Source organism: Rhizobium leguminosarum (genome assembly GCF_004123835.1).
Lineage (GTDB): Bacteria > Pseudomonadota > Alphaproteobacteria > Rhizobiales > Rhizobiaceae > Rhizobium > Rhizobium leguminosarum_M.
In genome coordinates this window covers 448,313-559,624 of the sequence record NZ_MZMU01000012.1, presented here as the reverse complement: position 1 = coordinate 559,624, position 111,312 = coordinate 448,313, and the positions used below count along the sequence as shown (strand labels likewise).

The following is a 111,312-nucleotide window of genomic DNA, read 5'->3' as shown; positions in this document are numbered from 1 at the left end:
TCTCCCAGCGGTCTGCGACCGCTGCGGGGTTCAGTTTGCCGGCGGCATCTCTCCCGATGACGCCGTAAGCTGGGTGAATGTCTGCTGCTGCCCGAGCCAGGTCTGGTAGTCGGCGTCGGCTTCGACCACGACGGTGCCGCGCATTTGCCCATGGCCGACGCCACAGAGTTCGGCGCAGAGGATGTCGAAGGTCCCTGTCCGCGTCGGCGTGAACCAGAAATAGGTGATCATGCCGGGTATCATGTCCATCTTGGCGCGGAATTCCGGCACGTAGAAATCATGGAGCACATCGACCGAGCGCAGCAATATGTGCACCGGCTTGCCGATCGGCAGATGTAGCTCGCCGCCTTCGATGATGACGTCATCAAGGCCGCTTGCATCGTTTTTATCAAGGCCGAGCGGGTTTTCGGGGGTGACGTCGCGCGTCTCGGCGCGGCCGAGCTTTCCGTCGGCTCCGGGCAGGCGGAAACTCCACAGCCACTGCTGGCTGACGACCTCGACCGATGCGGCATCGGCAGGCACCGTGATGAACTGGTTCCACACGATGAGGCCAGGCGCCAGCATCGCCGCAACGCCGACCGCCGTTCCCCCTCCCAGCAGCAATTCCAGCCTGCGGTTCTCGGGCTCGTAATGTGCCCGGTTGCCCGGCTTGTGCCGGAAGCGGAAGACGCAATAAGCCATGAACGAAACCACCGCCACGAAGACGACGCCGGTGATCCAGAAGGTGATGACGAGGGTGGTGTCGATATAGGTCCAGTTGGACGCAATCGGCGTCCACCACCACGGGCTCAGCACATGGAACAGCACGGAGCCGACGACAATCAGGACGAGGATCAGCACGACAGCCATGTCCGCTCCTCCTCGAGCAGGTCGACCCGTGAAACCGCATTCCGCAAAAAGTCCGTGTTTATTATCGCACAGATAGAAAATATCGGCAATTACGGCAATTTAGGCACGCGCCCCCGGGCCGCGACCCGCCATTTGGAGTATTGCCCATCACTTGGAATATTGCTTGAGATAGGCGATGAGATCGGTGATCTCCTGCTCGTCTTTCACGCCGACAAAGGCCATCTTCGTGCCCTTCACCTTCGCTCTCGGATTGTGCAGATAGTCGCGCAACACCGTCTCGTCCCAGACGAGACCACCCTCGCCGGCCGCCTTCATCCCGGCCGAATAGGCGTAATCGGGATGCGTTCCGGCCTTGCGGCCGAACAGCTTGTTCAGCGACGGACCGACCTTGTTCGTATCGGAATCGACGACATGACAGGTCACGCATTTCTTGAAAACGGCAGCACCCGCCGTCGCATCGCCCTCCTGCGCCCCGGCGTCGGCAGGGGAAAGAGCAATGACGGATGTGGCGATCAGCAGAACAACACGGTAATCCACGGCAAACCTCATCCTCCTCAAGGTCGCCAGCCACTCGCACCCTCCGCTATCTCTCGCGTGTGGGTAGTGGTTGTTATGGCTTAAAGCTTAGTCCTTCGTGGCAACAAGTCAATCGGCCCCACAATTTGGGCCACTTGAACGCCATCGTTAAGATCGAAAATCCGAACAGCTATCCTTCAATCCACGGCGTATTGGATATGATGCAGGCCCCGCGCTACCTCAGCTGCCGCCATTTGACTGCGCCCCGATCGAAAGCGCCTCCTTTACCGCCAACTCGGCCATGGCGAGCGCCGCCTCGCGGGTCCTGGCAGCGGCGATGAAGCGGCCGTTGTGGCAGAAGCTTGCGCCCTCTATGCCGCAAACCGCCTCCAGTGCGCCATTGGTGAGCCCGGCCCAGGCCGCCGGCAGGTCGGCCCTGAGCTCGAATCCCTCCTCGGCGCGGCGGATGCCGGTCACGCACCAATCCTTTTCGCGCGGGTGAACGACGAACAGCAGGTGATCGGCGCCCGCCTTGACGATGGCGGGACGGAAGGGCATGCCCCTCGGCAATTCCAGAACACGCCCCTGCCCCGCAGCCTCGATAGCCCGATGCACGATCGCCTCGGCGCGCAATTTTGCGGCACTCTGGGCAATCCTGGCCTCGACGAAACTGCGGGCAATAGCAAGGGCCGCGTGGAAGGCGCGATCGTCGGCCTCAGGGTCCGCTTCGTCGAAAACTGGTTTCAGGGTTTCCAGCAGCGCCGGCAGCGTCAGGCCGGCCAGCGGCCCGGATGGGCTGAGCGCGCCATTATCGGTCAGATCGACCGGCAGCACGAAGCTGGCCTCGAAAGAGCCATGCATCGCCTCGACATGTGCTTCGGGAAGGTCGGAGGCTGCGAGATAATCACGGCCGTAATGCTTCCAGATCAGCCCGAACGAGCTGTAGGGCTGGCCATCGTCACGCAACGGAGCGCCGCGCTGGTGGTGATCGAATATCCCGGCAGCAGGGTTATAGGCGCCGCCGACATCGTAGATGATGCGGTCTTCGCCCGGCGTGATCCATTCCGGCGCCCGGCTGCGGACGATACGCGCCTGTGGGAAAAGCCGGGTCAGGATGACGCTCGACAGCAGTTCGTCGGCATGGAAGCCACCGGAATGGGTGACGAGGAAATCGGGGATCATGAAAGGCCTTGTCGTTTTCGGCGGGTCCGCCTGGGTCAGCACCAGATAGCGGTTGGCGGATATGACGACAAGCCTCTATGGGATGAGGCTCTTGGACTTTGGCATATCGGCAACGGCAGGAACTGCAGCGCTGGAACAGGAAGAGCAAACCCGCGGCTTCCTCCACCGGCCCTTACGCCGTCACGCCGATTGCCCGCCTCGTGCTTCGAGGCTTCGCGCCGCGGCCTGCCGCATCTCTGCATGAGCCCTCCTAGAGCAGTTCAGCTTTTCATGGAAACGCAGAACCGCTCTAACTTTTGTTTTTACGCAATTCCCGACGGAAAACCGCTTCGCACTTTTCCTGGAATTGCTCTAGACCTTCGAGGCTCCTGCCTTTGGCCCGAGCATCTCAGGATCAGCCTCCCCCCGATGCGGCTCCTTCCACAACCAACCCTCTCACAATCTCCAGGAAGTGTTCGCCACTGGCGGACAATGCAGGTTGGCGCCATGCGGCGGCGATCGGCAGGGATGGCGGCTCGGGCAGGACGGGACGATAGGCGACGCCCGGCCGGGCGGCCTTGGCGATGCCTGCGGTGACGAAGCCGAGGCCGGTTCCGGCCGCGACCAGGCCGACCAGCGTCGTCATCGGCGTCACCTCCTGGACGATCCGGGGGCTGATGCCCTCGCCGCTGAAAAGGGCGATCACACGGTCGTATATGCTGGGGCCGATCGCCCGCGGCGCAAGCAGCAGGGGCTCGCCGGCCAAATCGGCGACGCGGATGACCGGCTGCTCCGCCAGCCGGTGCGTCGCCGGAAGCGCCAGCACGAACGGCTCGTCCGGCAGGGGGTGGATAATCAGATCGCGCGTCAGCGGCGGATGCAGCACGCCGAGGTCGATGTCACCCGATGCAAGGGCGGCTTCCAGCAAAGGCGAACTCATCTCGATGAGATCGACCTCGACTCGTGCATAACGGGCACGAAACGCCTGCACCGCCTCCGGCAGCACGCCGTAAAAGGCAATGGGTGTGAAGCCGAGCCGCAGGCGCCCGACCTCGCCGCGCACCGCCCGCATGGCCTCGGCCTTCGCTATGCCGGCCTGCCGCACCGCCTCGCGAGCCGGGCTGAGGAAGGCCGCTCCCGCCGGCGTCAGCGCCACGCCGCGGCGGTCACGCTCGAAGAGATCGGCCCCGACCTCTCCTTCCAGCGCCCGGATCCGCTGGCTGAGCGCCGGCTGAGTCAGGTTCATCCGTTCCGCGGCACGGCGAAAATGCAGATCTTCGGCAACGGCCACGAAACAGGCGAGCGTGCGGATATCCAAGACAGCCTCCTGATGCAAAATACCTATCACGGAAGGCGAAATTCCAATTGGAAAGTTATCAGCAACGGCGGCATTTTCAAAGGACCGCCAACAAGGGAGCAGGATCATGAACGGATCAATCCTCACCGCCGCGACGCTCGCCATTGCCTTTGGCCTCGCCGCGCCTCAGAGCATGCAAGCTGCCGAAGGCGCGCAAGCCGCGCCCGAGATTCTCAGCCGCGTTTCGGCGAGCCGGATCGCCGTCATCTCCGACGGTGATTTCCTCGCCCAAACCTATGGCACCGCTGAGCTTGCGCCGCAAAAAGCCGGCTATCGCGACCTGTTGACGATTATGTCTCCGGGCAGCGACAAGATCGTCACCGGCTCGATACCCATCTCCAATTCGGTAACCTCCGCGCCTGAAATCCTAGCACTCAGCGAAGACGGGCAAACCGCCTTCGTCACGGAAAGGCTGGGCGAACGTCCCGAGGGCGGCAACAGTATCAACGACCTGCCGCCCGGCCGGCAGCTCTTCGCGGTCGACCTTTCGGACGGTGCAGCACTCCGCCTCTCCGACACGGTGGAGATCGAAGCCTTCCCCGAGGCTTTGTCGGCCAGCCCTGATGGAGAGAGCGTTGCCGTCGTCTCCAACACGCCGGAGGCGAGTTTCGTCCAGATCGTCACCTATCGCGACGGTCGCTTCGGTCGCCTCGCGCGGTTCGACATCGCCGACCTCGGCGTGACCGGATCGGCGTCAGGCCTGCGCGGCGGTGTGACCGCGACCAACATCCACTGGCATCCCTCAGGCCGCTTCCTGGCCGTCAACATCAACACGCAGAACCGGGTTGCTTTCTTCGAGGTCACTGGGGCCGACGACACGCCCAGCCTGCGCTCCTGGGGCAATGTCGTCGAGGTTGGCGCCGATCCCTTCGTCGGCCGTTTCACGCCGGATGGGCGTCATTATCTCACCGCCAACTGGGGCCGGAATTTCACCGCCAAAAACCTGGAGGGCCGCATTCCGCAGACACCGTCGACGATCAGCGTCATCAGGCTCGCCGACCCCGCAGCATCGCCACAATCGGCCCGTCACGATCTCCGCGGCGGCGCCGAGACAGACCTTTCCTCCGAGGGCATCGCCATCAGCCCGGATGGCCGGCTCGTCGCCACCGTCAACATGCGCGGCACAGCCTTCCCGCCTGGCTCTGCCCGCTTCCATCGCAACGCAAGCGTTACGCTTCTGAGCTTCGACCCGGCAACCGGGGTCATTGCCAAGCTCGCTGACTATCCCTTCGAGGGCTCCCTTCCGGAAGGCGGCGCCTTCGATGGCACGGGAGACCATTTCCTCGCCACCGTGTTCCAGGGCCATGATGGCGCAGGGCCCGAGGCCGGCCCGGGCCTAGAAGTCTTCCGCGTCGGAAAAAGCGACCGGCCGACGCTTAATCGGCTCGGCCGCGTGCCGCTGCCGCACGGCGCCCACCATGTCGATCTCGCACCGTAGGGCGCCCGGAGATCGGCCTTGGTCATATCTCGGACGCGCTTTGCAGCCATCGCAAAGTCACCTATCTTTTGCGCCGTGGCAAATATCAGGCGCAACCCATCGCTTTTCTCGGGAATCTTGCGGCAGCGACCACGAAGGAAAACAGCCGTTGGATGGAAACCCATCAATTGCGCAGACGGCGAAGGTGACCAGATATTGTTCAAGGTCGGGCTGATGACCCCTCAAGCGACCTGGGCCAGGCCGAAACAGGCGGCATCAAAAGTAAATAGGACTTTTGCGAAAGCGGAAAGAGGCAGCGCTTGGAGATTCCTCAGCATTTTCATGTTGTCGAGACGGCCGGATGGCTTGTGAGCCACCGCATGAACTCCGCCCTTCCCGGCTACCTCATGATCAGTTCCAAGACCGACACCAACGATCTGTCGGATTTGTCCGAAGATGCTTTGGCCGAATTCGGCCCGTTGCTCGCAAGAGTTCAGAGCGCCCTGAAGCGGGAATTGAATGCGCAGCGCGTCTATATCAGCCGATACGGTCACATGCCCGGTTACCCGATCCATTTCCATGTCATCCCGATATATGGCTGGGTGGAGGAATTGTTCTGGAAGGACGCTCGCTATCGGTTGCTCGAGAATTTCGCAGAAGGACCGGGGGAAACCGCAACGGATGGCGCGGAACTGACGCTGTTTGTCTGGCGCGAATTCTGCGAACGCGCAGAGCCGCCGCCAGTTACGGGGCCATCGGTTTCAGAGGTCATCCAGTTGTTGCGGCAGGCAATGCGGTTTCCGGCGCCTCAAGCCTAAGACAGCGCCGGCATGCAGGCAGATTAGCCCGATCGCGGCCAGAGAATTGATCAGCAGAACATCAGCCGCCACCGATGTCGAAAACGCCCTCGGAAATCATACGTCTGCCCAGGAAAAAGGCCAATGAAGCCATATCTCCTCCTTGAGATCGAAATTCCCGGTCATCCCTCAATCCATGACATATTGAATATGATGCCGGCCATGCACGGCCGATTTCTGGACATGGGCGCGAACGCCGAAGACCCGGCCGATCATATCCTCCGTCAGCACCTCCTCTGGCGCGCCGGAGGCAACGACCTCGCCCTTCTGAAGCACCGCCAGGCTGTCGCAGAACATCGCCGCCAGGTTGAGATCGTGCAGCGCGACGATGCAGGTGATGCCGAGCTTCGAGATCAGCGAGAGAATGTCGAGCTGGTGCTGGATATCGAGATGGTTGGTCGGCTCGTCGAGCAGCAGTTCGCTCGGCGCCTGCGCCAGCGATCTGGCAATATGGACGCGCTGGCGCTCGCCACCCGACAGCGTCTGCCAGAGCTGGCCCGCCCTCTCCTGCATGCCCACCCGCGACAGGGCCTCGTCGACGGCGGCGTCGTCTCCGGCGCCCCAGGACGACAGCAGACCGCGATGCGGCGTGCGGCCGAGCCGCACCACATCACGCACGGTCAATTGCGTATCGGTCGTCGACTGCTGCTCGACGAAGGCGACGCGTCGCGCAAGGGCTGTGCGCGACAGCGAGGAAATGTCGTCCTCTCCGAGCCTGATGACGCCGCTGCGAACCTTGCGCAGCCGGCAGATCAATCGGAGCAGGCTCGACTTGCCGGAACCGTTCGGCCCGAGCAGGCCGAGCACCTTGCCCTTTTTCACGTCCAGGCTGACGCCGTTGACGATGACGGTGTCGCCCGCGGCAAAGCTGACCTGCTCGATGTTGATGCTCATGCGCTTCTCCGCACGCGATAGAGAATGACGGCAAAGGCCGGTGCGCCGAACAGCGCGGTAACGACGCCGATCGGCAGGATCTGCTGCGGTATGATGATGCGCGAAACGATATCGGCGCCGACCATGAAGATCGCGCCGCCGAGCGCCGTTGCCGGCAGCAGCCGCCGATGCGCCGGCCCGACGAGGAAGCGGGCGGCATGGGGAATGACAAGGCCGACAAAACCGATCGAGCCGACCATGCTGACGACGCTTGCCGTCATCGCCGCGGTCGTGCCGAAGAGCGCGATCTGGACGCGGCGCACGGAAATGCCGAGCGAGACGGCGGCATCCGTGCCGAAGGCAAAGGCGTCGAGCGCCCGCATATGGGCCATGCAGATGATGAAGCCGATGAGCGCGACCGGCACCGATAGATAGACATCCGGCCAACGCACACCGCTGAGCGACCCCAGAAGCCAGAACAGAATGCCGCGCGCCTGCTCGGCATTCGCCGATGTCGTCACCACGTAGGAAGTCAGCGCATTGAAGAGCTGCGAGCCGGCGACGCCGCACAGGATGATGCGCTCGCCGCTTCCCCCGACCCCCGTCGCCAGGAAGCCGACCAGCAGGAAGGCGATGACAGCGCCGATGAAGGCGCCGCCCGAGAGACCAAGAACGCCATAGCCGAAGCCGAGGATCATCACGCAGACGGCCCCCGTCGAGGCGCCGGCGGAGATGCCGAGCACGTAGGGTTCGGCCAGCGGATTGCGCAGCAGCGCCTGCAGAATCGCGCCTGAGAGCGAAAGCGACGCGCCGGCGCTGGCCGCGACGAGCGCGCGGCTCAGACGATAATCCCAGACGATGCCCTGGTGGATGCGGCTGAGTTCGAAATCCGTTCCGAACAGGCGGTTCGAGACCGCCTCCGCCGTCGTCGCAAGCGGGATCGCGATCTCCCCGATGGAAACGGCGAGACTGATCATCAGCCCGAGCAGGAGAAGTGCCGCAATGGTGAGCGCGGCAAGCGCCCACCATCCCTGTTGCCTGACCGACATTGCCTTCACTGCGCCAGACCGAAGGACTTGATGCCGTTCGCCAATGTCTCGATGCCGTCGATCGTGCGGATCGTCGGGTTCATCGACTGTGCGTCCATCATCACGAAGTGCTTGTTTTTGACCGCGTCCAGCTCTTTGGTCACAGGATCGTTCTCGAGGAAATCGACCTTGACCTTGGGATCGTCAGCCGCGTAACGGCGGCGGTCCATGGTCGCGAGCACGATGACGGCAGGATTCGCCTGGGCGATGGTTTCCCAACCCACCAGCGGCCATTCCTCTTCGGTGGTGACGACGTTCTTCGCGCCCACCGTCTTCAAAATATAGGCAGGCGCGCTGTTTTTACCGGCGATGAAGGCGTCGCCATTGACCTCCTTGCTGGAGAACCAGAAGACGACGGGCAGCTTCTTGCCCGAGGCGCCTGATATCGAAGCCACGGCATCCGCCTCGCGCTTCTTCAGCTGCGAAATCAGCGTATCGCCGCGCTCCTTCACATCGAAGATCTCCGAGAGCTCGGCGATCTCTCGGTAGATCAGCTCCATCGTGAACAATTCCCCACGCACGCCGTCGCCGCCATCGGTGTTGACCTTGGCGACGCAATCGGCCGGCGCGAGATAGGTATTGATCCCGAGATCCTTGAACTGCTCCCGCTTGCCGACCGAACCCTGCGCGCCGACATGCCATTCGAACTCGGCCGTCACCAGGTCGGGCTCCTGCCCGACGACGGATTCGAAGCTCGGATCGTTGTCGGCAAGCCGCTTTATCTTGCTGTTGGCCTCGGCATATTGCGGCAGCACTGGACCGACCCAGACGGCCGTTGCGACGATCTTGTCGGCAAGGCCGAGCGAGAACAGCACTTCGGTCATGCCCTGGCCGATCGAAACGATTTTGGATGGCGCCTTTTCGAAGGTCACCTGCTGGCCGCAATTGGTGATGGTCAAGGGATATCGGCTCGCGGCAAGGCTTGGTGCCGCAAGGCCGGCGAGTCCGAAGGCAAATGTCATGGTGGCGAGAATCTGGCGCATGGAAAACCTCGATGAAGGGAAAAATCACGGCCGTTCCGCGCATATGCGCGGACCGAAAGCACGCTTAGGCGTGCACTAGCCGCAGGAGGCCCAATCGAGAAGGATGTATGCCGGAATTCGGCGAAGGTTCAGCAGGTCAATCATATCTGTTCCTTGTCCGGGCATCCCCGCCCGGTTGATTGGATCGTGATTGACGGCAGGTCTCCTGGCTTGCGGATATCTGTCGTTTCATCCGCCTTCCCGCGATATCTCGCAGTGGCAGGGCCATGAGCCCTTCAGAGATGGCCAGTCGCTCGCCACTCCTGAGATGATCGACAATCCGCTTACAGTTGCGGGGGCAGCCACGGTCTCGGTCCCTGCTGGGTCTTCCTCACCGTGTTCCCTATTAATCCCCTTGGAGTCATCTTCAGGGAACCGTCGCACCCAGTTACGTCGCCTGCCCGCCCGACGTCAATAACTATTCCCGCCCATCATGCCGCCCCACCGATAAATGCGCCGCGCCGGCTTCACGCCGCCTTTACTGTGCAGACCGCGGGCCGCAGATGCGGTCTCTCTTTCGACGCAATCCCCACCCGACGATCACCGCGATCGCCCTACCCAAAAACATTTGACAGTAACACTGTCATTATGGCATTTATACTGCCATGAACGAAATGACACCGCCTCGCCCCACGGCCCGTGAAGAGTTGACGACCATAACGCAGGACCGCATCATGGAAGGTCTTGCCGCCCTGTTGCGCGCCGGTAGCGACGAGGTCACCTTCGATCTCGTCTCCCGCCAGTCCGGCGTGCCGCAGCGCACGCTCTATCGCTATTTCGCCAACAAGGAGACGCTGCTCGGCGCGTTCTGGCACTGGGTCAATGCGCTGATCGCCGTGCCGGCGCTGCCGGCTTCGCCTGAGCAAGTGGTGGCGCATATTCCCGAGCTCTTTTCTGCCTTCGACCGCGACGAGCCGCTGGTGAGAGCGATGCTGCACAATCCTCATGGCCGCGCGGTGCGGCTCGCCCATGCCGAGGCGCGGCGCGAGAAGTTTTCGATCGCGCTGCGCGATGTCACCGGGACGATTCCCGCAGAAGATGCCCGGCATCTGCTCGCCGCTGTGACATCGCTCTGCTCGGCTTCGGGATGGGAGAGCATGAAAGATAACTGGAGCCTGTCGGGCGCTGAAGCCGCGAAGGCCGCGCAATGGGCCGTGCAGGCCCTGATCGACGATGCACGCCGGCGTTCCCGCGGGACCGAGGCCCGCCAGCCGGCAACAATGGAAGGAGACGCGCGATGATTCATCACATGTCGTTCGGCGTGCGCGATCCCGGTCGCGTCGCCCGCGTGCTGGCGGAGCTCATGGAGGCGACCGCGCTGCGGGCGCCAACCCCGCCCTTTCCCCATGACGCCTGGCTCGTCGTATCGGGCGATACGAAAGGCTCCTTCCTCGAAATCCTGCCCGCAACCGCGGTCTTCGATCCGGACGCACCGCTCGGCATCCGCCAGCGCCCGGCGACCTTCGAGCCGGTCACCGCCCACGTGCTGGTCAGCGCGGCAGTGGACGCCGCCGCGATCGAGGCTGTCGCCGCCCGCGAAGGTTGGCGCGCCGAGCAGGTGGAAACCGGCCTCTTCCGGATCGTCAAGCTCTGGGTCGAGGACAACGTCCTAGTCGAATTCCTGGCAAAGGGTGAAGCCGATCGTTACATCGAAGCCTTCGGCCCCGTGGGTCTCCCCTCGCTCGACGGCAAATTGCGGGACCTCGAGGCAAAGCTTGGCGATGCCCTCGCGCAGAAGCTGCCGCCTGGCGTGCTGGAAAAAACGCTGGGGCATCCGCGGGCGTAGTAGTTGTCCCGGGCGGCGCAATCGTCCAGACGCCGTCGCCGCCCGCTATTCACTCCGCCCTACAACGCATCCAACGGTATCTTCAGATACCGCCGGCCATTCCCCTCCGGCTCGGGCAGCCGCCCGCCGCGGATATTCACCTGCAGCGCGTGCAGCATCAGCTTGGGCTTCGGCAGCGTGCGATCGCGTGCCTGGCGCAGCGCCACGAAACCGGCCTCGTCGATGCCTGCAACATGCGGATTGGCGCGCTTCTGCGCCTCCACCGTGCTTTCCCAGCGCGGGTGGCGGCCGCCCGGCTGATAATCGTGGCCGGAAAAGAGCCGGGTCTCCTCGGGCAGCGACAGGATCGCCTGGATCGAGCGCCAGAGGGCGGCAGCACTGCCGCCCGGGAAATCCGTGCGCGCCGTGCCGGAATCCGGCGTGAACACCGTGTCGTGCACGAAGGCGGCGTCACCGATCACATAGGTGATCGAGGCGAGTGTGTGCCCGGGCGAAAACATCACGCGGGCTTTAAGCGCACCGATCTCGAACGTGTCGCCATCGGCAAACAGCCGGTCCCATTGCGAACCGTCGGTTTTAAGCGCCGGCCAGTTGTAGATCTCCTTCCAGAGCTTCTGCACATCGGTGACATGGGCGCCGATCGCGGTCGGCGCACCGGTCTTTCCCTTGATGTAATGTGCAGCGGAGAAATGATCGGCATGCGGATGCGTGTCGAGGATCCACTCGACCGTCAGTCCCTCGCTTTCGATATGAGCGCGAATGGCATCGGCATTGGCCGTTGCCGTCGCCCCCGACATCTCGTCGAAATCGAGCACTGGGTCGATGATGGCACAGCGTTTCGTCGCCGGGTCGGAAACGACATATTGCACACTACAGGTGCGGGGCTCGAAGAAGGCCTTAACATGAGGCGCCTGCCCTGCCCGCTTTTCCAGCCAGCGGCGCGCGCCGGCAAGATCGAAGCCGAGGTTTTGACCGAAGGCCTCGACATCCCCGGGCTTCATACGCCCGTCCAGCACCTCGCCCAGCGCGTGGAGCGTCAGCGCCCGTGTGCCGCTCTTGCAATGGGCGACGACTGGCCCTTTCGCTTGCGCCATCGCCGCCTGGAAGGCGAAGATATCGGCCTCGGTAATCTCGGAGCCTTTCACCGGCACGAACTCGTAGGAAAGCCTGGCGGCGGCGGCCGCCGCCTTTTCCGCAGCATTGCCCGGCTGATCCGGCTCCTCGCCATCAGGCCGGGCATTGATGACGGCGGCAAAGCCGTCTGCGGCGAAAGCGGCGAAGGCTGCGGCGTCGGGCTGCCCCGCCACCGATAGCAGTTCATTGACCTTCACGCATGTCATTAAAGCCCCCGAAAGCCTCGCGCCGCCCTCGTCATGCAGTATCGCATGTATATCGACCCAATCACACAAGTATATTTCTGAGCGCAAGAATGCCGTAGATCAGGAAAACTTGAGCATGCCGGCGTAAGACGCTCCTCAACGCCCGCCCGACCCGGCTCTCCTCGGTCAAAACGACAGCGTCGCAGCACCTTCCTTGATCTCGGCATGCATGGCGCTGGCGCCGACGATGACGATCCCGTCGAGCAAGTCTTCCTGCGTATAACCGCGCGAGGTCACGCAGGGCGGGCAAGCCCAGATCGTGCCGCCGCGCTGCTGGAAATTCTCGATCAGGCTCGCCAGCGGATCGAGCGGCGGCACATGCGTCATGCGCTGGCCGCCCTTGCGCACCAGGTCGATCCCGGTGCTGGTGAGGAACACTGAAACCTTCAGCCCGGCGGTAATGCCGCCATTGGCAATGGTGAAGGCGACGGAGGACAGTTCGGATTCGATGCCCTTGGTAACAAGCACGACCAGTTTGTCGCTTTGAGTTTGCATAGTATTCTCCCAGTGCGTTGAAGTGAAAGCTCACCACGAGTGAGCAGGAACACCATAGGAGGGTGCGTGGGGCGCGTATTTGGCCGGAATGCGTGAAGCCTTGTCCGAAAATCCAGACGCTGCGGGAGTTGCGCGCGACGACGTGCTGTCGGCGCTGCTGTCGACGATCCGCCTTTCGGGATCGCTGCAGTTCTGCTTCATGCCGACGGGCGACTGGCAGACCGATGCCACGCCCTCGCTGGCACGCCTTTCGGCCAAGGCCTCGGGCACGATGCCGTTTCACATCCTCGTGGAGGGCCGCTGCTGGCTGAAGACGGAAGGAGAAGAGACCGAGCTGGAGGCCGGCGACGTGTTGGTCTTCCCCTTCGGCACCGGACATCAGCTCGGCGCCGGAAGAGACGGCATGCTGGTCCTGCCGACCCGCGATCTGCCGCAGAAGCCATGGCGTGAGATTCCCGTGCTGCGTTACGGCGACGAGACACAAGGCGTGCGGCTGCTCTGCGGTTATCTGCAGTGGGACGGGCTGAGCTTCGCGCCGCTTCGGCAGGCCCTGCCCAGATTGATCCATGTCAGGACACGGGCCGCCAATGATGGCGACTGGCTGCGCGCCACCATTCGCCAGATGGTCGAGGAGGTCGACAGGCCACGCGCCGGCGGCGTCTCGATGCTGCCGCGGCTGACGGAAATCCTCTTCATCGAGATCCTGCGCCACCAGATCATGATGGCCGAACCGCATGCGATTGGCTGGCTGGCAGCGCTCGCCGACCCGGCGCTGTCGCGCTGCCTCTCCCTGATTCACGACGATCCCAGATGCGACTGGTCGCTGGAGCAGCTGGCGGCGGCCTCCGGCCTCTCGCGCAGCGCCCTCGCCGATCGCTTCCAGACGATGCTCTCGACGTCGCCGATCCGCTATATTAGGGACTGGCGGCTCTACCTCGCAAGCGTGGCGCTCGCCACATCAGGCCAACCGATCGCGGCGATAGCTTACGAGGCCGGCTATGCCACCGAAGCCGCATTCAACCGCGCCTTCTCCCGCACCTTCGGCACCCCACCGGCCGCGTGGCGGGCTCAGGGCTGAGGATCCGATCGCCCCCTGATGATCGATCAGCGCCGTTGCAGGCCTGTCAATCCGAGGGCCAGCGTGATGTCGTTGATGATCCCCAATCGCGCTTCGATCACCGCGATTTTCTCAGGCGTATCGGCACCAAAAGCCTCGATATCGATGAACATTTGCTCGCAGCCGCCTGGCGTGACCGTGCCGAACATCTGGCCTGGTTCGTCGCCTATGTTTCGCCAGCTGTGCGGTACATGTGGCGGCAGAACGACGACGGTTCCCGCAGGCGCGTCGAACGCCTCGTCGCCGCATTGGAATCGATAGAGCCCGCGGATGACCCGAAAGACTTCGGTCTCCCGCGTATGCGTGTGCGGGGCCGGACCATGACCCGGCGGCGTGAAGGTTTCCCACATCCCGAACGCGCCGCCGGTCTCGGCGGCCGTAGCATGGATGACGATCCTCGCGCCGAAGGGCGTCCTCGCCACGCGCTCCTTGCCGGGTAAAGAGACGACGGCGTTCCTGAAACTCGACATATCCACCTCCCCCTCGATTGCGATCTTTGGGCGGAGCCCGCGCCTCACCCTTGCGGCGCCGGCTCATTGAGCATCGCTTCGATATTGTATCCGTCGGGATCGAGAACGAAGCAGGCATAATAGTTCTCTTCATATTCCGGCCGCGGGCCGGGCGCGCCATTGTCCTGGGCGCCGGCTTCGAGCGCGGCGCGATAAAACGCCTGGACCTCCGCCCTGCTCCCGACCCGGAAGGCGACGTGCAAACGCGTCAGAGGCGGCTTGTCGTCGGTGTGCTGGATCTCGAACAAGCTGCCGCCGACATCAAAGGCCCAGAACACGTTCTCCTTCCCGAAAGAGAGGCGATAACCTAGAGGTTCGAAAGCGCGTTCATAGAACAATTTGCTCTTCTCAAGGTCACTCGCTGCAATGGTGATATGATCGATCATGCCGTGCCCTCCCTATCGTTCCAGCGCGCTATCATAGTCGAAATCGCCGCGGCGGAAAAACAGACGACTGATGGCGAAGGGTGAATGCCAGATCAGCAGTCCCTGCCAAGACAGAGCGGACTCGCCCACGCCCGCAGCCCACCTGCCGCCGGACAGCAAAAGCCCCGCCAATCATTGACGGGGCTGTGCATGCTGAAAATCGGTCGGCATTACGTCCTGGGAGGAACGCAAGCCCGGGAAACGATCGCTCGCCTGTGCCTGATGGATCCCGCCCTCCGGCTTTCCAATCTCGCCGACGTGCTGCCACCATTCCGGCGACCGGACGATCGCAGTCGATATATCGAGGCTCTCAGGATGGCGGGACTGCCAGAGTAGCTGTCGCTTCAGCGGCTTCTTCAGAACGAAAGAGATCATGCCGGGCTATTACCGACCCCCTATCGGCTAATTGCGAAACGATGCTGCTTCGTGCGAAAATGCCGCGCGATGGATCACACGGGCGAAGTTCTCATTCTCACCGGACCGCCGGGCTCCGGAAAAACCACGACGGCCGAGGCGCTTGCCCGCGAGCCCGGCTCGCCGAAGGTCCATCTTCATTGCGACGACTTCTGGCACTTCATCAAGAACGGGGTGATCCCGCCCTATCTGCCGGAAGCGCATGAACAGAATATCGTTGTCGTCGACGTGTTGACGAAGGCGGCGACAGGCTATGCAGGCGGTGGCTACTTCGTCGTCGTCGACGGCATCGTCGGGCCGTGGTTCCTGGAACCGTTCCGGAAAATCGCGGCACCCCTCCACTACGTGGTTCTGCGCCCGCCGCTCGATGTCGCCATCCGGCGCTGCCGGGAGCGTGGCGGCAACACGCTGACCGATCCCGGCCCTATTGCGGCACTCCATCAGCAATTCTCGTCACTTGGCCCGTTCGAACAACATGTCGTCTCGACGGAGGGGCACGACAGGGAAGATACGTTGCGCACGGTGATCGAGGCTATGCGCAGCGGCACGTTTCGCCTGGCGTCATAACGCAAGCCTCTCAGCTTTTGGCGCAAGCAGCAGACACTGCCCGGATCCTCTTACCCAATCCCAGTTCGCCCTCTCCGAGCGAGCCGGGAAACTCATGAGCGGACTTCATAAGTTCATGCCTATATCCCCGGCTAATCGCCCCCGGACTTTGCCCTATCTTGGGATCAAACCTGGGAAGGAGGACTTGAAATGATCAAGCGCAAGCTCGGCCAAAGAGGCCCTGACGTTTCGGCAATCGGTTTCGGCTGCATGGGGCTGAACTACCATCGCGGGCCGGCGATGGAAGGCGGCGATGCCATTGCGCTATTGCGGGCGGCGCATGACCGAGGCGTGACCTTCTTCGACACGGCAGAGGCCTACGGGCCGTTTACCAACGAGGAACTCGTCGGCGAGGCGCTGGCGCCGATCCGTGATCAGGTGGTGATCGCGACAAAATTCGGCTTCAAGGATGGCCGGCCGGAAGTCGGCCTGGATAGCCGGTCGGAACGCATCCGCGTGGTCGTCGAAGAAGCCCTCAAGCGGCTACGCACCGATCACATCGATATCTTCTACCAGCATCGGGTCGACCTTGACGTGCCGATCGAAGAGGTGGCGGGCACGGTGAAGGATCTGATCGACGTCGGCAAAGTGCTGCATTTCGGCCTCTCCGAAGCTGATGCCGGCTCTATCCGCCGCGCCCATGCCGTGCAGGCGGTCACCGTCCTGCAAAGCGAATATTCGCTCTGGTGGCGCAATCCCGAACGGGAAATCCTGCCTGTTGTCGAGGAACTCGGCATCGGCTTCGTGCCCTATAGCCCGCTCGGCCGCGGATTTTTGGCCGGCAAGATGGACGAGAACACCAGTTTCGAAGGCGGCAACGACCACCGCAAGACCAATCCGCGCCTTTCGGCCGAAAATCGCAAAGCGAACCAGCCGGTGGTCATGCGATCGAGGCGATCGCCGCTCGCAGAAACGCGACCGCGGCCCAGGTCGCCATCGCCTGGCTGATGGCCCGCAAGCCCTGGATCGTCCCCATTCCCGGCACCACCAAGCTGCACCGGCTGGAAGAAAACATCGCCGCCGCCGACATCGCCTTCGCATCGGAGGAACTGGCCGAGATCGACGCGGTCTTCTCAGGCATCGAGATCCACGGCGACCGCTACTCGGGAACATCGACAGCCCGCGTCATGCGGTGAGCAGACGCCGACGCTAAATCCCCATGACAAGGGATCGATCAATTCGGGCGGCGGGAGCATTTCCTTCAGGTCCAGAGGATGGCGTTCGACCTCGAGGGCGGTGTCACTGCCTCCGATAAACCCGCAAAACCGCCCGCGAGACGCGGGCGGCTGCATAATCGTGCGGCATCCGCCTCAAGCGCGGATGATCAGTCCTGGCCCTGCAGGCGGTCCATCACCTGCAGCAGCAGATCAGCGCAGGCCTTCATCGGTTCATCCTCAGCGCATTTCAGGTCGATCCGGGTGTTCCCATCCTCGATCCGGAAATGCGCTGCCTTGGACGGCGGTGGCGGTGGCGGGCGATGACCGCGGAAACCACGGAAGCCCATGTCGCCTCTCCGACCATGCCAGCGGTAATCCGGGCGATCTCCCGGCCTCGCATCCGGCCGGTCCGTCATCTGCTCATCGTCATCAGGAGCGGACGGAGACGGCGGCGGAGGCGGCGAGCCGGGTTCAGCCGCTGCGGGCGGAGTCCCGGTGGATGGCGGAGCCGGCGGCTGCTGGGCGAAGGCAGTGCCGGCGAGTGCGGCAAGGGCAAGGCCTGATAGCAGAAGTCGTTGCATGGAAGCGTTCCTTTCGGAGTTATGAGGCGTGTCTGTTAACACCGCAGCGCGGCTTTGGTTCACGCCCGTCACGGCCTGTGATCGAAATCTGCAAATCGTCTGTGCGGAGGACCTTTCGGCGGACGCAGCGCTTCGGTTCGTCCATCCTGACGAACGAGGTAACTCGCATGCACGAAGCCGTCATCGAAGCGGCCCTGGACGGTGACGGCTTCATCCTGGGTGACGAGAGTGCCCTCCTCACCGGCCCGGCCGGTTTCAACAAGCGCCTTGCCGCTCTCATCCTGCAACACAAACTTGTTGCCGTAGATCTCGGCGACCTTGCCCTTGATGGTGACGAGGCTCGAAACCGGCATGGCTGAAATCGCCACCGGCGTCAGCGGCGCCATTTCAGGCGTGGGGCGCATCATCTTCACGGCGCCCGCGCCCCCGGCAGCACCGATGACAAGCGCCACGGCCGCGGCGGTAACGGGAACCGCCAGCCGGCGCCGGCGCGGCATGGGCGTTGCGCCCTCGGCATGTTCGTTGTCCTGGTCTTCGTTCGGCATATATCTGCGCCTTGCTTCAGTAACAGTCGCAATCTAGCCGCGCCGCCCCTCACCGGCCTGAACCTCTCCGTTCAGATTGAGTTAAGCTCGGCCCGATAGTTTCGGGCCGTTCCCGTAGATGAAAGCCCTGCCCCATGCGCATACTGCTCGTCGAAGATGACGAAGACCTGCGCGGCCGGATCGCCGCCGTGCTGCGATCGGAGAACTTCGTCGTCGATATCGCTCGCAACGGCGAGGACGCTCTCCATGCGGGTCTGACCGAACTCTTCGATGTCGCAATCCTCGACCTCGGCCTGCCGGGTAACGGGTTTGGGCTGAGTATCGTCAGCGAGCTGGCAGGGTTGTATGGGGGGTCGCTGGCGCTGGAGGCGAATGGGGCGGTGGGGTTGCGAAGTGTATTGTGTTTGCCGGTGGCGGCGGGGTCAGGGCGGTAGGCGTCGTGGCGGCGGCAATCCTCATGAACCGGACGACGCTTGAGGACGGTGTTATTGTTGGCCGTCCTTCGGACCCTTTATGTAATCACAGATTGACGTGAAATAGAGAGGTTGTCCGGCATGTTCGGCTTTTGATAAGCCGAATTCGACGACGAATTTCTTATCGTTGTACTTAATCGTCGAAGCGAGGAACTCTCCTAAACGACCGCAGTCTCCCATACCGGAACCCGTATACATCGATAGGTTTTTGCCCTTGAAGGTTCCCTTCAGCACTTTCTGGATCTCAAACTCGCCACGCGTCATCCGTATTGTTTCGCCGTCCGATCCGCCACCCGGCATCTCGACACCGTATGTCACCAGCTTCATGCGGCCCCTTACGACCAAATCGGAACTAGCGAAGCTCTCCTTCGTGGACATCTCTTTGCAACTACAGGCGGATGCTTCCGAGGCCGACAGCGCCAGCAAAACCGAGGCGGCAACCAAAACTGCGGCACGATATGAATTCATGGAAATCCCCCATCGACGTCACCTATGCGAATCGATTCATAGCATGACCGCAGATCGGGTTAGAATGATGAGATGATCGTCCTTAGTATGGCTAGAAACCGAAAAATTCCTGGCGACAATCGCCGCTGATGAATTCTAGCTGACTAGCTGACATGCAATGAATCCGAACATCAGTCCTGCGATGACGAAGATGAATGCGAGCAGGCAATTGCATCATTCGTTCAGCCCGAGACTATCTCTATCCTGGTTCGAACGCTGACGTTCGCGTCAGCAAGATGGACGAACACTTCTATATTTTGAATGAAAGCATCATTGACGCGTTTCCCTAGCGATCTCGTAGGGACGGATGCACGATCCGCCTGTCGCACCGGCGCGGACTGCACAGCCGGCGCGTTCGATAGTGCCTCCCCGGGAAATCGCTGCGATCACCCGTCGTTGATTCGCGATCACCTGTCGTTGATCGTCGGAAGGTGCGTTTCGACCTCTACGCGCCGCCGCTCATCCAGCGGCTCAATGTTCTTCTGCCAGAAAGCCTCGGCCTCCGGCGTGTCATCCTCCCAGTGGCGGATCTTGACGATATTATCATCGATCTTGGCCAGCCGTTTGCCGCCAAGCCGCAGATATTCATCCGCCAGTTCTTTCGATCGGGTCGTTTGCATGTCGTGCTCCTCCATAGGTGAACTGAAACACCGATCGTCATTGCCAAGATAGGCCGGCTCTCCCGCGATCGGGCGTCCCTGTTATCGGCGCTTCCGCGCGTCTTCCAGTTAAACAGCACGGGTGCGATCCTGGTTCCAATTCATGGGCCGACACCGGTCCGCGCATTCAGCTGAAGGAGTGGCCGCCACGGCGCCCTCCCCTCAAAGCAGCACCAAGCCCCCTTCCCGATAACCGCTCCCGCCGAGACGTCTTTCGCCTCGCCTCTGCCTTGTTGCTCGCGTATCCTGACGCCCGATTCGCCGTCCGCAAACGAGGGTGGGCATGAACGAAGCATCAAAGGAGAGCGCGATGACGGACGCCAAGGGCGGCATTTCTGGACTACGGCCGCATATTACAGTCATCGGCGTCGGCGGCGGTGGTGGCAATGCGATCAACAATATGATCGCGGAAAAGCTGGCGGGCGTCGAATTCGTCGCCGCAAACACCGACGCCCAGGTGCTCGCCACCTCCAAGGCGACGCGCCGCATCCAGCTTGGCGCGAATGTGACGGAGGGTCTCGGCGCCGGTTCGCTGCCTGAGGTCGGCCATGCGGCTGCCGAGGAGTCGCTCGATGAGATCATGGATCACCTGGCCGGCTCGCACATGTGCTTCGTCACCGCCGGCATGGGCGGTGGAACGGGCACGGGTGCTGCGCCTGTCATCGCCCGCGCTGCGCGTGCGGCAGGCATCCTGACGGTCGGCGTCGTCACCAAGCCCTTTACCTTCGAAGGCAACCGCCGCATGCGGACGGCAGAAGTCGGCATCGAGGCGCTTCGCCAGGCGGCCGATACGGTCATCGTCATTCCCAATCAGAACCTCTTCCGCATCGCTGATGCGAAAACGACGTTCGCCGATGCCTTCATGACGGCCGACCGTGTGCTCTATGCGGGCGTCGGCTGCATTACCGATCTGATCGTCAAGGAAGGCCTGATCAACCTCGATTTCGCCGACGTGAAGTCGGTCATGCAAGGCATGGGTCGCGCCATGATGGGCACCGGCGAAGCCTCCGGCGAGAGCCGCGCGATGAAGGCGGCGGAAGCGGCGATTGCCAACCCGCTTCTCGACGATATCTCGATGCGGGGCGCCAGGGGCGTGCTGATCTCGATCTCCGGCGGTTCGGATATGACGCTGTTCGAAGTGGACGAAGCGGCAAGCCGCATTCGTGACGAGGTGCAGGAAGACGCCGATATCGTCGTCGGCGCGATCTTCGATCGCAGCCTCGACGGCAAGTTCCGCGTCTCGGTCGTGGCGACCGGTTTGGAAGGCAGCCCGCTGCCCGCATCCGCGCCTCACGCCGCCGAGCAGGTTCAGACGCGCACGCTGCAGTAGCGCGGCTGCAATTCTGCTGATTTGTGTTTCCGAGGCTCCGGCCGATTAAACGCCCCGCCGTGAAGAGAACCGGCGGGGCGGCGTCGGCATTCGAGCGGTTAAGGCCCATTAGAGCGCGGTGCGTCCTTTCGGACGCACAAAGGACGCTCTAACGCTTTCAATGCTCAATGCTCGCATCGTGCTTTCCGAAAACCGATTCCGATTTTCGGGCCAACGCGCTAGACGAACAGGCTGTCCGAGACGTTGTGCACCACGGCGATTTCGTCGGTCATGCTGTTGGTGAGGTAGAGATTATCCGCCGCTGAGTCATAGACCACGTTGGTGGTGGAGTCGTCTCCCGGTATGGCGATGTTGATATCGACCGTTGTCTTGACCCCGGTCGCAAAGTCGAATGCCGTGCCGATATGCTCGCTGCCGGAGGAATCGCCGAAGAAGAACGTGCCGTTGACGGCAAAGCCGTATCCGAGCCCGCCGGCCGAAAAGGTCTTGGATTCGATCGGGTTCAGCGTGTCGGGATCGATCTTGGAGACTTGCCAGGTGGAATCATCGATGCGGCCGACGACGTAAATGCCGGTCGAATCCTGCATCGTATTGACGGCCGTGAATCCGCCCCAGTCGAACGTACCCGCCCCGTTCTTGCCGACAAGGCCGGGGATCGGGTCGCCCTTCTGATCGAGCGATCCGTCGCCGGCATCCCACTTTGCGAGATAGGTCTGATCGGGGAAAGGGTCCTCCTCGCCTCTCGCCTCGTTGGTTCTTCCGATGACCTCGCCGCCGCGGACCGAAAAATAGGTTCCGCCGATGTCATATTCGCCGAGAGAGATGGCGCCGCCGGCGTTGCCGGCCTCGAATGCGGAGGCGTTGTCGTAGATGCTCACCATGGAATCATCTGGGAAACCATTGCCGGAGCTGACGTAATACTTGCCCGTTAGCGGATCGACCGCGACCCCCTGGAGTTCGTAATGGTCCAGGAAGGGGCGCACCACATCCGCCTGGACCTCGACATGATTGGTGTTCAACGCCTTCCCGTCCGTCACGCCGTCGACGGTCAGGGTGATCACGCCGGCATCGGCGTGACCGGTGCCGTCGGAGACCTTGTAATATTGGAGTTTCTCCGTGACGTGCTCGCCGTCGTTGAGGTCCGCCTTCACGGCCGGATCGAGGTCGTAGGTGAAGCTTCCATCGCCTGCGAAATGGAAGGTGCCGAATTCACCCGCCACGTCGGTCGTCTGCCCTTGCCCCTGACCGGCAGGAATGCTCGTGCCCTCGACCGAACGCAGGAAGAGCGTGCCCGCCTCTCCTGCGTGATCATTGGCGAGCACGTTGCGGGCCATCTCGCTTCCTTCGCGGAAGGAGAAGGCGTCGTCGACCGCGACCGGCGGGCTCGTGACCCCGTGAATGTCGAGCGTGAAATGGCCGACATCGGTATTGCCGGAGCCGTCGGAAATCTTGTAGCCGATCTTCTCCGTCAGCGTCATTCCGTCAACGAAGCCCGCCTTGGCGGCCTCGTTCAGCGTATAGGTGTAAGAGCCGTCGGCCTTGACGTGGAACGTGCCGTATTCACCCTCGATATCGGTGATCGCACCATCCTTCTTGGCAAGCACCCTCTCGCCGTCGAAGAAGTTGAGAAACATGTTGCCGGAGCCTCCGGCCAGATCATTATCCAGCAGATTGCCTGAGATCACCTCATTCTCGGAAGCGCTCCTGACATCGTCGACCGCCACAGGTTTTGCAAACACTGTCATTGGATATCTCCTTCAAGATCCATTCGCCTTGGTCTATCGGAAGGAAAGCAGCCGGGGCACGGGAGGTCAATGGATTTTCTAGTATGAGTGGTATTTTAGCTTTTCACAGCTTTGTCATGCGTGGGCAGCGCGTCTCGGCGGCGCGCGGGCGACGCTGCCCCCGTCAATCGCTGACGGTAACTCCCCATGACGACGGATCGATCAATTCCGGCAGCGGGATCATCTCCTTGAGCTCGACCGGGCGGCGTTTGATCTCGACGGCGGTATAGCTTTCCCCATGCCCCCATCCCGAGAGGATGTCGAGTTTGAGAGATACGCCATCCGGCGTCAGGCATTCTTGTCTACCCGCGTCGGCAAGGCCGGGCGTCATGTTGAACCAGGAGCAAGTTTCTCCAAGCGCGTCACTGTTCCGTTTTAAGTCGACAATAATTGCTGGAAGCGGAACAAGGCTCAATCCAGAGCTTGCACTCTGCTTGACTTCTCGAAAAATTCAAGGTTTGTTCAAGCAAAAGTTGAGGGTTTATAGTGAAAAGTATTCTTACATATTCGATATTGGCAGTCGCGATGATCTCTCTTTCGAGCTGTACGACGACGTCAAATGTCAAACACGATTCTCACCGCATGACAGCACGTAGCGGCGAAAAGACGTTGGTGCTGCAGAACGCTCACCTCAATGGCGGCTGCAAGTTTATTGACTATCCCCGTGTAGATATCGTGGAGCAGCCCAAGCATGGGCGCACCGAGATTATCCACCAGCCGATTGTCGTCGATTCAGGCGGCATGAAGATGAAATGCGACAAAGTCAAAGCGAATGGCGTTGCTGTCTATTACACATCGCACCCAGGCTACGTCGGCAGTGACAAGTTCATTCTCAGGACGCCCGAAGAGCGTGGCCGCATCGTAGAAGGCGTGGCCGACGTGAAGGTCGTCAAGTAGGGGTCGCAATCGGCGCGCCGTTGCACACTAAGAATGACCGCTGATCGCGTTTGATGCAGCCGCCATTGTCGCGGGATCGAAGGATTTGCGATCGGCTGTTCATGACAAGCCGTCATATCGGTTTAGGAAAGGCTCCGGCGGCAGCCAGCATTTTTCATTCGGCTGAGGCGGATTTTCCAGAAGTTCGCGAATGCGCCGGTAATCGCGTTCCGATGGCTTGATGACCTCCGTTTCGGCGATGATGGCATCCGCCTCAGGCAATGCGGATTGCGTCACGAAATTGGCGGGATCGGGATTGCGAAGCGTCGCCGCCCGCAGCAGTCTGCTTTGGCTGATGCGGCAAGCCCAGGCTCATGCGCTCATTGTCTTCAACGGCCACTCTCGGCATCGCAGACGTACGGATGATGGTGACGCATTTCACCCCAGCAAACCCTTGATCTTCGCCGCATCCTCCGCCGTCGCCGGATTGTACACCACCATGCTGAGATCGGGCCGGCCGTCCACCTGGAAGGCGGAATATTCGAAGGAGAGCAGGCCGAGCACGGGATGTTTTATGTGTTTAGCGCCCTCGCCGTGGGTGCGCACGTCGTTGTCGCGCCACATGGCGAGGAATTCCGGGCTCTTGTGGCAGAGTTCGTCGATCAGCGGCTCCACCTCGGCGGCCGCGCCCGCGCGCGCCGCATCCACCCGGAAGGCGGCGACGACGAAGCGGGCGACGCTCTCCCAGTCGTATTGGGCGGCGCGCACGCGCGGATCGAGAAAAATGAAGCGCAGCACGTTGCGCTCTTCCGGCGGCAGGGCGCCGTAATCGGTGAGCAGCACGGTCGCCGCCCGGTTCCAGCCGACCACGTCCCAGATCGCGGTGCGGATCAGCGCTGGGCTCGGGTCCAGCGCGTCGAGCACGCCCTGCAATCGCGGCGTGATGCCCTCCTCCTTGCGATAGCGCACCTCCGGCGGCCGGCCGAGGCCGATCAGGAAGAGATGTTCGCGCTCGATATCGGTCAGCATCAGGGCGCGGGCGATCCGGTCGAGCACGTCGGCCGATGGCGCGCCGCCGCGGCCCTGCTCCAGCCAGGTGTACCAGGTCGGGCTGATATTGGCGCGGCTCGCCACCTCCTCGCGGCGAAGCCCGGGCGTGCGGCGGCGCTCAGCCGCAAAGCCGAGGGCGGCGGGATCGAGCCTGGTGCGACGGTCCTTGAGATAGGCGCCCAGCCGATTGTCCGCGGTGGTGAATGCACTCATCCTGTTAGCTTTTATACCATGATAAAGTCACTACTTTACCATGATATCAGCCCGTCCGATATCTGTCGCCTCAAATCAGGAGACATCGACATGCGCGTATTCGTCACTGGAGCCACCGGATGGGTCGGCTCGGCCGTCGTCAATGAATTGATCGCCGGCGGCCACCAGGTGCTTGGTCTTGCGCGCTCGGACAAGGGAGCGGCCGAACTGGCGGCATCAGGCACAGAAGTCCAGCGCGGCACGCTCGACGACCTGGAGGGCTTGCAACGCGGCGCGACCGGGGCGGACGGCGTCATCCACACGGCCTTCAACCATGATTTCTCGAAATTCGCCGAAAACTGCGCCGCCGACCGGCGCGCCATCGAAGCGCTCGGCGAAGCGCTGCGCGGTTCCAGCCGTCCGCTGCTGGTGACGGCAGGCCTCGGCCACGCGCCGGGCCGCATCGGCACCGAGAAGGACCCGCCGATGCCTTCGACCGAAACCTATCCCCGTGCCTCCGAAATCACCGCAGTATCGCTTGTCGCCCGCGGCGTGCGCGCCTCCACCGTCCGGCTCCCGCCCTCGGTGCACGGCCACGGCGACCACGGCTTCGTGCCGATCCTGATCGATACCGCCCGGCGGAAGGGCGTCTCCGCCTATATCGGCGACGGGGCCAATCGCTGGCCGGCCGTGCACAGGCTCGATGCCGCCCGCGTCTATCGCCTGGCGCTGGAGCGCGGCGCTGTCGGCGGTCCGTTCCTGGCGGTGGCGGAAGAAGGTGTGGCATTCCGGGAGATCGCCGAGCTCATCGCCCGGCGGCTCAACGTGCCGGCCGTCTCGCTGTCGCGGGAAGAGGCGGCAGAGCATTTCGGCTGGTTCGGAATGTTTGCCGGCTTCGACGTGCCGACCTCGAGCGCCCACACCCGCGCCCTCCTCGGCTGGCAGCCGGCAGAGCCCGGCCTGCTCGCCGATATCGACCACCAGGCTTATTTTGGTGGGTAGATTGATCCATTGCGGCGGCCTTCTGGTATGAGCCGCTGCTTTCCGGAGCTACGATGCATGCTTGCGTGGGCAAACCTCCATCTGTGGCATGCCTTTCAGGGAGTCGCGATAGGCTTGAAACTCCGCCTTGGCATCTCCGGCTTTCATATCCATCTGGCGCCACTGCTGCTCGGTGGGCTCGGGATCGTAGTAAAAGTCGGCATACGTTACGAACTTCTGGTCACCGGAGAACGTAAATACCGAATTCAAGGTAAATTTTCCCGGGCTTTGATCGGTGACAACAACCGAATTTTCCTTTTGCAACAGCGTGATATCCCGCGAATAAACCTGCGGCTCGTCGCCGCCGAACAGAATCATCTGATTATTGGAAAATCGATAATAAGCGCCTTGGCAATTTGTCCCTCTTTCATAGAGGTCGTTATCCTGAAGTCTTGCTATCAACGACGTCTGCTCGGCTCCAGCGCCGGATGCGAGCAATACCAAAATGAGTGTGCCCAAAGCCTCATCATAATCTTCCCTCTTGGCGCGAATAAACGCCCATTTGTCTACGGGATTATAGTCCAATGGGAAATTGGTATTGAAATGCTCGGTTAATTTCAATGCAAGTTTGCGGGCTCCTTCACGGATGCCTGAAGGGCTGACAACTCAAGCGTAAACGGCGCACTATGGACGCACCGTCCAACCGGACTTTATCCATGGCCTCGTTAGAAATAGCGCTGCCCTACCGCATGCGCCCCTCGTTCATATCGGCGGGATCGTAGTTGATGTCCCAGTCCTTACCGGCCTTCTTGCCCGGCGGGTTCTTGTTCACCGTGGCATCCTCCGAGCCGGTGATCACGGTCGGCTTGGCGCTGGCGACACCGGTACTCTTCCTGTCGGCCTGGGATTTGGCGAACTGGCCGGCGGCGTCCTTTTTCGGATTGCCCATGTCACTCGCCTTTCTGCTTCAGCGCGTCGGAGATGTCGTTCATCTCGGGGTCGCTGTTGTTCTCGCCGTTGGCATCGCGGTTTTTGTCCGGATCGTCCTTGGGTTTGAGATAGCCGCGCGGGGTGTTTCCCTTCGGCCCTTCCCAGCGGGGGGATTGATCGGTGGTGCCGGGTGCACCGTCCTTGGGGGTCGTCATGCCCATCTTCGTTTCTCCTTGTTGAGAAGGGAAAACCGGAAAGATCGCCAAGTGTTCCCGCCATTACCGGATCGAGGCAGCGTGGCGCAGCGGCGGCGGCGATGACGGCCAGGAATCTCATGGTGGAGGAACCGGCGGCCGGACGAAGGGTTCCCGGAAAATATGGAACGGTGTCGCCCGTGATCGGTTGTCCAGAGGTCGTGAACCTCGAAAAGGAGCCGAAAATGAGCAAGACCAACGTCCGTGAACTTCAGAAACGCGCCGAACGGCAGGTCAAGAACACTAGCGCCGGCGGCCATCTCGGCGGCACATATTTCGGGCAGCAACCGGACGGAAAAACCGCCTCGTCGACCAACAACGACAGCGCCAAGGCGCGGCCGAACGATGGAAGCAAATAAGCGCCGCAGGCGCGCCTCATCTTCTCCAAGCAAGAAACTCCTTTGCGCCCAGAAACCTGGGCGCATGACGTCGTGAAAGGGAAATCCCCCACGATCAAGGGCCCATTAGCGACGGGAGCGCGTGCTTGGAAGCGGCTTTGCGTCCGGGATTGCGCAAAACAGAAGACAAACCTTTGCGTGACTCGGAGAAAAACGGAAATACTCCGGTAGAAGGAGTCGCCTTGGGCGACCGCACTGCAGATGGGAGATTTCGGTGAGCCGCGCAATGGAAGCCACCCGCATCGGGTTCGTCTTATTCCCTGACCTGACCCAGCTGGATCTCACCGGGCCGTGGGAGGTTCTGACGCGCCTGCCCGGCGCCGATTGCCAACTCCTCAGTCATGAGCTCCGGCCTGTCAAAAGTGCGAGCGGCCTCACTATCCTTCCCACCCTGACCTATGTGGATTGTCCTCAGCTTGACATCATCGTCGTGCCAGGCGGACCGGGACACGTGGATGCCATGCAGGATCCAGGTCTCCTGGAGTTCCTGCGGCAGCAGGCGCCGCAATGCAGGTTCCTGACCGCCGTATGCACCGGTACGCTGGTGCTTGCGGCGGTAGGCTTGCTGATCGGATACAGGGCCACAACTCATTGGGCCTCGCTCCACCGGCTGCCGGTTTTTGGTGCGCTCGCCGCGGAAGACAGGGTGGTCCTGGACAGAAACCGGCTGACGGGCGGCGGCGTTACCGCTGGTATCGATTTCGGCTTTCGCCTCCTGGCCGAGCTTGGCGGCGTTGATCTGGCCAAGGAAGTCCAGCTGCAGATGGAATATGCACCAGAGCCTCCCTTCGCAGGGCATCCGAGCACCGCCGACGCCGATACGGTCGAAGTGCTGAAGGAACGAGGCTTGACGTTCTTTTCCGAGATCGCGCCTATCGATGCAAGCCTCGCCTCTCGAATCCGCTAACCGCCGAGCGTCTTCGGTGTGATCGGGGCGAAGCCGTCATAGCCTTGACACTCCCAAAGCTGCAAAAGCCAGGGCTATTCCGGAAGCCAGCGCCCTCGCCTGGTTCCAGACCTGCCATCGCTGCGAATAGTCCCGCCAGATATCCCGCGCCGCCGCGATGTCGCCAGGAACGGCAGTGGCGGCCAGTGCCTCGTTCATCGGTACGTTGACTGCAAATGTGAGCATCAGCCCGAAAACCAGATAGATGGCCGCCGCCGCGCAGAACCAGAAAGCCGCCGCTCCGCGGCCGCTAAAATGAGCGGCTGCAGCAGTCAGCCCGAGAATAACGGGCGTGAGGAAGAAGGCCGGGAAAAACACCGCGTTGCGGACCGACGCATTCATCGCCTGCATGGCCGCGATCGCCACCCGCGGATCGGTCCGGTCGAGCCCCCACATCGTCGAACAGACCCAGGCGTAGAAGAAGCCGAAGATCGCGCCTGAGAAGACGACCGATGTTACCGACAGTCCCAGAACCGTGCTGCGCATCGCTTTTCTCCAAATCCGTACTATTTTGTACGCCTTTACATAGGCGTATAAGATTGTACGGTTATCGTCAAGACGATGCGAGTGGCCGGAATGCGGGAAGACACGAAGACCAGGCGTCAAGCCGAGATCGAGACGGCGGCCTACGAGCTTCTGAAGGAAAGAGGCTACCGCAGCACGTCGATGCTCGACATCGCCAAGGCGGCGAAAGCCTCCAATGAAACACTCTATCGCTGGTACGGCGACAAGAATGGCCTCTTCAAGACGATGGTCGAAAGCAATGCCGGGGCGACGAAAGCGGCGCTCGATGCGGCGATAAGGGACGAGGTGGATGCCCTGGAAACCCTCGTCCATGTCGCACCGATCCTGCTTTCGATGCTGCTCGGCGACAAGGCAATCTCCCTGAACCGGGCCGCCGCCGCCGACGAAAGCGGCGAACTGGGAGCGACGATCGCTGCCGCCGGCCGCGATAGCGTCTTTCCGCTGATCGAGAAGCTGATCGGCCGCGGCCTTGAAACGACAGCGCTGGCGGCGCCATCGGCAGGTGTGGCGGCCGAATGGTTTCTAAGCCTGCTCATCGGCGATCTGCAGATCAGGCGGGTGAACCGCACGCTGCCGGAACCGTCGGACGAGAATATCCGAGCGCGAGCCGCCGCCGCCATGAGCGCGTTCAGAAAGCTCTGCGGCGCATAGAGCAATCCCAGCAAAGTCCTGTCACCACCCTGCCCGCGCAGATCGACGCTGCCGCTATTGATCGTCGACGCCTCCGCGCTAGCTTCTGCTCGCGGCCGATCGGCCGCTGGGGATACGATCTTTGGGCGAAGGCGGAGGGGCGACGTGGCATCCTATTCGATTGACGATGCGATCCGGGAACTTGCCCCGGCTCTCGGCAAGGCGCCGGCGGGCGCGGTCAGCGGCGATTGGACCGCCACCACGATGCAGGCTGGGCATTCCTCCCGGACGGGCGGCTACCTCGATGCCGAGGGAAAGCATGTCCCGGAGGATTCCAGGCATCCGCTCGACATCATCGCCGATGTCGTCGAAAAGCTCGAAGCCTCAGAGGTGCCGCGTTTCAACAAGGTGGTGATCCGCTGGAAAAAGCCGAAATTTCCGTTCATGCAGGCGAAGATCACGCTCGAAACCAGTTATGACCAGATGATCGTGCCACGCGGCCCCGACGACCCGATCTACGAGACCGCTGCCGCTGTGCGGCGCATCTTCTGGCAGAGCCGCGGCACGCTGCAGGAGGACTTTGCCGTCGAGCGCGGAACGGCCAACATTCACGCCCAGACGAAATGGTTCGGCCCGCATCGCCGCATCCTCGCCATCCATGCGCCGGAAAGGCTGACACTTGCCACCGACGGGCTGTCGACCCCTTGGGCCGGCATATCCGAGCCGGAGAACGGCGTCGAATGCGAGCTTTTCATGGAATTCGACGCCGCGACACTGGATGCGGCCGGGATCGAAAACTGGGCGAACCTGCTGATCAACATCGGAGACCTCGTGGCAGACGGTTATCGTGTCGCCCGCGATGTCGAGAAGCACGGCGCCATCCTGTTCTGCCGGCTGACCGAGGATTACCGCCCGATGACCCGCATCATGCTGAGCCGCGACCCCGGTCGCATCGACGGCCTGCCTTTCGGCTCCGTCCCGCTGATCCGGGCAACGCCGATCGCCGAAACCGAAATCGAGGGGCAGGACATTTCCGACGACTGGGGCGCTGCGGCGGCCCGCAACGCACTGGCCAAGCGCGGCATGGGGATTGATTGATGTCGCAGATGCCGGGCGCCAATGCCGGGCGATTATCGCCCGGCCGGCTCGGTCCCAACACTACTCCTGGATGTCGGGTTCGACGACCCTGGCGAGGTTTTGCAGCGACTCCTGCCAGCCGAGATAACAAGCCTCGGGCGGAATGACGTCAGGCACGCCTGCCTGTACGATATCCACCTCGGTGCCGACCGAAACCTTTTTCAGCGTCACGGTGACTTCCATTTCGCCGGGCAGGTTGGGGTCCTCGAACCTGTCGGTGTAGCGCAGACGTTCGCCGGGGACGAGCTCGAGATATTCGCCGCCAAAGGCGTGGCTATTGCCCGTCGTGAAGTTGCGGAAGGACATTCTGAACGTGCCGCCGACGACCGGCTCCGAATGATGCACGGTGCAGAGGAAGCCGTTCGGCGGAAGCCACTTGGCAAGCGCGTCGGCTTCCAGGAATGCGCGATAGACTTTGTCCGGGCTGGTCGCCAGAACGCGGTGCAAGCGTATGGTACTCGGCATGGTCGTGATCCTTTCTGGATTTATGGAATGGACGAACCTAGGACGGGCGTGGCTTGGCCGATCCGACACCGGATCGAATTTTTCTTCAAGAAAAATTGCTCCAGAGCATGTCGCGCAAAAGTGTGCAGCGGTTTTGCGACAACGACATGCATGGAAACAAAAAACCTAAAGCGTCAGAAGCGAATCTGAAAGATTGCGATGCGCTTTAGGCTATCGCGGCTCAACCAGGCATGCCATCGAACTGTGGAAGATCGAGCGGCCTTGCCCAGGCGAGGCGCCGCCTGGTGAACATTTCGACCCCGGGCTTGATCAGTTCGGGCCGGTCGAGGCTGCCGAGCGTCACGAAGACGAGGCCGGGAAAGCTTTCCAGGTTGCTGCTAAACAATCGGGCGCCGCAATCGGGGCAAAAGCTGCGGTCGAGCCCCTTGCCTGAATCGGCGATGTAATGAAACGCCTTCGGGCTGCCGCTGATCACGGTGAAATCATCCTGTGGCACGGCGAAGAAAGTGGCGACCTCGCCGCCCGTTGCCCTCTTGCAGTCCAGGCAGTGGCAGTTGGCGACGAAGTTCGGGTCGGTGTCGAAGGCAAATCTCACCTCGCCACAGGCGCATTGTCCCGTATATTTCCTCGTCATATCAGGTACCTCCCCTCCCATATTTGAATATTGGCTCTTCGCCGCCGTGCCACAAACGTCGTCGAAACGCGCCTGCGGCCGACGTCGGCACAAGCCGAGTGAGGAAATCTCGACCTCCTCGTGGACAGAAATCGCACCCAAGCGGCGAAGCTAAGCCGCGTCCTGCTTTCTCAAAGCCTCAAGCAGCGTCCGGGCGCCCTGCTTTGACGAAGCCGGGTTTTGGCCGGTGATCAGCAGGCCATCCTGGACGACATGCACACCCCAATCGGCCGTCTTCGAAAACTTTGCACCCTGCTCCTTCAGCACGTCCTCGAGCAGGTAGGGAACGACCTCGACCAAGTGCATGGCCTCTTCTTCGGAATCGGTGAACCCCGTGACGGCCCGGCCCTTGGCGATGGGCTTTCCATCCGGCGCTTTCACATTTGTGAGGATACCGGGGGCGTGGCAAACGAGCGCCACAGGTTTTCCCGCCGAAAGCATGTCCTCGATGAGCGACAGCGCATTGCGGTCGTTCGTCAGGTCCCAAAGTGGCCCGTGCCCACCCGGGAAGAACACGCTGTCATAGTCCGCCTGGTCGATTTCAGAAAGCTTGATGGTGTTGGCGAGCGCACCCATTGCGGCTGGGTCTCGTTCGAACCGTCTCGTGTCTTCCGTCTGGAAGGCCGGCTCGTTGCTCTTCGGATCGAGCGGAGGCTGGCCGCCCTTCGGCGAAGCGAGTGTGATGTCCACCCCGGCGTCGCGGAAAACGAAATAAGGAGCAGCAAGCTCCTCGAGCCAGAATCCCGTCTTCTTGCCGGTGTTTCCCAACTGATCATGCGATGTGAGAATCACGAGAATTTTCATTGCTCAGCTCCTTCAAGCCGGCCGGCGGACAACGCCGTCGGCGCCCGGATTTACGGTGAAATTCTGCCTGCAATCTCATGCTGAAACGGGAGAGGACATAGAGCGGCTGCGCTGCGAAACAAGCTCTCCCGCGCGGTGTTTGCTAGAATTGCTTTAGCCGAAGCCCAACCGGACAAACGGCGGTCGCCCGCGACATCCGTTCGCTGGGCTGAGCCGGCAGACGTCAAGGGCATTTGAAAAGCCTGACCGGCTTTCCCGGCCCGCGCTGGATGATGCGCTTGGCTTCCAGATCCAGCTGAACGGCCTTCAACCACCATCCGGCCTTGGCGCCGCCGGGGAATTCGACCTCGGAGAGATGCGGCAGGATGGCGATGTTTGCCTCTGCTACGGTCAGTCCGGGTGCCTTCTCAGGCAGCGCGGCCAGCAGAGCGTGGCGCATTGCCATGTATTTGGCTTTGTTGACCCGCTCCGTATGGTGCGGCGAGGTTATGCTTTCAATGAGGATTTTTTCGTCATCAGGCATCGATAGCTCCTTTGACAGGGATGTCGGGTACTTTGAAGCCCATCGCAATCCACGCGGTGAGAAGTCTGCCATAGAAGCCGGCCGTCGCCAGCGCGCCGGAAGGCACGTCATCGGGCACACTCGCGCGATCGGGCGCATTCTGGGTCATCGTGCGCAATTGGAGGTGTGGAAGCTCGTCCTGCTTCCAGAGATTGCCGTAGAGGCTAAGCCAGTGGCCACCTTTGAACTCCAGAAAAATGGGCGTGTTACAGCAGGATGCCAGGACACGTCGCGTTGAAGCATTGGGGCCGAGGCGGAACTCCCGCAGACTTTCGGTTCCGGCCAAAAGGCTGATCCGATCCTTGCGATAAAGCACGTAGCGCGTACCGCCATGGATCGTCCGGATCGCCTCCGGCAAGGGAAGCGTCTCCAGCCTGCCAGCCGCATCACTGCAGCTGTTGCAGTGGCATTCCGCGCTGATGATCGGGCCGCCGCGCACCTCAAGGTGAAAGGTTCCGCAGGCACAAGTCAGATGGGTTGTCTTGTTGTTCATGACATCGCTCGCTGTTGAGGGGCTTGGATAGTCGCAATCAAACTAGACCGTTTGGTTCCGTTACGAGAACTAGACGGTTCAGTTTGATCATGTCAAGTAGGGTTAGAGCGGAGATCGAGAATGTTGATACGGGGTATGGAAGCCGAGGGGCGGGCCGGCACTCGTTCGGAGCGCAAACAGGCGGCGATCGTCGGTGCCGCGGCCGAAGTCTTTCTGAGCACCGGTTATGCCGGAGCCAGCATGGACGAGATCGCCAGCCGGTCCGGCGTGTCCAAGCAGACGGTCTACAAGCACTTCTCCAGCAAGGAGGCGCTGTTCGTCGCGGTGCTCACCCAGATGATGGGCGAGGCAGATACCGCCGTTCACACCGGCCTCCCCCAGGTGGAGAACCGCGCTCAGCTGGAAGCCTATCTCCTTGACTATGCAGTCCGCCAGCTCACCATCGTCCTGACGCCCGGGCTGATGCAATTGCGCCGGCTCGTGATTGCGGAGGCGCCACGCTTCCCGGAACTCGCCAAGCTGCTTTACGCGCGCGGCCCTGCACGGGCGATCGAGGTCATGGGCAGCGCTTTCGAACAATTGGCCCGCAAGAAGCTGCTACAGTTCTCCGATGCAACGGTGGCCGCATCACAGTTCAACTGGTTGGTGATGGCCGACCCCGTCAACCGGGTCATGATGCTGGGCGATGCGGCCATTCCGATGAAGCAGGAGATTTACCGCCACGCCGAGGCGGCCGTCGCCACCTTCCTGGCGGCATTTCTGCATTCAGATCAGCGATGAACGACGCCGAAGGCCCGGGCATCACAGCGGCGGTGACTGCAATTTTCCGCACGTGCCAATAGGCCGGCGGTCACAAAGCCGCCGCTCAATCGTCAGCAAATCGCCCCGTTACCGCCGCACCGTGCCCTCTTAAAGGTTCCATCGTCGCGACCTCGCCCGGCCTTTGAGTGGCTGAGCGATCGACCGAGGCGGTCTTGCTGCCAATCAAATCATGCACTTGAAGAGGAATGAATATGATCACTCGTTACACATCTGTCGCAGCATTGAGCGCGGCAGTCTTCAGTCTGCTTGCTTTCAGCCCGGCATCCGCTGTCGACATGGCCCAGGCGCAACAGCAGCCGGCACAGGCGCAGCCGCCGGCGCAAGGCCAGACACCGATGCAGGGACAGCCCGGCGGCAACGGTGCGACGGCCCCCGTCAGCGATCAGAAAATCGAAGCCTTCGCCGTTGCCTATCTGCAGGTCGACAAGGTGAGACAGGAATATTCGGCCAAGATCGGCGCGACCAAGGACGAGGCTGCCAAGCAACAGCTGCAGGAGGAGGCCAAGAAGCAGATGGTCGATACCGTCCAAGCTTCTCCCGACATCTCCGTCGAGGAATACTCGTCGATCCTGACGGCGGCTCAGAGCGACCCGGCTCTGGCCAAGAAGGTTCTGGAAAAGATCGGCACGCCGCCGCCGGGCCAGCAACAACAGCAGCCGCAGCAATAGGCCGCGTGCAGCGCTTAGGTCGCCACGAATAGGCAGCGGATGCCTTGCCGTTCGCGCCGGCAGCAGTGCCCGCCATTTGCCGGGCTCTGCTTCCACCTTGGAAGTCGGCGAAGAGATCGGCTAGAACAGGAGGTCGTCCGAAAACCGCTCACACTTTTCGGCATCATGCTCAGGTTCAGTATTGCGATCCGCTCTTATTGTTCAGGTCGTGCCGTTCGGTGCCCGTCAGCGGCGGGTTGAAGATGCTGACGAGAACGAGATCCTGATCCTTGCCGCCGCGCAGATAATGCCGGTCGTGCTTGTCGAGCACGTAGATATCACCGGCGCGAATCGGAAAGACCTTGCCGTCCATATCCTCCACTTCGCCCTCGCCCTTGATGCAATAGCAGGCCTCCAGGTGATTGCGGTATTGAAGCAGGGCCTCGCTATTGGCGCGAACGACGGTATGGCACACCGTAAAGCCCATGCCGTCGTCCTTAGTCAGCAGGCGGTGGCTCGTGCCGTTGCCCCAGTCGACGAAACGCTCGGTGAGCTCCACCTCTTTCAGATTTCTGACGAACATCGTCGATTCCCCTGACAATTTATTAAGATGCAGCGATGATTCATTTTCATCGCCCGCAACAATTAGCTATTGAAATATCTGGTATTTTCAAATGATGATTTCTGCGTCATCTGTGAGGAAATTTTACAAATGCAGTTGCCGCCGTTGAACGCTTTGCGCGCATTCGAAGCCACGGCCCGCCTGATGAGCCTTTCGAAAGCGGGCGACGAGTTGCACGTCACTCATGCGGCGATCAGCCATCAGATCAAGCATCTGGAGGCCTGGCTCGGCCGCAAGCTGTTGCAGAAGTCTGGCCGCGGTGTTGCGCTGACCGCGGCCGGCAGCGAATATTACCGGGCCGTCTCCGGATCACTGGCGGCGATTGCGCAATCGACCGGCAATATGCGGCGCGATCACGACATGCGCGCCATCACCGTCGGCTGCATCCCCTCGATCGCATCGCGCTGGCTCGTCCCCGCCCTGCCCTCCTTTCAGGAAAGCGACCCCGATCTCGACGTCAGGATCGTCTATGCCCGCGCCGAAGAACGCTTCGACGACGAGAGCCTGGACGTGCTGATCACCATGGGCGAGGATCTGAGCGGCGGCAGGGAAAGCCGCCTGCTCTTCTCGCGCCGCAACCAGCCTGTCGCCAGCCCCCATTACCTCGCCAAACGCAACTGGACGATCGACGACGTCTCGCTCGCCGGCGCCGACCTGCTGCACGACGAATCCGTCGACGGCTGGAAGGAATGGTTCCGCAAGGCCGGCCAGAAAGCGCCGGAGCCGCTCCGCGGCCCGATATTCCAGGATTTCAACATGCTGGCAACGGCCGCGATCGCCGGCCACGGCGTGGCGCTCTGCCCCGTCGAAGTGTTCCGCCGCGAGATCGAACGCGGCGATCTGCTGGTGCTATCCGATATCGCGACGGCAGAAAACCAGGGCTATTACGTCATATCGAACAGCTGGGCAAAAAAACCGGTCCGCCGCTTCATCGATTGGTTCATGACGGAGTGCGGATCGGGCGCGTGAGATCTCGCGCCCGCAGCTCATCGAAGGGTCGCCGATGGATGCAGATAGGTCGCGATGATAGAGAGGCGTCATGAGCCATCCGTGAGCCAGTTGCCCAGAGGTTTGGGGGTTGTTAATCAGAAATGCCTAATGTAAATCTCAGCGTGCACAAGTTGTGTGGGAGTCGAACTGCTACGATATCTGGTTAGGACATTTGGCTAGGGAGAGGCTCGGACATGCGGAAAATTCGTGCGGCCCGCTCGGCCCTCGGACAAACGGAGGCAAAAGCTTCGAGCTCGATCGATCGGCTTTTGTTCTTTGACCGCGATTTCAATCCCGTCGAGAATTTGCTGGGCAATGAGCTGCCTGCTTCCGTCAAACCAGCAGTGTCGTTTTGGGAGCATTTTCCAGAATTGGACAAATCGGCGATTACGCTCGCTTTCCGTTCAATGGGTGACAGTGCCCAGCCTTTGCGAATATCCGGCGATCTTGGCGGGCCCGGATCGCATGGACTGACGATCTATCGGATCGGAAACCTGTTTGCCGTGGTTCGGTCCGAGGAAAGTCTTGACGATGAGCGCGCAACCCTTTTGCATCTGGCTACCCACGATCCGCTAACGGGACTGCCGAACCGACGCCAATTCGGCGAGGACCTGACTGTGTTGTTGCGGGAGAGCGCAGGCTCGAACGAGACTCTGTCCCTGATGCAACTCGACCTGGACGATTTCAAGCCGGTGAACGACACGCTTGGGCATCCTGCTGGCGACAAGGTTCTTCAATTTGCCGCAAGGCGTATTCAAGGCTGCCTTACCGGTGGTGACAGAGCCTATCGACTGGCCGGTGATGAATTCACCGTCATTTCCAGGGGCTCGGGACATCCGGCCAAAGCGCACCAGCTGGCAGAAGATTTGGTTGCTGCATTCAAAAAGCCCTTCACGATAGATGATATCGCGGTATTCGTCGGTACCAGCATTGGCATATCGACTGCGCCACCGGACGGTACAAGTCCGGAGCAGTTGATGAAGGCGTCTGACCTCGCACTCTACGCCGCAAAGAAAGACGGGCGCGGTCGGGCAAAAGCGTTTGATCCCTCAATGCTTGAATCTCTGGAGCAACGCGAACTGCTGCGCCGCAGCCTTCGCATGGCTTTGGTCCAGCAGCAATTCTCTGTTGAATACCAACCCATCGCCGAGGCCGGCTGCATTGTCGGCTTCGAAGCATTGCTTCGATGGCACCACCCCCTGCTTGGGAAGATTCCACCAACGGCATTTATTCCGATGGCCGAGGCCGATGGAATGATGCCGGAAATAGGCGCATGGGTTTTGGAGCAGGCCTGTCGCGAGGCGATGAAATGGCCGGAGAACTACCTAGTCGCGGTCAATTTGTCCGCGGCTGAATTCTTGACAAGCGGCCTCACTGATCGGGTGTCCCAGACGCTCGACCTGGTCGGGTTGCCGCCCGACCGTCTGGAGCTTGAGATAACCGAAACCGTGCTGCTTGAGCGGACCGTCAACAACATCGACACCCTGAATACTCTCAACGTGCTGGGGATACGAATCTCGCTGGATGATTTCGGGACCGAATATTCTTCGCTCAGCTATCTGAAGACATTCCCTTTCGACACGATCAAAATCGACAAATATTTCATCACCGACCTCGAAAGCGATCTGAAAAGCCAGGCAATCGTCCGCTGCATCGTTAACCTCGCCCATGACCTCGACATGCAGGTGACAGCCGAAGGAGTTGAGACGCCAGGTCAGGCGGAATGGTTGCGCAGCGTGGGCTGCGACAGGCTTCAAGGCTATTTGGTCAGCAGGCCGCTTCCGGTCAAGGCAATTGGCGAGTTCATCACCCGGGCGGAAACATCCCTAAGCCATGCCCTGCCGCAGTGAACAACCGATTTCGCCGTGTTTTTCGTGATTGGCATGCATCGACCTGCCGCAGGCAAACGAATGGAGGGTCTATTGGAAGAGGAAGCACCTAGCTTCGATGACTATGCATTTGCGCCGATGGTATCGCTGGAAATGAACGTTGCGATGTTCAAATCTCGATGGCAGTTTTGCGACCGGATCACGGAATATCTCTCGGACATTCTCGGCCAGGGTCACAGCGATCCCGCTCGATATTCGAATTTTCTTTCCGTCGCAGCCAACGAGCTCATTGAACTCGCTTTCCGTTCAACGGGTGAGCTGGGAAGGATACGTTTCAGTCTCTATCGGAGCGCGGCATTCAATCGGCTGAGAATTGCGTTTCCCGGCGAGGAAGCATTTGGCCGCAAACACACGAGTGCGAGATCAGGCGAATACCTGCCTGTCCCCGATACCGAGTCTGGATACTTGGTCATGAAATCCGATGGGACGGTTTTGCTCAGCGATTTGGCAACAATATTCCGCGCCGCTATACGAATTGAGAAAGACGGCGGACAAGGGATTCAAATCATTGCGGATTTCCCCTCGGCCGAGGACTTCCGATGAACCTGCTGCTGCGACCCTTCACGGTTTATTTTGATCCGACAAATCAGGAGCTGGTGCTGTCTGGCAAGATGCGGCCCGAAAGTCCCGCCGAGATTGGCGATGCTCTCGAGCTGGTGCAGCAAAGTTTGGGAAAATACGGCGGGGTCGTTTACCTCAACGTCAAACGTCTGACGCACATCAACATGACCGCCTTCGCCGCCCTGTCCGATGTTCTCGCGGCAAGCTGCCGGACCAGGCCGGAGAGGAAGATCGTCATCATTACGTCGAGCGTGGTGGCATGGTCGACCTCGTTATTCCAAACGCTTGCGGCATCACAACCAAACTTATCGGTCGAGGTCTACGATTCGGCATTCTATCCGGGCCAGAGCTTTGTCGAGGATGAGACTTTCATTCCCATTCTCCGTACCCAGACGAAAATGACATGGAGGCACGAACGCGAACTGCTGCCTCGCCACGGCCTGCGCAGCGGTCTTGTCATCGCCGATATCTGTTGCGGAATAGGTGATTTCGCGGCCTTAGTTCAACGGGAATTTAAACCGGCACGCCTTGTCGCACTGGATCATTCGGTGCGCAGCCTCGAATATGCCCGCAGGGTCGCCGCCGACTTCGATCTGCAGGGAATCGAGTACACCTATGGTGACGCCTCGCAAATGTTGCTGCGAGACAATCAATTCGACTTTGTGACCTGCCGTCATTCGCTGCAGATTTTCAACCGTCCCGAGATGCTCCTGCGGGAGCTTTACCGCATCTGCAAGCCTGGCGGCCGTGTCTACATCACGAACGAAAAAAACTCGCATTGTCTCGGCGAGCCGCATGCTGATTCCATAAAATGGACTTACGAAGAAGTCGCCAAACTGTTCAAGCACTTCGACATGGATGTCGAGATGGGGCCGAAAAGCCGCCATCTCCTTGCCGACGCAGGGTTTGATAGCATCAAGGTCGATTGCTTCATGGTAACGAACCTTGACGGCGATCCCCAGGACTTCGCAGACATCATTGAAGCTTGGGAAAATGTCTACGCGGGTGAGATGGCCGTCCGGCGGGGCGACTCATCAGATTTCATTCGAAGGTTCCGGCAAGGATTCAAAGATCATGTCTTTGCTGCTCTTCATCCCAAGGGTTATGCAGGCTGGCCGATCTGGGCAGCTTCCGGCCGAAAGCCGCTGTGATGGACGAGAGATCATCGAAGAGGCCGGCAAGATTAGGCTCATTTCGGGCAAAGTTCATCTTGGTCGTCGGTGGAGCCGTCCTCTTTGATCTGCTGGTCAGCGGTGGACTGGCGCTTTGGAATGTTCAGAGGCTGTCGCGCGACGCCACCCTCGAAGTCGGACAGGGTCTGGAAGCGGCAAGCCAAGAATACATCCGCACATATGCCGATTCCACCGCAGCACAGGTGAGTTTGCTCCTGCGGCAGGTTCACAACGACGTCAGCACCTTGGCGGGTGTGCTCCAGGCGCAGATCGACGATCCCGAGCGTAATTCCGTTGTCGGCGCGGCGATCGCCCGCACATCTCCCGGCAGCGTCAGCCTGTCCTACGATCAAAAGGCGAACTGGTCTCAGAACGCTCCGGGCTCAGTCTCCGTCGTCAGCGTCTGGAGTTACTCGCTCGGAGAAGACCACAACCCAAGACCCGACGTTCAGACCGATATCCAGACCAGCGCGGTTCTGGACCTTGTCGCACCGAGCTTGCTGCAGCACGGGGCTTCAAAGCTGCAGATGTACTACATCGGATCGAAAGAACGACCAATCTTCAGAACAGCGCCCTATACCGACCAGGCTCAGACCTTCGACCGCCTTTATCCTGGTCATAACGAGGCCAATTTCTGGGACTTCTTTTTTCCCGGACTTTATGAGTCCTGGCAAGGCTGGGCCAAGGATATGAAAACGCGGCCGGTCGCGGACGATATAACCCAGACAGCGCCCTATACGGACGCCATTACCGGAAAACTGATCGTTTCTTTCTTTCAACCACTATGGACAGCCGACAGGAAGGATGTCGCCGGGACGGCTGGCGCGGACATCACACTCGACCAGCTCGCGCAGACTGTAGAAAATGTGAAAGTGGCTCAGTCCGGCTTTGGATTTCTCGCAATGTCCGACGGAAACGTTGTGGCGATCAACAGCACAGGCGAAAAAACTCTCGGTCTGCGTTCTGCGAGCGATGCAAGCGGAAGCGGAGTGACCGGACTGGAGCGCTCCCTGAAGGGAAGCTCCCAGCCTGCGATAGCAAAACTGGCCCTTGATCGCGAACTGGGCATCCAACATTTGTTGTTGCAGCAGGAGGGTAACGAGGTTCCCTATATCGTTATCGTCAAGAAACTCCCCGCGACCAATCTCTGGTCCAGCGGCCCGGTTCGGCAAGAGGCGATGTCTCTTGGAGTGGTTGTGCCTGAACGAGAAATCCAGGCCTCGCTCTATGCGGCCCAAGCCAAAATTTCGGAAGCTACCAACCGGATCGTGATCTACCAAATCTTGGCGATCCTAATGTCACTGCTTGTTGTGGCTATAGCAGTAATTGCGGCTTCGAAACGAATAACGAGCGGAATCAGTGCACTTGCAAATGCCGCCAAACGGATTCAGGCGAAGGATTATTCGGTCAGGGTGGCCATAACAAGCAAAGATGAGGTCGGCGAGGCTGGTGAAGCATTCAACCGGATGGCCGAACAGATCAGCTATCACACGGAAAATCTCGAGCAGCTTGTCGAAGAGCGAACAGCTCAAATCGAAGATGCAAAGGAAGAGATTTCGACGCTGAACGCACAGCTCCAGCGAGAAAATAGACGTCTCGGAACAGAGCTGGCCGTCGCCGAGAGGATCCAGCTCATGGTTCTTCCGCTGCATCAGGAGCTTGAGGAGTTTCAGGCGCTCGAGATCGCCGCCTATATGAGACCTGCGGAAGAAGTCGGCGGCGATTATTATGACGTATTGAAGAGCGGAAAACGGTTGAAGATTGGCATCGGCGACGTCACCGGACACGGGCTCGAAAGCGGCGTGCTGATGTTGATGGTTCAGTCCGTCGCCCGCGCCCTGCAGGAAGCAGGAAACACCGATGCAGTCAAATTTCTCACAGACCTGAACAGCGCCCTGTTTAAAAACATAGTGAGAACTAAAATCGACAAGCATCTCACTCTAGCGTTTCTTGACTACGATGGAAAAGAGATGATCCTGTCGGGACAACACGAGGAAGTTGTCGTCGTGCGGGCGAACGGCGAGGTCGAACGCATAGACACCATGGATCTGGGGATACCGATCGGGCTGGAAGCCGATATTTCCGCGTTCATTAAAACCCGCGAAATAGCGTTCGAGAAGGGGGACCTCATACTCCTGCATACGGATGGTGTGACAGAAGCCGAAAACGACGCTGGAGAACTCTTTGGCATCGAACGTCTGTGCCGAGAAGCACTGCGCCTGAAGGATCAAAGCGCTGAGAAAGTCGTTTCCGGAATTGTAGCGACATTGATGCTCTTCATCGGATCGCAGAAGATTTACGACGACATCACGCTTCTCGCAGTGCGACATAGGTGAGACATGACGCCAACGGTGTATGGTATCGAATCTCTGGCGGGCATAAGCCTGGATTCAAGCACTCGCCTCACCTTAAACGACGGACCGCTTCAGCTTGGATGGAAGCACTCAGGAATGACTTCGGACTTTATAGCGGAGGTCATGGCTCTGCGATATTCTCGTTCAAGAAAAGACTATGTGCAGGCGCATCATGACATCGGATATCTCAGCAATGAGTTGATCGAAAATGCCGTTAAGTTTCGACAGCCTGGGGAGATCCTCATTGAAGCCGGCATATTCGACGGTACTTTTTTAATCAGGGTGAAGAACACGATCGATGGCGTGACATCCTTTCGCTTTCAGCAACTGCTGCATCGCCTTCAATCGAGGGACCCCGGGGAACTTCTTCTTGAGCAAATCGAAACCAATGCCATATCGGCAGAAAGCGGTTCGGGCTTGGGGTTGCTCACCCTTCTGAGCGACTACGACGCAAAAATGGCATGGGCATTCGAAGGGAATAATGACGAGCTTATCATACTGACGACGACTGCAGCCGTGGCGATGCCACCCTCCTCCAATCTGTGAGCGAAGAATGGAAATCAGCGACGAAAACTTCCGCGTATGGGCTGAGAAAAACGAGGTCTATTTCGATGGCGTATTCCGGCTGGCGGGACCGGACGCCTATGCGCCCATTTACTCATTGATATCAGGCCTGCTCCATGAGGGGCACAAACAGGTGACGTTCAACCTGACGGGTCTCGAGTTCCTCAATTCCTCCGGCATAAATCTCCTGGCCAAGCTGACGATCGAAGCCAGAAAGATGGGCGACCTCCTGCTCGTCGTCAAAGGCACCAGCCAATATCCCTGGCAAGCGAAATCGCTGCCGAATCTTAAGAAATTACACCCGCTTGTCGATTTGCGCTTGGCGTGATTCTCCTTCGGCCCAATCGGGACGCTTGCGTGAAGGCATCAGTCTTCGCTTACCCGCGCAGATATCGCCTCACGCCGGCGCCCGGCTGATGATGTGGATTTGTTAAGTATTTCAATTTGTTTAGGACCATAGTCCGACCGACATCGGACCTCGGACCGATGTGGAAGATGCAATCAAGGTCTAACCTCTGACATCTCAAGCGCGATGCACCCACACCGCGTTTGATGATCCGATCCGGAGGAAAATGATGCGGATAGCAACTTTGGCGTCCTTGGCCGCACTCTCGCTGGCCCTTGCAGCAAGCCCGGCAACCATTGCAGGCTTCGACATATCAGTGCTCGCAAAGGACGGCGGCAACGGGGGCGGAAATGGTGGTGGCAACGGCGGCGGCAACGGAAACAGCGGCAGCCACGGCAGCAGCAACCAGGGCAGTGGTTCAAACCATCGCAGCGGTGCAACCCATGGCAGCGCCAAATCCTCAGGCGTGAAAGGCAAATCCACCGAAGTAGGCAGCAAGTCCAAGGCTGACGAGACCAAAACCGTCACGAAAGAGAAGAACCTGTCGGCGCAACTTGCGGGCCTGAACTCTCTGAAGCGGAATTACAAGGCGTTGATGCATACGTCGGACCCACGCATGACCGCCATCGCGGCCTATGCTGTGGCTTATGCCCAATACGAACTCGACAATGGAACCGAGCCCGCACCCGATGACCCTCTGTTGGGGGACGAGGCGCTGGAGGACGCATTGGCTTCCGCAACGAAAACCGGTGAAGTCAGTCCAGCGGTTCTGAACCAGGCCAAAACCATTCTCGGGGTTGGCGACGCAAACGGGAAGATCGATCAAATTCGCACCTCGCTGGAGAACGCCGCGCCGGCGACATCAGACGAATAGCCGCGAATTCAGGTGCGAGCAGTGTGGAGCTGACAAGTATAGCTCCGCACTAAACTAAGAGAGCATTTCCGTTTGTTTGAGTACGGAAATGCTCTTTTTTTGTATATTTTCGAACGCAAACCGCTGCGCAGCGAGCGACGCCCGATTAGGGGGCCCCCGCTAAGTCGCTGTTCTTTGGAACCATCGGCACGCTTGTCGACTGGACGCGGTCCTGGTTGAACTTGTAAGCGGTGTGCCACTGTGTGGAGGACCAGCAGCCTTGCTAGGCATGGCAACTAGGCATCAAAAGGAGACGTCGCAGGTCACTGATCACTGTTCACATTCTGTTTTTGACTTCGGCCATATCGGCGGGGTGACTGTCCCATGATCCGCTTGAACGCCGTGCTAAAGGCGTGCTCAGACGAATATCCCAGCGACATCGAAATTTCGGCCATTGTTTCCTCGCCCTGTATCAGTTTCGTTCCTGCCGACATCATTCTCCAGCGGGCAAGGTAGGAGATCGGCGTTTCGCCGACGCGCCTTCGGAAGTACTGGGCGAAGCTCGTGCGGGACATCCCCGCCTTACGGGCGAGCTCTTCCAGAGTCCAGGCGTGCGAAGGATCTGAATGCATCGCCTTTATGGATTGCGCAAGTCTGGGGTCCGCCAACGCGGTGAACCAGCCCACCCCTCCCGGTGAACTCTCGAGGAACAGGCGCAGCGCCTGGGCAAGCATCATGTGAGAAAGGTTCTGCGCCACCTGAAACGCGCCGGGTCTCGCATCGCGCAGTTCGTCCATCATGAGTTCGATATAGAGTCGGAGCTTGGTCCTGTCTTGCGTCGACTCGACATGGATAAAGGGAGGCAATGCCTGAAGCATGACTTCCGCATGTCGGCCATTCACTTCGAAGCGGCTGCCGACGAGGAAGACGTCTCCGCCGCCATTGAAGGTCACCACTTCTCCGCTACGATCGGGATGGAGGGTTTGGCTCGCGAGTTCCGGCTCTGCTTCGAGATCGCTTGCGATCAGAGCCGGGCGTCCCGTCGGAAGGACGAAGCAATCGCCGGCCTTGAGAAAGACCGGTCCGTCGCTCTCTTCCATCGACAGCCAGCATCCGCCCTTCACGACTGCATAGCACTTTATGCGTCCTGCGAGGTCGTCCAGTATGAGCGCCCACGATCCTCCCGCATCGAATCCTGCGGTTATGTAGCTTTTCGGCTTCAGCAGAGCCAGCATTTCGGACAGCGGATCCATGCGGCACCTTGAACGATCACGAACAAAAAACGGATTTTTACTGATAGATCGTGCAGGCGAGCGTGTCTACAAGGTGGCATCGATGATACGGAGAACAAATCAAATGAAGGCTGCAGTTGTGAATTCCTTCGGCGTTTCGCCATCCTTCCAGGACTTCCGCGAACCGGAAGCAGGAGAAGACGAGACCGTGGTGACCGTCGATGCGGCAGCTCTTAGCCCCATCGTCAAAAGCTTGGCTTCAGGCCGACATTATGCAAGCGGCACCACCGCAGGGTTCGTTCCAGGCGTCGATGGCGTCGGGACCGACGCGGATGGACGAAGGGTCTACTTCCTCTTTCCGAAGGCCCCTTTTGGCTCCATGGCAGAGAAGTCTCTTGTAGCCAAGATCATGACTGCACCTGTGCCAGATGAGCTTGCCAGCGACCATGCAGCCGCGATCGTAACGGGCGCGCTTGCCTCCTGGATTGCTTTCTCACGCAGGGCCAAACTTCAGAAGGGTGAGACGGTCCTCATCCTTGGGGCGACTGGAGCTTCGGGCAGCCTGGCGGTCCAGACTGCCAAGCACTTCGGCGCAAGCAAGGTCGTGGCAGTCGGACGAAACACAGCGAAGCTCGATCGCCTTGACGCCGATGTGAAGGTCGCTCTCGACGGCGAAGCCGATACAGCTCTGCGGGATCAGTTTGATCGCGGTGTCGATGTCGTTCTCGACTTCGTATGGGGCGACCCAGCCGCCCGCCTATTGAGAGCGGCAACCAGGGATCGTGGTTCAAGAATGGGGGAACCGCGTCTTCGATACGTCCAGCTTGGCACGATGGCCGGCGATGAAATTGCCATCCGGGGAGATATGTTGCGCAGCACTGGCCTTGAGATAATCGGAAGCGGTATCGGCAGCGTGGCTGTCACAGACCTCGTTGCCGGGGCCGGCGAGCTTCTGGCAGTTGCACTACAAGCAGGTTTCGACACACAATTCACGAGCCTGCCACTGGACGCTGTCAAAGAGGCATGGAGCGGCGATGCCGACATCCGCTATATATTGATGCCTCGGCTATGATCTCTGCCTTCCATCTTGAACGAACGATTTCAGGCCGAGAGAGGACTGGCAGCTTCGAGACTCGAATCGTCAGAAGCGAATATTCAGGCTCCTTGGGGGCATCGACGTGATCTGACCCTGAGCGGGCTTTCGGAGCAACTGCGTCAAACGGACGACCGCCGACAGAACAGGCATTGCCCGGATCTGCACGGCGGCTCGCCCACATGAGACATCGTCCAAGATCGCTCCGAAAAGAAGCGAAAAGTTCCGTCTTGCCCACTGTCTTCCTGCTATAGTGGAGAAGAGGAGACGGCTCAATGGGCGAGAATCGCAAGCTGGCCGCAATTCTGGCCGCCGACGTGGTCGGATACAGCAGGCTCGCAAGCGCGGACGAAGATCGTATTCTGGCGAGGTTGCGGGCACTGCGTAGCGACCTGATCGATCCAACTATAGCTGTGCACAACGGGCGCGTGATCAAGCGCACAGGCGATGGGGCATTGGTCGAATTCCGCAGCGTGGTGGACGCCGTCCGCTGCGCCGTCGAGGTGCAGAATGCCATGGTCGAACGCAATGCCGGCGTGCCCCAAGACCGCCGTATTGAGTTCCGAATCGGCATCCATTTGGGGGATGTGGTCGAGGAAAGCGACGGTGACCTGATGGGCGACGGCGTCAATATCGCGTCGCGCCTGGAGGGCGTCGCAGCGCCGGGCGCAATTTGCCTGTCGGAAGATGCCTATCGCCAAGTCAAGGCGAGGCTCGATCTCTCCGTCACCGATCTCGGCAGCACACAGCTCAAGAACATCGCCGAGCCGATTCGGATCTATTCGCTCCAGGTCGGCGTCGCCGTACTGGCAAAGTCAACAGTGACCGCCTACGCCGCCGCTGGTCGCGTGCCAGCCGCATCGCCGCCGGCGCTCTCGATTGCCGTGCTGCCTTTCGCCAACATGAGCGGTGATGCCGAGCAAGAATACTTCGCCGATGGCATCTCCGAAGACATCATCACGGCTCTGTCGAAGCTGTCGCAGCTGTTCGTCATCGCCCGCAACTCGTCGTTCACCTTCAAGGGCAGGAACGTGAACGTCCAAGAGGTGGGCCGCGGCCTTGGCGTGCGCTACGTGCTGGAGGGCAGTGTCCGCAAATCGGGCAGCAGGGTGCGGATCACCGCACAGCTGATCGACGCGACATCAGGCGGCCATCTGTGGGCGGAGCGTTTCGATCGCGACCTGACCGACATCTTTGCCGTGCAGGACGACGTAACGCAGCAGATTGTCGGCGCGCTCGCGCTCAACCTCAGAGAGGGCGACCAGCAGCGGCTGGCTGCGGAGCAGACCGAGAGCCTGGAAGCGTATGACTGCTTCCTTCGGGGCCGTGAACACATGTGGAGGTTGACGAGAGAGCAAAACGCGCAGGGCCGGGAACTGTTGCAACGCGCCATCGAGCTTGACCCGAAATTCGTTCCGGCCTACGCGTTCCTCGCCGTCACACATGGGCTGGCCTACATGAACCAGTGGAGCCAATCGCCGTCGAAATCGCTTGAACAGGCGATTGAGGCTGCCACGCGGGCGGTGGCGCTCGACGATCAATATCCCTACGCACATTGGGCGCTCGGCGTCGTCAAACTGCACTTGCGACAGCACGACGTGGCCATCGCCGAGGCCGAACGCGTGATCGCGCTTGCTCCCAATTTTGTCGAGGGGTACGAGAATCTCGGCAACGCACTGCACTATGCCGGAAGGTCGGCCGAGGCGCTCGCCTATTTCGAACGGGCAATGGCCCTGAACCCCTATTACCCGGACCTGTTCCTTCACTTCTACGCACAGGCGATGTTTCAGCTAGGCAGGTACGAGGAGGCCGTCGTCATCCTGAAGCGGCGGCTCGTCCGTAATCCAGACACAGACGTCTCGCGAGTGCTGCTGGCGGCGAGCTATGGTCACTTGGGGCGCTTCGAGGAGGCGCGCGGTGAGTGGGCGGAAGTGTTCCGAATCAATCCCGATTATTCCCTGGAGCACAGGCGCAAAGTACTGCCCTACAAGAACCCTGCCGATTTCGAACGCATTGTGGACGGCCTGCGGCAGGCTGGCCTGACTAGCTGATTGTTTTGCCGCCAGCGGCAATGGGCCCTACCAGCTTCCCCGAGCGACGGGTGCAAACTCAACCGAGGCTAAAGCGGTTAACTTGTGCCCACCAATCATCAGCGAAACCCCGATGCTCAAAACACTCGGCATGAAGAGCGTTGACCTCAGCGTTCTTGAACGCTCCTCGCCATTCGGTCACGTACTCGGAAGGCTCATATTCTTGCGTTGATATTAGCTCCATGCGCGCCATTTGATTGGAGACGTCATTCGGCGTCAACGTCCGCTCTTTAAAATGGCCGCCAAAAGCGGCCCAACCGCTGAGCCAGCAGCAACCGGTATCGCTCCCACGCCATCCGGGTTACGATGCGCAGCTGAGAACGGGCGCGGGCGTCTCGTCGGACCACCTACGTCAGGAGGGCAGTGTGAAATCGCCAACAGTGAGAGTTATGGCCGCGGCCGAGGAAGATCTGGCGGTCGAAACGGTCATGCTGGCATTTGCAGCGGATCCTATGGCGCGATGGACCTGGCCGCACGCACACCAGTACCTTGCGGCCATGCCGCGAATGATCCGGGCGTTCGGGAGCAGCGCATTCTCTAACGGAAGCGCCTTTTGCACCGACGGCTATGCCGGGACGGCGCTGTGGTTATCGCCCGGGGTGCATTCCGACGAGGAAGGGCTTGGTGCGGTGCTCGAGAGCACGGTTGCGCGCTCTCTTGCCCCCGAAACCACGGCCATATTCGAGCAGATGGCCGCGTACCACCCGAGCGAACCACATTGGTACCTGCCCCTGATCGGCGTCGACCCGGCGCATCAAGGCGAAGGTCACGGCGACGCCTTGATGGCGTACGCCCTCGCACGGTGCGATCGCGATCACGCGCCAGCCTATTTGGAATCCTCGAACCCGCGCAACATTCCGTTCTACCGACGCTACGGCTTCGAACCGCTCGGCGCGATCCAGGTCGGCTCGTCGCCGACGCTCGTCCCGATGCTGCGGCGGCCGCGTTAAGCTTCAGTTCGATCAGATAGCTTGTGGCATACGGGTGCCAAGCGCGCGGCACAGCCGTGAAACGAGGCTGGAACGGACCGGCGAGAACCTTTGCCGGCGGGCGCCTAATAGTCGGGTTATAGGCGATGCCCGCTTTTAGAAGTAGGACGATGTAGCTTTGACGGCCGACATGGCGGCGCGAAGCAGCCCTATCGAACGGAACCTCTCGACGGCGGCACCCGGACATCATTGTTTAAGCCGGTTCCTGGCTTTCGCCTGCGCATCTCGGATCAGACCCGAGTACAGCTGCTCCTTGCCGGGATACCATGGCATCGTGCTTATCGAGGAGAAGCCTGGGATAGCTTCCATGTGGGTAAACATACGTCGGCGCATCGCTTCGTCGGGAAGCGGGCCGCGCATCGCCTGAAGATTGTCATTCATGTGGTCCGGGTTGGAAGTACCACACAGGACACAGGTTACGACGGGGTGGGCCATGACCCACTTCAGAAAGAATTGCGCCCAGGTTTTCGCGCCGAACTCGTTTGCGAACTCCGGTAACGGCTGACCTTCGACGACTTTCAGCAATCTGGCCTTTTCAAGCGGCAGGTTGATCAGGATGGCGACACCGTTGTCTGCGGCCGATGGCAGGAGACGCCTTTCGGCATTCCTGTCGAAGATGGAATAGTTGGTCTGCACGAAGTCGACCTCACCACTTTCGATGAATTTCGTGAGAGCCTCCTGGGCCGAAGCCTCGTGATGCGTGATACCGACGTGCTGAATTTTCCCTTCCCTTTTCCATGAACGAAGGAGCGGAACAACGACCTGCGCATTTGTGATACTGTGGCATTGCATCAGGTTGATCGTGTCACGCCAGGTCCGTAGCCTCGATTGCCGAAAGCTTTCCTCTGCATGGCTCTCGTCGCCCAGATATTCTCCCGTCGCCCAGATTTTGTTTGTCAGGAAAATTTCGGACGCTTCCGATGCCTCCCCCATGAACTGGCCAACGCTGACTTCGGCCGACCCATACAAGGGCGAGGTATCAACGACGCGGCCACCACCGGCGACATACCGCCTGAACACCTCCCGCAGGTCGTCCCGCGCTTCACCCGGTCGTTCGGTCGAATGTCAGGAATGTACCAAGTCCGAGGGCTGTGAGTCGCTCTCCCGTTTTCGGCACCGTGCGCGTCAGGACAGGCTCCGTTGCGGACGTCGATGGGAGCGGCGCGTCGCCTGTCGCGTATTGTGCCTTTGTTTCTGCTGCGATCGACGCGCTCGCGGCAGTCAGACCCATCGCACCCAGAAAGCGCCGCCGGCCGATTGTCGTTCCGGTCATGAGGAAACCTCCAGTTGGATTTCTGGTCAAAACTGCCAGCTTGCCGGAACCCAGGCGTAACCCATGTCCGTCTTGAGCATTCGTCCGAGCCCCGGGAAAGGGTAATGAAACCCAAGAACAAGGAGCCTATCGGTCGCAGCCATATCGAATATGCGGCGGCGCGACGCGAGCGCGGTATCCTTGTCTCTGTCAGGTCCGGGTCGCCATGGATGGTCGATGTTGACGACCGGGTGATAGGCAAGGTCCGCAGTGAGGAGCAGTTGGTCGTTTCCTGAGTGGACCAGGAATGTTGCCATGCCAGGCGTATGTCCTGGCGCAGCTATCGTGGTGAGGCCCGGCACGATTTCCGCACCTGCCTCGTAGAGCTCAATGTCCTTTGCGATCGGCTCGACGCTCCGTTTGATCGCCGCTGCAAACCGGTCACGAAAGTCCCGTGGTACCGGCATGTAGGAGAGATCGGGATCGTTGCGCACAAAAAAATCCCAGTCTGCGCGGGGTGCGTAGACGGTGGCATTGGGAAATGCTTTTTTGCCTTCGGAAGTGCTGAGATTGCCGACGTGATCAGGATGCGTGTGGGACACCACGATCGTGTCGATATCGCCTGCATCGAGACCGATGGCGGCGAGATTGTCGAACACACGCCCCGCATTCTTTCCCATCGTGGCCCCGGCTCCCGCCTCAAGCAATATCCGCCTGTCGGCGACCTCAAGCAGCAGCGTGTTGAGTTGAAGGGTCATATGATCGGTAGGAAGGAAAGCGCGACGAAGGACCTCCTGCAGTTCGGCCTCCGGAGCATCGTTGGCATAGACCGTCGGTGGGCCGCCGATCACGCCATCGCTCAAAACTGTCGCTTTGATCTGCCCGACCCGAAATCGATAATATCCAACATTACGGGTGTCCGGGCTCTGCACCTGCGCATTGCCTGATCCGGCTGAACCTCCGAGCAGCAGAGCGGACGTTCCGGCAACCGCTGAAACCATGACCGTTCGCCGGTTCAATGTGAGTCGATCCATTGCTTTTCCTTTCAGTCGACAATCCGCATGTGCGGTCGAGGTATTTAGATGACCGCAAATCACTGCGCTGATAAGACGAGGAAATCTACGCAGCTTGATAAGGTAGGCTTCGCAATGGATCAGTTTCGTTTGGATAGCCTGGATGTTTTTGCGGCAATCGTCAGGTGCGGCGGATTCAGGGCCGCCGCCCTGGAGCGAGGCGTTTCATCATCGGCACTCAGCCAGACAATCAACGCTTTGGAAGAGGCGCTCGGCATCCGCCTGCTCAACAGGACAACAAGAAGCGTTTCGCCGACGGAGGCGGGACAGCGTCTCCTGCAGCGCCTCGGTCCAGCTTTGACGGACATCCGTCTCGCAGTCGATGACCTTAACCAGTTAAAGGAAAACCCGTCCGGCACCCTTCGTATCAATGCGCCAGGCCCCGCAATCGATCACCTGCTCTGTCCGGCAATGTTCACCTTTATGGACACATACCCGGACATCAAGGTCGAACTCATCAGCGACGCAGCGGTCATCGACATCGTCGAGCAAGGCTTTGACGCGGGCGTTCGGTTCGGAAAGCAACTGGCACAAGATATGATCGCAGTATCGCTGGGACCATCGCTTCGATACGCGATCGTGGCGTCGCCGGACTATATTGCAAAACATGGCCTGCCTCTGACTCCCAATGATCTCGCCGGCCACGACTGCATTCGACGACGATTTCCCGGCGGCACACTGGTATCCTGGAAATTTGAAAAGGGCGGAGACGCCCTCGAAGTCTTGCCGGAAGGACGATTGACGGTGAGTTCGGCACACAACGAACTGCAGGCCGCTGTCGCCGGATGCGGATTGGCCCATATCTTCGAGGACTACGCCGCACCCTACCTGACGAACGGCCGGCTGACGGAGGTTCTGAAGGACTGGAGCCCCCTTTTGCCGAGCTGGTATCTTTATTACCCGAGCAAAAGACACTCCAGCGCCGCCATGCGAGAGCTGGTGAGCTTCTTGCGCTCCTACGATTGGAAGCTGTCCCGGATGCCGGCTTAATTGAACGGTCATGACCTACACCTGACTCACTTCTCGACCTGAAAGGACGACGCCGACGTTGACAGGTCGTGATCTGCGCGTCCGCGCCCGTGATATGGATCCTCGGCTCAAGGCCGAGGACCACGGAGAATGCAGCAGCCCTCGTCACGCTTTCGCTGGCGAGCGCAACTCACCCCGCGAGCTCGATGATCGCGCAGCCGTAGCCTTCGAGATCGAGCCTACCGGCAACCGGTTTTTCGTCATCGAGGAGATCACGGCCAGCGGGAACGCCGCCGATGGCGGCCGGCTGGTCGGTGTAGTTCTGGATGAATAGCAGCCGGCGCTCTTCGTTTATCCGCATGGTCACCTCGACGCCCTCGGGGAGCTCGCCAATCAGCGGCTCGATGCCGACGGGTGCAAATAGCCGCTCGGCAAGAGCTGCCGTCAGATCCGGGGTGAGATAGGTGCCGACATAGACCACCTGCCCCTTGCCGAGCTTGCGCGACGTCGCCATCGGCTGGCCCTCGGCATAGCGGTTGGACCAGGCCGCAACCACCTCGACATCGCTTGCGATCGCCAGGTTTTCATAGAAGTAGCCGCCGACCAGCTCGCGGTTGCCGATCTTGAAGCGGCGTTCGCGGCGGCGCGATTCCGCCGGTTTGTTCGGCGGAATGACAAGCCCGCCCGAACGCTCCATCACGTCGAAGAGCCCGTTGGCGCCGGGGGCGGCGAGACGGCCGAAATCCTCGACGCGTATGCCTGTGAGCTGCGACAGCGAGGTGCCGGGCGCGGTCTCACGAATGACGTGATTGTCTTCGTTGCGCGTGCCGGTGCGCGCGCCGATGACGACAGTGCCGCCCTGCTCGGCGAAGGATTTCAGCCTCTCGGTCCATTCGTCCTTCCACATCACCCAGTGGGGGACATAGAGCAGCTTCAGCTTGGAAAGATCGTCCTCGGGATGAATGAAGCCGCAGGCAATGCCGCGATCGTAGCAATACTGGTGCATCAGGATCGCATCGTCCTGCGGGCTCGGCAGACCGATCGGATAGGTCTTGTGCGCTTCCTGATTGTCGAAGTCGGATCCGGCAATGCCGACATCCATGCGCACATAGGTGCCGAGGATCTTGGGCGCCAGCGCGGTCATCTCCGTTGCGAAGCGCTTCGCCTCGTCATATCGATGGCGGGCGACGTCGTCGTGGTCGATGATGCCCATCCAATAGATCTCCGCGCCAAAATGCGCGGGGCGCCAGCGGAAGAACATCAACCCGTCAGCGCCGTGGGCGACCGAGGAGAGCGCCATGCGGCGCAGCTCGCCCGGCTCCGGCGTCAGCGTGCAGAAACCCGGCTGGCTGCCGAAGCCCGATTGCTGCTCGGGAACGATGTAGTTGCCGGAAAAACCGCGGCAGATATCGAGGTGCAGCGCCTGGACCTTGGCGTGGTTTCCGAGCCGTTGGAACTCGTCATAGAGCATCGGATAGATATCATAGCCGACGAAATCGAGATCGGTGGTGAACTGGCCGCGAAAGTCGATATCCCTGAGCCCCCCGAGATTGTGGAAGACGAACCAGGAGGGTTTCACGGCGCGCAGGATCTCCACCTGGTCGTGCTGGAAGCGCGCCGTCGAAAAGGCGAGGAAACGGTGATAATCCTGGAGGTGGCCGGGGCTAGGGAAGGTCGGGCCGAACTCGATCGGCAGCACCACCTGGTCAAAGCTGTCATAGGCCGTCGCCCAGAAATCGCCACCCCACGCCGTGTTGAGCTTGCTGATCTCGCCATATCTGCCGGCAAGGAAGGCCTGGAATTCGGTGAGCGTCGCCTTGGAAAAGCTCTCCGGCATGCTGGTGTTCAGTTCGTTGTCGGTCTGCCAGCCGACGACAAAAGGATTGTTGCGATAGTGCTCGGCCATCGCTTTGGTGATACGCCGGCTATGCTCGCGAAAGACCGGGCTTGCCGTGTCGCAGTGCTGGCGCGAGCCATGGCTCATCGGCCGGCCCTTGCCGTCGACCCTTAAGATCTCCGGATGCGCCACGGTCAGCCAGCGCGGCGGCGTGGCCGTCGGCGTGCACATGATCGTGTCGATGCCGTAGCGCCCGAGCATGGCGATGGCACGGTCGAACAGGTCGAAATCGAAGGTGCCGAGCTTCGGCTCGAGAATATGCCAGGCGAATTCGGCCATTCTGACCACGTTGAAGCCGGCCTTCGCCATGCGCTCGGCGTCGCGCTCCCAGTAGCTTTCATCGACGTGCTCGGGATAGTGCGGGGCGCCAACGAGGAAGCGGTCGGTGTTGACGGGGTTCCATACGGAGAGGGTCTTGTCGGACACGGTGATGTTTCCTGTGATTATCTATCGAGGATGGTTTTGCGGGCGCTGATCGTGCGTCCGCCATCGGATGAAAAGAGATAGAGTTCCCGGGCGTCGAGCTTCAGCGCCACGGTCTGCTCGGCGGCAAAGGGCGCCACGTAACTCAGCTGCACCGTGATATTGCCGGTGCCGCTCTCCGACGCGATGGTCTTGAGATTGCCGGCGTCGACATAGAGGATGGTTTCGCGGCCGAGATGCTCGACGAGCCTGATCTGGCCGTGGATCGCCCCGCCCTCGCCGCCATCGGCGACCATCGATATGTTCTCCGGCCGGACACCGAGCGTCAGGCTGGGGCCCCTCTGCAGCACCGTCGCCTCCGCCAGTTCCACCCTCACCGGCAAGAGGCCCGGCGCCGAAACCGTGACATTGCGGCCGGACACCTCGTCGACGGTAACGCCGAGGAAGTTCATCCGCGGGGCACCGAGAAAGCCCGCGACGAAGAGGTTGTCAGGGTTGCGGTAGAGTTCGAGCGGTGAGCCGACCTGCTCGATTATCCCCTGGTTCAAGACGACGATCCGGCTCGCCATGGTCATAGCTTCCACCTGGTCGTGGGTGACGTAAACCATGGTGGCGCCGAGTTCGGCATGCAGGCTGCTGAGTTCGACACGCATCTGGGTTCGAAGTGCCGCATCGAGGTTCGACAGCGGCTCATCGAAGAGGAAGACGTCGGGCGAACGAGTAATCGCCCGGCCGATCGCCACGCGCTGCCGCTGCCCGCCGGAAAGCTGCTTCGGCCGCTTCTCCAACTGGTCGGTGATCCTCAGGATCTTGGCTGCGCGCTGAACGGCCGCCTCGATCTCGGCCTTCGGGCGCTTGGCCATGCGCAAACCGAAGCCCATGTTCTCCGCCACCGTCATATGCGGATAGAGCGCGTAGGACTGGAAGACCATGGCGATGCCGCGGTCCCCAGGCTCCTGTTTGCTGACGTCACGGCCGTTGATCAGGATCTGGCCGGAGGAGATCTCCTCCAGGCCGGCGATCGTCTTCAAAAGCGTGGACTTGCCGCAGCCGGAGGGGCCGACCATGACGATGAACTCGCCTTGCGCTACGGAAAGATCGATGCCGCGCAGCGCATGATAGGCGCCGTAATTCTTGTTGATCTGTCGGAGTTCGAGACTGGTCATGCGTCCTGGCTCTCTGCTGTTGAAACTTGGAGGTAGAGGAGATCGCTCATCCCTTCACCGCCCCCATCGTCAGACCGGCGATGAAGTGCCGCTGCATCAGGAAGAACATGACGACGGGCGGCACGGCGACGACGATCGTGCCGGCGGAAATCAGGTTCCAGGCCGAGACCCACTCGCCGCGAAGATTGGCAAGGCCGGCGGTCACAGGCTTGACGGAGTCGCTGACGGTCAGCACCACAGCCCAGAAGTAATCGTTCCAGATGAAGGTGAAGATCAGGATGGCGAGTGCGGCAAGCGCCGGCCGCACCAGCGGGATCGCCACATGCCATAGGGTCTGGAAGGGAGACGCCCCCTCGGCGCGCGCCGCCTGGAACAGTTCATCGGGCAATGCCGCGATGAAATTGCGCATGAATAGCGTCGCAAAGCCGGTCTGGAAGGCCACATGGAAGATGATCAGCGCCGCCGTCGTATCGATCAGGTCGAGCCGGACCATCAGGTCGCGCACCGGGATCATCATGATCTGGTGCGGCAGGAAATTGCCGCCGACGAACAGCGCGAAGATCAGCATGTTGCCGGGAAAGCGATAGCGCGACAGCACATAGCCGGCCAGCGTGGAGAGCACCAGCACGCCGATCACCGAGGGAATGGTGATCGTCAGGCTGTTGAGGAAGTAGCGGGCCATCGGTGTCTGCGTGAAGACATCAGTATAATTGTCGATGACGCCGATGCCGGTCGGCCATCCCCACAGATTGCCGCCCATCACATCTGCGGTCGAGCGGAACGAGGTGAGGATGATCGCAAATAGCGGGCAGAGCCAGAGCAGCAGCACGATGACGACGGCAAGCACGTAGAGACGGCGCTGCCAGATGGCGGCATCGGGAATGGGACGAGGATACATCAGCCTCCCCTTTCTTCGGTATGGATGATGCGGCTGAGATACCAGACGATGAAGACGGCCATGATCACGAACAGCACCGAGGCGATCGCCGCGCCGTAACCGAAGCGGTAGGAGAAGATCGACTGTTCGAACATCTGGTAGGCGAGAACCGAGGACGAACCGAACGGGCCGCCGTTCGTCATCACCGACACCATGTCGAAGGAGCGAAGCGCTCCGACGACGGTGACGGCAATGGCAATGAAGGTGACCTGGGTCAACTGAGGCAGCACGATGTGCCGCAACATGTTCCAGCCTCTCGCCCCGTCGACCCGCCCTGCCCCGATCAGCTCTTCGCTCAAATTGTTGAGACCGGCGAGATAGAGCACCATGCAGAAGGTAATCTGCGGCCAGAGTGCTGCAATCACGATCGCGAAAGTGACGAAATGCTCGTCGGAGAGAACCGCTGGCGCCGTTGCCCCGAACGCCCTGAAGATCAGCGCCAGCAACCCGAACTCCGGCGTATAGACCCAGGTGAAGACGACGCCGACCGTCACGGAGGCAAGCACCAGCGGAATGAAGAACAGCGACTTCAGGAAGCGCATGCCGCGGATTTTCTGGTTGACCAGCAGCGCGATGGCGAGCCCGAGAGGTGGTGCCGCCATGAACATCACCAGCCAGATCAGGTTGTTCTTCAGCGACACGTAGAATTGCGGATCGTTGTAAAGCTCGACGTAATTGCCGAAGCCGATCCACACCATCGGGCCAAAGCCATCCCAGTCGTGCAGGCTGATCCAGAGGCTCCTGACGGCCGACAGCAGGATGACCGTGAAGAACAGCACGATCGCGGGCGCGATGAGCAAAGTCGGGGTGAGCCACCAACGCTGGCGGCGCCATAACATCAACATATCAGGAGCCTCATTTACGACAAAAGCAAGCGGCGACCTGCCCCTCATCCGGCTGCCGCCACCTTCTCCCCGTCAACGGGGCGAAGGGGATATGCAGCAACCTCTCGGTTCCCCACTAGCCTCTCGTATGGCACGTCCCCTCGCCCCGTTTACGGGGAGAGGGTTAGGGTGAGGGGCAGCCTCAAGGCGAAGAACCAGGCGTGGGCCGCACCCGCCCCTTAAATCTTGTAGATGCGCTTGCGCGTGCCTTCGAGGCGCGTCAGGATGGCGTTGCGCCGGTCGGGTTTGGCCATGAACTCTTGGAAGCCGACAAGACCCGCCTGCGCCATGTCGGGGTCGCTGTCGCGGTCGTAGTATTGCGACGTGCCCTGCACCGTCTTCATCGTCTCGACCGCGATATTCACCAGCGGATCCTTGCTCGGCGGCAGATCGCTGCGTGGCGGCACGTTGCCGCCCGGCTCCAGATAGGCCGCCAGATTCTCCGGCTTGTAGAAATAAGCGAGGAAGTCGCGTGCGCCCTGCTTGTTCTTGGCCTTTGCGGGAATGTGGATCGAATTGACCGAGAATTCCTCGAAGTGGCCGACCTTGGCGTCGAGCACCGGGAAGGTCGCATAGGAGAGCTGCGGCAGATCTTCGGCGGTGAAAGCCGAGCGCAGGAAAGCGCCGAGGTTCATCATGCCGGCCTTCTTCTGCGCCAGCAGCGCCGCGGCCTCCTGCCAGCCGAAGGACGTATGGTTCTCCGTGAAGAACCCCTTCGAAATCATCGCCTCCCACTGGTCGAAAACCGCCGTCAACGCGGGATCGAGATAGCTCATCTCGCCGTTCATCAGCGCCATATGCTTGTCGAGGCCGTTGACACGCAGGTTCATCTGGTCGAACCAGCCGGCCGCCGGCCACAATTCCTTGGTGCCGATCGCGACCGGCGTGATGCCCGCGGCCTTGCACTTGTCGCCATAGGCCATGAACTCTTCGGCCGTCTTCGGCACGGTCAGACCATGCTGCTCGAACACATCCTTGCGGTAGAACATGCCCCAGAGCGTGCCGCCGGTGGGAAGGCCATATTGTTTGCCCCCGTCGGTGACGGCGCCGGCCGTGGCACCCAGCACATCCTTGTACTTCTCCTTCTCGAAAAGGTCGGAGATGTCGTCAAACAGGCCGCGCTTGACGAAGGCGCGCATGCGGTTTCCCGAAAACCAGGAGCAGACGTCAGGCGCGCCGGCGACGAGATAGTTGCGAATGGCCGTCTTGTGGGCCTCGTGATCCATATTGTTGATGACGACGTTGACGCCGGCTTCCTTGCTGAAGCTTGCGGCGATCGCCTTCAGCGCGTCGAGCGCAGCGCCATTGTTTTCGGCCGAGATCATCGTGACCTCTTGGGTCTGCGCGATCGCAGGGATCGGAAAACTGCCGGTGACCGCAGCGGCAGACACCACGCCAGCGCCCTTCAGGAAGCTTCTGCGGGTCGTCGACGGAAATTGCTTCGAAAATGCCATTGAATTCCTCCCAGTTGATCGATCAACACCACCGTCCCGGCGCCTCCTCCACGAAGCGCTCGATCAGGCATTCAACGCTGCGATCCGCCCCGCGATCCCGGCGTATAATCCACCTGGCTGAGTTGATCGGCGGCCAAACTTATGCATATATCGAACCAGCCCGCAATAATTAATTTACAAAATTAAGGAATGTATCGTGAAGCTGAAAGGCGACCAGACCACGGCGAGAGCCATGAACCGACGCCTCATACTCAACCTCCTCCGCCGCGAGGGGCCAAGGAGCCGCGCCGATATCGCAACCGTCATCGGCCTCAGCCCCGCCGCCGTCACCTTCGTTGTCGCCGACCTTCTGGAGGAAGGCATCGTCATCGAAGGGAAGACCGTGCCCGGCCTCACCGGCCGCCGTCCGATCCCCGTGGATATCAACTACGAGCACGCGCTCGCCGTCGGCTTCAAGCTGATGGTCGATTCGGTGGAGTGCGTGGCAACCGACCTTGCCACCAACCCGGTCGCCGCCATGCGAGTAAGCCTCGACGGCCACGACCCCGATAAGGTCGCCGACCTGCTGGCGGGTACCGTGCCCGAACTGGTGAAACTCGCCGGCCGGCCCGACGCCAAGCTCGCCGGCATCGGCATCTCCATGCCCGGCGTCATCAACCACGAACAGACGGCCTGCGTCCGCAGCTACCGATTCAAATGGGACAATGTCCCCCTCGCCTCACTGGTCGCCAGCCGCGTCCATGTGCCGGTCTGGCTGGAAGACGACACCAATGCCTACGCCATTGCCCAGCAGCTCTTCGGGCTCGGCCGCCAGCATCGCAACATGGCGGTTCTGGCCGTTGGCGTCGGCATCAGCTGCGCGCTCGTCATCGACGGCAAGCTCTATCGCGGCGCAAACGGCGCGGCCGGCAAGTTCGGCCACACTCTCTATGAGGAGAACGGCCGGCTCTGCGAATGCGGCAAGCGCGGCTGTCTGATGGCCTATCACTCGGAAGCATCGATGCTGAGACGCTGGCGCGAGGAGACCGGCCGCGGGCCGGAGCAAGGGCTCGCGGAGCTCTACGAAGCCTTGGCATCCGGGGAAGCCGCCGCCCTCGCCCTCGTCGAGCATTCAGGCCGCAGTATCGGCACCGCCCTTGCCAATCTCGTCAACATCACCGACCCCGAAGTCATCGTCGCCGGCGGCGAAGCCGTCTCCCTTGGCGACCCCTTCCTGACGCCGCTGCGCGAGGCGCTGGCCGCCCGCACCTTCAGGACTGCCCCGCCCCTTCTGCCCGACTGGGAGGACAATTCCTGGGCCCGGGGGGCGGCCGCCCTCGTCACCCAAAAAATGTTCGATTTCGAATCCTCGGGCGGCGTTACGGATATTGCCAGCCTGACGGGTGTAAGGGTCTCGGGTTCGTCGTCGGCGGCGTGAGTGACGGTGCCTCGGTCCCCTTCTCCTTGGCCAGCGCGAGAGCCCATCCGTGGTACACCACCTCGGCAACCATTTGCCTCAATTCCCCAGCCAGCCCACCTCCCGCAAAACCGCCTTCGACAGCGTCTCGGGCGTCTTGCCGTCCGTGTGCATGACGATCATGCCCGTGGCGTCTTCGCTCGCCATGCGCCGGATTTGTCGAAGCGAGCGCTCTGCCTGCTCTTGCGCACCGGAGCCAACCTCGCGCTGGGCGAGGCGCGCCAGGATCGTTGGCTCCGTGGCGGCCAGGCGAACCACCGTGATCTCTGCGTCGGGTATGGCGGCCAGAATCCATCGCCGGTCGAAAGCGAGGTGCATCATGACGCCTGACATGATCAGGAGCGAGTGCCCCAAGGCCCGGTATGTCGACCAGATCGCCGCCAGGTTGATGCTGCTGACGTCGATCGTTCCAGGCAGGATTTTCTCGAGATCCTCCGGGCTGGGGCGCGGGAACACGCGATCGAGTTCGTCCGTTTCGACAACCGCATGCGCCACGCCTTCAGCGGCAAGCTGAGCGCTCATCTCCCAGCACAAGGTGGATTTTCCGACGCCGGCCGGCCCGGTGATCAGGACGATTTGCATGCCACCTCCTCATGTCGATGCAACGCTATTTCCTCAAATGACGGCAGGTTGGCAAGTGCGGCGCGACGGGACGTCTGCACTGCCTGGCAAAAAAATCATCCCCATGTCGCAAAGAGCAGCCGTTCTCCAGCCATTCAGCCTCATGCAGACCGACACCAAACCCGCTCTGCCGCAGATACACTGGCTTACAAAAATGCGGGTTTGCCGACACATCCCTGGTTCAATCATCGACTTAAATCCCGATGCGGCCGATGAGCCGACAAATGGTCAATTCAGGAAGGATGACACAATGAAAATGATCCAGGCTATCGCGCTCGCCCTTGTTCTCGGCGGCGCAGCTTCAGCACACGCGGAACAGCCGATACAGCGCACCGATCTCATCAAGAACGATATCGACGTGCCCGGCCACGAGGTCGTTCAGGTCCGCGTCGATATCGCCCCGGGCGTTCTCGCGCCGAACCACTCGCATCCCGGCGAGGAAGTCGCCTTCGTCCTCGAGGGCACGCTGGAATACCAGCTCGAAGGCAGTGAGCCGGTGACCCTGAAGGCCGGCCAATCCTTGTTCATTCCCACGGGCGTCGCTCACTCGGCGAAGAACGTCGGCAGCGGCAAGGCGTCGGAATTGGCGACCTACATCGTCCGCAAAGGGGCGCCGCTCGTCGTGCCTGCCAAGTGAACCGTTCGTATAATCAGTGATGAGGCCGGCACCACCTTTCTTCCCATTCCTGTGCTCGTCGCAGGAATGGAGGAACCGTGCGTTTGGCTGCCCATTGATTAAGAATTCGCTTTGCCGGCGCCGCCCTTCGGACCCCGTTGACCGGGAGAGGGTTAAGGTGAAAGGCGCGTCTGAGCCGAGCGACGACCAACAACACCGCTTGCGTGCGGCCGCCGTTTCGCCCTTGCGGTCGCCTTCCATTCACGGCAGCATGTCCGTGTCCTCAATCATCTGAACCTCTCACATCAGGAGGATTACCATGGCAACGTCGGAGCGCCCCTCCTTTGTCGTCCACTGGAGCGAGATCGAACGGCCTGACGACTCGCACTATGACGATGACGACGAGTTGATGAGCATCGGTGCGCCTTTCGGACGTTATTTCGGCCTGGCGAAATTGGGCATTCATCACGAGCGCTTGCCGCCTGGCCGGCGCACGTCCTTTCCGCATGCCGAGAGCGCCGAGGAAGAATTCGTCTATGTCATCGAAGGCGCGCCCGACGTCTGGCTCGATGGCCATCTCTATCGGCTGAAGCCCGGCGACGCCGTCGGATTTCCTGCCGGCACCGGGATCGCCCATAGTTTCCTCAACAACACGCAAGCCGAAGTGCATCTCCTCGTCGTCGGCGAGCGCCACGAGACCGAGAACCGCATTTTCTATCCACTCCACCCTCACCGCCGACCACTGCACGATGATTGGTGGGATGACCATCCAACCCATGCCCTCGGTCCGCATGACGGAATGCCGGACCTGGTGCGGGAAGCAAAGGGCCGAGGAAACAGCGAATAGATCCGCCAGGCCGATAGCCGGCCGCAATGGCGGCTTCGCGCAAAGCGGAGACCAACTTGTTTGGAGCTTCGACAGTTATGGGCCAAGGCCAGCCAACCGCAGCAGCTCATCATTTTCGTTTGCAACGCCTTCCGTCAGCCGGGCGGCAGCAATCGCGGGAAGCCAGGCCAGAATGCCGCTGACTTCCGATCCGGTGACCGAGGCGTAAGCTTCGACATAGCCCATCGCCCTGTCCGGCATCGCATGGTGCAACAGGACGTATGTTCGGCAGACATCGGCCAGAGGATTGCCGCAGCAGGCGTCGAGCCAGTCGACGATCATGAACCCCTGCCCCGACCCGTGAATATTCCAGGGGTGAAAATCGCCGTGACACACCCTGTCGCCATCCGGAAGGGAATCGAGTTCCAACAGGAGCCGCTTTCTGGACGCAGCATCCAGCCCCTCGGCTCGCCGGATCCTGGCGGAAAGCCTGGCCATGAGAGACGGCAACCCGTCGCCGGGTTTTTCGTGAATGCTTCGATGCAGTTGCGCCATGTCTTCAAGCGGCGCTCTTCCTGCCGTCGAGACGAATTGGTCGGCAAAACAGGAGCTGGGCGCGCGATCCATCAACACGCCCCAGCGCCCATCGAATTCACCGATCGCGTGGACCTTTGGCGTCGGCAGCGCAAGCCTCTCAAGGATCGACAGGTTCGCAGCCTCCCTGAATGACGAAGCCTTGGAGGCGGCTCGCCTGTACAGCTTCAGCGCCAAGGTGCCATATTCGAAGACCTCGGCCTCTTTACCCGAACCAAGGATCCGACCCGTTTCGGTCATTGCAGAGCCTCCGTCTGAATTCAGCAGGTGGATGGTGATCTCGCGAGAAATGCCGCGATCACCGCCATCGCAGTTTGCCACGGTCGACGAAAACGGGTGAGCGAAATTGTCGAGGCAGCACCTGTAGGTGGCACGCTTGGCCGGCGGCCACAGGCCTCCAAAGAGACGCCGGGCGCTTGCATCTGGATGCGCTCCATGCGTTGGATTCGTCCTTAAACTAATCCGGATAATTTGTCAGAGGAGCGTCGACGATGAAGACCGCCATCATATTCGACTGTGAATTTCTTTGCCTGGAAGGCTCGCAACGCAGATTTTGGTGCGCGGCCCACGATCCCGATCCTGTCATTGCGCAGATCGGTGCCGTCAAGCTTGGCCTCGAAGGCGAGTTTCCGATCCTCGATACGTACAAGTCCTATGTTCGGCCCATCGATCGCTTCGGCGAGAAGTATCCGCTCGATCCTTATTTCACCAATCTGACCGGCATCACCGAAGAGGATATCGACGCCCATGGCGTGGCGTTGGAGGATGCACTTTCCGGCATCGACAGCTTCTCGGGCGGCGCCCGGTTTTGGTCGTGGGGCAAGGACGAGTTGAACATGTTGGCCATCAGCTGCTATGTCGCAGGCATTCAGCCTTCCATCCCGGCCCGCCGCTTCGACAACGCCGTCAAGCTTCTCATCGCTGCGGGCATGCCGATCGAGGATTTGGCAAAGACACCCAGCAACAAACTGGCCAACTACTACGGCGTTGACCATCCTCCATTGCGTGGACATGACGGGCTCGACGACGCTCTGTCAATATCATACACGTTGCAGCATCTGATGAAGATTGGGAAATTGCAGCCCGAGGTTTTCGACCGAACCTGAGGACAGAGAGAGCGTCACGATCCTCCCCTACCGCGCAAACCTGCGGGCGCCGGCCACGCAGAGAATGACAGCGACCGTGACGGCGAGCATGGTCCAGGTCACGGGCTCGTGCAGCAGGGTTGCCGCGAGCCCCAGCCCGAAGAACGGCTGGAGCAGCTGCAGTTGGCCGACGGCGGCGATGCCGCCCTGCGACAGGCCGCGATACCAGAAGATGAAGCCGATCAGCATGGAAAACAGCGAGACGTAGGCAAGGCCGAGCAGCGCCGGCATTTCGATACCGGTGAAGGTTGCCGGCCGATGGAAAAGCGCGACCGCGACCGTCACCGGCAGCGACAGCACGAGCGCCCAGGAAATCACCTGCCATCCGCCGAGTGTGCGCGAAAGCTTGCCGCCTTCGGCATAACCGAGGCCGCAGACAACGACAGCCGCCAGCATCAGCAGATCGCCGACCGGCGACGCCGTCAGTCCCTGCGTCAGTGCGAATCCCGCCACCAGCGCGCTGCCGAGGACGGAGAACAGCCAGAATGCCGGCTTCGGCCGTTCTCCGCCACGGATCACGCCGAAGATCGCGGTCGCGAGTGGCAGCAGGCCGATGAAGACGATCGAATGGGCGGAGGTGACGTGCTGCAGCGCCAGTGCCGTCAATAGGGGAAAGCCGACCACGACGCCGAGCGCCACGACCGCCAGGGAGAGAATGTCGCGCCGGCTCGGCCGCTTCTCTCTAAAAGCGATCAGCAGGCCGAGCGCAAGAAAGCCGGCGATCGCCGCCCGCGCCACCGTGAGGAAGACCGGATCGAACTGCATCACCGCCACGCGCGTCGCCGGCAGCGATCCGCTGAAGATCACCACCCCGATAAAACCATTGATCCATCCCGATGCCATGCGGTCCATGGTGCACTCCTTCATTCTGTAGCTCTTATCGGCCAACACGGATGGTTAGGACAGTCACAGTCTGCTACAATTTCGCGAAACTGTAATGGTGCAGGAAGCAATACGGATGAACGAAGGACGCACACGCGTGGAGATGGTCGCCGCGACGATCAGGCAGCGCATCGCCGGGCGCAGCCTGACGCCGGGCGCAAAGCTACCATCCGTCCGAGGGCTGGCTGCGACGTTGAAGCTGTCGACTTCGACCGTCGTCGACGCCTATGAGCGGTTGGTTGCCGAAGGCGCGATCCTGGCAAGACCAGGCTCGGGATTCTACGTCGCCAACCAGGCAGCGCCCTTTGCGCTTGCCGAGGCCGGGCCGAAGCTCGACCGCGCCGTCGACCCGTTCTGGATATCGCGGCAATCGCTGGAGGCGGGCGAAGCCGATCTGAAGCCCGGCTGCGGCTGGCTGCCGCCTTCCTGGCTGCCGGGGGACGGTATGCGCCGCGGGCTCAGAACGCTTGCCCGCGCCGACGGGCCGGCACTTGCCGATTACGGCTCGCCGCTCGGCTTGCCGCAGCTGCGCCAGCTGATTTCGCGGCGCATGGGCGAACGCGGGATCGAAGCCTCCCCGGACCAAATCTTGCTGGCCGATTCCGGCACGCAGGCAATCGATCTGCTCTGCCGTTTCCTGCTGGAACCCGGCGACACGGTGCTGGTCGACGATCCCTGTTATTTCAATTTCCATGCGCTGCTGCGCGCCCATCGGGCAAAGATCGTCGGCGTGCCCTACACGCCGTCCGGTCCCGATATCGAGCTGTTTGCCCAAGTCGTCGCCGATGAGCGTCCGCGGCTCTACATCACCAACTCCGCCATCCACAATCCGACCGGCGCAACCTTGTCTCCCGTTACGGCTCACCGGGTTCTAAAACTCGCCGATCAGTTCGATCTGACCATCATCGAGGACGATATCTTCGCCGATTTCGAATATACGCCGGCACCCCGCCTTGCCGCCTTCGACGGGCTCGAGCGGGTCATTCACATCGGCAGCTTCTCGAAAACCCTGTCGGCCTCGGCCCGCTGCGGTTTCGTCGTAGCGAAACCGGAATGGATCGACGGCCTGACAGACCTCAAGATCGCCACCTCCTTCGGCGGCGGCCGGCTGACGGCGGAACTGGTGCTGACGGTCTTGAGCGACGGCAGCTATCGCAAACACATGGAGACGCTGAGACACCGGCTCTCCCGGGCGATGAGCGAGGTCTCGGCCAGGCTGAAGAATCTCGGCATAGAGCCCTGGCTGGAGCCGCAGGCCGGAATGTTCCTCTGGTGCCGGCTGCCCGACGGCATCGATGCGGCGGATGTGGCGCGGGCCGCCTTAGAAAAGAGGATCGTTCTGGCTCCCGGAAACGCATTCAGCCTGTCGCAATCGGCAACGAATTTCATGCGCTTCAACGTATCTCAGACGCTCGATCCTCGTGTCTTCGAGGTGCTCGGCGATATCCTGACGCAAGAGAGGCATTAGACGCAAAGGGCCCCCTTCGGCGACAACCGTCCTCGTACCAGCGCCATCCGCTAAGGCGCAGCGGACGCACCGCCTGACCCGCCGCGCCTCATACATACATTCATTTTTCTTTAAATACAGAATGTTAGAATTCGCACACCCTAAACGATCGACAAGTCTAAAACTTGGGCCTGATCATTGTTTCCAAGAAGGTGTTGCATGCGCAAGCCACAGGTTCGAACTTCGCTGATAATCATCAATGTAGCGTTTGCGTTGATCTTCCTGATTTTCGGGCTGTTTTCTCTTAGGAGCGTGCAGCAGGTTAACCAGGATACGACGGCAATCGCCAAGAACTGGCTGCCGAGTGTTTCGGTAGCCCGCAATATCGGCTTCGAGTTGGAACGCATGAAGTTCGACTACGCCAACCATATCATGTCGATCAGCGACCAGGCCATCGCCGCCGCAGAAACACAGATTTCCTCTCAGCGCACTGAGCTTGTCGACGCGATTGCGGCCTACCGGCCGCTTATATCCTCGCCGCGCGAAGCCCAACTGCTGCAGCAGATCGAAGAGCAGGCCGCCGGCTACCAGAAATCGTCCGAGCCTATGCTGGAAAAATCCCGCAAGAACGACAACGATGCCGCCAAGGTGATCTTCTATTCCGACATGGAGCCATTCGTCGACCGCGCGGAAGAGCTGGCCGATGAATTGCTGACGATCAACGTCAATGGCTCCGAGGCGTCCTACGAAAGCAGCCAATCGACCTACTCGAACATTCTCTGGACGACCTGGGCATTGACGGCACTGGTGTTTGCGATCGTCGCGGGCGCGATCTCCTATGTAGCAATCCAGATCTCGCGTCCGATCAACAAGATCACGCAATCGATGACCGGGCTGGCCGCCGGCGACACCAGCACGCAGATCCCCTATTCCAGCCGCACGGACGAAATAGGCGCGATGGCGGGCGCGGTGGAGGTCTTTCGGCAGACGGCGCTTGCCAAAATCAGAGCGGATGAAAATATCGAAACGAACCGGGCGCTGACGGAATCCGAGCGGCAGCGCCGCGAGCAAACCGAGCGCGCGCGGGCTGCGGCCATGGCACAAGCCACCAATGGATTGGCAGAGAGCCTGAAACAACTTGCCGGCGGCGATCTCACCGTTCAGATCAGCGAGCCTTTCGATGCGGATTTCGAGGGCCTGCGCCGGGACTTCAACGGCGCCGTGGCAAAGCTCTGCCAGACCCTCGCCAAAGTGGCAGGATCAGCCGTCAATATCGACGGCGGCTCGAATGAAATCGCCAATAGCGCAAACGACCTGGCGAAACGAACCGAACAACAGGCAGCGGCACTGGAACAGACAGCCGCTGCTCTCGATGAAATCACAGCCAATGTCGCATCCGCCTCAAAGCGCGCCGAGGAAGCGCGCGAGGTGGCCGCGCAGGCGAATGCCGGTGCGACGACATCAGGTGAGATCGTCAGCCAGGCGGTCCAGGCCATGAGCCGGATCGAGCAATCCTCCAGCCAGATTTCCAACATCATCGGCGTGATCGACGAGATCGCGTTCCAGACCAATCTCTTGGCCCTCAATGCCGGTGTCGAGGCCGCGCGCGCCGGCGAGGCAGGCAAGGGATTTGCCGTGGTGGCCCAGGAGGTCCGCGAACTGGCACAGCGCTCCGCGCAGGCGGCCAAGGAAATCAAAACGCTGATCCAGGCATCGGCGGGAGAAGTCGCGGCCGGCGTCGGACTGGTCTCGAAAACCGGCGAAGCGTTGAAAACCATCGGCGAGCTGATCGTTGCCATGAACCGCCATGTCGAGGCCATCGCCGTCTCCGCCCGGGAACAATCGGTCGGGCTGGCGGAAATCAATACGGCCGTCAACAGTCTCGACCAGACCACGCAGCAAAACGCCGCCATGGTCGAGGAGGCGAGCGCCGCTTCCGCATCGCTTGCCGACGAAGGCGCCACGCTTCGCCAGTTGATCAGGCAGTTCAATCTGAACGAGACCGCGCAGCAAAGCGCCTACGCCCTTCGCAGAACGGCTTGAGCCGGAGGAACGATCGGCCATCACGAAGCACGGGGTCTACCGGCTTCTCGAATAGGAATGCGGCCGCAGCGCCATTGCGCGATCTTCGATGCCGGCCCATTGAGAACAACCATCTGCTGAAAGATCGTCTTCCATCAGGGAAACCATTGCCGGCTGAACCGGCAATGGCAAAATCGCGCAAGGCGTGGAACGGGATATGTCGCGCAGCCCGCACGCACGTCCCACCGTCAAACGTCAGAACGACCGGTGAACCGCCTTGTCGTTGGCAAGGCGCGTCACGCAGCCTTCGAGCTTGGCGAGCAGCAGATCGAAGTCGAGCGGCTTCGTCAGATAGTCCGCCGCTCCGCCGCGCAGGCCGGCAAGCGTGTTTTCCCGGTCGGTCAGCGCCGTCAGCAGGATGAACGGAATGTTGGAAAGCTCCGGGTGATTGATCTGAATTTCCGCCAGAAGCTGGTGCCCGTCCATCACAGGCATCGAAATGTCGCTGATGACGATATCGGGCCATTTCGACAGGATCACTTCCAGTCCCTCGGCGCCGTTCGAGGCCTCGAGCGTCTTATAGCCGGCTTCGCTCAATTCTTCGACGAGGAGGTTCCGGATCTCGACTTCGTCTTCTATGCACAGGACTGTAACCATGAGCTCTTCCTTAAGCTGCGACTTGTTGATCCGACAATAGAAACTCTACTGGCAAAAGAATGGTGAATGTTGTGCCCTTGCCGAGCTCGCTGGTCACCTCGACGGTGCCGCCATGCAGTTCGACGACCTGCTTGACGACGTTGAGGCCGATGCCCGTTCCGGCAATACCCGTCGCGCTGCGGGCGCGATAATAGGGCTGGAATAGCTTCGGCAGATCCTCCGCATCCATACCGATGCCGCTGTCAGAGATGGCGATCTCCACCGTCTTCTCGTCGACCCGGGCGCGAACATGAATGTCAGGCGCGTTGGGCGAATATTTGACGGCGTTCGAAATCAGGTTGGTGAAGACCTGTTCCATCGCGCTGCGGTCGAACGTCAATACATCCGGTATTGGCTCAAGATCGAGATGGAACACATGCGTGCGGCTGAGATGGCGCTGCCTGTCGCAGCAGGTGACGAGCAGGGCTTTCAGATCGCCTTCGCTGCGCTTCAGTGTGATCTGTCCGGTTTCGAGCCGGCCGCTGGCGAGGATGCTCTCCATCAGGTCGACCATGCGCACGACAGCGCTTCGGATCACGCCGGCTTTTTCGTGAACGTAATCGCCGCTGACGCTGGTCGTCGAGCGGCAGAGCCGCTGAGCAGCGGCGTCGATGATGGCGAGCGGCGTGCGAAACTCGTGCGAAGCCATGGCGACGAACTGGCGCTGGAGCGCGTTCACCTGGCGCTCATGCACCAGCAGGCGGTCCAGTTCCTCTCGCTGCCTTTCGATCTCGGTCGTCCGATCGGCCACCATCTCTTCCAGATGGTTGCGGTGATGGGTGAGCTGCGCCTGGCTGTCCAGCAGGGTCAGCGAGGTGCGATGAAGACCTCGTCCGAGCCAGAACACGACGGCGATCAGCAGCGCCAGGCAGCCGAGCCCCGCCGGTGCGATCTGCCGAAGCAGCATGAATCCGGGCCGGATAGGCGGCCAGACGAGATAGCCGATCGTGCCGCCATCATGGGACGACACCGGCACTTGCGCCCGCTCGTCCTCACCTTTCGAAGGCGAGAAATGCAATCCTTCGAGCAGCGCATGATGGGCGATGCTTTCGGCGGTTTCTCCATCGATGAACTTGACCGAGACGGCGATGAACTCCTGGCCCGCTTCGATCTGCATCCTGGCCGAGGCCGGCAGAATGGGACGCGCGCTTGTTATCGCCGGCCTGTTGCCGATCATGATCGTCCGAACCGTGGCCAGTTGACCAATCGGTTCGGCGCCGGGCTCTGCAGCCCGCTCGACAAGAGCGGCGCGCATCTCTCCGGCGAAAGCGGTCATTTCTTGGCCGTCATCGTCACCGAGCCGTGGCGGCATGGCATCCGCGCCGTCGCGGAACGCAAACATCAGGCGATTGGTATCGTCGAAGATATAGGTCCTATCGTGCCCGAAATACCGGCTCGTCCACTGGCCGACATTGTCGAGCAGCCAATCATGGTTTCGCTGCTTGGCATAAAGGAAGGCATCATCCCATTTGGTGACGCTTTCCTGCTCCCGGGGAAGTGCCGCCAGCTGCTCTTCCAGTCCCTGCCGAACGAAGTCGGCCTGCCGGCGCAGCGACAGATCATCGACCTTCACCGCCGCGAGCCATGCAAATCCGCACAGCAACACAGCCGCAGCGCAGGTGAGCGTTACCAAGACGAACGTAATGTGGGATGTGAGCCCGACCTTCAACACCTGCAACCTTTTGATGGCGCCCCTTACCTGGAAATTGACACGCAAAGGTTGACGGACCGTGAATTATGCGCTCCCGTGCGGGTCTGCGGCATGTCTCCTATAGGCATTTCGCGACCTTGAAGGAGAAGCACATGGATGCAGCAGCATCGTCGGATACGTCAGGCATCAGGATCGAGCCGATCGCTGCCGCCCATATCGACAGCTTTCATCATGCGCTCGACGTGGTCGCGCGGGAGAAAAAATACCTGTCCATGCTGGAAGCAACTCCGCTGCCGCAAACACGTGAGTTCGTGATGGGCATGATTGCGAAGGGCAATCCGCAATTCGTTGCCGTCGCGCAGAACCAGGTCGTCGGTTGGTGCGACATCAGCCGGCATTTTTTCCCGTCGCACGCCCATCGCGGAAACCTCGGAATGGGGGTCCTTCCCGCCTATCGCGGCAGGGGTCTGGGACGAAGGCTCGTCCAGACCACATTGAAAGCGGCGCAGGAAGCCGGTTTCGTAAGGGTCGAACTCGATGTTTACGAAGACAACGCCCGTGCTATCGCTCTCTACGAAAAGATGGGATTTGCCCGCGAAGGCATCGCCCGGCGTGCGGCGCGCATCGACGGTCGGTTCATCGATGCGATCAGCATGGCGCTTTTGTTCGAAGAGCGCGGCCTCTCATAGATCCTGGTATCGCCGTCGATTTCTGAAAAAGCCCCAGCAAGCCAGAGCGATCAAAGTCGACACAAAATGCTCCGATACCTGGAATTCGAGATTGCAGAGATGAAGCCATAATCATCCCATGTGTACAACCGGCAGCAGGCTGCCCGATCCCAACGGTTAGTAAACACCAGCAGGCTGGCCTTCCAAAGGCAGAGTTGCGGTTGATGCAGAGCGCGCCGACTAGATGCGCTCAGTCGGTTCGACTGGATTTCTCTGCCCCCCGGATGTGCATTTCAAACCGGTCCTACTGAATATGCCCGATGCGGCACCCCCCACCTTAGCCACAGTATGCGGACATGAAGAGGACGTCTGAACGCGGGCGATCGGGTAACCGCCTGACCCTACCCACCTCTTCTTGGACCATGGGCATATGAAACGAAGAAAGGAACGGTTGGATGAAACTTTACTCTGCGCCCGGATTCTCCAGCTTGGCGGACCACATCGCCATGCTGGAGGCTGGAATTCAATTCGACCTGGTCAAGGTCGACCTAGAGACGAAGCAGATTGAAGGGGGCGGTCCATACATGGACATCAATCCGACGGGCTATGTGCCCGCCCTTATGTTCGACGATGGTGAGGTGCTGACCGAAAATGTTGCCATCCTGGCTTGGATCGCCGACCGCGCACCGGAGTTGGCACCGCAGGGTCATCTGGGCCGCGTCCGCCTGCTCGAGATGCTGAGCTTTATCGCAACCGAGATTCACAAGCGCTTTCCCACCTACCTATCGCTTCCGGAGGAAGCCAGGGAGCCGACGGGCCAGCAAATAGTGCACTGGTTCGGCTTCGTCGCCGGCCGACTTGAGCGGGGCTATCTGTTCGGAGAGACCTTCACGGTCGCTGATGCCTATCTTTTCCAACTCGCGTGGGGCGCAGCTCAACTCGGATTCACTCTGCCCGAGCCGCTAGGCGAATACATCGCACGGATCGAACAACGGCCGGCGGTGCAAGCCGCGCTGCACCGCGAGGGCCTGGCATGAGTGGGCTGATGATCCGCACTGACGGGGTCGAGCTCGCGACGCAGAGCTTCGGCAATCCGAACCAGCCGCCGTTACTTCTGATCATGGGCGGAATGGCGTCGATGCTGTGGTGGCCGGAGGAATTCTGCCGCCGGCTCGCCGAACGGGGTCGCTTCGTGATCCGCTACGACCAGCGCGATTCCGGCCTTTCGACCAAATATCCGCCCGGTCGGCCCGGCTACACTTTCGAGGACGCCGTCGATGACGTCTTCCGCGTGCTCGACGGTTACGGAATCCCGAACGCTCATATCGTCGGCTTTTCCCTCGGCGGCATGGTCGGGCAGGTGGCCGCACTGAAGAGCTCGGAACGCGTGCTTTCCCTAACGGCGATCAGTACCTCGCCGGTCGGTGTGGATACATCCCATTTCCCTCCGAGCGGCGAGGCCTGGCTGGAACATATGGCCGTGGAGGCGGACTGGTCGGACCGGGCGGACGCGGTCGCGTACCTGGTCGAGGATTTGCGCCTGACCGCCGGAATGGCACGTCCATTCGACGAAGCCGGAACTCGAGCCTTCCTCGAACGGGACTTCGACCGCTCCGGAGGCTATCTGAGCGCCACCAACCACAGCGTCCTCTTTGAGATCGGCGAGACATGGCGGGGCCGGCACAACGAGATGAACGTGCCGCTTCTCGTCCTTCACGGCACCGCTGATCCGGTCTTTCCGCCGACGCACGGAGAGACACTCGCGCGGACTGTGAAAGATGCGAAGTTCGTGAAGATCGAAGGTGGCGGCCACGAACTTCATCCCGGAGATTGGGAAGAGATCATTTCCGCCATCGACGAACATGTCGCAGGATCGATGTGCGTCTAGTAACAGAGGCAAGCCAATTGGGGATAGATGATATTGGATCGTGCCCGGCCACTCCCCTATCGGGCGAAAGCCTCGAACGGATTGTCGTGGGTCAGGCGCACCAGTGTGCCGTCGTCTATGCCCCGCCGTTTCAGTTCGGGCAGCAGGGCCGTGGAAAGATGGGTGTACGGCTTGGGTGTCCCGCCCATCGGCAGCGCCGGATCGAACCAGCCCCGGTCATGGCTCAGCAACAGGCGGTCGCCGCAGCCCGCCCCCAGCGCCTTGATCACCAGCTCCGCCACCTCGTCATCCCCGGCCCGGCCGACGTGGTCATATTCGATCCAGGCGCCCCGCTCGGCGACGGCGACATTATAGGCGAAGTCCTTTTCTTCCTGCGTATGGATCGAGATGAACCTGTCGGCCCTGTAGCCCTCTGCCTCGATGACATCGAGCTGATCCATGACGACCCGTCCTCTGATCGTATGACTGCCGATGACGGCGTCTGTCTGCGCCGCGGCGCGCGCGGCTGCGCGCAGGATTTTCGTCTCGAGCACCGTCATGCCGTCATCGCCGGCGCTGAGCTTGATCCAGCCTGCCTGGAACCCGGTCTCGTCGATCTGCTCCGTCAGCTCGGCAAGCATCCACGCCTCCAGCTCCTTCTCCGAAGCATGGCGGACCCATTCGGGAATCCAGGGTTCACGGTAATTGCCGGTGGGAACGACGATCGGAAAATCCGTCGCGAGCGACACGGCAAGATCGATATCCGCACGGCGTCCGACGCCGCCCGTCGAGCATTCGACCAGTGCCGTCACCCCGAGCTTCTTGATCCGCTCGATTTCGGGGGCCATCAGCCGAACGACGTCTTCGGTCACTGCTTCAGCATAACCGGGCTGGTCAGGCGTCCTGAGGTCGACGAAGACGTGTTCGTGCGGGAGGATCATCCCAAGTTCGGATTTGCTCTTAGGCCCAAGCGTCGTGCGCAGATATTTCAAAGTCTCTCCCCCTACGGTCACACCGGCTTTGCGTGCAGCCCTCGACCGATACCGAAGCCTCGACACTGCCGCGAAAGTAGATCGCTACATGACGAAATCAATTGCTCGCTCGATCGAAATTCTGACAACCTGACCCTTGATGTCGACTTCCGACCTGGGCGCTCCGGCAGCCATCCCGCTACCATTTCACACTGAACCCAACCTTCGCCCCGATGGCGTTGCTGTCGCCGAAGTCCTTGAGGCTGGTACGGGCAAAGGCTTCGCCGTTGACTGCATAGCGGTCGTCCGCCCAAGTGAGCGAGCCTCCCATCCCAAGGCCGCCCCAGAGCGCCTGGTTCTCGCTGACGAGGCTGGTCCCGGAGACATCGACATCCGAGCCTTCGAGGAAGTCGTAGTAGAGATTGGCGATGCCGTAGAGCTTCGAGCGGCTGGTCCTTCCGGAGCCATCCTTCCAGTCGCTGTCATAGTCGGCTGAGATGCCGAGACGGCCGGTCAGGCTGTCGCCGTCGTCGAGCGATGTGGCGGCGCCATAGGTATCGGTGAAGTCATCGAAACGCACGGAGGAATAAGCAAGCTGCGCCTGCGGCGTCAGCGACCATTGGTTGGTCAGCGCAATCTTCTGGCCGGCTTCGACGCTGAGCCCATAGCCCAAGCCGTCATTGTCGTCGGCAAGCGTGGTGTGAAGCGTCGAGGATTGGAGATCACTGCTGTACCAGGTCACGCCAGCCTGCGTATCGATGTAGAAGCCGCTGTTGCCGTACCAGGTCAAGGTGCCGTCGAAGCCGTAGCCTGTGGTGTCGATGTCGCCCTTGCCGAAGCGCGAAGAGACGTCTGCCGAGGCCGTATCGACATGAAAGCTGAGCCCGCCGATCAGCACGCCCGCCCCGCTTTCGTGCAGCAATCCGTCGACGCCGGCCTGCAGCGTCCAGCTGTTGACGTCATATTCGGTGCCGGACGTCGAGGTTTCCGGCTCGAAATGCGAATGCGTCCCGTCGATGCGGGTCCAGATCGCCTTGGAAGGGTCGTTCTGGGCGGCGTCGGCGGATTGGCCACCGTCCACCTCGCGGCCGCCGGTGCGCTGGCGCAGTGTGCCGAACTCATTGAGGCTCTGCAGCACGCCGGCATAGGCCTCGTAGAGCGGCACGGCAGGCGAATAGAGTGGGCCGGTCGCGGTGCCGGCGGCATCGAGAACGGCTGAGCGCAGATACCAGTCGCCGTCAGCCGGCGTGCTGACACCCCCTTGGTAAAGTCGATAGGCATAGGCGCCGCCGACAACGGCCTGATCGCCCTCGAACACATAGTCGCCGAGCAGCGAGAAGGAGCCGGCCGAGGTACCGCCGACATCGACGATTTTGATGCCCTCGACGGTTTGTCCGCCACCGCCTCCGAGGTTGATTACCTTGACATCGGTGGTGCCTGATGTGTTGCCGGTGACGACGAGGCGGTCGGTCGCGGATGTATCGTCGCCGAGCACGCTCTCGATCTCCAGAGTGCCGCCGCTGCCAATATAGTTGCCTGATATCGTCAGCGTGCCGATCGAATTGCCCGGTGCGACGGTGCCGGCATTGTCGGTTGTGCCGATTTGACCGTTGCCCTGCAGCCGTCCGGCGGCCTGGATATCGACCGTTCCGCCGACGGTTCCGTTCACCGTAAGCGTACCGTCATAGATGGTCCAGTTCGTGGCTGATGTATCCGTGCCGGTGAGAGTCCACGTACTGCTGCCGATCTTCTCGAATGTGTCGAAATTCCGGTATTGCGCGGCGGGCCCGATGGCGGAGACGTCGAAGCTGTCGGTGCCGGTTCCGCCGAGCCGCAGCGTGTCATTAGCCACAGCCGCATTGCCGACGACATTGCCTTCGATCACCGATCCGGCCTGCAGTTCCAGCGTGATGCCATTCGTTGCGCCCGCCGTCAGAAAGATCGCGTTGGCCTGTCCAGTGCCTGCGCGGATTGTCCCACTGTTAATCAGATTGAGACTAACGCTGGACGTGCGACCCAGGATTCCTTCCGCTCCGTTTCCGCCCTCGACCAACCCAGTGTTGACGATTGCGCCATTGGTCGCAGAGGAGACCATAATCCCGCTGCCGCCGACGGTGGCACCCGTCCCGCCTCGCACCGTTCCGTTGTTGGCGAAGGTAATGCCTGGGGCTGCGCTCATAAAAATACTTACGCCGCTCCCGCCGGCTCCGCTCAGGCCGGTTGCGCCCTGAATGATACCGTTATTGGTCACGCGTACGCTGTTCCGAAGAACGACACCGGGGCCAACGCTCGGCGTGGCGGACGGCAAATTGCCGCCCACGAAGTTACCCACCAATGTGAACGATCCTGTTCCGGACTGAAGGGAAAGAACGCCGCCGCTGGTATTGCCCGCGAGAGTGAACGCGCCTGTGTCGATGGTGATCGGTTTCGAGGGCGCGATCAAAGTGGCGGATGTAACGGCAAAAGTGCCGGTCAGCTGGATTGTGGCGGTCGGGTCGCGGTCAGCGTTCGCAGCCGTGATAGCAGCGTTCAGCTGCGCCTGACTGTTCGCCGTGTAAGTCGCCGCCGAAACCGGAGTTGCGAACGGACAGCCGAGACTCAGCGCCGCTAAGCAGATGCCTGAAAGAAGCTTCTGTTTCCTGGTCCTATGAAACACATTGCTCGCCCGCATATGCCGCCCCCAATAAAATGCTCTTAAAGATTGATTTAAAACAAGCTTTATCGAATCGGCAACTAAGCCGCGATTAAAATTGACGAGTGTTAAGAAATTATGATGGTCTCGGGCGCTAAAAATGGCCCTGAAGGCAAAGCCGTTGATCGGCCACCCGGCTGACGGCAGCCGAAACATCGCCGCACTTTGTTTTCCTTGCAGCGGCTGGCCGTCCCCCCGCCCACACCGCATCGACAACTTCGCCTTGTCTTTTTTGCCTCTCCCGGCCCTTCGCATAGCTCAGGGCGTTCGGCCCTGTGATCGATCCACTGGATCGATCACTCCCGCTTTGCGGGACCAGGCCTCACCCCGGCCGGCGCACCGCGCGAATCTTGCCGCTGCCGCCACCACCGCAGAAGAAGCAGTCGGCGCCGTCGGATTCGAGACCGGAGACGCCGGTGCCCTCGGGCATCTCCAGCCGCTCCAGCACCTCCCCCGTTTCGGGATCGATGCGCCTGACGTCGCTGTCGTCGCCCTCCCAGGTGCCGTGCCAGAGCTGGCCGTCGACCCAGGTGACGCCTGTCACGACGCGGTTGGATTCGATGGTGCGCAGGATCTTGCCAGTTTCCGGGTCGATCTGATGGATCCTGCGGCCCCGGTGCTGGCCGACCCAGAGCGAGCCTTCGGCCCAGGCAAGGCCGGAATCGCCGCCATTGCCGGGCGCCGGGATGGTGGAAAGGATACGTCCGGTCTTCGGGTCAATCTTGTGAATGACATCCTCGGCGATCTGATAGAGGAACGTGCCGTCGAAAGCCGTGCCGGCATGCGACGCGACCTCGATCGAGCGTACCACCTCGCCGCTTGCCGGATCGAGCGCGTTCAGCTTGTCGCCCGAGGCGAACCAGACGTGTTCACCGTCGAAGGTGACGCCATTGATGTGTTCCGCGCCTGGGAAAGGTCCGTATTCGCGGATGATCGTCGCTGTCGATTTCTTCATCTCTTCCATCCTGTTCGCCCGTAGGGCCATCTTCATCAGTCAGACCATACTAGTCGCTTGGCAAAGGTCCCGGGAGTAACAAGATCGTCGGGAAACCGGGTAGCGGCGGGCTCATCCAGCGCCGCGCCCGCCCGCGCCCCAAGGACTGCACCCTGCCTTCATCGGCGAGCGAATCCAGCGCCCGCTGCACGGTGCGCGGGCTGGCGCCGAGCGCGATCGCCAACGCCGAGCTCGACCACGCCTCGCCATCGGCGAGAAAGGCAAGCACCGCCCCATGCTGGCCTTCGACCAGCGGCGCCAGCACGGCGGTCTCTCCGGCACGGCGCGGCGAAAGCGCAAAGCCGCGTTTCGTCGCCGAGACCTCCGCCAATCCCCGCATTTCGGCACGCAGCCGGCCGATCTCGACGCGCAGCCGGGCACGATGCGATTCATCGGCATGTTTGCCGCGGAAAGCGCGCGCGATGAGTGTGCCGCGTGCCACATCCGCCGGCCAGGCTTCGGCAAGCGTCCGGGCGAGCGTGAAGAGCACCGGCCGCGTTGCCAGCGACACCGAAAGCTGATCGTCGCGCACGACATGGCGGCAGGCATCGACGACGAGCGTGCCCGAACCTAGCAGCTCTTCCACCTCCTCGAGCAGCAGCGGGCTTTCCCGCCAGCGCGAGATCAGCCGCGCCACGGGCGCGTTGAGCACGACGGCGGCATTTTCCACCTCCGCCGTCAATACGGGCATACCGGCCTCGCGCGCCGCCTGCCTCGCCCGGTCGAGTGCTGCACGCGCCGCTTTCGTCTGCAGGCGCCGGATCGCGATGCCCGCGACCACCAGCTCATGGGCAGCCCTTGCCGCCGGCGGCAGCGGCGTCGGATCGAGTGTTTCGAGCGCCCGCTCGGCCTCGTCGAGCCGGCCGATCAGCACCAGCCGGCGAAGCTCGACATTCCTGGCATGGGCGGCATTGATCCTGTCGCCATGCGCTTCGAGCACCTTGCGCGCAGCCTCCAGCTCCTTAGGCGGCCAGGTGAGATCGCGCGAGACCAGCGCGATCTCGGCCTCGGCGACCACGCAGCGGGCTCGCGCTATCGCCTCCCTTGGACCGAAAGCACGCGCCGCACTCTTCAGCAGCGCCTTGGCGCGGACGAGATCGCCGAGCTGCGCCATCGCGATGCCGCGCAGCGCCAACGCCGGCGCATCGTCGCGAAGGGCCACCCGCTTCAGCGCGCCGAGCGCATCGCCCACTGCCAGCGCCCGCGCCGCCGCCGTGATCAGCGAGTCCATTCAAATCCCGTCACACTTGTCACTCCCGCCATTCCCCCACTCGGCCTTAGATTTGTCGTCGACCGGCAAGCAAGCCTGCGCCGGATGCTACGACGAGAGACAGGCAAAGGAGAAGACCCATGACGGCACAGCTGAACACAACACGCCAGCAGTGGCTGGCAGCAAGGCTCGATCTGCTCGAGGAGGAGAAGGAACTGACCCGGCAGAGCGACGCGCTGGCGATGAAGCGCCAGCAATTGCCGCGTGTCAGGATCGACAAGCAATACCGCTTCGACACCGACGGCGGCAACGTCTCGCTGAAGGATCTCTTCGGCGGGCGCTCGCAGCTTCTCGTCTATCACTTCATGTTCGGACCGGATTATACCGAGGGATGCCCGTCCTGCTCCTCGATCGCCGACGGTTTCAACGGCTTCTTCGTCCATCTCGAAAACCACGATGTCGCCTTTTGGGCGGTCTCGCGCGCGCCGCTCGCAAAGCTCGAAGCGTTCAAGCGGCGGATGGACTGGAGCTTTCCCTGGGCCTCCTCCTTCGGCAGCGACTTCAACGGCGATTTCAGCGTCTGGTTCTCTGCCGAGCAGCAGCACCAGGGCGAGGTAGACTATAATTACCGCCGCGAACCGCCCGCGCCCGAACCCCTCCCAGGCAGGACTGTCCAGGAGTGGCAGCCCCGCGACAGCGAGGCCCCGATCGCTCAGATCGCCGCCATGACCGGCACCGACGTTCCCACCTATACCCGCGACCGCCCGGGTGTCAGCGCCTTTGAGCTCATCGACGGCGCCGTCTACCACAGCTATTCCAGCTATGCGCGCGGGCTGGACGGGTTATGGGGCATGTATCAATGGCTCGACCGCGCACCCAAGGGCCGCAACGAAACCGGCATCTGGTGGCGCCACCACGACCGGTACGGCAAGGAGTGACGCCGATGCTGCTCTCCGCCCATACTCCAGAGCGAGGCGACGGCAACGTCGCTCTCAACTCCGCCGAATGGCTCTCGCTGGCCGCCTCAGCAGACGCATCAGCTGCTAAGCCGAGCAGTGGCATCGCTAGCCCGGGCGGCCGGATCGCCGCCCGCGCCGGCGACTGGCTATCACTCGCCGCCGCTCCGACATTCGCGATCATGGCGCTGCTGACGGCCACGACCGGCAGCGCCGACATGATCTGCATGACGACGCCGGATGCCTTCCCGATCGGCGGAATGGTGCCCATGTACTTGCTGATGAGCGGCTTCCACCTGGCGCCCTGGCTGCGGCTCGCCGCGCCCTCTTCTCCCCAGCGGGGAGAAGATGCCCGTTAGGGCAGATGAGGGGGTGAGCGGCAAATCCGCGAATGCACTGAGCGCAAGCGAAGGGCAATGAATGATGTGCCATGCGGCCCCCTCATCCGACCCTTCGGGCCACCTTCTCCCCGCTGGGGAGAAGAGGGAGCAAGCCGCACTCCCGCTCAGCCGCGTCCGGCCTTACCCCCTTACCAAAGCGACCAAGTTCATGCCCTCACCTCGATAAAGTCGATCGGCCCGCCGGCAATCTCGTCATCGAACACCGCGCAGGAAAGCTTGCCGCCGAAGACGCAGCCGCTGTCGATGTTGGTGCGGTTTCCTGTCGTCACCGGATTGGACAGCGATGGTGTGTGGCCGTGGACCATGTGCTTGCCCCAATAGTCGCCGGACCAATCGGGAGGGAATCGTATCCATAGAAGATCCTGCTCGCTCTGCCGGTCCAGCGGAAATGCCGGATCGACACCGGCGTGGACGAAGATGCGATGCCGATCGACATGCGTGAGGGGACGATCGGCCGCCCATTGCAGATGCTGCGGCAAAACCCTGCCGCCATAGGATATTTCGGTCTCCAGCCCGCCGTTGCCGAGCCACACGGCTCTGCTCTGACCGTCGGCATAGGCAGCGACCATCATATCCTCATGATTGCCTTTCAGGCAGATCCATCTCCACGGCCCCGATGGACCGGCAATGATCCGGTCGAGAACACTTTTGCTGTCAGGCCCGCGATCGATATAGTCGCCAAGAAAGACAGCCGTCCCTTCAGGCGCATAAGCCTCGATCCGATCGATCATCCTTTTCAGCGGATCGATACAGCCGTGGATATCACCTATGGCGAATGTGTAGCGCATGTCTCATTTTTAGCGCCTGTCGGGGGCCAGGTGAAGTCCGGACCGCTGCCGGATCTCAACGCTGCCGGCAGAAAATCCGACTCGTTTCCCTGCACTTGCGGTGATTGCCTCGCCTCTGGCTTGAGTTCGCATATTGATCCCAGCATCGGCCATCGAGGACGCTGATCCGCGGAGGAATGTCGCCTCCATCTCCCCGCTTATAAACTCGCCCAACCTCCCCTCCGTCATTCCTGTGCTCGTCACAGGAATCCAGTGCGCTCACGTCCTTGAGCGCGGGAGAAGTGCTTCGTAGGATGAGAGTCCCTCACGTGGACACGCCGTGGCTGGATTCCTGTGACGAGCACAGGAATGACGGAGATTGGTGAGGCGCTTTCGCCTGAGATCCTGTCGGCACACCAGGAACAGCACGCCGAATGCTGGATGACTGCATGGCTGGAATGGCGCGTCGCAAGCGACGGCGCGCCAGAGCTTCGTGCCAAAGCACAATCGCCTTCACTCCTCGACAAAACTCCGGCCAATCGCCTCCCAGCTTGCCGAATCCGGCGCCAGCAGCAGCCTTCCCCTGGCCATTGCCGGGCGATAGGCTTCACCGCTGAGCAATGCCCCGTAGCCGCCGGCTTCTTGGTGGATCAGCACGCCGGCGGCGTGGTCCCAGGGTTTGAGCTCGGCGTTGAGCGAAAAGCTCATAGCGCCTGTTGCCACCGCCCGGTATTCATAAGCCGAGCAGCGCCATGTGGTCGTGCGGGCAAAGTGCAGCATGCTCCGAGCGTAGACCGGCTGCTCCTCGGCGGGAAACATATGCAGCGGCACGAAGCCGTGCATTTCCCCAATCGGCCCTGGCGGTGCGACGCTGAGCCGGGTCTGCGTGCCATCGCGGGCGATGTGCCATGCACCCTGCCCCAGCCGGGCGGCGAGGTAATCGCCGGTCACCGGATAGTGGATCAGCCCGGCCACCGTCTCTCCGCCGGAGACGATCGCCACGATCATGCCGAACAGCGGCAGGCCGTGGGCGAAATTCCAGGTGCCGTCGACAGGATCGATGATGACGGCGAGATCGGCGTCGCCAAGCCGCGTCAGAATGGCGGGATCGGCCGAAACCGCTTCCTCGCCGACCAGCAGCGCCTCGGGAAAGTGCGCCGACAGCGCTTCGTTCAGCCGTCGCTCGGCGCCGAGATCGGCATCGGTCACCAGATCGTCGGGCGCCGTCTTGGTGCGAATACCCTCGGCGGTGACGCCGAGGAAGCGGGGCAGGATCTCCGCCACCGCCGCCCGGCGCATATCCTCCATCACGGCCGAGAATATGTCGTCCGACACTTCCCTCATGCGCGGCGCGCCTCGATATAGGCTTTGAGCGCCGCGGGCTGGTCGGTCTGGATGACGCTGATGCCGGCTGCCATCATCCGTCCCCAGATTGCATCCGGATCTTCAAGGGCCGCACTGTCGGTCAAGCCGCAGCAGGAGACCGGATCGAGCGTGTTGACCCAGAGCGAGATTCCGGCGTTGCGCAGACGCTCGTGCTGGCCGGCCAGCGTCTCAAGCGCATCGAACTTGGCTTCGCACATGAAGGGGCGCGCCGCGATGACTGCCTTGGCTGTCTCTTCGGCGCTCCCGACCCTGAAGAACGCCTGGCCCATGAACGGAATGCCGTCCATGCCGGGCTGCCTGGCGAGCCAAGCCAGCGCCTCCGGCGTGCCGGCGCGAGCCTTGAGATCGACCTGATCGGCCATGCCCATCTCTTTGACCTTGGCGGCAACGATGCCCATCATCTCGAGGTCCTTGAGATCGAGATCGACGAAGATGCGGCCGCGCACGGTTTCGAGCACTTGTTCCAGCGTCGGAACGGTCTGCGTCGTGAACGGCTGGTCCGGCCCGCCATCGGCCATGCGCAGCCGCAGGCTGGTGATCTCGGCGATCGTCATCTCCTCGGGGATGCGGTCGATGCCGGCCATGCGCTCGAGCGTGTCGTCATGCAGGATGAACAGCACGCCGTCGGCGCTCTGGCGGATGTCCACCTCGACGATGTCATAGCCGCCGGCAATCGCATTCTCGATCGCGGCGAGGCTGTTCTCAGGAGCCTGATGCCAGGCACCGCGATGGGCGACGATGGCGCAGGAACGCGACGGGTCGGCAATATGGTCGATGTATTTCATGAGACTTCCTTTGAGTGCGCGCCGAGGGCGCCTGGTATGGCCCTGCCGCTTTCCGCATCGAAGAGATGCAGGCGGGTGGGAGGGAGATTGAGAGAGAGTTGGCTATGATCCGGTATCTCGACGCCGAAGGGTGTCGCGATCCTGACGACCGAGCCGGCGAGTTCGGCCGCCAGGATCGAATGCGAGCCGAGATCCTCGCGAAAACGCAAAGCGGCCGTGGCAGCACGCCCGTCCGCCTTGCTATCGATGAGGATATCTTCCGGCCGGATGCCGAGCTGATAGGCGCCTGTAAGCCGCGCTTGCGCCACTACCTGCCCGTCGGCGAGCCTGAGCACCGTGCCGTCGCCGATGACCGGCAGGATGTTCATCGGCGGCGCGCCGATGAATTTGGCGACGAAGACCGAGGCTGGATGGTGATAGATCGCCTTTGGCGTGTCGAACTGCTCGATCCGCCCCTTGTTGAGGATGAGGATGCGATCGGCCAGCGTCATCGCCTCCACCTGATCATGGGTGACGAAGACGGTGGTGGCGCCGATGCGCCGGTGCAGGTCGGCCAGTTCGACGCGCATGTCGTGGCGGAGCTGAGCATCGAGGTTGGAGAGTGGTTCGTCGAACAACAGCACGCCCGGCTCGCGCACGATGGCCCGGCCGATCGCCACGCGCTGGCGCTGGCCGCCGGAGAGATGCCCGGGCTTGCGGCCGAGATAATCGGAAAGGCCGAGCATCTTCGCTACCGCCCCGACCCGCTCGATGCGCTCGGCCTTCTGCATACCGGCGACCTTGAGGCTGTAGGCAATGTTGTCGAAGACGCTCATATGCGGATAGAGCGCATAGTTCTGGAACACCATGGCGCAGCCGCGATGTTTCGGTTCCAGATCCTGCACCTGCCGGCCGCCGATGACGATCGTGCCGCCGCTCACCCGCTCCAGCCCGGCGATCATCTGCAAAAGCGTGGACTTGCCGCAGCCCGAAGGCCCGAGCACGACGGTGAATTCGCCGGCCCGGAGCTCGACATCCATCGGCGGGATGACCACGGTCTCGGCGTCATAGGCTTTGGTGACATCGTTGAGCGTGATGTTGGCCGCGGCGGCGCGGATGGCCATGTCGATGGCGGTCATGGCTATTTCTCCGTGAGAACGAGGCCCTGGACGAGATAGCGCTGCAGGAGCGCGATCATCGCGAGCGGAATGATGGAAACGATGACGGTAGCGGCCATGATCATCGGGAAATCGGGGACTTCGCCGTCGGCATCGGGAACGAGCCGCGCAAGACCGACGACGGCCGTCTGCATATCAGGTGTCGAAGCGGCAACGAGCGGCCAGAGATATTGCGTCCAGCCGCTGAGGAAAGTGAGCACGAAAAGCGCGGCGAAGCTCGTTCGCGACAGCGGCAGCAGGATATTGAACAGGAAGCGGATCGGCCCTGCCCCATCCATGCGCGCCGCCTTGAAAAGGTCTTTCGGCAGGGTGAGGAAGAACTGGCGGAAAAGGAAGGTACCTGTGCCATGCGCCACAAGCGGCGCGACGAGGCCGAGAAGCGTGTTCAGCACGCTCCATTCGAGCTTCACCGGCGCACCGAAGATATTTGCGATCAGATCATTGAGGCCGGTAACGTCAAGCAGAGCATTCAGCGGCGAAAACACGTTCGCGGCCACCTGATAGGTGGTGATGACGCGGATATCGAGCGGCAGCATGATGGTCGCGAGAATGAGCGCGAAGACAACGCCCGCCCAGCGAATGCGGAAATAGACGATCGCATAGGCCGACAGGAACGACAGGATGCAGGTGAAGATCGCGACGCTGAAGGCGGTCAGCATGCTGTTGACCATCTGGATCGGGATATGCGTCTCGGCAAAAACCCGCGCCATATTGGAAAAAAGCGCGGTGCCGGGATACCAGGCAAGCCCGTTGCGCAGCATGAATTCATAGGACTGCGAGGCGGTCGCAAGCGTCAGGTAGAGCGGCCCGAGAATATAGACGATGCCGACGACGAGGATGAGGCTGGCTGCGATGTTGAGGGAACGTGCGTTTTCGATCATGGGTCACCGCTCATAATTGATGCGCCGGCCGAGGAAGAGGAACTGGGCGGCGGTGAGGAGGACGACGAAGACCATCAGGATCGCCGTCTGGGTCGAGGCGCCGGAAAGGTCGTAGCCTGTGAAGCCGTCGGTATAGATCTTGTAGACGAGCAAAGTCGTCGAGCCGCCTGGACCGCCCTTGGTGATCGTATCGATCAGCGCGAAGGCCGAGGTGACGCTCTCGGTGAACTCGAGCACCAGCGTCAGGAAGAGCTGCGGCATGATGAGAGGCAGCTGCACGTCCAGGATGCGCCGCCACGGCCCGGCCCCGTCCATCGCCGCTGCCTGGTGCATGGTCTTCGAGATCGATTGCAAGCCGGCGAGCAGGATGACGAAATTGAACGGGATGCCGCCCCAGACATGGGCTGCAATCAGCGTGATGAAGGCATCCGTGCCGTCGATGCCAGGCGCCCATATGCCGGGAAAAGCGCTGTTGAGCGGCGCCAGCATGCCGACGAAGGGATTGAAGATGAAGGCGAAGACGACGCCGATCGAAGCGCCCGCCACCCCCTTCGGCCAGATCAGCACGTTGCGCGCCGGCAGCGCCAGGCGGATCTTCCGGTCGGCCGCGACCGCAAGCACCAGCGGGATCAGCACCGCCAGCGATGAGGCGGTCACCATGAAGATGACGGTACGCCAGCCGGCCTCCCAGAATTCGGGATCGGACAGCACACGGGCGAAATTATCCCAGCCGACGAACATCGAACCGCCGCCGAATGGGCGCTCCAGGAAGAACGACCAGTAAAAGGCCTGAAAAATAGGCACATAGAAGAACAGCGCGATCAGCAGCATCAGCGGCGCTACCAGGAGAAGCGGCAGCCAGCGGTGGTTGAAGAGCGAAGATTCCGACGTCATGGAGAAGCCCTGCATTGGAAGACCGGCACGGGCGTATGGGCCCCATGCCTGACGCACGGGAGCGCTTGGGGCGCGCACCCGTGCGTGGGATGTCGGGATCACTGCAGCTTCACGCCCTTGTAGGTCTGCTCGAAGCGGCGCAGCAGCTCGTCGCCGCGTTTCTTGGCATTGTCGAGCGCCACCTGCATGGTCTCACCACCGGCGAATGCCTTTTGGGTTTCTTCCATGAACACCTGGCGGAACTGCACGTAGAAGCCGAGGCGGATGCCGCGGGTATCGGGCGTGCGCTGCTGGTTCATCGACTCGATGCCGACGGCGGCCGTTGCATATTTCGGGGCACTCGCCTCGCCGCTCTTGGCGATCGCATCCATCACGTCGTTGGTGACGGGGACGTAGCCGGTGGCGGCGGTCAGAAACATCTGCTGCTCGGGACGGCGCACGAAGTCGAGAAAGGCCTTGGCGCCTTCGACTTCGGCCTTATCGTGATCCTTCATGATGTAGATCGAGGCGCCGCCGACGAGCGTGTTGTGGCGCTCATAGCCCTCATACATCGGCGCCAGGCCGACGGTGATCTCGTACTTGCCTTCGAAAGCCTTGGCCGAGGCGGTATAGGAACCCGAAGAATTCTCCATCATCGCGCATTCGCCGGTGTTGAAGGCGGCGGTGAAGTTGCCGGCCTTGGTATCGGCATTGAGCTTGACGAGCCCTTCCTTGCGCCAATCCACAAGGTTCTGCAGATGCTTGGCGGCGAAGGTGGTGTTGAAGACATATTCGCCGTCAAGGCCGTCAAAGCCGTTATGCTTTGAGGCGATCGGCAGGCCGTGGCGGGCGGAAAACTGCTCGAGCACGCGCCATGTATCGCCGTCGGTGGTAAAGGGGCATTCATGGCCCGAAGCCTTCAGCTTGCGGGCAGCCTCGATGACCTCTTCCCAAGTCTCGGGCGCCTTCATGACGCCGGCTTTCTCCAGCTCGGTCTTGTTGGTGTAGAAGAGCAGCGTCGAGGAATTATAGGGCTGCGCGAAAAGCTTGCCGCCTGATGTTTCGTAATAGGCGCGTGCGCCGGCGATGTAATTGTCCCACTTGACGTCCGGCAGCACATCCTGGACCGGCACGACGGCATCCGACAGCATCAGGTCGAGCGTGCCGGCGTCGAAGAACTGAATGAGGACGGGATGGTTATGGGCGCGGAAGGCGGCGATCGCCTTCTGCATCGACACTTCGTAGCTGCCCTGGCCGACGCAGGTGACGTGATGCGCAGATTGCGCGGCATTGAAAGCGGCGCACTGATCCTGGATCGCCTTTTCGGCAGCGCCGGTATTGCCGTACCAGAATTCGATGTTGGCGGCCTGCGCAGAACACGCGCCCGCCATCAGCGCGGCCGCAGCCGCGAGAATGGAAATCTTCATCTTGCCCTCGCCTGTTTTGATAGCCGGGTTCATGCCCGGCACCGTGACGGCGCTTTATTACACACAGCGTGTAACAATTTGGTGACGCACACAAGACACTTGTCGCGGAACGAGGCTGCTGCTATAAGGTAAATGAGCTAAGTGGCCAGGAAGACAACAACAATTACTACACCTCTATAGTAATTTTTTTGACGAATGAGGTGTTTGATATGGCCTATTTTCCGGAGCCGCTGATCGCGCCGCACTTCCTGCGCGAAGGCGGCGGCGTCGTCTCCTCGAACGAGCGCGACCTGCTGAAGCTGATCTGGCGCAATCCCGGCCTTTCCCGGTCGGAAGTCACCGCCCACACCGATCTCACCCAGCAGTCCGTCTACCGCATCATCGACCAGCTAGAGGAGCGCGGCATCGTTTCCTTCGGCTCGCCGAAGCCCGGCGCCGGCCGCGGCCAGCCGAGCCCGACGCTTAGGCTCGACGGCCGCTACGCCTATTCCTGCGGCATCTCTGTCAACACCGACGTGATCGGCATCTGCCTGATGGATATATCGGGCAATGTGCTGGCCGAAAGCAGCATCGCCCTGCGCGAACGCACCATGGCCCAGGCGCTCGATCTCGTTCGCGAGCAGCTGATCGAACACCAGAGGGCGAACAATCTTTCCGAAGAGGCCTTCTTCGGCATCGGCTTTGCCATTGCCGGCTTTCACGTCAGCGGCACCCGCTTCAATGCGCCCCTCCCGCTGCATGAATGGTCGCTGATCGAGCTCGGCCCGCTGTTGTCGGAATTTTTCAACAAGCCGGTCTGGGTGCACAACGGCGCTAAGACGGGAGCCATCGCCGAATCCATGTTCGGCGTCGGCCGTTACATGAAGCACTTCGCCTATCTCAGCTTCAATTACGGCTTCGGCGGCGGCCTGATCACCAACGGCGAACTGCTGCATAACGGCATCGGCAATGCCGGCGAATTCTCAGGCATCTACGACGCCGAGGAAAACAAGCGCCGGCCGGCCTTGCAGTACCTGATCGAAAAACTCAACCGCAACGGCGTCGACGTTCCCTCGATCAGCTATATGCGCAGGCATTTCGATCCGAAATGGCCGGGTGTCGCGGAATGGGCGGATGAGGTGACGCCGGCCTATAACCGCCTCATCAATGCGATCTGGGCGATCTACGACCCGCAGTCGATCATCTTCGGCGGCCAGGTCCCTTACGCCCTGGCGCAAATGCTGATCGACCGGACCGAGATCTACGACCGCCCCCGCTACGGCGTGCCGCGCCCCCGCCCGAAGCTTGTCATCTCCGAAATCGCAAGCGACGCCTCGGCCATGGGTGCCGCAGTGACCCCGTTCAAATCGGCCTATTATTGAACCCGCCGCGTCCTCGCCCCCTCGAGCCCGAAACCGACTCCTACTCAGCGACTTACGGCAATTCCCTCTGCTTTTGCCTGAGGAAGCCAAATGGGCAAGTGGCGCTGGACGAGAAGTGCATTTTTCTCCCGGACCCGACGCAGGCGATTTTCGCCCGGCCGTTCCTGCGCTATGATCTGATTCTGGCGCAGCCCACGCCTCCCCCCTCCATCGGGAAAGCAGACTTCATGTGGGGCCACCTGAAACCGAACCGACTGTTCGAGCATGCATAAGGAGGGATTGCGGAAACCGCTCGCAATAGGAGGTTTATGAATGAAGATGTCTGCGCCACTCTATCACCTCAAGCGTAAAGCCAAGGCGTTGTCGCGCGCCGAGGACATACCGCTGCACCAGGCACTCGACCGCATAGCCCAAATCGAGGGATACAGCGGCTGGAGCCTGCTCGCGGCAAAAGCCTCGACGGAAGCGCCCGCCGGCAAGCTGTTTGCGCACTTACTGCCCGGCGACCTCCTGCTCGTCGGCGCCCGGCCCGGCCACGGCAAGACCCTGCTAGGCCTCGAACTCGCCGTCGAGGCGATGAAGTCGGGCCATCCCGGCGTGTTCTTCTCGCTGGAATACACCGAAAAGGACGTTCACGACCGCTTCCGCGCCATCGGCGTCGACCGGGCGCAATTCGAACACCTGTTCGAATTCGACGGCTCCGACGCCATCAGCTCAGCCTACATCGCCGAGAGACTGGCGTCCGCACCGCGCGGCACGCTCGTCGTCATCGACTATCTTCAGCTGCTCGACCAGAAGCGGGAGAACCCCGAACTCTCCGTCCAGGTCCGCACTCTAAAGGCTTTCGCCCGCGAGCGCGGCCTGATCGTGGTCTTCATCTCCCAGATCGACCGATCCTACGAGCGATCGCAAAGGCCCCTGCCTGATATCGCCGATATCAGGCTGCCGAACCCGCTCGACTTGAAACTGTTCGACAAGACGTGCTTCCTGAACAACGGCCAGGTGGCGTTTCAGGCTGCGCGGTAGGGCTTGCCTGATGCCACTCGCGAGCCTCACGCATGGCTCGCGAGCGCTTGCCCTGCTGCGGCAGATTTATCATACTGCCCGGCATGAGCGGATATGAGAGCCCTGTCGATTTCTACACGCGCCCCGGCCAGATGACATCGGCCGGGCCGCATGCCCCCGCCCTTGCAGCGCTCAAGGGCGTCGAAACCGTTGCTGCGGCCGTGCAAGGCGCGCTGCTGCATGAAGCCTGGGCTCCGCGCTACAATCAGCCGCTCACCCCGGCGCGAAGGGCGCAGTCACACACGCGGCCGGCGCGAGAGATACTCGATACGATCATGGAGATCGATCCCGCCCCGCTCGACATCCCACGCCCACCGGAGAAGCGCAGTATCGGCGTGTGCCGCCATTTCACCGTTCTAGCCTGCGCGGCACTCAAGACCCAGGGCGTCCCGGCACGTGCCCGCTGCGGCTTCGGCATGTATTTCGAGGCCGGCAAGGGCATCGATCACTGGATCGCCGAATATTGGGACGGAGCGCGCTGGGTGTCCGCGGACTTCCAGATCGACGATCTCCAGCGCGCTGCCTTGAAACTCGATTTTGATCCCCTCGACCAGCCGCCGGGCAAATTCCTCAGCGCCGGCGAAACCTGGCAGCGCTGCCGCGCCGGCGCCGCCGACCCCGGCAAATTCGGGATCTTCGACGAGTCTGGTTTCTGGTTCATTGCCATGAACCTCGTGCGCGACTTCGCCGCGCTCAACAACATGGAGATGCTTCCCTGGGACAATTGGGGAGCGATGCCGCAGCCCGAGGAAGAAATATCTCCGGATGGCTTGGCGCGCTTCGATCGTCTCGCCGCGCTGACGGTCGACGTAAACCAACGCTTCGGCGAGCTGCAGGCCCTCTACCAGGACGATACCGGGCTGCGCGTGCCGGCGCAGGTCTTCAACGGCGTGCGGCAGCAGATGGAGAATGTTGGCGGCACGTGATCGCGGTGGGGGTGACGCGCTTTCATCAGTCCGGCCAGGCCCCCATCCAGCGTTCGGCGCGCCACTCCGCCATGTGGCGGAAAATGTAGCACGACCGTCACCCCACCTCATCAAGCCAGTTCAGCCCAGGGCCGGCATCTCATTGGACTCGCCGCGCCGCTTGCCAAAGCTGGAAGGGATGACCAAGGTAGCGGCTTGGCTCCCTCTTCTCCCCAACGGGGAGAAGGTGGCCCGAAGGGTCGGATGAGGGGGCGACACGGCACTACGCCATTGATTGTACTTCGCTTTCGCTCAGTACATTCGCGGTTCCCGCTCACCCCCTCAACCGCCTGCCGGCACCTTCTCCCCGCTGGGGAGAAGAGACTCGTAGCAGCGCCTCGATCCCTTGATCCGATGCCGCCACACCGCACCCACCCAACTCCGATTGTCTTCCGCCCCAAAACTGTGCCATGACCCATCGACCCCAGACACAACGGATCAAGGTGCGCATCGGCATGAAGAAGATCGGTTTCCTCTCGTTCGGGCACTGGACGCCCTCACCCCAATCGCAGACGCGCTCCGCCGGCGATGCGCTGCTGCAGTCGATCGAGCTTGCGGTGGCGGCCGAAGAACTCGGGGCTGACGGGGCGTATTTTCGCGTGCATCATTTCGCCCGACAGCTGGCCGCACCCTTCCCGCTGCTATCAGCCGTCGGTGCCCGAACCAACCGAATTGAGATCGGCACCGCCGTCATCGATATGCGCTACGAGAACCCGCTTTATATGGCCGAGGATGCCGGTGCGGCCGACCTCATTGCCGGCGGCCGCCTGCAGCTCGGCATCAGCCGCGGTTCGCCCGAACAGGTGATCGATGGCTGGCGCCATTTCGGCTATGCCCCGCCCGAAGGCCAGAGCGAGGCCGACATGGCCCGCCACCATGCCGAAGTCTTTCTCGAAGTGCTCCGCGGCGAAGGGTTTGCCAAGCCGAACCCACGGCCGATGTTTCCCAATCCGCCCGGCCTCTTGCGCCTCGAGCCGCATTCCGAGGGTCTGCGCGAGCGGATCTGGTGGGGCGCAAGTTCCAACACCACCGCCGTCTGGGCAGCCAAGCTCGGCATGAACCTGCAGAGTTCGACGCTGAAGGACGACGAGACGGGCGAGCCGTTCCACGTCCAGCAGGCCGACCAGATCCGAGCATACCGCGCGGCGTGGAAAGAAGCCGGCCACACGCGCCAGCCGCGCATCTCGGTCAGCCGCAGCATCTTCGCGCTGGTCGACGACCGCGACCGCGCCTATTTTGGCTACGGCAACGACGGTGAGGACAAGATCGGCTTCATCGACGAGAAGACCCGGGCAATCTTCGGCCGCAGCTACGCTGCCGAGCCTGATGCCCTGATTAAGCAGCTCGCCGAAGACGAGGCGATCGCCGAGGCGGACACGCTGCTGCTCACCGTCCCCAACCAGCTCGGCGTCGATTACAATGCCCACGTCATCGAAGCGATCCTGACCCACGTCGCGCCTGCGATGGGTTGGCGCTAGCGCATCGGCCCGAAAATCGGAATCGATTTTCGGAAAGCACGATGCGTAGATTCAAAGCGTTAGAGCGTCCTTTGTGCGTCCGAAAGGACGCACGGCGCACTAATGTCCCTTCCGGGCAAGCCGTCTTCGTCGGCCAGGCTCCAGCGCTCTACGGCTCATGCGCGGTTCGATTTTTCCGCAGTCAATTTCCCCGTGGCGTGCTGGATGGCCGAGAAAAACAGGGCCGTCGTGATCCCGAACATCATCAGCCCATTGGCTGCCTGCAGCGGCCCAAGCAGCCGGATACGGCCGTCAAGCACCACGTCGCCATAGCCAAGTGACGTGAAGGTGACGCCCGAAAAATACATTGCCGTTTCGAAGTCCTCGAAGGCGCCGAGCGCGCGATATAACAGCGCCCAAAAAACGACTTGGAAGATATTGCCCAGCATGAGCACGATCATCAGAACTGAGAATTGCAGGAAGATCGTCCGCCAGGGCTTTCGGCCCATCGGTTGCGCGCGCGCGTGAGCAAAATAACGCGCGGCCAACGCTGAAGCCAGTGCCTGCAGTGCGAGGCACACCGACATTGCAAGCAGGCCGAGGCCGATAACCGTGATCATGGGGCCGGACCTTCGATCTGGGGGCCGTCCTCGACCGGACGCTTATGCAACCATTCCATCAGCAACACGAAGCCGACGGCGAGCAGCACGGGGCCTACAAATATACCAAGAAGGCCGTCGGCCAGCATCCCTCCGATGACACCGACCAAAATGACCGGCATCGGCACGTCCGATCCACGGCCGAGCATCAATGGTTTGAGAAAATTGTCGCTCAGCCCGGCGACGAAGGACCATATGGCGAAGACGATTGCCGGTGTCGTTGCCTCCGTGGCGAAGACATAGGCCATGACGGGCAACGTCAGCAGCAGCGGCGGTATCTGCACGACTGCCAAGAGAAACGTTACGAGCGTCAGAATACCGGCGGCCGGAACGCCGATGGCGAAGAAGCCAACGCCGACGAGCAGCGACTGGATCACCGCCACCCCGACCACGCCGACTGCCACGCCCCGGATCGTTGTGGCGGTCAGATGGATGAGCCGGGCGCCCCGCGCCTTGCTGTTGGTGACGAGCTCCAGCAGACTGAGGGCGAATGCCGCAGCACCCCTCGCATAAGCGACAAGCACGGCGGCGATCGCGATGGAAAGAACGAAGGACAGCCCGCCGGCGGCGAGGCCTCCAGCGAAAGATGCAAGCCACGCGGCAGGCTTGCTCAGCATCTGGCCGTATTGACGGAGCGCCGAGGGTAGGTTGGCGACAGTGAGCGACCAGCCCTCCGAGAGCTTCGCCCCGACGACCGGCAGTTCGGCAAGCCACGTTGGAGGCGGCGGAATTGTCAGGCTGTGGTTCTGCAAGCCGGAAACGAGCCAATAAATCGAAGATCCAAGCGATGTGACGACGACGAACATGGGCACCAGCACGACGGCAACGCCGACCATCCCGATCAGAAATGCCGACCAGCGATTGCCGAGCCGGCCCGACAGGCGCAGATGCAAGGGATGAAGCATGACCGCCAGGATCACCGACCAAAGCAGAATACCCAGGAAGGGCAATATGATCCTGGCGCAGACATAGACCAGAAGGGCGACGAGTCCCAATTGAACCGCTGCATGGACGATGGACGGTCTCGACGGCGCAAGATCGGCGTTCGATACGCTGGACGTCATTTTCCCCTCCCGGTCCGAAACCTCCGCAAACGAGCGAAGCCGGACGTTCACGAATCGGACAACGAAACCTTCCACCCGGTATCGGGCCTGCACTGAATGGTGCGGCGAAAATTTTGCCTAGGCGATGAAAGACCGTCTCCAACCCTCCGTCATCATACATGACTTCGTGAACACGGGATACGCCAGCCGCGCGTCTCGGTCTGCCGCAGCATCTTCGCGCCGGTCGACGACAGCGACCGCGCCTGTTTCGCCTGCGGCAACGACGATGGCGACAAGATCGGCTTCATCGATGAGACATTGCCCCGGCGCTCGGCTGGCGCTGACGCCAGTTGCCGGACTGTCAAACCCGCGGATACCTCGCGCGGAATTCGCGAGGACTGCAGCCTTCGCGTTCGTGAAAAACACGCGAAAAATAAAACGGATCATCCAGGCCGATCATGGCGGCCACCGTTTCGATCTTTTCGTCGGTGGTTGCCAGTAGCTGTTTGGCATGGTCCATGCGCGCCCGAAGCTGAAATGCCTTGGGAGGCAATCCGGTTTCGAGCGTGAACCGCCTGCGCAGCGTGGCCGGAGACATGCCGTGCTCGGCGGCAAAGGCTGCGAGGTCCAACGGTTGCATCGCCCGCCGCCGTAGCGTTTCCACGATTTTCGCCATGTCGGGCTTCTCCTGGGGTCGATCGACCGCGCCGCTTGCCTGTCTGGCGACTGATATGACGATGCGATGCAGCATCGATGCCGCCGACGCCTGCCCGAGATTGGTATCGTCAAGCAGATCGGCATGAAGCTTGCCGAAAAGACGCACCACCTCATCGAGATGATGCAGGGCGACGACGGGATGGCGCTCGGCGATGATCCTCAGCCTCACGAAGTCCCGCATGAAAGATCCTTCGAAAAGCGCCCAGCGCTCGTCCCAGCCGCCTGCGTCGGGGCCATAGGAATGCACACGGTTGGGAAACAGCCAGAACAGTGCAGGTCCGGTCAGGCTCATGCGGCCGGTGGCGGCAGTTTCCAGCCAGCCCTGCCCGCGCTCCACCAGCACGACGGCGAAACTCGGTAGTTTCCGGTCCGTCACCGCACGGCGGGCATGCTGCCTGCCGCTGCCGGTGACTGCCAGTCCGCCGGCCGCGCCGAGCGGCGTTCTATAGATGGCTTCGGTGTCTCTCATGGTGAGCGAAAAGTCCAGCTATGAATTTCCTCTATGTCGGTTGGCATGCCGGATCAGGTAATTGATGACAAGCCAACTCAAGCGACGGAGGAGTGAAATGTCAATTGCTGCGGAGGTCATACAAGCTCGCAAGATGGAATTTCCTCTTGCCGCAAATGGCAGAACCTTGCCTGCGGAGCGAACGGGCTGGCTCACGCCGACCGATCCCGGCATCGGTGTCGACGCCATCCGTCGCCGCTACCAGGATGATGGCTATGTCTGGCTGAAAGGCCTTCTGCCGCGAGCCGATGTCATCGATTTCCGCCGCTGGGTTTTCGAACGCCTCGCCGAAACCGGACTGGTCGAGCCCGGTAGCGATTTTTCTCTGGGCTTGGCGTCTGCCGGTGGCTTCGACAGGAGCCTGGCGGACCGGCGCCTGATGTCGCTCGTCCGTTCAGCCGCCTATGAAGGCTTTTGCGCGCAACCGCCGCTCGCCCGCTTCATGGACGATTTCCTGCAGGGCATCTCCTATCTGCACAAGCGCAAGCTCATGCGTTTCGTCCAACCGGGATCGCCGACGGCCACGCCCGCCCACTATGATCTCGTCTATCTCCGCGGTGGCACCAGCCGCCTGGTGACAGCCTGGATTCCAATCGGCGACATCCCCACCGAGATGGGCGGCCTGGTTTACCTCGAAGGCTCGCACGCGCTGGGCGTCAGGATGGAAGCCGAGTTCCAGGCCGCAAGCGGCGATCTTTCTGCGGAAGAGCGGATCAATGCCTATAACAGCCACATGGCGGAAGGCGGCTGGGTCTCGAAGGATCTCCCTGATATGGCGGAGCGCTTCGACACCCGCTGGCTCGCCGCCGATTATGAGGCCGGTGACGTGGTGCTCCACTCGCCCTACATGATCCACGCCTCGACCACCAATCAGGACCGCAGCCGGCGGCTGCGCCTCTCCACCGACATAAGATATCAGAATGTCGACGACGAGATCGACGTCCGATGGAACAACCACTGGAGCCTCGGTGATATGCTGTAGTCCGGCTTTCCAGGGCCTATTCGGCAGAACCCCGATCATCTGACCTCGATGTGCCAGCCGCGCGTTAGCCGGCATTGGCGGCCATGTTTTCCTTCCTGTTTGTCGTACCCCGGCCACCCTTGTTGACCGGCGACCGGTGCGATGGCTGCTATTAGCAGCTTGTTTGAGGAAGGCATGTCGACACAGAAGCGAGGCGGTCGGACCTTACTGCCGCGTTGGACGTTGATGCTCGGAACCTTGAATCGATCCCATGACTAAACGACTTATGGCTGTAACCGAACCGCTCGAGTTGCCTGATGCCACGTACGAACCTGAACGATATTCTGATCTTCATGGCCGTCGTCGATGCCGGAAGCTTTATCGCCGGCGGCCAGGCCATGGGCCTGTCGCGTTCGGCGGCAGGCAAGGCCGTCACCCGTCTGGAAGACCGGCTCGGCGCGCGCCTGCTCAACCGCACGACGAGGACGTTGAGCCTGACCGACGAAGGTCGGATGTTTTACGAGCGCGGGCTGCAGATCCTGGTATCGGTCGACGAGGCGGAAGCGAGCGTAGCGGGGCAGAACAGCACGCCGCGAGGCGTTCTCCGGCTTACCGTTCCCGATGCTTTCGGGCGGCTCGTCGTGCTGCCTTTGCTTGAAAAATATCTGCGGGCCTGGCCCGACATCCAGGTCGAGGTCAGCTTCACCGATCGCCTGGCCGACATTGTCGAGGAGGGCTTCGATCTGGCGATCCGGCTCGGCGCGACGGCGACGGACACCCGCCTGGTCTCACGCGTGATCGCGACCTATAAGGCGCGGCTCTGCGCCTCGCCGTCCTACCTTGCTGAGCGCGGCGAGCCGCGCGATATCGACGATCTCGCGGTCCACGACTGCCTGATCTTCGCCGGCCGCAATCAAAGGCAGGGCTGGCGCTTTCGCGGGGAAGGCGGTTCCTGGATCAAGGCGCAGGGCCGCAGCCGACTAAGGCTCGACAGCGGAGAGGCGATCCGCGACGCCGCCTTGGCGGGGCTGGGCATTGCACTGCTTCCCGATTTTCTCGTCATCGACGATCTCGCCGCCGGCCGCCTCCGGCAGATCCTGGCCGACTTCGAAACCGACGACGCAAAGATCGTCACCCTCTATCCCGACAAGCGCCTGCTGGAACCACGTGTCCGCCGCTTCATCGATCTGATCGTCGAAGAGCTTGGGCGCGGCTAGCTAGAGCTGGACGCTTCAGGCGAGGCCCCTGTCAAACCCGCGAAAGCTCTTCAGCGCCAGCGGCGCAAGCGTTGCCGCGAGATAGGCAATCCCCATCAGGAACAGCGCCGCGGCAAGGCCGAACGTGCTGATCAGCGCGCCGCCGGCGAGGCCGCCGAAAGGGATGAGGGCGAAGCAGAGGGCGGTGTTCAATGCTGTGACGCGACCAGTCAGCGGCTTAGGGATGCGCTCGAAGATGACGGCCGACAGGATTGGGTTGAGGAAGCCCGACGCGAATCCTGCGATGGCGAGCGTCGCAAAGACGAGGCCGATGGGCGCGTCCAGCGCCGGAACGAGAAAACGCGGAAAACCGGTCAGGAGGAAGGCCACCGTATAGACCATCAATCGCGGCATGCGCTCGCCGATCGCCGCGGCAATCGCCGCACCTGCGATCGAGGCGCCGGCGAAGGCGGCGAACATCGCACCGAGCAGCTCCGGGCCATGGCCGGCATCCCGTGTCCAGACCGGCAGCAGCACGGCATGATAGGCCTGGTCGAAGAGATTGGTAACCGCCACCATGGCGACGATACTGACGAGCACGGCATCGCCGCGCAGAAAGCGCCAGCCTTCGCGCAGATCCTCGATATAGGAAGCCCGTTCGACCGGTCGAGTTTCGGGCGCAGGCGTGCGTCGCGTCCCGGGTATCCCCGCGGCAACGATCAGCGCGGCCGCGGCGAAGGTGGCGGCATTGACGAGCAGCGCCTGGCCGGGGCCGATCAGCCCGATCAAAGCGCCGGCGCCGGCCGCACCCGCCGTCGAGGCCAGCCGCTCGATGGCGCTCGCAACGCCGGTCACTCGTTCAAGCGGTACATTGGCGAGTGTGGCGATATCGGGAACCATCGTCTGCTTGGCCGCATCGGAGGGGCCGCGCAGCACGCCCATGGCAAAGACGAGCGGCAGCAGCACCGGCATGCCGAGCATGCCGAAGAGATCGAGAAGCGGCACCAGAGCGACCACGAGCACCGAGGCGGTGTCGCAGATGATGGCGATGCTCTTGGCGCCGGCGCGGTCGATCAGCGGTCCGCCGAGCGCCTTGGCGATGACATAGGGCAGCATCTCCATCATTGCCGTCAGGCCTGTCAGCACCGGGCTGCCCGTCGTGCTCAGCACCAGCCAGGGAATTGCGATCGTCGAAAGCCGCGTGCCGGAGAGCGAGAATGTCTCCGCAGCCGCGAGCGCCAGGAACGGCCCGCGCCGTCTCATTGCTTATCCTCCCCTTCGCGATGCGGAACGCGGCCCGGATAGGGAAAGGCGTGCAACATGACATAGAAGGGAACCATGCCGGATTCCTGCGACGCCGCCTCCCCGAGCGACGGGGCCGCCCGCATCGCCTCCAGGATGATGTCGCGCAGCCGTTTCGTCAGGGCCTCGGCCTGTGCCGCCGTCATCGGGATGATGATGTCGTCGGCAGCCGTCGCCTTGCGCCATTCAGCCGGCAGCTCGGCATATTCCTCCAGCGCCTGCTGCATCTGGCCGACCTGCAGCGAGAGTGCGGCCTGGTTGAAGGCGATGTCGAGATCGAGCGCTTCCCCTTCGGCTTCACTTGGCGGCACCGAGGTCAGCTCATGGCTGGCGCGCCACCAGCGGTCGCGCCGCGAGGCATGCGGCGCCTCCTCGATGAAGCCGTACTGGGCAAGCTGGCGCAGATGATAGCTCGTCGCGCCGCTGTTCAGGCCGAGCCGCGCGGCAAGCTGCGTCGCCGTGGCAGGCCCATCGATCCTCAGCATGCCGAGCATGCGCAGTCGGACAGGATGCGTCAGCGCTTTCAGCGCGGTCGGATCGGGCACGACCCGGCTGAGGGTGCGGGGTGCGGTGACTGAGTGAGCAGGCTGCGGGCGCGGATTTTTCATGCCGGCAGCCTACTATTGCAAAGATATCTTTGCAAATCTTTCTTTGCATAAATGCAGGCACCCTGCGCGCGGCTCAGTCCTCCGGCAGGGTGAAGACCGCGCAAGGCTGGGCAATGCCGCGCAAGCTGTGCTCTCCGAGCGGCACGAGCACCGTCGCCGTATTCGCTGCAACCGCGCCCGAGATCAGCACGCTTCGGCCGAGCGGCTTGCACAGCCCTTCCAGCCGGCTGACGAGATTGACGGCGGGCCCGATGGCGGTAAAGTCCAGCCGGTCGGCTGCGCCGATATTGCCCCACAGGATCTCGCCGAAATGCAGCGCCGCGCCGAAGGGCAGCGGCGCCAGCCCCTGCGCCTGGCGTATCTGGTCGAGATGGACCATGCCGGCACGGCTGGCAGCAACCGCCCTGAGGGCTGCCTCGCAGGCTTCCCGGTCACCGTGGCCCACCCTTCCCGCGTCATCGGAAGCGCCCATGACCGGAAAGATCGCCAGCACGCCGTCGCCCATGAATTTCAGCACCTCGCCGCCGAAGGCGTGCACCGCGCCTGCGACGCGGTCGAACCATGCGTCGAGCGTCGCGATCATCGCGTGCGGCTCCGTCACCTCCGAAAGCGCGGTGAAATCGCGCAGGTCTGCGCAGAGAAGAGCCGCACGTATGGTCTCGCCGGTGCCGCGGGCAAGCTCGCCGGCCTGCACCCGGGCGGCACTACGCCGGCCGAGATAGGCTTCGAGCAGGGCTGCCCGCGCCTCCCGCGCCTCGAGCGCTGCGAGCGGTGCGGCGGCAAAACGCGCGACCTCGCGCAGCCGGTCGGCTTCGGCCGGAGCGAATGCGCCGGCCCCTGCCCGGTTGTCGATACCCGCCCAGCCGAGCATCGGACTATCCTGCGAAGGCCCTATTCGCTCCTCCCATACCGGCCCGAGCCCGGTCAGCCAGTCGCGCCCGGCCTCGCTCTGCGGAGCCGCGGCAAAGGCCAGCGCTTCGATGACAGCACCGGTTTCGGCCCGCCACAACCAGGTGCGCCTCGCAATGATCGGATGCGGCACCGAAAGCGTCAGCGTGCCGCCGGAAAGCGGCAGTCCGTCGGCCAGCAGCCGGCGCCCGAGCTCGGCCAGAAACCGTTCGGGACCGGGCGAGGCTCCGGCCTCGTCAACCAGCCAGGCAAGGGGAGACGGCAAATCCATACCGTGATCATGGCATGCCCTCCCCTGCAGCCGCAAGGACATCGCCGGGGTGTCGGCAAACCGACATCCCACACGTCCGTCGGGACACCGAGCAGCCTGTCGGCTCGAGGGCGTCCGCCCGCAGACGGCCGACATTAAAGCACGCCTCTCGAAAACCATTCACCGCGGTGGAAAAAGAAAAATAGACACTTTAAACTTGCGCGGCTTTGATTCCATTATAAGGTCGTTCGTCATCGTGTGATTGAGGGGTGCGATGGGTACGATATTCTGGCCGAAAGATCCGCTGGATGGGAATGACATGACGCTGCTGACGTCGATCCTTCGGCGATGGTGCGCACGCTACGAGATCGAGTTTACGGCAGACGAGAGCAAGCTGAAAGCGAAAGAACTCGTCGAATGGTTCGAATTCGGCGTCAAGGATCCTGTCGAGCTCGAAGAGCTCATTGACGGCAAGCACTGGCTCGTCAGCACGATTTGATCATATCGACCAATCGATACGAGCTGCCGGTCAGCGTCGGCAAACCTGTTTCATCAGAAAAGGCCGGGCGAAAATCGCTCCGGCCGTCATCCATCTACATCTCATCAAAACCTTAAGCATCAATCCCGCCAACGGCGGTCGCGATCCCAGCGCCTCTCATGGCGCCATCGCGGGCCATCCCAATCCCGGTGACGCCGCTCCCAGCCCCAGCGAGGAGGACCACCGTAGAAAGCTACCGGCGGTGGGCGGCGCCAGTTTCGCCGGCATTCGCCCCAGCGCGTCAGATGCCAGCCGCGACCGCACGCGTAGTCGACCGTTGTGATATTGCTCTGGACATTGATTGTCCCAATCGGCATCGCCTGCGCTGTGCCGAACGAGAGGCTGCCAGCGAGCAAGGCAGCCGCGATAGAAAGTGCCTTCATCGAGAACTCCATTTCAATCCAGCCGTCCACACCTTATGACCGCCAAATTGAACTGGAGATGAACTGCGCGTTCATGTTTGCGGGAGAAAAAGAAACGCTTCCGCACGGCCGCTCTGAGCGCTCGCTGACCGCTGTTGTCGCTACGGCAAGCGCTTCAGAGACGTTCCGCTGCCCGCAAAATTGTTCATGTCCTGCCGTAAAAAGGGTCGGGACCCGGATCACCCCCGGCGGCGACCTCGGTCAGCCGTCCGAGATAATGTGTCCAGCCCTCCGCATGGCCGGCGCATTGCTCGGCGCTCGGCAGGCCGCTATGGGTGAGCCGCAACAGCGTTCCGCCTCCCTGCTCGATCAGATCGATCTCGACCAGGCTCGACCCCGGCGGCACCACCTCGCTGCCGTCCCAGCCGAAGCTGTAGGCAAGGCGATGAACCGGCACCACCTCACGAAACGAGCCCCGCGCAAAGCGGGCGCCGGTGACGTTGACGAGATAAAGCCCGCCGGGCTGCGGCTCGACCTGCGCCTCCGTTCCCATCCAGCGCAGGATCTTTTCCGGGTCGGTCATCAACGCGAACACCGCGGCCGGCGGCGCCGCGATATGCGCCTCGCGGCGGACGACGAAGGGGTCTTGCATCTCGCTCTCCCATGGTTGCCACGGCCCTGCCCGCCGCGGATAGAGACGGTGCATCCTGTCCTGCCGTGCTATTCTGACGTGAATGTCCTCACTCATAGCATGTAGGCGCAAGCCCATCCTCCGCAAGAGGGCTTGCCCGTCGCGATTGACCAACAAACGAAATCGCCGCGTTTGGAGCCCCAATCCTGCATTAGCCGCGAAACATTTCAACCTATTGCCAGCCCGTCACCTTCCCCCTATTGTTCGCGCCGTTCTCAGGGCGGGGTGCAAGTCCCTACCGGCGGTATGCAATTTTTATTGCGAGCCCGCGAGCGCCTTCTCCGGAAGGGTCAGCAGATCAGGTGAGATGCCTGAGCCGACGGTCATAGTCCGGATGAAAGAGAACGTGCGTTCCTGCCGCCCTTGCGGCTGTCGGGAACGTTCGTGATCGCCTTGGGTGATGTGTCTGTTCGCCAAAGGAGATTACTGTGACACCCACCCGCTATGCCTTCGTCAAAGCCAGCTGGCACGCCGACATCGTCGATCGCGCCCTTGATGGCTTCCATCAGCTTATTCCGCTCGAGCAGGTCGATGTGTTCGATGTTCCCGGCGCATTCGAGATGCCGCTGCTGTCGCGCGATCTTGCGGCAACCGGACGCTATGCCGCTGTCGTTGCCGCCGCCTTCGTCGTCGACGGCGGAATCTACCGCCACGAATTCGTCGCCCAGGCCGTCGTCGATGGGCTGATGCGCGCCGGCATGGATACCGGTGTGCCGGTGCTGTCGGTTTCGCTGACGCCGCATCAGTATCAGGAAACCGAGCACCATAAGCAGATTTACCGCGCACATTTCGTCGAGAAAGGGCGCGAGGCAGCAAAGGCGGCTCTGACGATCGGCAAAACCCGCGCCGCTCTCGCCGCGTAGGAACTTCCCGCACGCCGGCTCGAAGAGCCGCAGGACGACAGACGAAGGTGGCGGGGAACAGGCCCCGCCGCCTTCGGATCGAGATGACCTTTACCAACCCGCGCGGATCGAGAGCGACGCGCCTTGCGTCGTAGCGGAATCCGCCAACACCGGCCAAATCAGACAGAATAATTGATTCGACGGCCTCACCGCGCTGTGGTCCACTGGCCACCGACATGTATCGCCATTCTTAACGCATCCAAAACCCCAAGGAGCTGAAGATGAGCAATGCACTGCGCAGCGAAACCCCCATTGAGACCCCGAGAACACAGCCCGTCGACACCAAGCTCGAGGTGGTCGTCATCCCCGTTTCCGACGTCGATCGCGCCAAACGTTTTTACGACGGCCTGGGCTGGCGGCTCGACGCCGACTTCGCCAATGATGCCGATTTCCGTGTGATCCAGTTTACCCCTCCCGGCTCCGGCTGCGCGATCATCTTCGGCAAGAACGTCACCGCCGCAGCCCCCGGCTCCGCCCAGGGGCTCTATCTTATCGTCTCCGACATCGAGGCCGCCCGCCGCGATCTCATCGCCCGCGGCGTCGAGGTGAGCGAAGTGTTCCATGACGCGGCCGGCGTCTATGCCGGCAAGGACGAACCCTATCTGTTCGGGCGGCTCCGCATTGCCGGCCGCGATCCCGATCACCGCAGCTATCGCTCCTTTGCCTCCTTCAAGGATCCCGATGGCAACGGCTGGCTGTTCCAGGAAGTCACCACGCGCCTGCCGGGGCGCATCGACGCCGACGGGACGACATTCACCAACTCAACCGATCTCGCGTCAGCCATGCGCCGTGCGGCGACCGCGCACGGTGAACACGAGAAGCGAAACGGCGGCAAACACGACGAGAACTGGCCGGACTGGTACGCCGAATACATGGTCAGCGAACAGGCCGGCAAGCAGTTGCCCTTATAGGCAAGGGCGGCGGCATCACGCAGACGGTGACATCATTTGAGAGGCGTCTCGGCGGCAACGGCGCGGCGCTTCATCGCGCCTTCTTGGTGCACAGCGGTCACCATACCGTCGAGCCGGTCCTGGTGACCGTTGATCGTGACCGTTGATCGTCGAATTGGGCGTGGCACTGGCCAGCTCCTTGCCGGCTTGGCGATCTGCGCCTCCTGAGTCAGGCCCGAACGCGGCCGCCCGAAAGATCTTCGAGAAGCCAAACATCAGACATCGAGCCACTAGAGGTCGACGGCGGCGGGATCTCAGCCGCCATACCACATCCGCCGCAGCAGGTGATCGCCGCGGACGAACTGGTGATATAGCGCGGCACCGGCATGGAAGACCAGCAGGCCGACAAGCAGGAAGGCGCCGAACCCATGCGGGCCACGCGGAGGATAGGCGGTGAAATCAGGCAGCGTGGCGCCGGCTGCGCCGAAGACGGCGGGAGCAGCACCGCTGAGGATCATCATTCCGATGCCGCTGGCAACCATGCCGAGAATGAAAATGTAGAAGGCGACGTGGACAAAACCCGCCAGCCGCTCCTGCCAGCGAGGCAATGCCTGCACCGGCGCAGGCTTGCGATCGAAACGCCACCACCAGACAATGCGAAGAGCCGTTAGAAGCAGGACGACGATCGCCATCGGAATGTGGAAACGCAACAGCCCGGCCTTGGTCGCGGCGTCCATGGCGTTGGCAGCCCGGAAGCCGGAGCCGAGCAGTGCCAGGATCAGAACCGCACTCAGCCAGTGGATCGAGACCGCTATTGCGCCATAGCGATCAGGCCTGCTCTTCAACATCTCCATGTCCTTCCAGTTTGCTGCGCAGCGCCTTCATGACGGCATGTGTGGTTTTGAGATCCTCGACCTGAAGCCCTTCCGAGAGCATGTCGACCCAGGGTGCCTGCAGGTGCATGGCGGTTTCATATGCCTGTTTTCCTTTGTCCGTCAGCACGACGAGCTGTGCCCGTCGGTGGTGCGGATTGGGCTGGAACGCCAGAAGTCCTTCCTTCCCCAGATCGTTGACGATGCGCTGGACGTTCTGGCGGTTGGCCCCCATGTCGCGCGCCAGCCATGCGACCGGTTGTGGCCGGCCTGCTGTGACGACGGTGCCGAGGACATGCCAGCGGGCGCTCGTCAGGCCGAGCCCGTCGACGAGCTTGTCGCCCGCGTTGATCATCCGGTTATTGAGCCGGAAGAGATCTAGAATGAGGTCGGTCAAAGCTGTTCCGGCCGGGGTCCGTTTGGGTTCGTGCATTTGTCACCATATATCTATATTGACATCATAGTGTCAAATTGAATATGTATCCGTATTACCAGATTGACATCATGTAACCAAATCAGATGGAGTCGACCATGTCGCTCATGCGCCCGATGGACCCTGCCTTCCCGATCGATCGCCAAATCGCGATCGATGCCTCCGCGATCGTCCTCATCAACCTCTTCACGCTCGACAAGGCCGACGAGCAGGCCTTCCTTGATGCCTGGCAGGCCGATGCGGCCTTCATGAAACGGCAGCCTGGCTTCATCTCGACCCAGATGCATCGCGCCATCGGCGAAAGTCCTGCTTATCTCAATTATGCCGTCTGGGAATCGACCGCCGACTTCCGGGCGGCATTCTCGCATCCGGAGTTTCGGGCGAAGCTCTCGGCCTATCCGTCCTCGGCGGTCGCCTCCCCGCATCTCTTCCAGAAGGTCGCCGTGCCGGGCATCTGTGTGGCGTAAGCAAAGCGGCGGTGGTGGAGCATGACGGAAGAGTTCCCTTACCCAAGGGGCTGAAGGGCAGAACCCTGACGCCCAGTCCTTGAGCGTCGGGATGATCTCGGCCTCCGGCTCGCCGGAAGCCGTCATTGCGATGCGGGAGACATCTGCGACGTCATCCAATCGGAAAATGCGAGCATGGCTGCTGTTGGCGGCCTCGATTGCAGTCGGGTCAGCCAGTAGCTCCCCAACGATATGGTCGTAGGAAAAGGTTGTTTTATAGCCCCCGATGACAGATGCCTGGAAAACATCGACGGCGGCGCCAGAGCGATCCCCAGTCCTTGCAGGGCGGCCTCCATCATCGCCAGGGAAGAGTCGAAGACGATACCGGCGTTTATCTGTGCCGCCGGCGGAACGTTCGCTGCGGCAAACCAGGTGCTCCATTCGTCCGCCCTGTAGCTCCGCAAAAGCGTCGCCTCGACCAGGTCTGCAGGCGACCTTAAACGCTCGGCCAATTTGGGCGTGCACAGGGGAGAGAGCGGAGCGTCGAACAGGCGCAGCGCCTGAGTGCCGTGCCAGGAACCGCTGCCGAATCGAATGGCAAAGTCCAGTCCCTCGGCCGCCATATCGACGCGATTATTGTTTGTCGAAACGCGCACATCGATGAACGGGTGCTGCCGTTGAAAATCCGAAAGCCGTGGCAACAACCAGCCGACGGCAAACGTTCCGACCACGCCCAGAAACAGCAATTCCCGCACCTGCCCGGCTTCAATCCGGTCCAGCGTGATCGCCATCTGATCGAAGGAATTGGTCAGAGTCGGCAAAAGAGCTTCGCCTTCTGCGGTGATTTTCAAGCCTCTTGGGAGACGTTGAAAAAGGGCAGCCCCCAATCGCTTCTCCAGGCTTTTGACCTGCTGGCTTACAGCGGCCTGGGTAACGCAAAGCTCGATCGCGGCACGGGTGAAGCTGAGATGCCTTGCCGATGCCTCGAAGGCCCTCAAGCCATTTAAAGGGAGGAATTGCCGAACCATCTTAGCCCTAGATTTTCTTGGATCTCCTCCGAGATATCATCGTTTGCTGCCGCAAAACAGTGTCGTTAAATGCCGTCCTCATGCGCCTTTGCGCTGATGAAGCTGCTCTTAGAGGATGAAGAAATGAAGCGTGATTGGATAGGAATTCTATCGGCCGCATTGGTCTCGACATGCATTTCCACAAGTGGCTTTGCGGCTGACGAGTTGAAACTGAAAGCGATCTCGGACGCCGCGATAAAACCAATCATGGATAAATACGGCATTCCGGGCATGGCCGTTGCCATCACCGCTGACGGACGGAATCACATCTTCAACTACGGCGTCGAGTCGAAGGACACAGGCAGGCCCGTCACCCCGGCGACCATGTTCGAACTGGGATCGATCAGCAAAACGTTTACAGTCACCCTTACATCCTACGCGGACGTGACCGGCCGACTTTCGCTGTCGGACAAGGCAAGCAAATATCTTCCGTCGATGAAGGGAAGGCCCTTCGGCGATGTCGTCCTGATGGATTTGGGCACGCACACGGCTGGTGGATTTCCGCTGCAAGTTCCCGATGAAGTCAAAACCGAAAAGCAGCTGATGGAGTATTTCGCAACCTGGAAACCCTCATATGCCGCCGGAACGCACCGAGCATACGCCAATCCAAGCATCGGCGTGCTCGGATATTTAACGGCAAAAAGCATGGGCAAAGATTTCGCAGCTCTTATGGAAGACCAGTTGTTTCCCTCCCTTGGATTGAAAAGCACGTTTATTGATGTGCCGAAATCGCGGATGGCCGACTATGCCCAAGGCTACAAGCGAAGCGGTGAGCCGGCTCGGATGACACCCGCCACTCTTTCGTCCGAGGCCTATGGAGTGAAATCCACAGCAAGCGACACGATCCGGTTCATCGACGCTAACATGGGTCTGGTCGAGCTGGACGAGAAGCTCCAGCAGGCGATCAATAATACGCATAGGGGATACTTCGATGCCGGCGCAATGACCCAAGACCTTATTTGGGAGCAGTATTCCTATCCCGCGACGCTGACGACGTTGATGGACAACAATTCCAGCGCGATGCTGAAGACCATTCCCGTCAAGCAACTGACGCCGGCAATGGAACCCCGCGACGATGTATGGATCAATAAAACCGGCTCAACGAATGGTTTCGGCGCATATGTCGCGTTCATCCCGAAAGAGCGAGTCGGCATCGTCATCTTGGCCAATAAAAACTATCCCAACGAGGATCGCGTCTCTGCCGCTTACCAGATACTGACTGATATAACTTCGGCGCGCTAACCCGGTAGAGCATGATGCCGAAAAGTGTGCGCGGTTTTCGGACGACATCATGCTCTAACAGGATTGAGATTTTGGGCCGACCCGGCCTAAAATCATCCTGTTCTGGCATCAGCGGTCGAAGATGTCCCGCCACTGCTTCTCACCGATCAGGCAGTCGGTGCCCGTCTCGGCGCCGGCTGTTTTCTGCACCGTCGCCGCCGGGGAAATGCCGCTGATCTCCAGCACCAGCTTGCGGCGCACGGCAACGGCGAAATCCTCTATTTTGCGGACCGGCAGCACAAAGGCGCCGGGACCGCCGATCACGCAATCCGCATAATATTTGTCGAGCCCGTTGGGCGCATCGGATGGCCGCAGCATGATGGCGAGGCCATTGATGATCATGCCGGCTTCTATCGCCTTGTCGCGGGCGGGGGTGACGGGATCGCCGGAATTGTTCGGCCCATCGCCGGAGACATCGATCACCTGCCGCCTGGACTGAAACGGACTGGAAACGATCATGCTGGCGCCCTGGGCGATTGCGGTGGAGATCGATGTGCGCCGCTGCGTGGCAATCGGCCGGGCTTCAAGTTTATCGGCAAAAGCAATTGCATCCTCTTCCGTCTCGATCACCTGCCAGTCGATGACGGAATCCTGGACGACATAACCTGCCCATTCGAAATAGCTGATGGCGATGCGGCCGGTCAGGCCGCCCTTTACCGCGTCGATGAATTCCTTGTGTTTGAGCGCTTCGACATAACCTTCGCGCTGGATGCCGATCTCCTCGAAGTCCATTGACCGCGAAGTGTCGACGGCAAGCACGAGGGTCACATCGACCTCGCTTCCCGCCGCTTGCGCGATGGAGACGAGGCCGGAAAGAACCATAAGCACCGCAAGTGTCGTCAGCATTGGCAATCCAATCCCTGCGCCATCCAAGCCAGCGAACTCTAACACAGCTTGGCCGAGGGAGGACGCTCGCCCACGCGCACGGCTTCAATTTTCGGTGATGGAATCGGAAGCCTTCAATGCAAGGGAAGCCACAAGGGGGTCTTCCATGCTTTCAACGCCTCGAGAAAGACCTGCAATCGGGCGGGCAGGAAGCGGCGCGTGGGATAGACGGCGTGCACGAAAATTTCCTCGGACGACCAGTCCGGCAGCAGGCGGACGAGTTCGCCTTTTTTGATCTGTTCGTCGCAATAAGTCGAAGGCAGCAGGCCGATGCCATGTCCGCGATAGGTGAAGGCGCTCACCGCATCGAAATCCCGGCTCGATACCGGCCCCGACACATGCAGGCGAACCGATTTGCGACCGTTCACGAGATGCCATTCTGCCTCGCCGTTGCGGCCGTTCAAGAGCACGCACTGATGGTCCTTCAGCTCTTCGGGCTTGGTGGGAGGCACCCTGCCCTTCAGATAATCCGGTGCGGCGACCAGATAGCGCACGCTCTTGCCGAGCCGCTGCGCCACGATGGAGGAATCCTTAAGTTCGCCGAAGCGGATGCCGAGATCGACATTCTCGGCGATCAGATCGAGAAACAGGTTGGTGACGAAGAGATCGATCTGGATATTGGGATAGGTCTTTAGGAAGGATGAGATGAATTCGTAGAAGACCTCCTGCCCGAAGATGACAGGCACCGAGATCTTCAGCAGACCTTCCGGTTTTCTCTGTGTCTCGGTGAGCGCCTGCTCGGCGTCGAGGAGATGGGCGAGCGGTTCGCTGCACCTGTCGTAATAGGCCCGGCCCTGCGCGGTCAGGCTCAGTTTGCGGGTCGTCCGCTGCATGAGCGTCACGCCGAGCTG

Annotated in this window: 117 protein-coding genes, 4 pseudogenes and 2 riboswitches (1 of these 123 running past the window's edge); of the genes and pseudogenes, 54 read left to right on the top strand and 67 right to left on the bottom strand. The window is 61.4% G+C overall.

Features of this window, described 5'->3' with window-relative positions:
* Positions 1-30: 30 nt before the first annotated feature.
* The 4 genes from B5P46_RS19550 to B5P46_RS19535 all read right to left on the bottom strand — a co-directional run bounded on the left by B5P46_RS19550 (position 31) and on the right by B5P46_RS19535 (position 3,844).
* On the bottom strand, positions 31-849 hold the full coding sequence (locus B5P46_RS19550) for a cytochrome c oxidase subunit II (RefSeq protein ID WP_129420155.1): 819 nt from the start codon (positions 847-849) through the stop codon (positions 31-33).
* 147 nt (positions 850-996) lie between these two features.
* The gene (locus B5P46_RS19545; RefSeq protein ID WP_129420154.1) at positions 997-1,386 is read right to left on the bottom strand and encodes a c-type cytochrome; all 390 of its coding nucleotides are present in this window, start codon (positions 1,384-1,386) and stop codon (positions 997-999) included.
* 219 nt (positions 1,387-1,605) lie between these two features.
* On the bottom strand, positions 1,606-2,547 hold the full coding sequence (locus B5P46_RS19540) for an MYG1 family protein (protein WP_129420153.1): 942 nt from the start codon (positions 2,545-2,547) through the stop codon (positions 1,606-1,608).
* A 394-nt stretch (positions 2,548-2,941) separates the two neighbouring features.
* On the bottom strand, positions 2,942-3,844 hold the full coding sequence (locus tag B5P46_RS19535) for a LysR family transcriptional regulator (protein ID WP_245456195.1): 903 nt from the start codon (positions 3,842-3,844) through the stop codon (positions 2,942-2,944).
* A gap of 106 nt (positions 3,845-3,950) precedes the next feature.
* On the opposite strand from B5P46_RS19535, the gene B5P46_RS19530 reads away from it, so the two are divergent.
* Positions 3,951-5,321, top strand: coding sequence for a lactonase family protein (locus B5P46_RS19530; protein WP_129420152.1), 1,371 nt, complete (start codon positions 3,951-3,953; stop codon positions 5,319-5,321).
* A gap of 299 nt (positions 5,322-5,620) precedes the next feature.
* Positions 5,621-6,118, top strand: coding sequence for an HIT family protein (locus B5P46_RS19525; RefSeq protein WP_129420151.1), 498 nt, complete (start codon positions 5,621-5,623; stop codon positions 6,116-6,118).
* Positions 6,119-6,286: 168 nt separating this feature from the next.
* Here the strand turns inward: B5P46_RS19525 and B5P46_RS19520 are convergent, their stop codons facing one another.
* Genes B5P46_RS19520 through B5P46_RS19510 form a run of 3 tightly spaced genes read right to left on the bottom strand, consistent with a single transcriptional unit; the run spans position 6,287 to position 9,101 of the window.
* The gene (locus tag B5P46_RS19520; protein WP_129420150.1) at positions 6,287-7,051 is read right to left on the bottom strand and encodes an ABC transporter ATP-binding protein; all 765 of its coding nucleotides are present in this window, start codon (positions 7,049-7,051) and stop codon (positions 6,287-6,289) included.
* The gene (locus tag B5P46_RS19515; protein ID WP_432431477.1) at positions 7,048-8,079 is read right to left on the bottom strand and encodes a FecCD family ABC transporter permease; all 1,032 of its coding nucleotides are present in this window, start codon (positions 8,077-8,079) and stop codon (positions 7,048-7,050) included. Before B5P46_RS19515 ends, B5P46_RS19520 begins: the two co-directional genes overlap by 4 nt.
* Before the next feature lie 5 nt (positions 8,080-8,084).
* Positions 8,085-9,101, bottom strand: a complete 1,017-nt coding sequence (locus B5P46_RS19510; RefSeq protein WP_129420148.1) for an ABC transporter substrate-binding protein — start codon at positions 9,099-9,101, stop codon at positions 8,085-8,087.
* A 178-nt stretch (positions 9,102-9,279) separates the two neighbouring features.
* Positions 9,280-9,535, bottom strand: a riboswitch (cobalamin riboswitch).
* Between the two features lie 252 nt (positions 9,536-9,787).
* Between B5P46_RS19510 and B5P46_RS19505 the strand changes: the two genes are divergently transcribed.
* Positions 9,788-10,381 (top strand): TetR/AcrR family transcriptional regulator, encoded by a 594-nt coding sequence (locus B5P46_RS19505; RefSeq protein ID WP_164986513.1) that lies wholly within the window; start codon positions 9,788-9,790, stop codon positions 10,379-10,381.
* Positions 10,378-10,926: a hypothetical protein gene (locus B5P46_RS19500; RefSeq protein WP_129420146.1), complete on the top strand. Its 549-nt coding sequence runs from the start codon at positions 10,378-10,380 to the stop codon at positions 10,924-10,926. Before B5P46_RS19505 ends, B5P46_RS19500 begins: the two co-directional genes overlap by 4 nt.
* Before the next feature lie 59 nt (positions 10,927-10,985).
* On the opposite strand, the gene blh is transcribed toward B5P46_RS19500, so the two are convergent.
* The gene (gene blh / locus B5P46_RS19495; protein WP_129420145.1) at positions 10,986-12,266 is read right to left on the bottom strand and encodes a bifunctional sulfur transferase/dioxygenase Blh; all 1,281 of its coding nucleotides are present in this window, start codon (positions 12,264-12,266) and stop codon (positions 10,986-10,988) included.
* Positions 12,267-12,431: 165 nt separating this feature from the next.
* Positions 12,432-12,800 carry a DsrE family protein gene (locus B5P46_RS19490; RefSeq protein WP_129420144.1) on the bottom strand — a complete coding sequence of 123 codons (369 nt, stop codon included), beginning with the start codon at positions 12,798-12,800 and terminating at the stop codon, positions 12,432-12,434.
* A gap of 88 nt (positions 12,801-12,888) precedes the next feature.
* On the opposite strand from B5P46_RS19490, the gene B5P46_RS19485 reads away from it, so the two are divergent.
* The gene (locus B5P46_RS19485; protein ID WP_129420531.1) at positions 12,889-13,878 is read left to right on the top strand and encodes an AraC family transcriptional regulator; all 990 of its coding nucleotides are present in this window, start codon (positions 12,889-12,891) and stop codon (positions 13,876-13,878) included.
* Positions 13,879-13,904: 26 nt separating this feature from the next.
* Here B5P46_RS19485 and B5P46_RS19480 read toward each other — a convergent pair whose 3' ends face one another.
* The 3 genes from B5P46_RS19480 to B5P46_RS34495 form a co-directional block, all read right to left on the bottom strand.
* Positions 13,905-14,387, bottom strand: a complete 483-nt coding sequence (locus B5P46_RS19480; RefSeq protein ID WP_206735374.1) for a cupin domain-containing protein — start codon at positions 14,385-14,387, stop codon at positions 13,905-13,907.
* Between the two features lie 44 nt (positions 14,388-14,431).
* Positions 14,432-14,812: a VOC family protein gene (locus B5P46_RS19475; RefSeq protein ID WP_129420142.1), complete on the bottom strand. Its 381-nt coding sequence runs from the start codon at positions 14,810-14,812 to the stop codon at positions 14,432-14,434.
* Positions 14,813-14,983: 171 nt separating this feature from the next.
* On the bottom strand, positions 14,984-15,226 hold the full coding sequence (locus B5P46_RS34495) for a hypothetical protein (protein WP_164986505.1): 243 nt from the start codon (positions 15,224-15,226) through the stop codon (positions 14,984-14,986).
* Positions 15,227-15,295: 69 nt separating this feature from the next.
* Here B5P46_RS34495 and B5P46_RS19460 point away from each other — a divergent pair, with 69 nt between their 5' ends.
* Both B5P46_RS19460 and B5P46_RS19455 read left to right on the top strand, forming a co-directional pair.
* Positions 15,296-15,832, top strand: a complete 537-nt coding sequence (locus tag B5P46_RS19460; RefSeq protein ID WP_129420140.1) for an ATP-binding protein — start codon at positions 15,296-15,298, stop codon at positions 15,830-15,832.
* Positions 15,833-16,021: 189 nt separating this feature from the next.
* Positions 16,022-17,007: pseudogene (locus B5P46_RS19455) on the top strand (aldo/keto reductase).
* Positions 17,008-17,195: 188 nt separating this feature from the next.
* On the opposite strand, the gene B5P46_RS19450 reads toward B5P46_RS19455, so the two are convergent.
* Complete coding sequence (locus tag B5P46_RS19450; RefSeq protein WP_129420139.1) at positions 17,196-17,609, bottom strand: hypothetical protein; 414 nt, start codon at positions 17,607-17,609, stop codon at positions 17,196-17,198.
* A 68-nt stretch (positions 17,610-17,677) separates the two neighbouring features.
* Entirely contained in the window at positions 17,678-18,154 is a 477-nt protein-coding gene (locus tag B5P46_RS19445) for a hypothetical protein (RefSeq protein WP_129420138.1), read from the bottom strand.
* A gap of 134 nt (positions 18,155-18,288) precedes the next feature.
* Between B5P46_RS19445 and B5P46_RS35285 the strand changes: the two genes are divergently transcribed.
* On the top strand, positions 18,289-18,588 hold the full coding sequence (locus B5P46_RS35285; protein ID WP_129420137.1) for a response regulator: 300 nt from the start codon (positions 18,289-18,291) through the stop codon (positions 18,586-18,588).
* A 51-nt stretch (positions 18,589-18,639) separates the two neighbouring features.
* On the opposite strand, the gene B5P46_RS19435 is transcribed toward B5P46_RS35285, so the two are convergent.
* Both B5P46_RS19435 and B5P46_RS19430 read right to left on the bottom strand, forming a co-directional pair.
* Positions 18,640-19,095, bottom strand: a complete 456-nt coding sequence (locus B5P46_RS19435) for a hypothetical protein (protein WP_206735373.1) — start codon at positions 19,093-19,095, stop codon at positions 18,640-18,642.
* Between the two features lie 446 nt (positions 19,096-19,541).
* Positions 19,542-19,754 carry a hypothetical protein gene (locus tag B5P46_RS19430; RefSeq protein ID WP_168312616.1) on the bottom strand — a complete coding sequence of 71 codons (213 nt, stop codon included), beginning with the start codon at positions 19,752-19,754 and terminating at the stop codon, positions 19,542-19,544.
* A 349-nt stretch (positions 19,755-20,103) separates the two neighbouring features.
* Between B5P46_RS19430 and ftsZ the strand changes: the two genes are divergently transcribed.
* Positions 20,104-21,123 carry a cell division protein FtsZ gene (gene ftsZ, locus B5P46_RS19425; protein WP_129420530.1) on the top strand — a complete coding sequence of 340 codons (1,020 nt, stop codon included), beginning with the start codon at positions 20,104-20,106 and terminating at the stop codon, positions 21,121-21,123.
* 218 nt (positions 21,124-21,341) lie between these two features.
* Here ftsZ and B5P46_RS19420 read toward each other — a convergent pair whose 3' ends face one another.
* Both B5P46_RS19420 and B5P46_RS19415 read right to left on the bottom strand, forming a co-directional pair.
* Entirely contained in the window at positions 21,342-22,868 is a 1,527-nt protein-coding gene (locus B5P46_RS19420; RefSeq protein ID WP_129420134.1) for an Ig-like domain-containing protein, read from the bottom strand.
* 163 nt (positions 22,869-23,031) lie between these two features.
* Positions 23,032-23,322 (bottom strand): hypothetical protein, encoded by a 291-nt coding sequence (locus B5P46_RS19415; RefSeq protein ID WP_206735372.1) that lies wholly within the window; start codon positions 23,320-23,322, stop codon positions 23,032-23,034.
* Positions 23,323-23,489: 167 nt separating this feature from the next.
* Between B5P46_RS19415 and B5P46_RS19410 the strand changes: the two genes are divergently transcribed.
* Positions 23,490-23,804: a hypothetical protein gene (locus tag B5P46_RS19410; protein WP_129420133.1), complete on the top strand. Its 315-nt coding sequence runs from the start codon at positions 23,490-23,492 to the stop codon at positions 23,802-23,804.
* 99 nt (positions 23,805-23,903) lie between these two features.
* Here the strand turns inward: B5P46_RS19410 and B5P46_RS34955 are convergent, their stop codons facing one another.
* Positions 23,904-24,122 carry a DUF1778 domain-containing protein gene (locus tag B5P46_RS34955; protein WP_432431478.1) on the bottom strand — a complete coding sequence of 73 codons (219 nt, stop codon included), beginning with the start codon at positions 24,120-24,122 and terminating at the stop codon, positions 23,904-23,906.
* A gap of 99 nt (positions 24,123-24,221) precedes the next feature.
* A complete protein-coding gene (locus B5P46_RS19400; protein ID WP_129420132.1) occupies positions 24,222-25,046 on the bottom strand; it encodes a helix-turn-helix transcriptional regulator in 825 nt (274 codons plus the stop codon).
* Positions 25,047-25,136: 90 nt separating this feature from the next.
* On the opposite strand from B5P46_RS19400, the gene B5P46_RS19395 reads away from it, so the two are divergent.
* Entirely contained in the window at positions 25,137-26,027 is an 891-nt protein-coding gene (locus B5P46_RS19395; protein ID WP_129420131.1) for an SDR family oxidoreductase, read from the top strand.
* A 48-nt stretch (positions 26,028-26,075) separates the two neighbouring features.
* Here B5P46_RS19395 and B5P46_RS19390 read toward each other — a convergent pair whose 3' ends face one another.
* The 3 genes from B5P46_RS19390 to B5P46_RS19380 all read right to left on the bottom strand — a co-directional run bounded on the left by B5P46_RS19390 (position 26,076) and on the right by B5P46_RS19380 (position 27,157).
* The gene (locus B5P46_RS19390) at positions 26,076-26,627 is read right to left on the bottom strand and encodes a hypothetical protein (RefSeq protein WP_129420130.1); all 552 of its coding nucleotides are present in this window, start codon (positions 26,625-26,627) and stop codon (positions 26,076-26,078) included.
* 121 nt (positions 26,628-26,748) lie between these two features.
* Complete coding sequence (locus B5P46_RS19385) at positions 26,749-26,955, bottom strand: hypothetical protein (protein WP_129420129.1); 207 nt, start codon at positions 26,953-26,955, stop codon at positions 26,749-26,751.
* A gap of 1 nt (position 26,956) precedes the next feature.
* Complete coding sequence (locus tag B5P46_RS19380; RefSeq protein ID WP_129420128.1) at positions 26,957-27,157, bottom strand: hypothetical protein; 201 nt, start codon at positions 27,155-27,157, stop codon at positions 26,957-26,959.
* A gap of 218 nt (positions 27,158-27,375) precedes the next feature.
* On the opposite strand from B5P46_RS19380, the gene B5P46_RS34490 reads away from it, so the two are divergent.
* A complete protein-coding gene (locus B5P46_RS34490) occupies positions 27,376-27,549 on the top strand; it encodes a hypothetical protein (RefSeq protein WP_003540992.1) in 174 nt (57 codons plus the stop codon).
* A gap of 253 nt (positions 27,550-27,802) precedes the next feature.
* Complete coding sequence (locus B5P46_RS19375; protein WP_245456192.1) at positions 27,803-28,495, top strand: DJ-1/PfpI family protein; 693 nt, start codon at positions 27,803-27,805, stop codon at positions 28,493-28,495.
* 36 nt (positions 28,496-28,531) lie between these two features.
* On the opposite strand, the gene B5P46_RS19370 is transcribed toward B5P46_RS19375, so the two are convergent.
* On the bottom strand, positions 28,532-29,020 hold the full coding sequence (locus tag B5P46_RS19370) for a DUF1772 domain-containing protein (protein ID WP_129420126.1): 489 nt from the start codon (positions 29,018-29,020) through the stop codon (positions 28,532-28,534).
* 90 nt (positions 29,021-29,110) lie between these two features.
* On the opposite strand from B5P46_RS19370, the gene B5P46_RS19365 reads away from it, so the two are divergent.
* Positions 29,111-29,710, top strand: coding sequence for a TetR/AcrR family transcriptional regulator (locus B5P46_RS19365; RefSeq protein WP_129420125.1), 600 nt, complete (start codon positions 29,111-29,113; stop codon positions 29,708-29,710).
* A 144-nt stretch (positions 29,711-29,854) separates the two neighbouring features.
* A complete protein-coding gene (locus tag B5P46_RS19360; RefSeq protein WP_129420124.1) occupies positions 29,855-30,787 on the top strand; it encodes a hypothetical protein in 933 nt (310 codons plus the stop codon).
* Between the two features lie 60 nt (positions 30,788-30,847).
* On the opposite strand, the gene B5P46_RS19355 is transcribed toward B5P46_RS19360, so the two are convergent.
* Entirely contained in the window at positions 30,848-31,291 is a 444-nt protein-coding gene (locus B5P46_RS19355) for an SRPBCC family protein (RefSeq protein ID WP_129420123.1), read from the bottom strand.
* A 53-nt stretch (positions 31,292-31,344) separates the two neighbouring features.
* On the opposite strand from B5P46_RS19355, the gene B5P46_RS34485 reads away from it, so the two are divergent.
* Positions 31,345-31,500, top strand: a complete 156-nt coding sequence (locus B5P46_RS34485; RefSeq protein WP_164986511.1) for a hypothetical protein — start codon at positions 31,345-31,347, stop codon at positions 31,498-31,500.
* Between the two features lie 11 nt (positions 31,501-31,511).
* On the opposite strand, the gene B5P46_RS19350 is transcribed toward B5P46_RS34485, so the two are convergent.
* From B5P46_RS19350 to B5P46_RS19335, 4 genes are all read right to left on the bottom strand, one after another.
* The gene (locus B5P46_RS19350) at positions 31,512-31,925 is read right to left on the bottom strand and encodes a GFA family protein (protein ID WP_129420122.1); all 414 of its coding nucleotides are present in this window, start codon (positions 31,923-31,925) and stop codon (positions 31,512-31,514) included.
* Between the two features lie 150 nt (positions 31,926-32,075).
* Entirely contained in the window at positions 32,076-32,768 is a 693-nt protein-coding gene (locus B5P46_RS19345; RefSeq protein ID WP_129420121.1) for a type 1 glutamine amidotransferase domain-containing protein, read from the bottom strand.
* 223 nt (positions 32,769-32,991) lie between these two features.
* Positions 32,992-33,291 (bottom strand): DUF6958 family protein, encoded by a 300-nt coding sequence (locus tag B5P46_RS19340; RefSeq protein ID WP_129420120.1) that lies wholly within the window; start codon positions 33,289-33,291, stop codon positions 32,992-32,994.
* Entirely contained in the window at positions 33,284-33,823 is a 540-nt protein-coding gene (locus B5P46_RS19335) for a GFA family protein (protein ID WP_129420119.1), read from the bottom strand. Before B5P46_RS19335 ends, B5P46_RS19340 begins: the two co-directional genes overlap by 8 nt.
* Before the next feature lie 120 nt (positions 33,824-33,943).
* On the opposite strand from B5P46_RS19335, the gene B5P46_RS19330 reads away from it, so the two are divergent.
* Together B5P46_RS19330 and B5P46_RS19325 are read left to right on the top strand one after the other, a co-directional pair.
* The gene (locus tag B5P46_RS19330; RefSeq protein ID WP_129420118.1) at positions 33,944-34,603 is read left to right on the top strand and encodes a TetR/AcrR family transcriptional regulator; all 660 of its coding nucleotides are present in this window, start codon (positions 33,944-33,946) and stop codon (positions 34,601-34,603) included.
* A gap of 227 nt (positions 34,604-34,830) precedes the next feature.
* Positions 34,831-35,313, top strand: coding sequence for a DUF4168 domain-containing protein (locus tag B5P46_RS19325; RefSeq protein ID WP_129420117.1), 483 nt, complete (start codon positions 34,831-34,833; stop codon positions 35,311-35,313).
* 175 nt (positions 35,314-35,488) lie between these two features.
* Here B5P46_RS19325 and B5P46_RS19315 read toward each other — a convergent pair whose 3' ends face one another.
* Entirely contained in the window at positions 35,489-35,875 is a 387-nt protein-coding gene (locus B5P46_RS19315; RefSeq protein ID WP_129420115.1) for an ectoine synthase, read from the bottom strand.
* A 129-nt stretch (positions 35,876-36,004) separates the two neighbouring features.
* On the opposite strand from B5P46_RS19315, the gene B5P46_RS19310 reads away from it, so the two are divergent.
* From B5P46_RS19310 to B5P46_RS19275, 8 genes are all read left to right on the top strand, one after another.
* Positions 36,005-36,883, top strand: coding sequence for a LysR substrate-binding domain-containing protein (locus tag B5P46_RS19310; protein ID WP_129420114.1), 879 nt, complete (start codon positions 36,005-36,007; stop codon positions 36,881-36,883).
* A 215-nt stretch (positions 36,884-37,098) separates the two neighbouring features.
* Positions 37,099-38,754 (top strand): putative bifunctional diguanylate cyclase/phosphodiesterase, encoded by a 1,656-nt coding sequence (locus B5P46_RS19305; protein ID WP_129420113.1) that lies wholly within the window; start codon positions 37,099-37,101, stop codon positions 38,752-38,754.
* 72 nt (positions 38,755-38,826) lie between these two features.
* Positions 38,827-39,336 (top strand): hypothetical protein, encoded by a 510-nt coding sequence (locus B5P46_RS19300; RefSeq protein WP_129420112.1) that lies wholly within the window; start codon positions 38,827-38,829, stop codon positions 39,334-39,336.
* On the top strand, positions 39,333-40,505 hold the full coding sequence (locus tag B5P46_RS19295) for a class I SAM-dependent methyltransferase (RefSeq protein ID WP_129420111.1): 1,173 nt from the start codon (positions 39,333-39,335) through the stop codon (positions 40,503-40,505). Before B5P46_RS19300 ends, B5P46_RS19295 begins: the two co-directional genes overlap by 4 nt.
* Positions 40,502-42,862, top strand: coding sequence for a SpoIIE family protein phosphatase (locus B5P46_RS19290; protein ID WP_129420110.1), 2,361 nt, complete (start codon positions 40,502-40,504; stop codon positions 42,860-42,862). Before B5P46_RS19295 ends, B5P46_RS19290 begins: the two co-directional genes overlap by 4 nt.
* Before the next feature lie 3 nt (positions 42,863-42,865).
* The gene (locus B5P46_RS19285; RefSeq protein ID WP_129420109.1) at positions 42,866-43,426 is read left to right on the top strand and encodes a slr1658 superfamily regulator; all 561 of its coding nucleotides are present in this window, start codon (positions 42,866-42,868) and stop codon (positions 43,424-43,426) included.
* 7 nt (positions 43,427-43,433) lie between these two features.
* Positions 43,434-43,772: a slr1659 superfamily regulator gene (locus B5P46_RS19280; protein WP_017961073.1), complete on the top strand. Its 339-nt coding sequence runs from the start codon at positions 43,434-43,436 to the stop codon at positions 43,770-43,772.
* 247 nt (positions 43,773-44,019) lie between these two features.
* Entirely contained in the window at positions 44,020-44,664 is a 645-nt protein-coding gene (locus B5P46_RS19275; RefSeq protein WP_129420529.1) for a hypothetical protein, read from the top strand.
* A gap of 302 nt (positions 44,665-44,966) precedes the next feature.
* Here B5P46_RS19275 and B5P46_RS19270 read toward each other — a convergent pair whose 3' ends face one another.
* Positions 44,967-45,896: an AraC family transcriptional regulator gene (locus tag B5P46_RS19270; protein ID WP_129420108.1), complete on the bottom strand. Its 930-nt coding sequence runs from the start codon at positions 45,894-45,896 to the stop codon at positions 44,967-44,969.
* Between the two features lie 103 nt (positions 45,897-45,999).
* Here B5P46_RS19270 and B5P46_RS19265 point away from each other — a divergent pair, with 103 nt between their 5' ends.
* From B5P46_RS19265 to B5P46_RS19250, 3 genes are all read left to right on the top strand, one after another.
* Complete coding sequence (locus B5P46_RS19265; RefSeq protein ID WP_129420107.1) at positions 46,000-46,947, top strand: quinone oxidoreductase family protein; 948 nt, start codon at positions 46,000-46,002, stop codon at positions 46,945-46,947.
* Positions 46,948-47,243: 296 nt separating this feature from the next.
* Positions 47,244-49,019: an adenylate/guanylate cyclase domain-containing protein gene (locus tag B5P46_RS19260; protein WP_129420106.1), complete on the top strand. Its 1,776-nt coding sequence runs from the start codon at positions 47,244-47,246 to the stop codon at positions 49,017-49,019.
* Positions 49,020-49,423: 404 nt separating this feature from the next.
* Complete coding sequence (locus B5P46_RS19250; protein ID WP_206735371.1) at positions 49,424-50,008, top strand: GNAT family N-acetyltransferase; 585 nt, start codon at positions 49,424-49,426, stop codon at positions 50,006-50,008.
* A 225-nt stretch (positions 50,009-50,233) separates the two neighbouring features.
* Here B5P46_RS19250 and B5P46_RS19245 read toward each other — a convergent pair.
* Together B5P46_RS19245 and B5P46_RS19240 are read right to left on the bottom strand one after the other, a co-directional pair.
* Positions 50,234-51,320: pseudogene (locus B5P46_RS19245) on the bottom strand (aldo/keto reductase).
* A 26-nt stretch (positions 51,321-51,346) separates the two neighbouring features.
* Entirely contained in the window at positions 51,347-52,333 is a 987-nt protein-coding gene (locus B5P46_RS19240) for an MBL fold metallo-hydrolase (RefSeq protein ID WP_129420528.1), read from the bottom strand.
* Positions 52,334-52,381: 48 nt separating this feature from the next.
* Here B5P46_RS19240 and B5P46_RS19235 point away from each other — a divergent pair, with 48 nt between their 5' ends.
* Positions 52,382-53,362: a LysR family transcriptional regulator gene (locus tag B5P46_RS19235; RefSeq protein ID WP_129420104.1), complete on the top strand. Its 981-nt coding sequence runs from the start codon at positions 52,382-52,384 to the stop codon at positions 53,360-53,362.
* 169 nt (positions 53,363-53,531) lie between these two features.
* Here the strand turns inward: B5P46_RS19235 and B5P46_RS19230 are convergent, their stop codons facing one another.
* The 5 genes from B5P46_RS19230 to B5P46_RS19210 form a co-directional block, all read right to left on the bottom strand.
* Positions 53,532-55,664: a beta-galactosidase gene (locus tag B5P46_RS19230; protein ID WP_129420103.1), complete on the bottom strand. Its 2,133-nt coding sequence runs from the start codon at positions 55,662-55,664 to the stop codon at positions 53,532-53,534.
* Positions 55,665-55,681: 17 nt separating this feature from the next.
* On the bottom strand, positions 55,682-56,827 hold the full coding sequence (locus tag B5P46_RS19225) for an ABC transporter ATP-binding protein (RefSeq protein ID WP_129420102.1): 1,146 nt from the start codon (positions 56,825-56,827) through the stop codon (positions 55,682-55,684).
* Between the two features lie 46 nt (positions 56,828-56,873).
* On the bottom strand, positions 56,874-57,725 hold the full coding sequence (locus tag B5P46_RS19220) for a carbohydrate ABC transporter permease (protein WP_129420101.1): 852 nt from the start codon (positions 57,723-57,725) through the stop codon (positions 56,874-56,876).
* Positions 57,725-58,609: a carbohydrate ABC transporter permease gene (locus tag B5P46_RS19215; RefSeq protein ID WP_027668894.1), complete on the bottom strand. Its 885-nt coding sequence runs from the start codon at positions 58,607-58,609 to the stop codon at positions 57,725-57,727. The genes B5P46_RS19220 and B5P46_RS19215 overlap by 1 nt, the downstream gene beginning before the upstream one ends.
* Before the next feature lie 218 nt (positions 58,610-58,827).
* Positions 58,828-60,102 carry an ABC transporter substrate-binding protein gene (locus B5P46_RS19210; protein ID WP_129420100.1) on the bottom strand — a complete coding sequence of 425 codons (1,275 nt, stop codon included), beginning with the start codon at positions 60,100-60,102 and terminating at the stop codon, positions 58,828-58,830.
* A 196-nt stretch (positions 60,103-60,298) separates the two neighbouring features.
* Between B5P46_RS19210 and B5P46_RS19205 the strand changes: the two genes are divergently transcribed.
* On the top strand, positions 60,299-61,519 hold the full coding sequence (locus B5P46_RS19205) for an ROK family protein (protein ID WP_129420099.1): 1,221 nt from the start codon (positions 60,299-60,301) through the stop codon (positions 61,517-61,519).
* Between the two features lie 78 nt (positions 61,520-61,597).
* On the opposite strand, the gene B5P46_RS19200 is transcribed toward B5P46_RS19205, so the two are convergent.
* Positions 61,598-62,140 (bottom strand): AAA family ATPase, encoded by a 543-nt coding sequence (locus B5P46_RS19200; RefSeq protein WP_129420098.1) that lies wholly within the window; start codon positions 62,138-62,140, stop codon positions 61,598-61,600.
* A 289-nt stretch (positions 62,141-62,429) separates the two neighbouring features.
* Here B5P46_RS19200 and B5P46_RS19195 point away from each other — a divergent pair, with 289 nt between their 5' ends.
* Entirely contained in the window at positions 62,430-62,816 is a 387-nt protein-coding gene (locus tag B5P46_RS19195) for a cupin domain-containing protein (RefSeq protein WP_129420097.1), read from the top strand.
* A 298-nt stretch (positions 62,817-63,114) separates the two neighbouring features.
* Positions 63,115-63,642: a cupin domain-containing protein gene (locus tag B5P46_RS19190; protein WP_129420096.1), complete on the top strand. Its 528-nt coding sequence runs from the start codon at positions 63,115-63,117 to the stop codon at positions 63,640-63,642.
* Between the two features lie 75 nt (positions 63,643-63,717).
* Here the strand turns inward: B5P46_RS19190 and B5P46_RS19185 are convergent, their stop codons facing one another.
* Positions 63,718-64,455: a phosphotransferase family protein gene (locus B5P46_RS19185; RefSeq protein ID WP_129420095.1), complete on the bottom strand. Its 738-nt coding sequence runs from the start codon at positions 64,453-64,455 to the stop codon at positions 63,718-63,720.
* Between the two features lie 251 nt (positions 64,456-64,706).
* Here B5P46_RS19185 and B5P46_RS19180 point away from each other — a divergent pair, with 251 nt between their 5' ends.
* A complete protein-coding gene (locus B5P46_RS19180) occupies positions 64,707-65,321 on the top strand; it encodes a 3'-5' exonuclease (RefSeq protein ID WP_129420094.1) in 615 nt (204 codons plus the stop codon).
* Positions 65,322-65,348: 27 nt separating this feature from the next.
* Here the strand turns inward: B5P46_RS19180 and B5P46_RS19175 are convergent, their stop codons facing one another.
* Positions 65,349-66,212, bottom strand: coding sequence for a DMT family transporter (locus B5P46_RS19175; RefSeq protein WP_129420093.1), 864 nt, complete (start codon positions 66,210-66,212; stop codon positions 65,349-65,351).
* 85 nt (positions 66,213-66,297) lie between these two features.
* Between B5P46_RS19175 and B5P46_RS19170 the strand changes: the two genes are divergently transcribed.
* The gene (locus tag B5P46_RS19170) at positions 66,298-67,710 is read left to right on the top strand and encodes a PLP-dependent aminotransferase family protein (protein ID WP_129420092.1); all 1,413 of its coding nucleotides are present in this window, start codon (positions 66,298-66,300) and stop codon (positions 67,708-67,710) included.
* 198 nt (positions 67,711-67,908) lie between these two features.
* On the top strand, positions 67,909-69,732 hold the full coding sequence (locus B5P46_RS19165) for a methyl-accepting chemotaxis protein (RefSeq protein WP_129420091.1): 1,824 nt from the start codon (positions 67,909-67,911) through the stop codon (positions 69,730-69,732).
* 234 nt (positions 69,733-69,966) lie between these two features.
* On the opposite strand, the gene B5P46_RS19160 is transcribed toward B5P46_RS19165, so the two are convergent.
* Together B5P46_RS19160 and B5P46_RS19155 are read right to left on the bottom strand one after the other, a co-directional pair.
* Positions 69,967-70,368, bottom strand: coding sequence for a response regulator (locus tag B5P46_RS19160; protein ID WP_129420090.1), 402 nt, complete (start codon positions 70,366-70,368; stop codon positions 69,967-69,969).
* Between the two features lie 10 nt (positions 70,369-70,378).
* The gene (locus B5P46_RS19155; RefSeq protein ID WP_129420089.1) at positions 70,379-72,124 is read right to left on the bottom strand and encodes a sensor histidine kinase; all 1,746 of its coding nucleotides are present in this window, start codon (positions 72,122-72,124) and stop codon (positions 70,379-70,381) included.
* Positions 72,125-72,210: 86 nt separating this feature from the next.
* Between B5P46_RS19155 and B5P46_RS19150 the strand changes: the two genes are divergently transcribed.
* From B5P46_RS19150 to B5P46_RS19140, 3 genes are all read left to right on the top strand, one after another.
* Positions 72,211-72,747, top strand: a complete 537-nt coding sequence (locus B5P46_RS19150; protein ID WP_129420088.1) for a GNAT family N-acetyltransferase — start codon at positions 72,211-72,213, stop codon at positions 72,745-72,747.
* 434 nt (positions 72,748-73,181) lie between these two features.
* Positions 73,182-73,763, top strand: coding sequence for a glutathione S-transferase N-terminal domain-containing protein (locus B5P46_RS19145; protein ID WP_129420087.1), 582 nt, complete (start codon positions 73,182-73,184; stop codon positions 73,761-73,763).
* A complete protein-coding gene (locus B5P46_RS19140; protein WP_129420086.1) occupies positions 73,760-74,614 on the top strand; it encodes an alpha/beta fold hydrolase in 855 nt (284 codons plus the stop codon). The genes B5P46_RS19145 and B5P46_RS19140 overlap by 4 nt, the downstream gene beginning before the upstream one ends.
* Positions 74,615-74,670: 56 nt before the next feature.
* On the opposite strand, the gene B5P46_RS19135 is transcribed toward B5P46_RS19140, so the two are convergent.
* The 4 genes from B5P46_RS19135 to B5P46_RS19120 form a co-directional block, all read right to left on the bottom strand.
* A complete protein-coding gene (locus tag B5P46_RS19135; RefSeq protein ID WP_129420085.1) occupies positions 74,671-75,585 on the bottom strand; it encodes a phosphotriesterase family protein in 915 nt (304 codons plus the stop codon).
* A 178-nt stretch (positions 75,586-75,763) separates the two neighbouring features.
* Complete coding sequence (locus B5P46_RS19130) at positions 75,764-77,743, bottom strand: autotransporter outer membrane beta-barrel domain-containing protein (RefSeq protein WP_245456191.1); 1,980 nt, start codon at positions 77,741-77,743, stop codon at positions 75,764-75,766.
* A gap of 835 nt (positions 77,744-78,578) precedes the next feature.
* Positions 78,579-79,211, bottom strand: a complete 633-nt coding sequence (locus B5P46_RS19125; protein ID WP_129420084.1) for a Vgb family protein — start codon at positions 79,209-79,211, stop codon at positions 78,579-78,581.
* A 49-nt stretch (positions 79,212-79,260) separates the two neighbouring features.
* Positions 79,261-80,481: a helix-turn-helix domain-containing protein gene (locus B5P46_RS19120; protein WP_129420083.1), complete on the bottom strand. Its 1,221-nt coding sequence runs from the start codon at positions 80,479-80,481 to the stop codon at positions 79,261-79,263.
* 119 nt (positions 80,482-80,600) lie between these two features.
* Here B5P46_RS19120 and B5P46_RS19115 point away from each other — a divergent pair, with 119 nt between their 5' ends.
* Together B5P46_RS19115 and B5P46_RS19110 are read left to right on the top strand one after the other, a co-directional pair.
* Positions 80,601-81,398, top strand: coding sequence for a DUF899 domain-containing protein (locus B5P46_RS19115; protein WP_129420082.1), 798 nt, complete (start codon positions 80,601-80,603; stop codon positions 81,396-81,398).
* 5 nt (positions 81,399-81,403) lie between these two features.
* Positions 81,404-81,775: a hypothetical protein gene (locus B5P46_RS19110; RefSeq protein ID WP_129420526.1), complete on the top strand. Its 372-nt coding sequence runs from the start codon at positions 81,404-81,406 to the stop codon at positions 81,773-81,775.
* A gap of 188 nt (positions 81,776-81,963) precedes the next feature.
* On the opposite strand, the gene B5P46_RS19105 is transcribed toward B5P46_RS19110, so the two are convergent.
* The 7 genes from B5P46_RS19105 to B5P46_RS19075 form a co-directional block, all read right to left on the bottom strand.
* Positions 81,964-82,605 (bottom strand): metallophosphoesterase family protein, encoded by a 642-nt coding sequence (locus B5P46_RS19105; RefSeq protein WP_129420081.1) that lies wholly within the window; start codon positions 82,603-82,605, stop codon positions 81,964-81,966.
* A 492-nt stretch (positions 82,606-83,097) separates the two neighbouring features.
* On the bottom strand, positions 83,098-83,928 hold the full coding sequence (locus tag B5P46_RS19100) for an inositol monophosphatase family protein (protein ID WP_129420080.1): 831 nt from the start codon (positions 83,926-83,928) through the stop codon (positions 83,098-83,100).
* Positions 83,925-84,755: a glycerophosphodiester phosphodiesterase family protein gene (locus B5P46_RS19095; RefSeq protein WP_129420079.1), complete on the bottom strand. Its 831-nt coding sequence runs from the start codon at positions 84,753-84,755 to the stop codon at positions 83,925-83,927. The genes B5P46_RS19100 and B5P46_RS19095 overlap by 4 nt, the downstream gene beginning before the upstream one ends.
* The gene (locus B5P46_RS19090; RefSeq protein WP_129420078.1) at positions 84,752-85,873 is read right to left on the bottom strand and encodes an ABC transporter ATP-binding protein; all 1,122 of its coding nucleotides are present in this window, start codon (positions 85,871-85,873) and stop codon (positions 84,752-84,754) included. The genes B5P46_RS19095 and B5P46_RS19090 overlap by 4 nt, the downstream gene beginning before the upstream one ends.
* A 2-nt stretch (positions 85,874-85,875) precedes the next feature.
* Positions 85,876-86,793, bottom strand: coding sequence for an ABC transporter permease subunit (locus B5P46_RS19085; RefSeq protein WP_129420077.1), 918 nt, complete (start codon positions 86,791-86,793; stop codon positions 85,876-85,878).
* Positions 86,794-86,796: 3 nt separating this feature from the next.
* On the bottom strand, positions 86,797-87,687 hold the full coding sequence (locus B5P46_RS19080; RefSeq protein ID WP_129420076.1) for a carbohydrate ABC transporter permease: 891 nt from the start codon (positions 87,685-87,687) through the stop codon (positions 86,797-86,799).
* 98 nt (positions 87,688-87,785) lie between these two features.
* Entirely contained in the window at positions 87,786-89,093 is a 1,308-nt protein-coding gene (locus B5P46_RS19075) for an extracellular solute-binding protein (RefSeq protein WP_129420525.1), read from the bottom strand.
* A 209-nt stretch (positions 89,094-89,302) separates the two neighbouring features.
* Between B5P46_RS19075 and B5P46_RS19070 the strand changes: the two genes are divergently transcribed.
* The 5 genes from B5P46_RS19070 to B5P46_RS19050 all read left to right on the top strand — a co-directional run bounded on the left by B5P46_RS19070 (position 89,303) and on the right by B5P46_RS19050 (position 93,962).
* Complete coding sequence (locus B5P46_RS19070) at positions 89,303-90,454, top strand: ROK family transcriptional regulator (RefSeq protein ID WP_129420075.1); 1,152 nt, start codon at positions 89,303-89,305, stop codon at positions 90,452-90,454.
* A 98-nt stretch (positions 90,455-90,552) separates the two neighbouring features.
* Positions 90,553-90,726 carry a hypothetical protein gene (locus B5P46_RS34480; RefSeq protein WP_164986510.1) on the top strand — a complete coding sequence of 58 codons (174 nt, stop codon included), beginning with the start codon at positions 90,553-90,555 and terminating at the stop codon, positions 90,724-90,726.
* Positions 90,727-90,766: 40 nt separating this feature from the next.
* The gene (locus tag B5P46_RS19065; protein ID WP_129420074.1) at positions 90,767-91,480 is read left to right on the top strand and encodes a DNA helicase; all 714 of its coding nucleotides are present in this window, start codon (positions 90,767-90,769) and stop codon (positions 91,478-91,480) included.
* An 83-nt stretch (positions 91,481-91,563) separates the two neighbouring features.
* Positions 91,564-92,445: a transglutaminase-like domain-containing protein gene (locus B5P46_RS19060; RefSeq protein WP_129420524.1), complete on the top strand. Its 882-nt coding sequence runs from the start codon at positions 91,564-91,566 to the stop codon at positions 92,443-92,445.
* Between the two features lie 494 nt (positions 92,446-92,939).
* Positions 92,940-93,962 carry an LLM class flavin-dependent oxidoreductase gene (locus B5P46_RS19050; RefSeq protein ID WP_129420523.1) on the top strand — a complete coding sequence of 341 codons (1,023 nt, stop codon included), beginning with the start codon at positions 92,940-92,942 and terminating at the stop codon, positions 93,960-93,962.
* Positions 93,963-94,110: 148 nt separating this feature from the next.
* Here the strand turns inward: B5P46_RS19050 and B5P46_RS19045 are convergent.
* Both B5P46_RS19045 and B5P46_RS19040 read right to left on the bottom strand, forming a co-directional pair.
* Positions 94,111-94,561, bottom strand: a pseudogene (locus tag B5P46_RS19045) (ion channel).
* Positions 94,558-95,664 (bottom strand): AI-2E family transporter, encoded by a 1,107-nt coding sequence (locus B5P46_RS19040; RefSeq protein WP_129420073.1) that lies wholly within the window; start codon positions 95,662-95,664, stop codon positions 94,558-94,560. The pseudogene B5P46_RS19045 and the gene B5P46_RS19040 overlap by 4 nt, the downstream one beginning before the upstream one ends.
* A 180-nt stretch (positions 95,665-95,844) precedes the next feature.
* Between B5P46_RS19040 and B5P46_RS34950 the strand changes: the two are divergent.
* Positions 95,845-95,958: pseudogene (locus B5P46_RS34950) on the top strand (LLM class flavin-dependent oxidoreductase); the annotation flags it as partial.
* 46 nt (positions 95,959-96,004) lie between these two features.
* On the opposite strand, the gene B5P46_RS19035 reads toward B5P46_RS34950, so the two are convergent.
* A complete protein-coding gene (locus B5P46_RS19035) occupies positions 96,005-96,829 on the bottom strand; it encodes a helix-turn-helix transcriptional regulator (RefSeq protein WP_129420072.1) in 825 nt (274 codons plus the stop codon).
* Between the two features lie 97 nt (positions 96,830-96,926).
* On the opposite strand from B5P46_RS19035, the gene B5P46_RS19030 reads away from it, so the two are divergent.
* Entirely contained in the window at positions 96,927-97,850 is a 924-nt protein-coding gene (locus tag B5P46_RS19030; RefSeq protein ID WP_129420071.1) for a phytanoyl-CoA dioxygenase family protein, read from the top strand.
* A gap of 296 nt (positions 97,851-98,146) precedes the next feature.
* On the top strand, positions 98,147-99,046 hold the full coding sequence (locus B5P46_RS19025; protein ID WP_129420070.1) for a LysR family transcriptional regulator: 900 nt from the start codon (positions 98,147-98,149) through the stop codon (positions 99,044-99,046).
* 15 nt (positions 99,047-99,061) lie between these two features.
* Here B5P46_RS19025 and B5P46_RS19020 read toward each other — a convergent pair whose 3' ends face one another.
* The 3 genes from B5P46_RS19020 to B5P46_RS19010 all read right to left on the bottom strand — a co-directional run bounded on the left by B5P46_RS19020 (position 99,062) and on the right by B5P46_RS19010 (position 102,115).
* Entirely contained in the window at positions 99,062-100,288 is a 1,227-nt protein-coding gene (locus tag B5P46_RS19020) for an MFS transporter (protein ID WP_129420069.1), read from the bottom strand.
* On the bottom strand, positions 100,285-100,935 hold the full coding sequence (locus B5P46_RS19015; RefSeq protein WP_129420068.1) for a winged helix-turn-helix domain-containing protein: 651 nt from the start codon (positions 100,933-100,935) through the stop codon (positions 100,285-100,287). The genes B5P46_RS19020 and B5P46_RS19015 overlap by 4 nt, the downstream gene beginning before the upstream one ends.
* A gap of 73 nt (positions 100,936-101,008) precedes the next feature.
* Positions 101,009-102,115, bottom strand: a complete 1,107-nt coding sequence (locus tag B5P46_RS19010; RefSeq protein WP_129420067.1) for an adenylate/guanylate cyclase domain-containing protein — start codon at positions 102,113-102,115, stop codon at positions 101,009-101,011.
* A 253-nt stretch (positions 102,116-102,368) separates the two neighbouring features.
* Between B5P46_RS19010 and B5P46_RS19005 the strand changes: the two genes are divergently transcribed.
* Positions 102,369-102,593 (top strand): hypothetical protein, encoded by a 225-nt coding sequence (locus B5P46_RS19005; RefSeq protein ID WP_025395166.1) that lies wholly within the window; start codon positions 102,369-102,371, stop codon positions 102,591-102,593.
* Positions 102,594-102,712: 119 nt separating this feature from the next.
* On the opposite strand, the gene B5P46_RS34945 is transcribed toward B5P46_RS19005, so the two are convergent.
* Both B5P46_RS34945 and B5P46_RS18995 read right to left on the bottom strand, forming a co-directional pair.
* Positions 102,713-103,015 carry a GCG_CRPN prefix-to-repeats domain-containing protein gene (locus B5P46_RS34945; RefSeq protein ID WP_129420066.1) on the bottom strand — a complete coding sequence of 101 codons (303 nt, stop codon included), beginning with the start codon at positions 103,013-103,015 and terminating at the stop codon, positions 102,713-102,715.
* A 184-nt stretch (positions 103,016-103,199) separates the two neighbouring features.
* A complete protein-coding gene (locus tag B5P46_RS18995; RefSeq protein ID WP_129420065.1) occupies positions 103,200-103,646 on the bottom strand; it encodes an SRPBCC family protein in 447 nt (148 codons plus the stop codon).
* A gap of 246 nt (positions 103,647-103,892) precedes the next feature.
* A riboswitch (FMN riboswitch) is annotated at positions 103,893-104,035 on the top strand.
* A gap of 78 nt (positions 104,036-104,113) precedes the next feature.
* Between B5P46_RS18995 and B5P46_RS18990 the strand changes: the two genes are divergently transcribed.
* Together B5P46_RS18990 and B5P46_RS18985 are read left to right on the top strand one after the other, a co-directional pair.
* Complete coding sequence (locus B5P46_RS18990; protein ID WP_129420064.1) at positions 104,114-104,548, top strand: 6,7-dimethyl-8-ribityllumazine synthase; 435 nt, start codon at positions 104,114-104,116, stop codon at positions 104,546-104,548.
* 260 nt (positions 104,549-104,808) lie between these two features.
* The gene (locus B5P46_RS18985) at positions 104,809-105,498 is read left to right on the top strand and encodes a VOC family protein (RefSeq protein ID WP_129420063.1); all 690 of its coding nucleotides are present in this window, start codon (positions 104,809-104,811) and stop codon (positions 105,496-105,498) included.
* Between the two features lie 293 nt (positions 105,499-105,791).
* Here the strand turns inward: B5P46_RS18985 and B5P46_RS18980 are convergent, their stop codons facing one another.
* Both B5P46_RS18980 and B5P46_RS18975 read right to left on the bottom strand, forming a co-directional pair.
* A complete protein-coding gene (locus B5P46_RS18980; RefSeq protein WP_129420062.1) occupies positions 105,792-106,325 on the bottom strand; it encodes a cytochrome b in 534 nt (177 codons plus the stop codon).
* Positions 106,306-106,782: a MarR family winged helix-turn-helix transcriptional regulator gene (locus B5P46_RS18975; protein ID WP_129420061.1), complete on the bottom strand. Its 477-nt coding sequence runs from the start codon at positions 106,780-106,782 to the stop codon at positions 106,306-106,308. The genes B5P46_RS18980 and B5P46_RS18975 overlap by 20 nt, the downstream gene beginning before the upstream one ends.
* Positions 106,783-106,880: 98 nt before the next feature.
* Between B5P46_RS18975 and B5P46_RS18970 the strand changes: the two genes are divergently transcribed.
* Positions 106,881-107,249, top strand: a complete 369-nt coding sequence (locus B5P46_RS18970) for an antibiotic biosynthesis monooxygenase family protein (RefSeq protein WP_171603037.1) — start codon at positions 106,881-106,883, stop codon at positions 107,247-107,249.
* A 122-nt stretch (positions 107,250-107,371) separates the two neighbouring features.
* On the opposite strand, the gene B5P46_RS18965 is transcribed toward B5P46_RS18970, so the two are convergent.
* Positions 107,372-108,256 (bottom strand): LysR family transcriptional regulator, encoded by an 885-nt coding sequence (locus B5P46_RS18965; protein ID WP_129420059.1) that lies wholly within the window; start codon positions 108,254-108,256, stop codon positions 107,372-107,374.
* A 123-nt stretch (positions 108,257-108,379) separates the two neighbouring features.
* Between B5P46_RS18965 and ampC the strand changes: the two genes are divergently transcribed.
* On the top strand, positions 108,380-109,537 hold the full coding sequence (gene ampC / locus B5P46_RS18960; RefSeq protein WP_129420058.1) for a class C beta-lactamase: 1,158 nt from the start codon (positions 108,380-108,382) through the stop codon (positions 109,535-109,537).
* Between the two features lie 108 nt (positions 109,538-109,645).
* Here the strand turns inward: ampC and B5P46_RS18955 are convergent, their stop codons facing one another.
* Both B5P46_RS18955 and B5P46_RS18950 read right to left on the bottom strand, forming a co-directional pair.
* On the bottom strand, positions 109,646-110,422 hold the full coding sequence (locus B5P46_RS18955; RefSeq protein WP_129420057.1) for a DUF1194 domain-containing protein: 777 nt from the start codon (positions 110,420-110,422) through the stop codon (positions 109,646-109,648).
* Between the two features lie 113 nt (positions 110,423-110,535).
* On the bottom strand, positions 110,536-111,312 hold the 3' portion of the coding sequence (locus B5P46_RS18950; RefSeq protein WP_129420056.1) for a LysR family transcriptional regulator. It continues 126 nt past the right edge of the window; 777 of the gene's 903 nt are visible here — the last part of the coding sequence; its start codon lies beyond the right edge, outside the window; the stop codon is at positions 110,536-110,538.

Coding starts and splice junctions, on each gene's coding strand:
- B5P46_RS19185 (WP_129420095.1), bottom strand. CDS start 64,455: ATGACCGAAACGGGTCGGATCCTTGGTTCGGGTAAAGAGGCCGAGGTC.
- B5P46_RS19195 (WP_129420097.1), top strand. CDS start 62,430: ATGAAAATGATCCAGGCTATCGCGCTCGCCCTTGTTCTCGGCGGCGCA.
- B5P46_RS19305 (WP_129420113.1), top strand. CDS start 37,099: ATGCGGAAAATTCGTGCGGCCCGCTCGGCCCTCGGACAAACGGAGGCA.
- B5P46_RS19350 (WP_129420122.1), bottom strand. CDS start 31,925: ATGACGAGGAAATATACGGGACAATGCGCCTGTGGCGAGGTGAGATTT.
- B5P46_RS19050 (WP_129420523.1), top strand. CDS start 92,940: ATGAAGAAGATCGGTTTCCTCTCGTTCGGGCACTGGACGCCCTCACCC.
- B5P46_RS19115 (WP_129420082.1), top strand. CDS start 80,601: ATGACGGCACAGCTGAACACAACACGCCAGCAGTGGCTGGCAGCAAGG.
- B5P46_RS19345 (WP_129420121.1), bottom strand. CDS start 32,768: ATGAAAATTCTCGTGATTCTCACATCGCATGATCAGTTGGGAAACACC.
- B5P46_RS19540 (WP_129420153.1), bottom strand. CDS start 2,547: ATGATCCCCGATTTCCTCGTCACCCATTCCGGTGGCTTCCATGCCGAC.
- B5P46_RS19080 (WP_129420076.1), bottom strand. CDS start 87,687: ATGACGTCGGAATCTTCGCTCTTCAACCACCGCTGGCTGCCGCTTCTC.
- B5P46_RS19110 (WP_129420526.1), top strand. CDS start 81,404: ATGCTGCTCTCCGCCCATACTCCAGAGCGAGGCGACGGCAACGTCGCT.
- B5P46_RS19485 (WP_129420531.1), top strand. CDS start 12,889: ATGCGTGAAGCCTTGTCCGAAAATCCAGACGCTGCGGGAGTTGCGCGC.
- B5P46_RS19480 (WP_206735374.1), bottom strand. CDS start 14,387: ATGTCGAGTTTCAGGAACGCCGTCGTCTCTTTACCCGGCAAGGAGCGC.
- B5P46_RS19420 (WP_129420134.1), bottom strand. CDS start 22,868: ATGACAGTGTTTGCAAAACCTGTGGCGGTCGACGATGTCAGGAGCGCT.
- B5P46_RS19315 (WP_129420115.1), bottom strand. CDS start 35,875: ATGTTCGTCAGAAATCTGAAAGAGGTGGAGCTCACCGAGCGTTTCGTC.
- B5P46_RS19515 (WP_432431477.1), bottom strand. CDS start 8,079: ATGTCGGTCAGGCAACAGGGATGGTGGGCGCTTGCCGCGCTCACCATT.
- B5P46_RS19365 (WP_129420125.1), top strand. CDS start 29,111: ATGCGGGAAGACACGAAGACCAGGCGTCAAGCCGAGATCGAGACGGCG.
- B5P46_RS19500 (WP_129420146.1), top strand. CDS start 10,378: ATGATTCATCACATGTCGTTCGGCGTGCGCGATCCCGGTCGCGTCGCC.
- B5P46_RS19175 (WP_129420093.1), bottom strand. CDS start 66,212: ATGGACCGCATGGCATCGGGATGGATCAATGGTTTTATCGGGGTGGTG.
- B5P46_RS19235 (WP_129420104.1), top strand. CDS start 52,382: ATGACCGCAAATCACTGCGCTGATAAGACGAGGAAATCTACGCAGCTT.
- B5P46_RS19490 (WP_129420144.1), bottom strand. CDS start 12,800: ATGCAAACTCAAAGCGACAAACTGGTCGTGCTTGTTACCAAGGGCATC.
- B5P46_RS19240 (WP_129420528.1), bottom strand. CDS start 52,333: ATGGATCGACTCACATTGAACCGGCGAACGGTCATGGTTTCAGCGGTT.
- B5P46_RS19370 (WP_129420126.1), bottom strand. CDS start 29,020: ATGCGCAGCACGGTTCTGGGACTGTCGGTAACATCGGTCGTCTTCTCA.
- B5P46_RS34945 (WP_129420066.1), bottom strand. CDS start 103,015: ATGAAGGCACTTTCTATCGCGGCTGCCTTGCTCGCTGGCAGCCTCTCG.
- B5P46_RS19510 (WP_129420148.1), bottom strand. CDS start 9,101: ATGCGCCAGATTCTCGCCACCATGACATTTGCCTTCGGACTCGCCGGC.
- B5P46_RS19340 (WP_129420120.1), bottom strand. CDS start 33,291: ATGCCTGATGACGAAAAAATCCTCATTGAAAGCATAACCTCGCCGCAC.
- B5P46_RS19295 (WP_129420111.1), top strand. CDS start 39,333: ATGAACCTGCTGCTGCGACCCTTCACGGTTTATTTTGATCCGACAAAT.
- B5P46_RS19550 (WP_129420155.1), bottom strand. CDS start 849: ATGGCTGTCGTGCTGATCCTCGTCCTGATTGTCGTCGGCTCCGTGCTG.
- B5P46_RS19005 (WP_025395166.1), top strand. CDS start 102,369: ATGGGTACGATATTCTGGCCGAAAGATCCGCTGGATGGGAATGACATG.
- ampC (WP_129420058.1), top strand. CDS start 108,380: ATGAAGCGTGATTGGATAGGAATTCTATCGGCCGCATTGGTCTCGACA.
- B5P46_RS19475 (WP_129420142.1), bottom strand. CDS start 14,812: ATGATCGATCATATCACCATTGCAGCGAGTGACCTTGAGAAGAGCAAA.
- B5P46_RS19330 (WP_129420118.1), top strand. CDS start 33,944: ATGTTGATACGGGGTATGGAAGCCGAGGGGCGGGCCGGCACTCGTTCG.
- B5P46_RS19140 (WP_129420086.1), top strand. CDS start 73,760: ATGAGTGGGCTGATGATCCGCACTGACGGGGTCGAGCTCGCGACGCAG.
- B5P46_RS18995 (WP_129420065.1), bottom strand. CDS start 103,646: ATGCAAGACCCCTTCGTCGTCCGCCGCGAGGCGCATATCGCGGCGCCG.
- B5P46_RS19025 (WP_129420070.1), top strand. CDS start 98,147: ATGCCACGTACGAACCTGAACGATATTCTGATCTTCATGGCCGTCGTC.
- B5P46_RS19435 (WP_206735373.1), bottom strand. CDS start 19,095: ATGAATTCATATCGTGCCGCAGTTTTGGTTGCCGCCTCGGTTTTGCTG.
- B5P46_RS19215 (WP_027668894.1), bottom strand. CDS start 58,609: ATGTTGATGTTATGGCGCCGCCAGCGTTGGTGGCTCACCCCGACTTTG.
- B5P46_RS19145 (WP_129420087.1), top strand. CDS start 73,182: ATGAAACTTTACTCTGCGCCCGGATTCTCCAGCTTGGCGGACCACATC.
- B5P46_RS19325 (WP_129420117.1), top strand. CDS start 34,831: ATGAATATGATCACTCGTTACACATCTGTCGCAGCATTGAGCGCGGCA.
- B5P46_RS19085 (WP_129420077.1), bottom strand. CDS start 86,793: ATGATCGAAAACGCACGTTCCCTCAACATCGCAGCCAGCCTCATCCTC.
- B5P46_RS19220 (WP_129420101.1), bottom strand. CDS start 57,725: ATGTATCCTCGTCCCATTCCCGATGCCGCCATCTGGCAGCGCCGTCTC.
- B5P46_RS19280 (WP_017961073.1), top strand. CDS start 43,434: ATGGAAATCAGCGACGAAAACTTCCGCGTATGGGCTGAGAAAAACGAG.
- B5P46_RS19310 (WP_129420114.1), top strand. CDS start 36,005: ATGCAGTTGCCGCCGTTGAACGCTTTGCGCGCATTCGAAGCCACGGCC.
- B5P46_RS19165 (WP_129420091.1), top strand. CDS start 67,909: ATGCGCAAGCCACAGGTTCGAACTTCGCTGATAATCATCAATGTAGCG.
- B5P46_RS19270 (WP_129420108.1), bottom strand. CDS start 45,896: ATGGATCCGCTGTCCGAAATGCTGGCTCTGCTGAAGCCGAAAAGCTAC.
- B5P46_RS19445 (WP_129420138.1), bottom strand. CDS start 18,154: ATGCCGAACGAAGACCAGGACAACGAACATGCCGAGGGCGCAACGCCC.
- B5P46_RS19020 (WP_129420069.1), bottom strand. CDS start 100,288: ATGAGACGGCGCGGGCCGTTCCTGGCGCTCGCGGCTGCGGAGACATTC.
- B5P46_RS19075 (WP_129420525.1), bottom strand. CDS start 89,093: ATGAAGATTTCCATTCTCGCGGCTGCGGCCGCGCTGATGGCGGGCGCG.
- B5P46_RS18965 (WP_129420059.1), bottom strand. CDS start 108,256: ATGGTTCGGCAATTCCTCCCTTTAAATGGCTTGAGGGCCTTCGAGGCA.
- B5P46_RS19130 (WP_245456191.1), bottom strand. CDS start 77,743: ATGAGCGCAGCCCCAGGCATTACCTTCGCCAACAACGGAACGGTGCGA.
- B5P46_RS19225 (WP_129420102.1), bottom strand. CDS start 56,827: ATGACCAGTCTCGAACTCCGACAGATCAACAAGAATTACGGCGCCTAT.
- B5P46_RS19095 (WP_129420079.1), bottom strand. CDS start 84,755: ATGAAATACATCGACCATATTGCCGACCCGTCGCGTTCCTGCGCCATC.
- B5P46_RS19100 (WP_129420080.1), bottom strand. CDS start 83,928: ATGAGGGAAGTGTCGGACGACATATTCTCGGCCGTGATGGAGGATATG.
- B5P46_RS19170 (WP_129420092.1), top strand. CDS start 66,298: ATGGTGCAGGAAGCAATACGGATGAACGAAGGACGCACACGCGTGGAG.
- B5P46_RS34490 (WP_003540992.1), top strand. CDS start 27,376: ATGAGCAAGACCAACGTCCGTGAACTTCAGAAACGCGCCGAACGGCAG.
- B5P46_RS19150 (WP_129420088.1), top strand. CDS start 72,211: ATGGATGCAGCAGCATCGTCGGATACGTCAGGCATCAGGATCGAGCCG.
- B5P46_RS19125 (WP_129420084.1), bottom strand. CDS start 79,211: ATGAAGAAATCGACAGCGACGATCATCCGCGAATACGGACCTTTCCCA.
- B5P46_RS19010 (WP_129420067.1), bottom strand. CDS start 102,115: ATGGATTTGCCGTCTCCCCTTGCCTGGCTGGTTGACGAGGCCGGAGCC.
- B5P46_RS19090 (WP_129420078.1), bottom strand. CDS start 85,873: ATGACCGCCATCGACATGGCCATCCGCGCCGCCGCGGCCAACATCACG.
- B5P46_RS18970 (WP_171603037.1), top strand. CDS start 106,881: ATGTCGCTCATGCGCCCGATGGACCCTGCCTTCCCGATCGATCGCCAA.
- blh (WP_129420145.1), bottom strand. CDS start 12,266: ATGACATGCGTGAAGGTCAATGAACTGCTATCGGTGGCGGGGCAGCCC.
- B5P46_RS19065 (WP_129420074.1), top strand. CDS start 90,767: ATGAAGATGTCTGCGCCACTCTATCACCTCAAGCGTAAAGCCAAGGCG.
- B5P46_RS19380 (WP_129420128.1), bottom strand. CDS start 27,157: ATGGGCATGACGACCCCCAAGGACGGTGCACCCGGCACCACCGATCAA.
- B5P46_RS35285 (WP_129420137.1), top strand. CDS start 18,289: ATGCGCATACTGCTCGTCGAAGATGACGAAGACCTGCGCGGCCGGATC.
- B5P46_RS19530 (WP_129420152.1), top strand. CDS start 3,951: ATGAACGGATCAATCCTCACCGCCGCGACGCTCGCCATTGCCTTTGGC.
- B5P46_RS19070 (WP_129420075.1), top strand. CDS start 89,303: ATGGCCTATTTTCCGGAGCCGCTGATCGCGCCGCACTTCCTGCGCGAA.
- B5P46_RS19520 (WP_129420150.1), bottom strand. CDS start 7,051: ATGAGCATCAACATCGAGCAGGTCAGCTTTGCCGCGGGCGACACCGTC.
- B5P46_RS19355 (WP_129420123.1), bottom strand. CDS start 31,291: ATGCCGAGTACCATACGCTTGCACCGCGTTCTGGCGACCAGCCCGGAC.
- B5P46_RS19260 (WP_129420106.1), top strand. CDS start 47,244: ATGGGCGAGAATCGCAAGCTGGCCGCAATTCTGGCCGCCGACGTGGTC.
- B5P46_RS19400 (WP_129420132.1), bottom strand. CDS start 25,046: ATGAGTGCATTCACCACCGCGGACAATCGGCTGGGCGCCTATCTCAAG.
- B5P46_RS19410 (WP_129420133.1), top strand. CDS start 23,490: ATGACAGCACGTAGCGGCGAAAAGACGTTGGTGCTGCAGAACGCTCAC.
- B5P46_RS18980 (WP_129420062.1), bottom strand. CDS start 106,325: ATGTTGAAGAGCAGGCCTGATCGCTATGGCGCAATAGCGGTCTCGATC.
- B5P46_RS19035 (WP_129420072.1), bottom strand. CDS start 96,829: ATGAGAGACACCGAAGCCATCTATAGAACGCCGCTCGGCGCGGCCGGC.
- B5P46_RS19265 (WP_129420107.1), top strand. CDS start 46,000: ATGAAGGCTGCAGTTGTGAATTCCTTCGGCGTTTCGCCATCCTTCCAG.
- B5P46_RS19105 (WP_129420081.1), bottom strand. CDS start 82,605: ATGCGCTACACATTCGCCATAGGTGATATCCACGGCTGTATCGATCCG.
- B5P46_RS19040 (WP_129420073.1), bottom strand. CDS start 95,664: ATGACGTCCAGCGTATCGAACGCCGATCTTGCGCCGTCGAGACCGTCC.
- B5P46_RS19210 (WP_129420100.1), bottom strand. CDS start 60,102: ATGGCATTTTCGAAGCAATTTCCGTCGACGACCCGCAGAAGCTTCCTG.
- B5P46_RS18955 (WP_129420057.1), bottom strand. CDS start 110,422: ATGCTGACGACACTTGCGGTGCTTATGGTTCTTTCCGGCCTCGTCTCC.
- B5P46_RS19450 (WP_129420139.1), bottom strand. CDS start 17,609: ATGCAACGACTTCTGCTATCAGGCCTTGCCCTTGCCGCACTCGCCGGC.
- B5P46_RS19060 (WP_129420524.1), top strand. CDS start 91,564: ATGAGCGGATATGAGAGCCCTGTCGATTTCTACACGCGCCCCGGCCAG.
- B5P46_RS18975 (WP_129420061.1), bottom strand. CDS start 106,782: ATGCACGAACCCAAACGGACCCCGGCCGGAACAGCTTTGACCGACCTC.
- B5P46_RS34495 (WP_164986505.1), bottom strand. CDS start 15,226: ATGATCTCTTTCGTTCTGAAGAAGCCGCTGAAGCGACAGCTACTCTGG.
- B5P46_RS19120 (WP_129420083.1), bottom strand. CDS start 80,481: ATGGACTCGCTGATCACGGCGGCGGCGCGGGCGCTGGCAGTGGGCGAT.
- B5P46_RS19335 (WP_129420119.1), bottom strand. CDS start 33,823: ATGAACAACAAGACAACCCATCTGACTTGTGCCTGCGGAACCTTTCAC.
- B5P46_RS19395 (WP_129420131.1), top strand. CDS start 25,137: ATGCGCGTATTCGTCACTGGAGCCACCGGATGGGTCGGCTCGGCCGTC.
- B5P46_RS19200 (WP_129420098.1), bottom strand. CDS start 62,140: ATGCAAATCGTCCTGATCACCGGGCCGGCCGGCGTCGGAAAATCCACC.
- B5P46_RS19180 (WP_129420094.1), top strand. CDS start 64,707: ATGAAGACCGCCATCATATTCGACTGTGAATTTCTTTGCCTGGAAGGC.
- B5P46_RS19190 (WP_129420096.1), top strand. CDS start 63,115: ATGGCAACGTCGGAGCGCCCCTCCTTTGTCGTCCACTGGAGCGAGATC.
- B5P46_RS19430 (WP_168312616.1), bottom strand. CDS start 19,754: ATGCAAACGACCCGATCGAAAGAACTGGCGGATGAATATCTGCGGCTT.
- B5P46_RS19160 (WP_129420090.1), bottom strand. CDS start 70,368: ATGGTTACAGTCCTGTGCATAGAAGACGAAGTCGAGATCCGGAACCTC.
- B5P46_RS18985 (WP_129420063.1), top strand. CDS start 104,809: ATGAGCAATGCACTGCGCAGCGAAACCCCCATTGAGACCCCGAGAACA.
- B5P46_RS19275 (WP_129420529.1), top strand. CDS start 44,020: ATGCGGATAGCAACTTTGGCGTCCTTGGCCGCACTCTCGCTGGCCCTT.
- ftsZ (WP_129420530.1), top strand. CDS start 20,104: ATGACGGACGCCAAGGGCGGCATTTCTGGACTACGGCCGCATATTACA.
- B5P46_RS19015 (WP_129420068.1), bottom strand. CDS start 100,935: ATGAAAAATCCGCGCCCGCAGCCTGCTCACTCAGTCACCGCACCCCGC.
- B5P46_RS19030 (WP_129420071.1), top strand. CDS start 96,927: ATGTCAATTGCTGCGGAGGTCATACAAGCTCGCAAGATGGAATTTCCT.
- B5P46_RS19285 (WP_129420109.1), top strand. CDS start 42,866: ATGACGCCAACGGTGTATGGTATCGAATCTCTGGCGGGCATAAGCCTG.
- B5P46_RS19385 (WP_129420129.1), bottom strand. CDS start 26,955: ATGGGCAATCCGAAAAAGGACGCCGCCGGCCAGTTCGCCAAATCCCAG.
- B5P46_RS19460 (WP_129420140.1), top strand. CDS start 15,296: ATGGATCACACGGGCGAAGTTCTCATTCTCACCGGACCGCCGGGCTCC.